This is a genomic window from Caldibacillus thermoamylovorans, assembly GCF_000751775.1.
GTDB classification, from domain to species: Bacteria; Bacillota; Bacilli; order Bacillales; family Caldibacillaceae; genus Caldifermentibacillus; species Caldifermentibacillus hisashii.
This window is the reverse complement of record NZ_CCRF01000061.1, coordinates 1-115,343: the sequence shown is the minus strand read 5'-3', so window position 1 is coordinate 115,343 and position 115,343 is coordinate 1. Positions and strand designations below refer to the sequence as shown.

Below are 115,343 nucleotides of genomic sequence, written 5' to 3'. Positions count from 1 at the left end.
TCATTTTATAACATCAAACATGCCGTTTCGTCTAAAGAAAATGTATCCCAACATTTTTTTCCATCAAGTGGAAGTGAATCAATATGCTGTTTTTCAATATTCCCCGTATGATATTCAGCTTGCTAGTAAAATTGCTGAGGTAGCGGATCGGGAAAAATTGCAAATTATTCATGTCCATTATGCAATTCCCCACGCCATTTGTGCGCTTTTAGCCAGGCAGATGGCAGAAACCGATTTTAAAATTGTCACAACATTGCACGGTACGGATATTACTGTATTAGGTCAAGACTCGTCTTTGAAAAAAGCCATACAATTTGGTATTGAAAAATCAGATGAAGTTACAGCCGTATCCAATGCGCTAGTTGATGAAACGCATCTTTTAATTACACCTATGAAACCAATTCGAACCGTATATAATTTTATTGACGAAAGAATCTACTATAAAATGGATGCTAACCATCAATTGAAAGCTGATTTTGGCGTTAAAGAAGATGAAAAAGTAATTATACATGTATCCAATTTCCGACCGGTCAAACGTGTGAAAGATGTGATTGAGTCATTTCAAAAAATTACGGAGATGATTCCGGCAAAACTATTGTTAGTCGGTGACGGCCCGGAAATGGGAAAAATATCACAAATGGTGGATGAACGTCATTTAACAAAACAGGTTCTTTTTCTTGGCAAGCAAGAGAATCTCGAAGAATTATATGCTATAAGTGACTTATTGTTATTGTTATCGGAAAAAGAAAGTTTCGGGTTAGTTGCGCTGGAAGCAATGGCTTGCGGTGTACCTTGTGTCGGAACGAATACCGGCGGAATACCGGAAGTAATTGAAAACGGACGAACGGGCTATATTTGTGAGGTGGGTGATATCGATATGATTTCCTCCATGTCTTTAAAGATTTTGCAAGATGATGAGCTTCATTGGCAATTTTCAAAAGCAGGAATAAAAAGAGCCCGGACCCAGTTTTCTTCAGGAAAAATCCTGAACCAATATGAAGATATTTATTACCAACTAATGGAAATGGATGAGTGATATGCTTGAGAAGTTTAAGAAGGCTGTTCCGGTTTTGGAAAAAATTGAACAAGCCGGATTTGAAGCGTATTTTGTCGGCGGTTCTGTCAGAGATGCACTTTTACATAGATCCATTGAGGATGTTGATATTGCAACAAGTGCATTCCCGGAAGAAATTAAACAAATTTTTCCAAAAACAATTGATGTCGGGATTAAACATGGTACAGTAGTTGTTATTTATAATGGTGAGAACTACGAAATTACCACGTTTCGTACAGATGGTGAATATACCGACTACCGCAGACCTGATAAGGTTACATTTATTCGTTCCCTTCAGGAGGATTTAAAACGGAGAGATTTTACGATGAATGCGATTGCTATGACGAAAACCGGTGAATTAATCGACCCGTTTTCCGGTCAAGAAGATATTAAAAACAAATTGATTCGAACGGTCGGAAATGCGGAAAAGCGATTTACCGAAGATGCTCTTCGCATAATGCGGGCCATTCGCTTCGTTAGTCAACTTAATTTTCGAATCGAGCAAGATACTTATAAGGCTATCGAAAAATACGGGGAGCTTTTAACGAATATTTCGGTTGAACGAATCTATGCGGAATTTCAAAAAATCCTTGTCGGGAAGAGTCGGAAACAGGCCCTTCGCTTACTTGTTGAACAAAATTTGCATCATTATTTACCAAAACTTAGCGGCTATGGACAAGAACTGAAACAGACTGCTGATATAATTCATCTGCCAATATGGAAAGAAGCGGAAATATGGGCGATATTACTCATCCTAATTGATAAAGAACCGGTTGACGCATTTTTACGTGCATGGAAAACACCTTTAAGAATAATTAAAGCAGTGAAAAAGATTTATGTGGCATACCAATTGCGGAAAGAACAGAGTTGGACAAAAGAAATGGTTTATTACAACGGGTATGATACGTGTATAAGTTCCGAAAAAATTTACTCTGTTCTGCATCATCTCCCTGTACAACAAAATGTGCAAACGGTGAAAAACATATGGGCTGATTTGCCGATTAACAGTCGTGAACAACTGGCGATTTCCGGATATGACTTAATGAACTGGGCAAATCAAAAAAGCGGACCTTGGATCAAGGAAACGCTAGAAAAAATCGAAAAGGCGATAATAAACAAGGAAATTGATAATGACAAGAGCAAAATCAAGGAGTGGTTGTTCCCGTGAAATCGAACGTTCGCAAAGATATTTTAAACGCATTCCGAAATGCAAAAGGGGAATATATTTCCGGAGAAAAATTGGCAAAGGAAATCGGTTGCAGCAGAACGGCTGTTTGGAAACATATTGAAGAGTTAAAAAAGGAAGGTTTTCAAGTGAAGGCTGTCCGAAAAAAAGGATATTTACTTGTTGAACATTCCAATAAACTATCGGCCAATGAAATTTACTTAGGGTTGGAGACGGAAGAAATTGGTCGCACAGTTCATTTTTATGAATCCGTTTCATCCACCCAAAAGTTAGCTAAAGAATTCGCATTGAATGGAGCAAAGCACGGAACATTGGTTGTAAGCGATGAGCAAACGGAAGGAAGGGGGCGACTAGTCAGGCAATGGTATTCTCCTAAAGGAACAGGATTGTGGATGAGTATCATCGTTCGCCCCGAAATCCCGATACAGAAAACGCCTCAGCTAACATTACTGACGGCGGTGGCTGTTATTCAGGCAATTGAAGCAACAACCGGTCTACATCCAACAATTAAATGGCCAAATGATATATTGATTAACGGCCGAAAAGTATGTGGCATTTTAACGGAAATGCAAGCTGAAGAAAACAGGGTTCAATCGGTTATTATCGGTATCGGTGTGAATGTGAATCAGAACAAGGCGGATTTTCCGGAAGAATTACAAACGATTGCTACATCATTAAAAATCGAAGCCGACAAAACCGTTAGCCGAACAAAGCTGTTACAAAATATTTGTTATCAATTAGAACAACTATTAAATGAATATTTACATACAGGGTTTAAACCAATTAAACAATTGTGGGAAAGTTACGCGAACTCAATCGGGAAACAAATTACTGCCCGTACGGCAAAGGGGAGTTATACCGGTTTTGCCATAGGAATTAATGATGAAGGTGTTCTCTTACTGAAGCAAGCCTCCGGGGAAGTAATGGAAATTTATTCTGCGGATATTGATTTGCCATAATACCGGATCATAAACAGGTCCGGTTCTTTTTTACATTTTACTGGTCAAAAATCAGTTAAGTTGATATAATGATTTCCAAGAGATAGAACTGCACCTCTCCGGGCGGTATCTATCATCTCATCGGTTTTTTTATAATAGAAAATCTGCCTGTAGCCGTAGAGGACCGGGACAGAGGGATGAAACTGAAAAAAATTTTCAAATCCTTCGTGCCCTGGAAGGATTTTTTTGTTTATCTTACGTGTTCAAAAAAGGATAAAAAGAGCTGTGAAGTTCAAGCAAGCGAATCGCCTCTCGACACCAGAGCTTATGTTTTTCATCCATGAGAAGAGGAACAGCGAGAGGGGAAAACGACAACAATTTTTCCTTGTACCTTAAGAATGTATAAATTTCCAGCAAAGAAGTGAATTCGACGTAGTGGGAAATTTTAAGTTTTAAGTATAAGCGCAACTACGGCTCTGCCATCGCCTAAAGGCTCGACAGTCGCCGAGTTTTCTTTAAAGTTTTGAACGCAAAACTAGCCGATTTTTCCTTCCTGACATAAGGGCAACTGCGTCAAATCTGTTTGGCGGAGTTCAAAGTTTCATTTCCTCTGAAAAAAAGAGGAGGTACGTAAAAAAAATGAAACAAACAATCGATTTTTTGAAGATGAAAGAAATGAAAGAGAAAATCACCATGATAACTGCCTATGATTATCCGTCAGCAAAACTTGTCGAACAGGCAGGCATCGATTGTATTTTAGTAGGGGATTCACTGGGAATGGTCGTACTTGGCTATGAATCAACTATTCAAGTAACCTTGAATGATATGATTCACCACGCAAAAGCTGTCAGACGGGGGGCAGCAAATACTTTTGTCGTTGTTGATATGCCCTTTGCCACTTATCATTTATCAAAAGATGAAACGTTAAGAAATGCCGCAAGAATTATGCAAGAAGGCGGGGCAAATGCGGTGAAGGTGGAAGGGGCAGACGATGTATTGGAAACGATTTCTCAATTAACGAAAGCCGGGATTCCTGTTGTTGGACATCTCGGGTTAACACCACAATCGGTTGGTGTATTAGGCGGATATAAAGTACAGGGGAAATCGGTGGAAGCTGCCCGTAAACTGATAGCAGATGCGAAAAAATGTGAAGAAGCAGGAGCCTTCATGCTTGTCGTTGAATGTATTCCTTACCAACTTACAGCTGAGCTAACCAAACAATTGAAAATTCCGGTAATCGGGATCGGTGCGGGGAATCATGCCGATGGACAAGTACTTGTTTATCATGATGCAATTGGTTACGGCGTTGATCGTCTACCTAAATTCGTTAAACCGTATGCCAATATCCAAACAGAAATTATAAACGGAATCAAAAACTACGCTACTGAGGTAAAAAACGGTACATTTCCGGATGAACAGACAAGCTACACCCTCAAAGAAGAAGTTTTGGCGGGCTTGTATGGAGGAGTGAAAGCATGAAAATCATCCGGACGGTTGAAGAGATGAGCAACATTTCAGGTCAATGCTTACAAAATAACCAAATAATCGGCTTTGTCCCAACAATGGGCTATTTGCATGAAGGTCATTTAACATTAATGAGGCGAGCGAAAGAAGAAAATAACATTGTTGTAGCCAGTGTTTTTGTTAATCCGCTTCAATTTGGACCGAATGAAGATTATGATGCTTATCCGCGGGATCTCCAAAGAGATGAACGGTTGGCAAAAAGTGTCGGTGTTGATTACTTATTTTGCCCGACTGTTCAAGAAATGTATCCCGATGAAATGACCGTGGAAATAAAAGTGAAAAAGCGGGTAGATGTTCTTTGTGGCAGGAAGCGTGTCGGTCATTTTGACGGGGTTGCAACGGTTCTTGTAAAATTATTTTCTATTATTCGCCCGCATCATGTGTATTTTGGGTTGAAAGATGCCCAGCAAGTCGCTGTTGTTGATGGGTTAATAAAAGATTTAAATCTCCCAATTACGTTGCGTCCGGTCAAAACGGTACGTGAGGAAGACGGGCTTGCAAAAAGTTCCCGGAACGTGAATTTAACAGAGGCAGAACGTCAGGAAGCACCGTTTCTTTATCAATCACTGGTAGAGGCAAAAGAACGAATTTTTGCCGGTGAACGAGACCCCGACGTCATCATTGCGGGAATAAAACAATTTTTACAAAACAAAGTAAATGGAAAGATTGATTATGTCGAAATATATTCATATCCCGAATTAAAACCTCAGACAAGGTTAACGGGGAAAATCATAATCGCTATCGCCGTCCAATTTTCAAAAGCGAGATTAATCGACAATATCATTCTTGAACTTAAAGGTGGAATGTAGAAATGTTTCGAGTAATGATGAATGCCAAACTTCATCGTGCCCGTGTAACGGAAGCCAATTTAAACTATGTTGGCAGCATTACGATTGATCAAGACTTATTAGAAGCGGTTGGCATGGTAGCCAACGAAAAGGTTCAAATTGTCAATAACAATAATGGGGCCCGTTTTGAAACATATATCATACCCGGCGAGCGAGGCAGCCATGTTGTTTGCCTGAATGGGGCCGCTGCAAGACTAGTCCAACCGGGTGATATTATTATCGTGATCTCTTATGTTTTTGTTGATGAAAAAGAAGTGAAAGAACACCGACCGAAAATTGCCGTTTTAAATGAACAAAACAAAATAATCGAAATCATCGGAGCAGAAAAGGAAAAAACGGTGATTGAATCATAAACTTTTTGTATTCACGTCCGGCTGAGATCGAATATCGATTTCAGCCGGACGTTTTTGATTTGTTTTCTTATTTGGCTCCACAAGGAAAGCTACGAAAGAACCAGCTTCTACTTTCCTATCAGGAATAGGAGACTTTTCGAAAGTGCAAAATTATGGTAATGTTTTCTTGATAGAAATATGAGGTGTTGACTTTGAATAAATTTGTAATCGTGGATATAGAGACAACAGGACATTCTCCGAAAAAAGGCGACCGAATGATCCAGTTTGCCGGCGTTGTCCTGGAAGATCGAAAAATAACGGAGACATTTACCACCTTTCTTAATCCGGGAATCCCTATTTCTCCATTTATTACCGAATTAACCGGGATTGATAATGAGATGGTTGCTAATGCCCCATCTTTTACGGAGGTCGCCGGGGAAATTCTCCAACTGATGGAGGAAGCTTGCTTTGTTGCTCATAATGCCCATTTTGATTTAACCTTTTTGCAGGATGAATTGGAGCTTGGGGGTTTTCCGAAACTTACCTCTCCGGTTATTGATACGGTGGAAATGACGCGCATCTTTATGCCTACCTTGGAAAGTTACAAGTTGAGTGATATTGCCAATTTCGCCGGTTTCGATCATGACCGGCCGCATCAGGCAGACAGTGATGCCATCGTCACGGCTGAATGGTTTTTAGCCATGCTTAACAAACTGGATCATCTTCCGGATCAAACGATTTTCGCTTTACGTAATCTGGCAAAATATGTAAAGTCGGATTTATTTCACCTTCTTGATCAGTGGTATTTAGAAAGGGTCAGTCATCCGCGAAAATTAGCTGTTGATTTGGAACTGTTTCGCGGAATTGTATTGAAAAAAGAGAAAGTCGATCAAAATCTAAGTACCGGGCACCATAAAGCGGTTTTGGAGAAAGTGAATTTACAAGACGAATGGGCAGAAGAATCACCCGCTTCTTTTATTCATGCTTCTCTTGATCGTGGTGATTTGGCATTAATTGAAACCGGTGCAGAGACCAATCATAAATTTTCTTATTTATTAGCGGCCGCCGTTTTTTCGATGCAAAAAAACAAGCCTGTATTAGTGGCAACCGCAACGGTTCATGATCAGCAAGTTATTTTACAAGAGATTATTCCACAAGTTCGTTCATGTTTGGCTCAACCAATTTCCGTTCAGTTGTTGAAGGGACGAAACCGATATTTAAATTTATGGAAATTTGAACGAATCTTACATGAGCATAGTGAGCATTATGATGAAGTGATTACAAAAATGCAAATTCTAGTTTGGTTGACTGAAACAGAAACCGGTGATTGTGATGAGTTGAATTTATCGACAGGCGGTTGGCAATTTTTGCGCAGGATTTCCGGTATTCAAATCGATAAGGAAGGAAGTAATCCATGGTTCGACCGGGATTTTTATCGGAAAGCCGTAACCAAAGCCAGCGCAGCACAAATTGTTGTTACAAATCATCATTATTTGTTAACAAATGTGGAGGAAGAAAATAATATTTTTTCTGATTTTGAATATGTCATTATTGATGAGGCACATTTATTTGAAAATAACGCTTTATCGGTTTTCGGAATGAAATTAACTTACCGGAGAATGAAATTTTTATTAAATCAATTAGGTCCGATTGAACAAATGAAAGTGTCGGGAAAAATTGATGCGATACTGACAAAATACAATTTGCCGGTTACATATAATGCAGAGAAAGTTCAATTGATTATTCATGATTTTTTAGAACGTCTGGATGAGTTTTTTCAAACATGTGTGGCTGTTTATAAACAAAACAACAAAAATATATATAACGGAAAAATTGTTATTGAAAATACACCGATTTTTTCCGATATTCTTTATAGTTGGGAACGAGTTTATGATGCATTTACCGTTTTCTTTTCATGTTTAGAAGAACGGTTAAATCAATTATTTCGTTATTATCATTTTTTATCTGAACAGGAAAAAATGACAGTTGAAGACTTCTCCTTACTATTGACAGATCTAACCATCCTTAAACAAATGAACATGGAATTTCAAGATTTGCAAAACAATAAATTAATTTGGTTAGACATGGATGAACGGAATCCTCTTACATCTATTGTCATTCACAGTCAGCCATTATATGTGGAGGATGATTTAGCAAAGACATTATATTTACGTAAAAAGGCGATCATCTTTATTTCAAATGCGTTAACAGTCGAGGACTCTTTCCAATATATGATAAAAAAGCTTGGCTTAAATGATTTTCCTGTTGTTACTAAACAGTTTTATTCCACCGAGTCGTTTTATAAACAGATTCGTTTATACAGCTTAAACGATTTACCCAATATTTCAGAGGTAAAGGAAGAGGAGTATATTGAAAAAATTAGTAATTCCATTATCGCCATCGCAACAACTTTGGAAAGAAAGTTGTTAATCTTATTCAGTTCCAATGAAATGTTGAAAAAAACGTACCATTTAATAAAAGACAGTGGTGCACTTGATGAATATTTACTCATGGCACAAGGCGTTTCAAGCGGAAGTTTACATCGGCTTAGTAAGCAATTTAGCCGCTTTGATAAGGTGATTTTGTTCATTTCAAACTCGAATCTGGAACAATTCAGTTTCGATCAATCACTTCAAACGGCGATAATGGTAAGACTACCTTTTCTTTCTCCTAATGAACCGGTTCATTACCATCGAGCAAAAGCATTGAAAAATAAAGGGATCAATTCGTTCCAAACGTTATCTTTACCGGAAGCTGTTATTCGCTTTAAACAAGGATTTGTAAAACTGATGAATCCGGGAACGAAGATTCGTGAATGGATCATATTTGATAAACGCATTTATTCAACTAGTTATGGACGTACGTTTTTACATTCAATCCCACCGGTACCACTGGAAAAGGTCGATTTAACTTTATTATGTAAAAAGCTTGATAATGATTCCTAGACGACAAAATATTTTAATGAAATAGTAATAAATTTTTTCAAGATCGGGAGAAAGCAGTTATCTTTCACACTATTTTCTTGGTATAATAAAGAAAGATTTTTAATATTCTTTAGCTGTCGAGAAAGGAATGATTTCTCGTTGTTTGCGGCAAGTCAAAGGACCTGCTTGGTCATTACGAGTCGCCTATAGACTTGCCATATGATGGAAATTGGTTTCACAAGATCCGGGGAGGATGATTTATGGAAAGAAAGATAGAGGTTCTTTCGACAATAAAGGTGGAATATTCACCGGACCTTTATAAAATCGTTGATATTTTAAATCGAACATTAAAAAAAGAAGATTTAATGTTTGGACTCGCATTAGATAAAGAAGATCAAAAAAAAGCTATTTTTACCATTTACCGAACATAAAGGCTACATAATAATCATTTCATTGAAAAGAAGGGACGGATGATGAAATTTAAAATTTTCATGATTTCGATCGTTTCGGTTGTTCTGTTAACGATCGGATTCATATCAATATATATCTCGGCTACAAAACCGGTGAAAACAGGCGAAACGAAAGCAATTGAAAGAGCGGAAAAGGAGACGAATTTAGTGTCTGTTACTTCGGTTGATTGGTTTCATTATACAGACAGCTATTATGTCATTAAGGGTAAGAATGATAAGGACAAAGAGATTTTTGTCTGGGTTCCGGAAGATGCAAAAAAAGATATAATTGTAAAAGAAAAAAATGAAGGCATGTCTGAAAAAGAATTACTAAACTTTGTACGGGGTGGATTAACTACCTTATCGAATGATAAAAAGCCGAAAGAAATTATTCGGGTAAAATTAGGAATGGTTGAAAATGCTCCGGCATATGAAATAACCTATCGGGATCAGGAAGACCGTTATAGTATTTTATATGTTGATTTTTATAATGGGGAATGGTACAGAGTGTATAATTTATAGAAAATAGGCTCAAAAACGTTGTCGATTCAGTAATTTTTGATATAAATAAAACCGGCAAATGAAGGAGGAACCACGGATGGAACTAGCAAATCGAATCAAAACATTGGCTCCGTCGGCAACATTGGCAATAACCGCACTGGCCAATGAATTAAAAGGGAAAGGAATAGATGTGATCGGTTTAGGTGTCGGCGAACCCGATTTTAACACACCTGAGCATATTATTGAAGCTGCTTACCAAGCTTTGAAAGAGGGAAAAACAAAGTACACTCCCTCTGGTGGCTTGTTAGAGTTGAAACAAGCAATCATTGAAAAATTTGCTAAAGACCAAGGATTAAGCTATGAACCCTCAAACCTTATTGTAACCGATGGGGCAAAACATGCGCTTTACTTACTGTTTCAAACACTGATCAATGATGGAGATGAAGTCATTATCCCTGCACCATATTGGGTCACTTATCCTGAGCAAGTAAAACTGGCTGGTGGTGTTCCCGTATTTGTTGAAACTGATGAAACAACCATGTTTAAACTAACGCCGGAAAAATTACAGCAAGTTATTACTAATAAAACAAAAGCACTAATTATTAATTCACCGAGCAATCCGACCGGAATGACATATAGTCGTGATGAACTTTCTGCTTTAGGTGAGATTTGTTTACATCATGATATTCTTATTGTATCTGATGAAATTTATGAAAAATTAATCTATGGTGATGAACAACATGTTTCGATTGCCCAACTTTCTGAAGAATTAAAATCGCAAACGGTGATTATTAACGGGGTATCAAAGTCTCATGCGATGACCGGTTGGCGGATTGGCTATGCAGCAGGGGACGAAGCATTAATTAAACAAATGACATCTCTTGCCAGCCAAAGCACATCAAATCCGGCCACTCCATCTCAATATGCAGCCATTGCGGCATATCGTGGCAGTCAAAAAAGCGTGGAAGAAATGAAGCTTCAATTTGAAAAACGGTTAAACCTATTCTATGAAAAATTAATGGAAATACCTGGATTTTCCTGTGTCAAACCTCATGGCGCATTCTATTTATTTCCTAATGTGAAAGAAGCAGCAAAATTGACCGGTTATGATACCGTTGATAAGTTTGCTGAAGCGTTATTGAGTGAAGCGCATGTTGCAGTCGTTCCGGGAACAGGATTTGGCTCGCCTGACTATATCCGCTTATCGTATGCAACAAGTGAAGATATTTTAGTAGAGGCTGCCGCTCGTATTAAAAACTTTGTGGAAACTAAAATGACTTTAAGATAAAGCGAAACTTCCATCAGTGGGGAGAGGAGCCCCACTGATGGTTAGTTGAGCCAATCGGGTACATACGGGCACTTATCTTTCACTAATTGCATCGAAAATTTTTTCTAAACGTAAAGAGGAAGATTTAGTGCCCGTTCGTACGGGATAAAGCGAAACTTCCATCAGTGACCCATTGATGGATAGTTCATATCGAACTGACTATGATAGGTGCGGCGTAAGTTTAGGAAACGTTGCTAGTGAATTTTTGGAGCTGTATAATAAAGAAGGGCTTTAGATAGTATTTTTGGAGGGAAGTTTGTGAAGACAACGATTGTAGAAGTGAAAAATTATGTTGGACAAGAAGTAACGATCGGAGCTTGGCTTGCCAATAAACGTTCCAGCGGGAAGATTGCCTTTTTGCAACTTCGTGATGGATCGGGTTTCATCCAAGGTGTTGTCGTTAAAAATGAAGTACCTGAGGAAGTTTTTCAATTAGCGAAATCACTCACGCAAGAATCCTCTTTGTATGTAACGGGTATCGTTCGTGAAGATGAGCGTTCACCGTTTGGCTATGAATTATCAGTAACCAAATTGGAATTAATCCACGAAGCCCATGATTATCCAATTACACCAAAAGAACATGGTACGGAGTTTTTAATGGACCACCGTCATCTTTGGTTACGTTCAAAACGTCAGCATGCCAATATGAAAATAAGAAACGAAATTATTCGGGCAACTTATGAATTCTTCAATAAAGAAGGTTTTATAAAAATTGATCCTCCGATTTTGACGGGGAGTGCGCCTGAAGGAACAACGGAATTATTCCATACGAAATATTTTGACGAAGATGCGTATCTTTCTCAAAGCGGTCAATTATATATGGAAGCAGCGGCAATGGCTTTTGGAAAAGTGTTTTCTTTTGGACCAACCTTCCGTGCAGAAAAATCAAAAACACGCCGTCACTTAATCGAGTTTTGGATGATTGAACCGGAAATGGCTTTTTATGAATTTGAAGACAATTTAAAAGTTCAAGAGGACTATGTTTCCTATGTGGTTCAATCGGTTTTGAAAAATTGTTCGTTGGAATTGAAAATATTAAATCGTGACACAACGAAATTAGAAAAAGTTCAAGCTCCGTTCCCGAGAATTACATATGATGATGCGATTAAATTTTTACACGAACAAGGTTTTGATGATATCAAGTGGGGCGACGATTTTGGTTCACCGCATGAAACAGCGATTGCCAATTCATTTGATAAGCCGGTGTTCATTACCCATTACCCGAAAGCCATTAAACCGTTTTATATGCAACCGGATCCGACCCGTGATGATGTCGTGTTATGTGCCGATTTAATTGCCCCGGAAGGTTATGGTGAAATAATTGGCGGTTCTGAACGGATCCATGACTATGATTTATTGAAACAAGAACTTGAACGACATCAATTATCTTTAGAAACGTATAGTTGGTATTTAGATCTAAGGAAATACGGTTCTGTTCCACATTCCGGCTTTGGTTTAGGCTTGGAAAGAACCGTTGCTTGGATTGCCGGTTGTGAACATGTCCGAGAAACCATTCCATTCCCGCGTTTATTAAACCGTCTATATCCATAGAAAGAAGAGGGATTGTCACACTTATGACAGTCCCTATTTCATTAACTTTTTATTCATGCTATACTAATTTTGAGGTGTCAAATATGAATAAAAACACGTTCCTTTCCTGGATTGAAGAAGGGGTTATTTCGATTCCTTCTTTTTTATTCCGTTATTATAAAAAAATCGGGTTAACCGATATCGAGTGTATGGTTATTCTACATATTTACAATTTTATCGAGAAGGGTAAAGAGTTCCCTACCATTGATGAAATTGCCGAGCGGATGGTATTATCGACTGAGCATTGTTCGCAAACCATCTTAACTTTAATCCAAAGAGGGTATTTGGAGATTTTGAAAGGTCAGACAGAAGAGGGCATTTATTTCGAAAAATATTCTCTAAAACCACTTTGGCTAAAACTGATCAATGAGCATGCGCTTCATGAACAGGAAGATTTGCAATTTCAAACAAATCTGGAAGAAGGCTCGCTATTTACCCTGTTTGAGCAAGAATTTGCCAGAGCATTATCCCCGATAGAATGTGAAACTTTATCGATGTGGATCGATAATGATCATCATAGTCCCGCTCTCATCAAAGCTGCATTGAAGGAAGCTGTTTTATCAGGAAAATTAAATTTCCGCTATATCGATCGGATTCTCTTTGAATGGAAAAAAGCCGGGATTAAAACTGTGGAACAAGCACAGGATCAAAGCAGACATTTCCGCAACGGGCAACAAAAAAACCGCGGGCAGGAAAAGCAAAAGAAAACCGAAGCGGTGCCGTTTTATAATTGGTTAGAAAGTTAAGGGGAGTGAATATGTTAACGAAAAAGGAGATACGTTTTTGTTTGGATGAAATGGGGAAAATGTTTCCAAAAGCCCATTGTGAATTAAATCATTCGAATCCGTTTGAGCTTTTAATTGCAGTTGTTTTGTCTGCTCAATGTACAGACGCCCTTGTCAATAAAGTAACAAAATCTTTGTTTGAAAAATATAAGCGGCCTGAGGACTATTTAAAAGTTTCGTTAGATGAATTACAACAAGATATCCGGTCAATCGGTTTATACCGGAACAAAGCAAAAAACATTCAAAAGCTTTGTCAAATTTTAATAGAAAAATATGATGGACAAGTTCCAAGTGATCGCGATACATTAATGCAACTTCCCGGGGTGGGGAGAAAAACGGCAAATGTTGTTGTTTCTGTTGCCTTTGGTATTCCTGCGATTGCTGTTGATACGCATGTCGAACGGGTTTCGAAACGTTTGGCCATTTGTCGTTGGAAAGATAGTGTTCTGGAAGTGGAAAAAACGTTAATGAAAAAAGTTCCAATGGATGAATGGAGTATTACCCATCATCGCATGATCTTTTTTGGCCGGTACCATTGCAAAGCCCAATCACCAAAATGTTTGGAATGTCCGCTGCTTTCCCTTTGTCGTGAAGGAAAAAAACGAACGAAAGGTCTTGAATTGGAAAATGCAGGTAAGTGAACGATTACAACATGAGTTCTTTTATCTTGATTCGTTGACGCCGGCCGATTTTTTTCCTGAAGAAAATCGGTTTTATCTCGGTATAGATGAAAGCATGCCTTGGAAAAATGAAAAAGAAGCAGTTATCCAAATTGTCCATGAGTGGCAACCTTACTTGAAGGAGCTTACTGGGCTGTTTAAAGAACGAAAAAATAAAGAAACGAAACCGTTGATGGTAAAGGGAATCAGCCTTTTCATCCGACTGTTATTTTGGTCAAACAATGAACCGACTGATTTAAAAAATTTACAGGAGAAATTAGTGCTGTTTGAGGCGAAACCGGTAAATATCGTCGAACGGCTTCAGTTTTTAATGCAGCGACCGACTTTGTACCATTCCTTTATCCAACTATCCGAATTAATGATTGAACAAGAAAAAATTTTTTATAAATATATGGTAATGAAAAAAAGAGTGAATCGAACTTAGTCGATTCACTCTTTTTACTTTTCATTGAAGATTTACGTGCCGGAACCGGTTGAGTTTTGCGATGAACCATTTCCGCCACCCCCACTATTTCCGCCATTTCCGTTATTCCCGCCATTTCCGGGATTAGGAGTACTTGGAGTTCCTGGGTTCGGATTCCCTGGGTTTGGGTTTCCTGGATTTGTTCCCGGAGGATTTCCCTGTCCGGGAGTGCTTCCACTATCGTCTTCTTGTTCGTCTGTTCCTTCATTATCCGTATCTTCCTCATTTCCTTGATTATTATCCGGTGAATCATCTGTGAAAGAAGAAAGATCAAGGGTAACGGAAGCCGGATCACTCTTATGGCCATCATAAACGGCATAAACCGTAAATGTATATTTTAATCCGGGTACTAAATTATTAGCCTCAAAGCTGTTTTTATCTGTTGTGCCTAGTATTTGATCACCCGAACCATCTGCTGATAAATGTACTTCAAAATTGACATTATCAACATTTTCATAGTTCCAATTTAAGCTTGCCGTTGCGTTTTGTTGGTTATAATCAACGCTTAAATTGGTTACAGCCGGAATCGATTCGTATTTTTTTGATGTTTCTTTCGGTTCTGTACCTTTGACAAAATACTCATAGACAATATTACTTTCCGGTGTAAACGGACTTGCCAGTTTTGCCGGATTGGAACCTTTTTCAATCGGTAATTTAACAACACTTGACGGTTGTTTAAAATCAGGTGTATCGATCCCGTCATGCATATAGGTCATAAGTGATTTAAAAATCTTTATTGGTAATTTTGTATCATCTACCGGTTTTGCCTTCTTCTCGTAACCAACCCAGACTGTAGCTGTATAATTGGTTGAATAGCCGGAAAACCAAGAATCCGGTGACTCAGATGATTTTAAGTTATATTTTTTTAACTCATCCTTCGTATAGTTTGTCGTCCCGGTTTTTCCGGCAATCGGAACGCCGGAAATTTGTGCAGCCCTACCTGTACCGCTTTGGACGACCGTTTTTAACATATCAGAAATCATAAATGCGGTGTAGTCGCTCATAACACGTTCCGGTTTCGGTTCCAAATTAATTTCGGTTTCCCCGTCAGATAACACAATTTTCTTAATGGCATACGGTTCATTGTATATTCCTCCGTTACCAAAAGCACTATAAGCACCGGCTAACTGTAAAGGGGAAACACCGCCTCCGAAGCCGCCGATTGCATATGATTCATAAATTTCCTTCAATCCAATTCCAAGATTATTGGCAAACTCTTTCGCTTTTTCTAATCCGACCGCTTGGATTGCTTTGACAGCTGGAATATTTAAGGATTCTTGCAAGGCATAACGCATGGTCACCTCGCCGTAATTTTTCCCGTTATAGTTTTTAACCGGTGTCCCGTCGGAATACGTATAAGGTTCATCCTTGAAAATTTGATATGTTGAATATTTTAAATACTCGATTGCCGGACCATAATCAAGAACTGGTTTGATTGTTGAACCCGGTTGTCTTTTTATATCAATCGCATAATTAAGCCCACGCCTTACTTTTTGATGGCGACCGCCGCCAATTGCCCGAATTTCTCCAGACTGAGTATCGAGTAAAATGACCCCGGCTTGGATTTCATCATTCGGATACTTAATATATTCATCTGTATTTAAAATATCATTGACTCTCTTTTGTGCGTTCGGGTCCATTGTTGTATATATTTCAAGGCCATCCGTAAATGCGTTATAACCTAATGCTTCAACTTCCTCGATAATTTGATCGACGAAGGAATCATATGGCGAATCATCTTTAATTGTGTCCTCCGGTTTGTTTACAATTAATGATGCAATAGATATATTTTGAGCTTCTTTCATTTCTTTCTCAGAGATAAAGCCGTGCTGATGCATAAGAGATAACACAGTGTTCTTCCTCTGATCGGCTAAATCTGGATTGACAAATGGATTATAAGCATTCGGTCGTTGCGGTAAGCCGGCAATTAAAGCCGCTTCAGGTAATGTTAATTCATCGAGTGATTTATTGAAATATGTTTGAGCCGCTGCTTTAATTCCATACACATTCCCACCCATTGAGACACGGTTAACATACATTTCAAAAATATCTTCTTTTGAAAAATTGCGTTCAAGTTGCAGAGCAAGCCAAGCTTCTTGCGCCTTCCTCTTCAATGTTTTTTCTTCTGATAAAAAGGAGAGCTTAACGACCTGTTGCGTTAAGGTAGATGCACCCTGTGAACCAAAGCCGTCGGTGATATTACTAATGACGGCACCGCCCAAACGAATTAAATCGATTCCGTTATGTTTAAAGAAACGGACGTCTTCAGTTGCCAAAACCGCATTTTTCATCAGGTCCGGAATTTCGTTAAATTCAACCAGATCCCTTTTTTCTGTACCTAATTCGGTAACCAGTTCTTTATTCATATCATAAATTTTTGACGGAACAGGGACTTTTAGCTTTTGCGGATCCAGTTTTGGTGCATCTGAAACAAAGTAAGCAAAGGTTCCCAATCCGCCAACTAAACATAGAAATCCGACAATTATCATCGTTAAAAATATTTTCTTGGCTATACTTTTCCCTTTTCCTTTTGGTTGTTTCTGTTTATTTTTCTGGTTCGCACGTCTTTTTTCTGTTCTTGATTTATATTGTTCTGTCATAAACAATGACCATCCTTTCATTCCTTATCAAAATCGAAAACGGGATTGTCCGTCAAATATCGAATAAGGAATTTCTCACAATTTGAGGTAAGTTATTTTACCCCTAATAATATAGAGATTCTATTAATCTAATATAATCAATTCTTGGCTGAATTCCAAGTGGTATATAATGTCCATATTGCATAATTTCATCTTTCGCTATCGATTTTCTGCCGCCTGATTCCATCCGTTGCCAAAATTTCAGCAGATGTTCACCCTCTAAAAGAAATACTTCTTCTGTTTTTGAAAAACGAATAATGACAAAAGCAATACCTCCGCAAGCTAGTACCGCTTCTGTATGTCTAATTTGATGCTCATGGAAATTTTTTAACGGCAAAGATGTTTCGCTTTTTGTTTCCTTTGCTTCAAAATCAAGATATTTCCCCCGGTACACACCATTATAGTCCGTTGTCGAAGGTGTTTTGAAATAGGCCTCTTTTATTACTGCTTTGCTACGCTCCGGATAATCGACTTGAACAATTTGAATAGGAGTTGGTTTTTTATGAATAACCGCAATCTTGTTTGACAAATAATATTTATTGGACTCATTAATATCATCCTCTAAAGTCATCCCACGGTTTCCGTATTGATATTTTTTTACTTTTATTTTTCTATCCTCTTTTTTAAAATGAAACGTTTTTCCATTCGGATAATGGATTTCCAAACTAACCACCTCGTTAAACCTTCTTCATGCGCAACTCCGGGCTGTTTATTTACCGGTCGGAATGAAACGACCGAAATTTTATAAAGGATGTGAACATCTCGATGAATCATGACGAGAGGCAATTAATCCAACATATTTTACAAACAACAAGAAAAGGCAATATAGATAATATATCACGAACGAATTGTTATGAGTCATTTTATTTTCGTTACCAAGAAATTAAATGGGCTTTTCTTGCCGGATTGGTTTCCCGTAACGCCGGCTGGAATATGTGTGATTTGGAAGGCAAATCGTATTCCTCCTTGTTGACCAAGCAATATCGCACGTATTTGTTTTTAACTTATGAACGGGCTAATTGGCTGATTTTTCAAGATGCGTATCCACAATTATTACTTTATCATTATTCAACGAAAATAGGGCGTCCTTTGTTTCACTTACTACCTTATTTTCATGTTTCGGCATTTATGCAGCAAGAATGGTTTCGATTTTGGCAAACCGGTAATGAAAATCGATTATTGTATTCCCTCATTATTAATGAACAGAACTTGATACAAGAGCCAATCATATCAAAACTATTTTATCAAAAAAAAGTATTTCAAACAGTACCTTTTTATTTGCAGGAACTTTTTCATTTCAATGCAGTTATTTTTCCAACTTGTTACGGTGAAATTTTCGGGGCAACTGTAAAAAAATTTGTCAAACTGGATCAACGAATCGAACTCGGGAAAAAATTAGCGTGGATTTTATTTGATACGGGGAGGCTTCAAACATTTATTGATTTTGCCATTCATACACCGCATACAGGTTCACGGTACGATTACGAAAAATTTTGGTTAAAAAAACGGAACACGCCTATGTTAAGACTAACGTATCCGATTGTAAAGCAGGAACCATTAACCGGGATATCTTGGGATAAAAAGCAACGGGTTAAAAAACGATGGTTCCTGCCACCCATCATAAAAGAAGAAGAAGTGAACATGACTTATTGGTTAAGGAAAAAACATATAGAAATTGAACTGTTGGTAAACTTGAAGGAATGGATGCGGTGGAATGAGTAGGTAAGAAGGGAAGACACCACGATGGGGAAAGAAGTCAATATGTAGTGGTGTCTTCCTTTAACTTAAGTGGATGGACGGTTTGGGCCATTTAGTTTTGGATTTCCTTTAGCCGCTTTTGTGTCTGCATGATTTTCTTTTTCAGTTACGCGATTTTGTTTCTTCTTTTTTTCCATTGGCTGCACCTCCTATCGTTATTATGAACAAAAGGTCAAGAAACATGTTTTGACAATGATTTCTGAATATTTGTCAGAATTCCACTTTGTTTGGCGAATTTCTTCTAGTTTTGTCAAACAGGAAGGAAGTGATGAAAGCAGGTCGAAATTACATAATAACGAAGGATGGAGGGATTGAGATGGCAAGCAATAAAACAGTGAAAACGAGCGAAATTTTGGAATTAATCAAGTGTTTGGAAATGGAAATAGCGTTTGTGGAGCAAAAGATGCATCTCGTTGTAACGGAAGAAATAATAGAACAAACAAGTAACCTTTCAAGAAATATTTCTGCGATAGAAAAGGAAATAATGAAAGTGACGAAAGAAAATCAAACGAAACAACAGGTGAGGAATACGGAGCCGATTATGAAACAGGCAGCATCAATGTAAAAAAATTGGTCCGGCTTTGATTTTCCGTTGATATTGTGAAACTTCAATCAGTAGGACTGTTTAAAGAAAACCCGGCAATCACCGGGTTTTCTTTACTTATGATATAATTGGATGGATAGGAGGGGTTAATGTATGGACAAAATGCAACTTGTATCAGCAACGAAAAAATTAAAACACTATGTAATGGAAATGGATCACATTTATGAACATGCACGGGAAACGGGAGAAGAAAAAGATTTTTATACGGTTATTAAACCATTTGTTGATGAAGTCCATTTCGTTTTAGAAGAGTGGGGGGAACTGGCGAAGAAATTCATTGTCACTTCTCACCCGAAACACTTATATATTCAACAAATCGATGCCACTATTGAGAATATTAAAGAAATAAGTGTACAAGCTTTTTTTCCTAAAACAAGCTATTCCCGTTTTAAACATCGTCTCCATTCAATCCATTATATATTAGAAAAATTACATAGCGAAATAAACGAAAATGAGTTTCCGCAAAACTTTTAAATTCACATGATTAGGCGAACAATCATACAATATGGTGGAGTTCATGAGGAGGATTGATATGTATGTATCATCTGCCACACAACCAGTTTTTTCCACGAAAATATAATGCGATTCCGGAGACATTTGGAATGCCACAAAATCATTTAGGTACGAATGCCAACCTGCAATTTCCTGTAGGGGTAAATACGTTCCCACCGCCATTCTTTCATGGTCCAACACCAATGAATTCTCAGGGTATGTTTCCCGGTGTCGCTCCCGGACAAGTCTGGCCTCCGAGTGCTTTTTTTAATCAAGACAACCATTTCCCATCTAATAATAACGATGTACCGTTTACACAATTTTTGGATGATCCATTACACCCACTTTATAATCAAATTTCAAATTTTTCTAATCAGATATTACCAAATTTTAGTTTATCGGCGTCGCATCAATCTTTTCCCCAGAGTCCGATGAACAGCTTTATCCAATCATTTAAAAATAAAGATGGATCCATCGATTTTAATAAAATGCTAGGAACGGCCGGTCAATTCATGGGAGTAATCAATCAAGTTTCTTCTTTACTAAAAGGATTCAGTCATTTATTTAAATCGTAATTATGTGCCAAGTGCAAGTCCTTCCATCATATCTAAGAAAAGCAATTGGCGAAAAACCAATTGCTGTAGGTTACCATTATTTTCAATGGACATTAGCGAAATTCATCTGTTTGTATAAAACAATTATTTAACTTTTAAAGACATCAATCTTCTAAATTCAGTTTCTTCCCGGATTTTTTTGGCAGGATGATCGTCAATAGCCCGTCACGGTATTTGGCTTTGGCGTTTTTTGAATGAATTGGATGATAAAAAGGAATCGTCCGGCTGGCTTTTTCATATTCGTGTATCTTTGTATATGATTTAGCTTTATCATTTTGAATTGTCTCACTTTCTGAACGATTCACAGTGATGGTAATGCTTCTCTCCAAAATATGGATGTCAATTTGATTTTTCTTTACCCCGGGTAATTCTGCATATATGATGTATTTATCAACATCTTCTTGAACATTGACTTTGAAACCCGGTTTTAAATTGGAGTTTTGAAAAAATTGATCAATGGTCTCCAAAATATTACGAAATGGCCGGTCCTGAAAAATATGAAAAAATGGAGAAGCTTCATTTGAATGGCTGTCCTTTTTTTCCGGTAATTGCTCATCCATGTTTTCCACCCCACTTTTTATTTTTATTTCCGATATAATATATGAAAAATAATAAAAATCGTGTTAGATTAATGGTACGATGTTTGTACGGTAAATATTTTTTGATATAGGAACGTGTATTCGTTATAATAAATGTTAAAGGGAAATTTGGTATGAATTGTAGAGGGTGAAGTGGATGCTAGGTAAGCGTCAATTACAAGAAATCATCAATTGGATGAAACAAACAAATGAAATTAACGAAAATATTATCCATTGGGAAACGATAGAAGGGAAGGAGGCCATTAATGTTCCATTTCCTGAAGAATTGCATCCAAAATTGCAGGCAGCATTAGAAAAGCGGGGGATTACCTCTTTATACAGTCATCAACGGGAAGCTTTTGATTATGGTATGAAAGGAATGGATTTTACTGCCGTAACCCCGACGGCGAGCGGGAAAACACTTTGTTATAATCTTCCGGTTCTGCAAACGATTTTAGAGAACGTTGAAGCAAGAGCGTTATATATGTTTCCAACGAAGGCACTCAGCTATGATCAAAAAAGTGAATTAAATGAATTGATTGATGAAGCGGGGATCGAAATTAATAGTTATACATATGACGGGGACACACCGGCGCATATCCGGCAAAAAATTCGCAAAGCTGGCCATATCGTAATAACTAACCCGGATATGCTTCATTCCGGAATTTTGCCGCATCATACAAAGTGGGTCTCTCTGTTCGAAAACATAAAATTTATTATCGTTGATGAATTACATATTTACCGTGGTGTATTCGGAAGCCATACAGCAAATGTTATTCGTCGATTAAAACGGATTTGCCGTTTTTACGGAAGTGATCCGGTGTTTATTTGTACTTCAGCGACCATTGCCAATCCAAAGGAACTGGCCGAAGCTTTAACAGGTAAAACCATGCAGTTAATTGATCAAAACGGTGCCCCGAGCGGAAGAAAGCATTTTGTCTTTTATAATCCGCCGATTGTAAATAAACAATTAAATATCCGGAGAAGTGCAACTTTGGAAGTTCGGAAGCTCGCCGGGGAGTTTCTGAAAAATAAAATTCAAACAATTATTTTTGCGAAAAGCAGGGTTCGAGTGGAAATTATTTTAACGTATTTACAAGAGTTGATTAAAGATAAGATTGGACCAAAGGGAATACGTGGGTACCGGGGCGGTTATTTACCGACAGAGCGAAGAGAAATCGAAAAAGGGCTGAGAAATGGGGATATTTATGGTGTGGTCAGCACGAATGCGTTGGAGTTGGGCGTTGATATCGGACAATTACAAGTATGTATAATGACCGGTTATCCCGGTACGATTGCGAGCGCCTGGCAACAAGCCGGACGAGCCGGAAGAAGACATGGAGAGGCGCTAATTTTGTATGTCGCCAGTTCAGCCCCACTAGACCAATACATTATCAATCATCCGGAATATTTTTTCAAACAGTCACCGGAAGTTGCCCGAATCAACCCGGATAATTTAATCATTCTTGTTGATCATGTAAAATGTGCAGCTTTCGAATTACCTTTTAAAAAAGGAGAAACGTTTGGAGGGATTGATGTGGAGGATGTACTCGATTACCTGCTTGATCAAAAAATTCTTGTTTTTAGCGGGAATAAATATCATTGGATGAGCGATTCATTTCCGGCGCATAATATCAGTCTTCGTTCCGCTTCACAGGAAAATGTAGTCATTATTGACCAAACCGACATTGCCCATGTACAAGTGATCGGAGAAATGGATACTTTCAGCGCTTTAACGCTTCTCCATGATGAGGCAATTTACATGCATCAAGGAGTTCAATATCAGGTAGAAAAATTAGACTGGGAGGAAAAAAAGGCATTTGTACGTGAAGTGCAAACGGATTATTATACAGATGCAAACTTGGCTGTTGATTTGAAAGTTTTAGAGGTTGATAAGGAAAGAGAAACGGATGTCGCGCAAATTCAATATGGGGACGTGGCTGTACAAGCGATGGCGACAATTTTTAAAAAGATTAAATTTGAAACTCATGAAAATATCGGTTCCGGTCCGATTCATTTACCGGAACAAATATTGCATACAACTTCGGCATGGATTTCATTAAAGGATGAGCCGAATTGGCATAAAGATCGCCTGGAGCAAGGGTTGATCGGTATGGCACATCTTTTAAAAAATATGGTGCCGATGTATGTGATGTGTGATCCGAGCGATGTGTATGTGACACCGCAATTGAAATCGAGTCATAATGAAAAACCAACGATCTTTTTATATGACCGTTATCCGGGTGGAGTGGGCCTGAGCGATCAAATTTACGATAAAATAACGGATATTTTGCTGGAAGCGAGGAAAATGATAAAAAATTGCCCGTGTGAGAATGGTTGTCCTTCTTGTATTGGGACGGACGGTACTTCACAAAACGGCAAAATAGATGCAATTACCCTTTTGAATGCTTTCTTAAATGGGGTGCTTAAATGAAGTTAAAAAACAAGTTAGCAGTTTATCAGTCGTACTTACCAACCGGAACGAAGAAACAAGAATCGCAACCGGAAGCAAAACAAGAACTTATCGACATACCAAACTTGGAAAAATGGCATAATTTCGGGGTTGCTCCATATATATTAGATGATCAATATTGCCTTATTCGTGAAGTCCGCTATCCTCTTGAAACACAAAGGGGGAAATATACATTTTTTGATTATCTTAATGTCGTCAATGCTTGGCAAAATCATTCTCTTCTCCACCCTTTATCCGCAAAAGGGTACCGTCCAACAGATTTGTTTTTCTTTGACACGGAAACGACAGGACTCGGTGGTGGAACAGGCAATACGATCTTTTTATTAGGTTATGCTTTCATTGATGATGATGAGGTCGTAGTGAAACAACATTTATTGCCTGAACCCGGGGGTGAAATTCCGCTTTATCACAGTTTTTTGAAATCAGTTGATTATACCACCCTTGTTACGTATAATGGAAAAGCATTTGATTGGCCGCAAGTGAAAACAAGACACACATTGATCAGAGAACATGTACCGAAGCTTCCGGCATTTGGTCATTTTGATTTGCTGCATGCATCAAGGAGACTATGGAAAGATGAATTAGAATCCGTAAAACTCACAATCGTTGAGAAAGAGGTTTTGGGAATCGAAAGGGAAGAAGATGTTCCCGGATATTTAGCGCCCATCATTTATTTTGATTTTCTTCAATCCAATCAACTGGACGGAATTGTTAAGGTGATGGAGCATAATGAGGAAGATGTACTATCCCTAATCATTTTATATACGCATATTTCCTGTCAATTATTAGGACTTGATGTGAATCAAACAAATAGGGAAAAATTAGCCGTCGGTAAATGGTATTCTGCTTTGAATGAAAGGGATGCGGCCATTCAAGTATATGAAGAGGCGATAACAAGTTTACGAGGGAGAGAAAAATGGAAGGGCATGTATGATCTTGCCATTCAATATAAAAAACAGAAGAAGCGAGATATGGCAGAAGCGATTTGGCAAGAAATCATTGAACTGGGCAACGGAATAGAGAAAATAAATGCTTGCATCGAGCTGGCAAAAGTTCATGAGCATGTGAACAAGGATTTTGAAAAGGCATTACAATTAAGCATATTGGCATTAGAAGAGTATGAATCAACTCAGCTCTTGGATTATAAAAATAATCATTTAAAGGAAGAATTAGAAAAAAGAATTCTTCGTTTGGAAGGAAAAATAAGAAGAGAAAAATCAAATTAAATTGAACATGGTCATGACGGTTCACGTCCAAAAAATCGGATTTGTTTATACCGGCTTGGTAAAATTTTTCACCTAGCCTTATTGGTTGCTGAAAAGTGGATGCATATTTTCCAGTAAAAAAATATTGATGAAAAGCTTGGCTGGAATTAAAATTAGTTCTGGATTATCATCATATTTTTTGAAAGAAAGGGAATGCCATGCATCGCACAGTTTTATTTTTATTCTTTACAATTGTTATTTCAACGATGTTCTTTTTTACGGTTTTTCGAGACGTAATTATGAAGGTATTGTTCTGGTATTGATGACGGTGGTTTCAAAGTTGAAAAATAGGTATTTTCATTAGTACATGTTCCCCTGTTTTGACATAGGTTATTAATGTATAAGGAAATCAACCAGCAGAAAGGGGAGTATATGTATGCCTGCATTTCCACCCAATGTATTGCCGCCGGTGGTACATCCAACGCAACAATTTGTAAATACAAACCAATTTACACATATCGTACCGCATGTTCATCCTTCACATACGACCACTGTCAACCAGCATATGTTTCAGCACCAACATTATTGCCCGCATACCCATTCAGTGGTAAATGAAGTATGCCATCAGCATTTGAATTGCTGTTGTCCGCCGCCAAGAAGACCATTTGGTTTTTAAACGTAAATGAGAAATATGGGGCTGATGAAAAATATCGGCCCCCCATAATAGTTCTTTAGACCCTTTTCTTCCATTTTATTATATAATAAGGTATATCAATGATTACATAAATACGTTAGACGATTGAAACAAACAACAAGCAAGAATTGACAAAGGAATGCATTTTTGAAAAAATAAGATTAATGATGAGCATGATCGAGGTGAAAAACTTTGATAGCAAACAATATTCAATTAACACCTAAGGATATTTTAGAAAAAGAATTTAAAACGAGTATGCGTGGATATAATCAAGAGGAAGTTGATAAATTTCTGGATATCATTATAAAGGATTATGAAAATTTCAATAAAGAGATTGAAACACTTGTATTCGAAAATCAAAAACTAAAAAAACAATTGGAAGAAGCGCGAAGACAGCCCGTACAAACAACCGGTGCAACGAATTTTGATATTTTAAAAAGATTGAGCAATTTGGAAAAACATGTCTTTGGGAATAAATTAAATAATGATAAAGACTGGTAATTCCAATCAAGTAAGTTGGTATATAGATAAAGGACCACTTTTCAGACACAACGGTTTTTAACAGTTATCGAAAATTTATCTTGCTTATCAGTCACAATGACAGAAAAAAATACCAGTTGTATTTTAGAAAAAGTTCTTTTATAATATATACGTGTCATGTTAATAACGTTCGGGTAATCGCGGCAATTATGCTGAGGAAAGTCCATGCTCGCACGGTGCTGAGATGCCCGTAGTGTTCGTGCCTAGCGAAACAATAAGCTAGGGCAGCCTGGTTTCGACTGGGCTGACGGCAGGGAACGAGCCTAAGTCTTCGGATATGGCTCTATTACCTTGAAAGTGCCACAGTGACGTAGCCTTGGAAGAAATGACAAGGGTGGAACGAGGTAAACCCCGCGAGCGAGAAACCCAAATAATGGTAGGGGAACTTTCTCTGAGGAATTCAACTCAAGAGAGAGGCAAGAGACAAGCTCTTGCAGATAGATGATTACCACCGGAGTACGAGATTTTTCAATCGTAAGCAGTACGATGGTACAGAACATGGCTTACAGAACGTTATTAACGGCTAAAACGGACAAAATGCTCTCTTTTCATTTTGAAAGGGAGCATTTTTGTTTTGAATTGTGTTAATAATAGTAAAGGTGATGACATGAACAAATTAAAAATTCTTGCCACATCTCCAATGGGGATTGAAGCGATTGTCGCAAAAGAAGTGAGAAATCTCGGTTATGAATGTCAAGTCGATAACGGAAAAATTACATATATGGGTGACGAATATGCGATTGCCAAAAGTAATCTTTGGCTTCGTACGGCAGACCGGGTAAAAATTATCGTTGGTGAATTTAAAGCAACAACATTTGAACAACTGTTTGATGGAACAAAAAATCTCCCGTGGGAACAATTTATCAATGTGGACAGTGCGTTTCCAGTCTCGGGGAAATCAGTAAAATCTACTTTGCACAGTGTTCCGGACTGTCAAGCCATTGTTAAAAAAGCCATCGTAGATCGATTAAAAATAAAATATAAACAGATCACCTGGTTTCAGGAAAAAGGACCGAAAGTACCTGTGGAAGTTTCTATTTTAAAAGACATCGTAACGATTACGATTGATACAAGCGGGTCAGGATTACATAAACGGGGATATCGGGCATATCAAGGTGAGGCTCCATTAAAAGAAACGTTGGCAGCGGCATTAATTCTGTTAACAAACTGGACAGCGGATCGGCCGTTTGTCGATCTTTTTTGCGGTTCAGGTACTATCCCGATTGAAGCGGCATTAATCGGACAAAACATTGCACCCGGTTTCAATCGGGATTTTATAAGTGAAACATGGCATTGGTTCAATTCGAAGGTTTGGGATGAAGCAAGAACGGAAGCGGAAGACTTGGCAGAATATAATCGGCCGTTACAAATTTTTGGATCGGATATCGATCATAAAATGGTAGATATGTCAAAAGCAAATGCCATGGAAGCCGGACTCGGGGACCTCATCCAGTTTAAACAAATGCAAGCGACTGATTTCCGTACCGATCTTGAATACGGTGTAATTGTCAGCAATCCGCCCTACGGAGAACGTATAGGCGAAAAAGAAAAAGTCGAAAAGTTATACCGGGAACTTGGTGCAACTTTACAAATGCTTGACACGTGGTCGATTTATTTGATTACATCAAACGAAGATTTTGAAGAGTTATTTGGAAAAAAAGCGACTAAAAAGCGGAAATTATTTAACGGGTTTATTAAAACGGATTATTATCAATATTTTGGCCCCAAAAAACGTGTATGATGATAAAAATCGATTTTTCAATCAAGGAATATTTTCCCTGCCACCGTCTATAATAGTATTATCAATGGTTATCGGAAAGGGATGGACGATGGATAAGTGGAATCTTGATTTTGCAAAAATATCAAAAGCGCTGGAAGCTACGTATCAGCAATTGCAATCAGAAAATATTTCGAACGAAGCATTAGATACGATTAAAGAAGCGGAACAAAATTTACAACTAGCTATGCAATATTCACTGACAACACCGATAAATACACAAATGCGTAAATAAAAAGCAATCAAATTCGATTGCTTTTTATTTTACTGAAACGGAGAGGAAGGAAAACTGGCTGAAAATTTCATGCAATTTTGCTAAAAGGGAATAATTTCCTTTTTTGTCAAAAAAGGTTAATATTTCGTAAACTTATGTTAAAATATAAACATACTATCATTGGGGGGAAGGCTATGACAAATGAAAATGTTAAATTAATAGAAGAGAAATTTTTAAATTATGTGAAGAAAATTACGGCGTATCAAGAGGCAATAAGTGTTATGTACTGGGATTTACGGACCGGAGCACCGAAAAAAAGTGTAGACGGTCGCTCCGAGGTGATCGGCATTCTCTCCTCAGAAATATATCAAATGCAAACTTCAGAGGAAATGAATGGCTACTTAACAGCATTAATTGAAGAAGGAGAACCGGCAGTCTCTGAAATTGCATTAAAAACTGCTTTAGATTGTAAAAAAACATATGATCGCATGAAAAAAATCCCGCTTGACGAGTATCAAATATATGTAACTTTACAAACAAAAGCGGAGTCGGTTTGGGAAGAGGCAAAAGAAAAGAAAGACTTCGAGTTATTTCGTCCATATTTAGAACAATTAGTGGACACAACGAAACGATTTATCGGCTATTGGGGATATGAAGGAAATAAGTACAATACGTTATTGGACATGTATGAGCCGGATATGACGGTCGATATATTAGATGAAGTTTTTGAAAATGTTCGCGATGGTATTCGGGATATTTTGCAACAAATTCAAAGCTCCGGGAAAACTTTTGATACATCTTTCATCTATAACCGTTTTCCAAAGGATCGCCAACGTGATTTCAGCATCGAAATTTTAAAACAAATGGGCTATGATTTTGACGCAGGGCGTTTGGATGAAACGGTACATCCTTTTCAAATTACATTAAATATCGGCGATGCTCGGGTGACGACGAAATATGTTGAAAATGATTTTCGTGTCGCCATTTTTGGTACTATCCATGAAGGCGGGCACGCATTATATGAACAAAACATTTCAAAAGATTTGGCCGGAACGACGCTTGCTGAAGGGACATCGATGGGGATTCATGAATCTCAATCATTATTTAATGAAATTTTTGTTGGAAGGAATCTATCGTTTTGGAAGAAAAATTATGATCTGTTAAAATCCTATTCACCGGGACAATTCGACGATGTTCCTTTGCTTGATTTTTACCGAGCCATTAATGAAGTAAAACCGTCATTGATTCGAATTGAAGCAGATGAAGTCACCTATCCGTTACATATTATCATTCGTTATGAAATAGAAAAGGCACTGTTTAATGATACGATTGAAGTAAAGGATTTACCGAAAATATGGAATGAAAAATATAAGGAATATTTGGGTATTGAACCGGAACATGATGGTGTCGGTGTCTTACAAGATGTCCATTGGGCCGGGGGGAGTTTCGGTTATTTTCCTTCATATGCACTCGGGTTTATATACGCTGCTCAATTCAAACATGCGTTATTAAAAGATTTACCAAATTTTGATGAACTGCTGGCAGCCGGAAAGCTTGATAAAATTAAAGAATGGTTTAACCAAAACATCCATCAATTTGGAAAAACAAAAAAACCGTTAGAGATTTTGCAGGATGTAACAGGTGAAGGACCGAATCCGAAATATCTGCTCAACTATTTGACAGAAAAATATAAGGAAATTTATGAATTTTAGGGGTCAGGGGCTTATGACCCCCTTCACCCTTGAAACGCGCAACTTGTTCAGATGAACCTTAGGACCCTTCTTCTGAAAAAAATTGATTACTCCACTTTATTGCTTCTAAATAGCTTTCTGTAATCGTATCATAAGCCACATTAATTTTTTTAGCCAACTGGCCAATCTGATCCCAATTTGTCTGCTCAATAGCAATAATCAATGCTAATACTAATTGAAACTGATTTTCTTTTCCTAATAGCGCATCAATAATATCATCTTTCAATGGTAAAGTTTTTACAAGGGTGGTCATTGGTGTTTGGAGAATTTCGTCTATTAAAGAAAACACTCCAGTTAAAAAATAACTCGCCGGCTCTCCTTGAATTTTCATCTTTTTGGCGAGAGTCTCACAAAACTTTCCCCGTACCAAGCTATTTTGAATTAAATTTTCAATGATTGGATCTTGTTGTCTCGAAGCATCTCGAATCGATAATATATATAGCCATCGTCTGAATTCTTTTAATCCTAAAATCATGATGGCCTGTTTAATCGACTCAATTTTAAAATTGCGTCGATAATGATTATTAATTAATTTTAATAGTTTAAAAGAAAAAGAGAGATCGCTTTCAATAACTTTTGTCAAATAATCAACATTCGGTTCAGGCTTTCTTGTTTCTTCGATTAGTAGCATATAATTATGAAAGAATGTCGGAATATCCTTTTGAGAAAGAACAACAGGTTTCTGAAAAAAATAACCTTGGAAATAATCAAAACCTTCCGCACATGCTTCGAGATATTCTTCTTTTGTTTCTACCTTTTCAGCCAAAAATTGAATAGAGAAAAAGTTTTTTAATTTGAGCATTTGTTTCCGCATTTCTTTTCCGGTGGTTCGAAAATCAACTTTAATCAAATCAACAAATGGTAATATTTTTAATGAATTTTTATCCTGAATATTTAATTGATAATCATCAAGAACAATTTTATACCCTAAGGCCTTGTATTTTTGGCAGGCAGAGATAATTTCTTCAGTTGGATAAACGGTTTCCAGAATTTCGATTACAAGTTTGGAAGGGGGAAAATTTTCCGGTGTACCGTTCAGCAATAAATTTTCTGTGAAATTGATAAAGCAATAAGTATGGTTTGTCAATTCACCCAGGTCGAAATTAAGAAAACTGTTGACCAAAACGTCCGCTGTTGCCGAATCATCATTGGACCCTGCCGAATGACTGTCGATAGATTTACGAAATAATAATTCATATCCGTAAATTTTATGTTCGATATCATAGATTGGTTGTCGTGCTACGAATGTTTCCATCAATAAGTTCCTTTCGCCATTTTCTATATTTTATAATATATATCGTCATTATGTCGTCACGATTACATAGTTCATCGTAAATGTCGCCAATTTGTTAACATTTTGTAAAAAATATAGGTATTTTTTCATATGTATTTGAAAATATGAAAACGTTATAATTAGTCTATTGATACTATTTTGGAGGAAAATAATATAAATGAATAACTGGATGACACCCGAAGAAATGGCAAGAAAGCGGGATTTTCGAAAAAAATTGATGTATGTGGCTATTCCGGTCATAGGTGCTGTATTAGGATCGATTATCGGGATTTTGTCAAAAATGTTGTAATTGCCAATATTGAAATATTTCTGATTTACTATTTTTGTTGATTCCTATTTCATCTGTGCTATAATGGAATTAATTTTACAGCGAATCACTCATATAATCGCGGGGATACGGCCCGCAAGTTTCTACCAGATTACCGTAAATAATCTGACTATGGGTGAGCAATTGTTTTCGTTTGTACAGGTTTATTAAGTTTATTGTCTTTACATCCTGTATATTACCCAAAAGTTTTGCTCATTCATAATCTGTGAGCAATACTTTTGGGTTTTTATTTAAAGATAAGAAAGTATAAAAATACATGTAAATAACTTGGAATTAGTTTTATTGTCTAGCTCCGAGCGCCAGCGACTAGCAAACTTCACTCTCCTCCACTACGATAAGTCAACAACGGCTCGTCCCTCGCCGTGTTTCCTTTTCCTCGAAAAAGCTAATCGCTTTTTCTTCGTGCGATGTCTATTCGAGGAAGCAAATCTGTTCTCATTGCGGGGCGCTCCAGTTTGTACGTCGCTAAGCGGGCGCTCTGCGCTTTTCTAATACAAAATGAAAGGAAGAAGTGCATCTATGAAACTGTTAGAAGAGAAAATCATACTAGAAGGAAATGTCCTTTCTGACTCTGTCTTAAAAGTTGATAGATTTTTAAATCATCAAATTGATCCGGAACTCATGTTGTCAATCGGTAAAGAGTTTGCCGAGCGGTTTAAAAATGACCAAATTACGAAAATCTTAACATTGGAGTCATCGGGGATTGCCCCGGCGGTGATGACCGGTCTGATCCTGCAGACGCCGGTATTGTTTGCGAGAAAGAAAAAATCTTTAACGATGGTTGATGACTTATATCATTCAGAAGTTTATTCATTTACGAAACAGGAAAAAACCGAAGTATCCGTTTCGAAAAAATTATTAAATACAAATGACCGTGTTTTGCTCATTGATGATTTTTTAGCTAACGGACAAGCGGCACTGGCTTTAATAGATATTGTGAATCAGGCGGAGGCAAGTTTAGTCGGACTTGGTATTGTCATTGAAAAAACTTTTCAAAATGGTGGAGATCAATTACGTAAAAATGGCATTCGCGTTGAATCGTTGGCACAAATATTGTCATTGGAAAATGGAAGGGTTCATTTTGTTCATGAGGAGGTTAAACAATGAACTTGTCAAAATCAAAAATCGTATCTTTAGGAATTCAGCATGTTTTAGCGATGTACGCAGGGGCAGTCATTGTCCCGTTAATTGTTGGAGCAGGCATCGGTTTAACCGGTGAACAATTAACCTACCTTGTTTCCATTGACATTATGATGTGCGGCATTGCTACTTTTTTACAAGTGTATCAAAATAAATTTTTTGGCATCGGCTTACCGGTTGTTCTTGGCTGTACATTCACAGCTGTCGGACCGATTATTGCGATCGGAAATCAATATAGTGTTGGCTCAATTTACGGTGCAATTATTGCCAGTGGCCTCATCGTTGTCGTCATTTCTAAATATTTCAGTAAGCTTGTGAAATTTTTCCCGCCGGTTGTTACGGGATCTGTTGTTACGGTTATTGGGGTAACGTTAATTCCGGTTGCGATGAACAACTTGGCAGGCGGTCAGGGCAGCAGTAATTTCGGAGCTGTGGAAAATGTGCTGCTTGGTTTTGGCACATTGCTGTTTATCCTTGCCATTTTTCGATTTTTTAACGGTTTTATTCGTTCAATAGCGATTTTGCTTGGTATTTTAGCAGGAACTTTAGCTGCTTCTTTCATGGGCATGGTTGATTTTTCGGCGGTAAAAGAAGCGTCATGGTTTCATTTACCGAAACTCTTTTTTATTGAAACACCTGAGTTCCATATCATGCCGATTGTGACGATGACACTTGTTGCCATTGTTAGTTTAGTCGAATCAACCGGTGTTTATTTTGCTCTTAGTGATATTTGCGAAAAAAAAATCAATGAACATGATATTGCGAGAGGGTATCGTTCAGAAGGGATAGCCATTGTCTTAGGTGGGATATTCAATGCATTTCCATATACAACTTTCTCACAAAATGTCGGCTTGCTTCAATTGTCCGGAGTGAAAAGCAAAAATATTATTTATACGGCTGCGGGAATGTTAGTTCTTTTAGGTCTCGTTCCAAAAATTGGCGCATTCACCACCATCATACCATCTTCCGTTCTTGGTGGGGCAATGGTGGCTATGTTCGGAATGGTTATTGCTTCAGGTATTAAAATGTTAGGTCAAGTGGATTTTTCATCGCAAGAAAATCTTCTAATAGTTGCCTGTTCAGTAGGGTTAGGCTTAGGGGTTACGGTTGTTCCGGAAATGTTCGGTGATTTACCGGCCAGTTTACGTATTTTAACAGATAGTGGCATTGTTCTTGGAAGTTTGACTGCGGTTTTACTTAATCTTGTGTTTAATGTTTTGAAAATCGGTCAATCAAAATATCTTTTGCAAAAACAACAAAAGGTATCATAAGTGTTACATCAGCAAAAGGGTCCTTCCATGCAGGGACCCTTTATAAATAAATTGTACAAAAAACCGCAAAAACACCAACTACGAAGTAATCGTCACTATCCAATTTCTTACTGTCTTTAACAAAGAGATTCAAAGCCCAATGGAGTTTGATTCCTTCAGCCGTTTTTGTAATTAATTATTTGCTGAGACTGTAGTACATTCTCAAAATGATTATGCGGCTTCTTATTCCGGCAAAACTTTTAACCTGTTAACATGATAAAAATTTGCCTTATTAGTGGGAAAATCGGCAAAAACCATTTAGAATAGGATTATCATAATCAATCTTACAAAGGGGTAGCAATATGCACGTATCAACACTTGATTTCACAAAAGGGGACATTTGTTCAATTAACCGATTATTTGATTTGCATCAGTTTTACACAAAAAACGGCGATCTTCAAGCAGCGGATAAAATAAGGGATTTACTTGCCAAAGTAATGGATGGCGAAAAAATAATTGCTTTTTGTGGTCATTTTTCAGCCGGGAAATCAAGCATGATCAATTGGTTAATCGGGGCGGATATTCTTGCAGCCAGCCCGATCCCGACAAGTGCCAATTTGGTAAAACTGAAAGCCAGCGATAATATATCTTTTAAAATTTTTTATAAAGACGGGGCTGTCCGGGAATACAAGCCAACCGATTCCTTTGGCCACTTTAAACAGTATTTTAAAAATGGTGAGTCGATTAAAAGGGTAGAAATTGCATATCCGTCAAAATTTTTACCAAAGGGTGCGGTGATTATGGATACTCCGGGTATTGACTCTACGGATGATGCCCATCGTTTGGCAACCGAGGGAGCTCTTCATTTGGCGGACGCATTGTTTTATGTAATGGACTATAACCATGTTATGGCAGAAGAAAATTTTCTTTTTACGAAAGAAATGGCAAATCATGGCAAAGAAGTTTATTTGGTCATCAATATGATTGATAAACATCAAGCCAATGAGTTGAGTTTTGACACGTATCAAAAATCAATAGCGGATGCTTTCCTTGCATGGGATATTCAACCGGTAAAAATTTTTTATACTAGTTTGAAAGAAATTGATCATCCACACAATGAATTAACTAGCATGGTTGAGGAACTTAGACATATCTTTGCGAAAAAAGAGCCGGTACCATTGGAAGGATCGCTCAGGCTAGTCATGGAAGAACATTTGCGCAAGGTTTCAGAAGATCAAGAAATGAGAAGGAACGAGCTCGAACAAATCCTATCGTCCATAACTGTTGAAGAACAAAACCATCTGGAGGCCGATTTAAAACAGTTGCAAGAAGAAATAGAGATAAAAGAATCCGGGTTACAAAATTTCCGGGATCAAATGATTGCAGATATCCAGGAAATGTTAAAAAATGCCTATTTAATGCCGGCAGAAACCCGTGAATTGGCCAAAGAATATTTAGAATCGGTACAAAAAGATTTTAAAGTCGGACTGTTCTTTTCCAAGAAAAAAACGGAAGAAGTGAGAAAGGCAAGATTCGACTTTTTTTATCAGGCACTACAAAAAACGGTTGATACTCAACTTAGTGTTCATTTGAAAAAACTGTTCCTGTCGACTTTAAAACAGTACAATATTCAACCATTCGAGATTGAAAGTCAAGTTCAAAAACTGACAATTCCTGTTAAAAATGAACATATTGAAAATGCCGTCAAACCGGGTGCTCTTGTGACCGGGGAATCCGTTTTACATTTTACCAATGAAGTAGCCGATAATCTAAAGAAATATGTTATCTCAATCAGTCATAATCTTTTGGCAAAAATTGAAACGGTATTGTTAGAAACACTTGAAACCGAACTGGACGGGATAAAACGAAAACATCAGGAACGACAACATTTATTATCAGCTAAAAATGAACTGGATCAAATGGATAAAGAATATAAATTTGTAAAAGATCAGTTATTGACGATTATGAACCGTGAAAATACTCAATTGGACCGTGATACTGTTGAGGAGATCCAAACGATTGTTTATACCGAGTCACAAGTGAATGGGATTGTTGAGGAACCTTTGGAAGTGAATAAGGAAAATAAAGAACCACAAAATGATCAGACGAAAACTGTTAAAAAAGCAAGTACCGGGCAATCTTTTGCTTTTCATCTTGAACAACAAAAAATCATTCAGAAATTGGAAAGAACAGCGGAATTGTTGACAGATATTCCCAATATGGACAAAATTCGCAAGCAGTTGATTGAAAGGGCTAATCGGTTGAATCAAAAGCAATTTACCGTTGCTTTATTCGGTGCTTTCAGTGCCGGTAAATCATCTTTTGCCAATGCGCTTGTTGGGGAGAAAATATTACCGGTCTCGCCGAATCCGACTACCGCCGCAATAAATCGAATCCTGCCGGCAAATGACGAACACCCGACAAAAACCGGTGTTGTTACGTTAAAAAGGGAAGAGCAAATGTTGGCGGATGTAAATGAAGCATTGGAAAAATTTGACATTGATGCAAAAAATTTGGAAGAAGCTGTATCGATTGTTGGGAAAATCACCCAACGAATCGAAAGGAAACAATTATTCCAAACACAAACTTCTTTTTTGACTGCTTTTGCCAAAGGATATCCGGTTTTTAAACATCAATTAGGGGAAAAGGTAACGGTTGGTCTTGAAGAATTTCAACAATTTGTGGCTTTGGAAGAACGATCCTGTTTTGTTGAAGCAATTGATTTTTATTATGAATCAGAGGCAACGAATGAGGGGATAGCTTTTGTAGATACACCGGGAGCCGACTCGATTAATGCACGACACACGGATGTTGCTTTTGATTATATCAAGAAAGCGGACGCGATTGTTTTTGTTACTTATTACAATCATGCATTTTCGAAAGCAGATCGCGAATTCTTGATACAACTTGGCAGAGTAAAGGATCAATTTGCCCTTGATAAAATGTTTTTTATCGTAAACGCCATTGATCTTGCCAACACAGAAGAGGAACTGCAAGATGTTCTTTCATATGTAGAACAGCAATTGTTGACCTATGGTATACGAAATGCGAAAATTTACCCCGTTTCCAGTCAAAATGCTTTAAAAGAAAAACAGACCGGTGAAAAACATGGTTCCCGTTTCCCGCTGTTCGAACAAGATTTTTATCAATTTATTACGAATGATTTAGGACAAATCACTTTGCAAGCGGGTCAATCGGAATGGGAACATGCGGTGGATCGGTTGAAACACCTTATTGAAACAGCAAGTACAGATGAACAGATGAAAGAAGAAAAAAGAGAAACATTAAGGTCTGAAAAAGAGACAGCTGAACAATCGATTCGTACCTACACCTCCTCCATTTTAAAGGAACAAGTAAACGAGGAATTAAAAGAACTCATTTATTATATTTATCAACGGACGAATTATCGATTCAACGACTTTTTCAAAGAGGCGTTTAATCCGGCTACAATAAAAGGAAGCGGTCATGAGGCGAAACAAGCTTTACATCAAGCAATGAAAGAATTACTTCATTCGGTTGGTTTTGACTTGGCACAGGAGTTAAGGGCTACTTCATTGCGGTTGGAAAACTTTTTATCATTGAAACTAAAAGAAATATATGAAAAGCTTTTACAACAATTACTAAAAATAAATGGGAATCTTTCTTTTTCGTTATATGAGCCAGATCGAGTCGAAACCGTTGTTTTTCAAAACGAATTAAAAGATCTTCCTCTTGATCTTTTTACCAAAGCTTTAGCCGGGTTCAAAAATACACGGACATTTTTTGAAAAGAATGAGAAAAAACAGATGGCTGAAATGATTCAAGCCATTTTGCAGGAACAGATGAAAGCAAACTTAGCAAAAAATGAAGCGGCTCTTTCCACCCATTTTACTGCCATTTTGGAACAGCAATTTGCCGAAATGATTGAACAAATACGCAGTGAGATAGCGGAACAATATGAAGGCTGGTTGTCGATTTTGGATGATAAAATCGATATTGGCCATTTAAAAAATCGTTTAAATGAGGTAGAATTATTATCTGTGAATCAAAGTTAGTTTTTGAGGTTTGAAATTTCTTATAGATAACGTTTGAGGTGACATGATTGAACAATAAACAATCGAAATTAATGTTAATCGATGGGATGGCTCTTTTGTTCCGGGCTTTTTATGCAACAAGTCCATCCGGTCAATTTATGTTTAATGACTCAGGTATTCCGACAAACGGCGTAAACGGCTTTTTAAAACATATGTTTACGGCGGTTAACCGTTTTCGCCCGACCCATTTAGCTGTTTGCTGGGATATGGGTGCAAAAACTTTCCGCAATGAGTTATACAGTGATTATAAAGGGAACAGAGCAGCACCACCGGATGAATTGATTCCACAATTTGATTTAGCAAAAGAAGTGGTCGAAGCTTTTTCGATTCCTAATATAGGAATCCCCGGCTTTGAGGCGGATGATTGTTTAGGGACGATTTCCACTCGCAGCAAAGATAAAGCAGATGTTGTCATCGTAACCGGAGACCATGACATCTTGCAAGTATTAGATGACCATATTTCCGTTGTGTTATTAAAAAAAGGATTCGGTAATTATGATATCCAAACAAAGGAGACTTTTATAAATGAAAGAGGTTATCATCCTCGTCAATTTATCGATGTAAAGGGCTTGACCGGGGATACGAGTGATTTTTATCCGGGGGTTCGAGGAATTGGTCCGAAAACAGCCGAAAAATTGATTCGAGAATATACTTCAGTTGAGAACTTATTGGAATCGCTGGCTCAATTATCACCCGGACAACGAAAAAAGATTGAGACAGATATGGACTCCTTATTATTATCAAAAAAATTGGCAGAAATTAAGCTGGATGTTCCGTTAGAATTTCATTTTGACGACGCAAAGATCCGCTTTTTTCAGAAAGGTTGGGGAGAAAAACTGAAACAACTTGATATTAAAGGAATGTCACGGATCTTAACAATGTTGGAAGACTGGCATGAAGAAACGCATGTAGGGTAATTCATAGAAAGGCTGTTCAGTAATCTAATCGTCAGGAAAGCATGAGGATTCCTGTGAACAGCCTTTTTAGGAAAAAATTATTTTGTATTTTTCTTTTTTGCCGCATTTTCCAATTTGCTTTTCGGATCATGGGTCATCGTATCATCCTGGCCATACCCTTGTGGATTGACACCTAGTGCTTTTGTTCCGCGATTTCTGCCGGACATGTTTCATTCACCTCCATTTGTAGTATTTTCGCTTTGATAAAAATTATTTAACGATCTTCATCGAACAAGCATAAGATAAGTGACATGATCGAAAATAGGTTTCCTAGCATTGAATATAAAAGCATGTTAGAGGTTGATTAAAATGAGTACTGAAAAAGAAGCTGTAGGAGAATATATTCGCAATTTACAAGGGAAAGGTTTTCAATTTAAAGAAGACGCAATAGGGTTTATCTACTTTGGAATGGACTATGCGAATGCAAATGAGAAATTAGTAAAAATTGCCATTGAAATGACTTTAAAAGTGCAAAAACGATTTGACGGCAGTTTTTATTTATCACTACTTGAAACGTTAAAGAGCGAAAATATTCAGGATAAACGCGAAGCATATCAATTTATAAAACAAAAGCAATTATTATAAAGAATAGTCCCCGATCGAAGTTCTTAAGTCGGGGATTAAATCTTGGCTAATAGGAAAGTATAAATTTCCAACAAAGATGCGAATTCGCCGAGTGGAAAATTTTAGGATTTATGTATAAGTGTAACTGCGGATTTTCCGTTGCCTAAAGGCTAGGCATTCGCCGAGTTTTCTTTACTAAACGGCTTTTTCTTGAATCGTATTTTCTGCCGCTTTTTTTCGTTTGCTCGGGAACTCAGCGAAGATCATCCCGAGTAAGATAAAGATTGAGCCGATAATACCGCCGACTGACATTCGTTCACCGGCAAAAAGAAATGCGGTAAGGGCAGCAAATACAGGTTCAGTTGCGAAAATTAATGCGGTATGGGTCGCTGAAGTGTATTTTTGAAAATAGGTTTGAACCAAAAACGCAAAAGCAGTTGCTAGAAAACTTGTAACCATTAAAGCAATAACAACTTCTCTTTGGAACAGAATTTCAGGTTGGATTGCTTTTTGCCAATCCTCAAACAGAAATGCACAAACACTTGACAATATTGCGACAAAACTAATTTGGATAATGGTTAATGACAGAGAAGGATATTGCGATGAATATTTACCTGTATAAATAATTTGCATGGCAAAACCGATCGCACAAAAAAATACAAGCAAGTCCCCGATATTTAATATAGCAGTTCCGCACATTGTTAATAAGTAAAGCCCAACAGTTGCGATACTAACACCGATGATTGCATAAATCCCCGGTTTGATTTTTAAAATAAAAAAAGATAATAGCGGGACAAGAACAACGCTTAAACCGGTTATAAATCCGGCTTTAGACGAGGTTGTATAAACAAGACCAATGGTTTGGCATGCATAGCCGATAAAAAGCCAAAAACCGATGGCCATTCCGGAAAGTAAAAGTTTTTTATTGATTGCTTTTATTTCATCCCTGCGAAAAACAACTAACCAAACGGATAAGAGAAGTGCGGCCATAAAAAAACGAACAGCATTGAAGGTATGAGGTTGTAAGAATGAGATTGCATTCTGTACAACGACAAATGTTGTTCCCCAAACAAATGCTACGAATAATAAGGTGAAATCTGCAATGTATTTCTTGTTCACTTGAAACCCCCCTCGAATGTTTATTTATATTTTATAAATAGTAGCTTTTGAAAGGTTTTTATTTGAATAAAAAATGTATACCTGTTTATGATAATGTTATTCAAATAATTATTTCCATTTTATCAATGTCACTCTAAGTTTTAAACCGATATTTTTTAGTTTGTGAAAGATTGATACCAAACTTAAAGCTTGCATGGATGAACCATAAAATTTATAAAATCTATTTCTAATAAACTGTGGGATGAGAAGATGAAATTTAAAATAAAATGGGACTATTATAATAAAAATAAAACAGAAACGAACTTTATTTCTGAATGGATCAAAGACGATGTTCTTTTGGAAATAGCCGAGGATTTGGAAAAAACCGGTCGGGTAAAAAACATGTCGTTTGAAGATGAAACAGGAATATCATGGACGAAAAAAGAAGTGAAAAAAGTTCTTCAAAGGCTTGAACAAGAACCGGATGAATTTCTCTTGTATTTTGATGCCAGTTACAATAAAGAAACCGACGAGACAGGAATCGGTGTCGTCCTTTATTATAAACAAGGCGCTCAGCAGTACCGCGAACGTTGGAATGAACGGGTGGAAGGTTTGAAATCGAACAATGAGGCTGAATATTGTGCTCTCCATTATGCCGTCAAACGATTAGGTGAGTTCCCAATTGCCGGAAAAAAAGTAATAATAAAAGGGGACAGTCAAGGGTTGTTAATGCAACTGCGCGGTGAATGGCCATGTTACGAAGAAAATCTTAATCGCTGGCTGGATCGGATTGAAAGATTGGTGAAAAAGTTGAACTTTCATCCGGTGTATGAACCAATAAACCGGAATGATAATAAAGAAGCTGACAAATTGGCACGTCAAGCATTAAAACAAGTAATGATCGAAAGTAAACAGAAATTAGGTGATGAAGAATAAATGATGAAAAAGATCATGTCGGATGAAGCGATTGACAAGGAACGAAAGGCATTGCTGGAAGAGATCGATGAATTGTTAAAAATATGTGACGGCTGTTTTGTTTTTCAATTTTTTAAAAAAGAAAAAGGGAGAAGGTTTGCCCATAGCTTTTGTATCAATCATTGTACTGTCGGGATGAAATTAAAAGAGACAGGCAGGAAACTGTCATAAAGGGGGTGTCCGAGCCTATAGAACAAAGTTTATGCCTGACCGAAAAGCCTGAAAATTCTCAACTGCGTAGAATGGTCGTTTTTTGTTGGGAAATTATACTTTCTTAATGCACCAAAAAGGCTGGTCTTTAACAACCAGCCTAGATGATTCACTGTTCTATTTATATGAATTTTAATTTATAATTTCACAACATTAGCTGCTTGAGGTCCACGATTTCCTTCCACAATGTCAAAAGAAACTTCTTGCCCTTCTTCCAGTGTTTTGTACCCGTCACCTTGAATGGCGGTGAAGTGTACAAATACATCATTTCCACCTTCAACTTCAATAAAACCATAGCCTTTTTCATTGTTAAACCATTTTACTTTACCGTTTTGCATTTTTCTTCCTCCTAAACTCTCCCGACACCAAAGTGTCAATAAAAATTATTTCTCAAAAAACGAATACAAAAAAGGATTGCATCACATTTCTTGATTAAATTTAATATACAATAAAGCGTATTCATAGTCAAGAAAATTCAGGCACTGGAAGAGATGTTTCAGAGGATATTGGAAAAACATTAACACCTTTGACAAAAAAGGCAAAACAATGGCAAATCTTGTTAATACCATGGAATTATAGTAAAATATATATTATATGTATACGATTTTGTGGAGGAAATAAAATGCCGACACCAAGCATGGAAGACTATATTGAACAAATATATTTATTGATTGAAAATAAAGGGTATGCAAGGGTTTCCGATATTGCCGAAGCACTTTCCGTTCATCCCTCATCCGTGACGAAAATGGTTCAAAAACTTGATCGAAATGAGTATTTAATTTATGAAAAATACCGCGGCCTGATTTTAACACCGAAAGGAAAAAAGACAGGTAAGCGGTTAGTATATCGTCATGAATTACTTGAACAATTTTTGAAAATGATCGGTGTTGCAGAGGAAAATATTTATCATGATGTTGAAGGGATTGAGCACCATCTCAGCTGGAATGCAATTGACCGCATTGGAGACTTAGTCCAGTATTTTGAAGAAAATCCGGAACGTTTGGAAGAATTAAACCGAATGCAGAACAAAATGGAGGATTGACATAATTTTTAATCGTCCTCCACTTTATTCATAAGTTATTTGTTTAAAATAAATATACCATTCAAAAAACTTTAAAGTTCAACAGTTTAAGAACATTGTGGTGAGGCAAAATGAATTAATTATAGAATTTTCCTGTTTAGAATATCGGTGGGTAATTGACAAAAGATTCGTCATCCGGATGATTTGAATTAATGATAAGTGGTTTGTCATCATCATGAGCTTCCACGATTTCCACTCCGGTAATGCGACCTTCGATAATTTCGTCCATTGCTTTTTGATAAGAAATCACTCTTCCGGTGGATGTTTGAAAACTAATAATTTCACCTTTATAGTTTCTATCCACAGCGACAATTTCTTCCATATTCTCACCTCATTCTTACTTTCTCCAATTATTAGGAAGAAAATTCAAGCAATGATGAAAAAACGATGTTCCTTGTCAGAAAATGTCATGTTAAAATAGGCTTATCGTATTTTTTTGTAAGTCTGTTATGTTAAGTCCATGAGGAAAATAACCGGAAGAGGGAATTCCCGCATGCGTCCAATTATTTACCTAACAATTAGCGGGATAGTGATTTTCCCAATGGTTGAAGATATATTTTAATGACAGATTGAGGAGGAAAAACATGTCAAACCTTGTAACGGATATTGAAATTGCACAACAAGCAAAGATGAAACCAATCCGGGAAATTGCCGCAGAGATCGGATTGGCAGAAAACGAAATTGAATGTTACGGACCATATAAAGCAAAATTATCAAATGAAGCGATTCGTCGTTTACACAATCGTTCAAATGGAAAATTAATCTTAGTGACATCGATTAATCCGACTCCTGCCGGTGAAGGGAAATCAACGGTAACCATTGGTCTCGGTGATGCAATAAAGCAATTAGGGAAAAAAGCAATCATTGCTTTAAGGGAACCATCACTCGGACCGGTAATGGGATTAAAAGGAGGTGCTTGCGGCGGCGGTTGGTCGCAAGTTGTCCCAATGGAAGATATCAATCTCCATTTTACCGGAGACTTGCATGCAATTACTTCTGCCAACAATGCGCTCGCTTCTTTTATCGATAATCATATTCATCAAGGGAATGAGCTTGGAATTGATCCGAGAAAAATCATTTGGAAACGGGCCATTGATCTAAATGACCGGGTCTTAAGAGATATCGTTATCGGACTGGGCGGAGAAAAAAATGGCGTTCCCCGTGAAGATCATTTTGAAATAACGGCGGCATCGGAAATGATGGCCATTTTTTGCCTGGCAAAAGATTTCCGTGATTTAAAAGAAAGAATTGCTCGAACCGTTGTCGCTTTTACTGTGCATAATGAACCGGTAACCGTTCAGGATCTGGGTGTTGAGGGAGCTTTGACCTTGTTATTAAAAGATGCTTTTAAGCCGAACCTTGTACAAACACTTGAACATACGCCGGCAATTATTCATGGCGGACCTTTTGCCAATATTGCTCACGGATGTAATAGTCTGATTGCAACAAAAACCGCCTTAAAACTTGCTGATTATGTCATAACGGAAGCCGGCTTTGGAGCAGATTTAGGTGCCGAGAAATTTCTTGATATTAAATGCCGGATTGGAGAATTAAATCCAAGTGCAGTCGTTATCGTTGCGACAATCCGGGCGTTAAAAATGCACGGCGGTGTTCCCTTAAAAGAGTTGCATAAAGAAAATTCGGAAGCTTTGATTCAAGGTTTTGCCAATTTGAAAAAACATGTGGAAACGATGGAACAATTTGGACTTCCATATATTGTCGCACTTAATCGGTTTACCGGCGATCATAGTAGTGAGATAGCGACTTTTGACAAGTTATGTCGAGAACAAAATATTCCTTATGCTTTAACCGAAGTTTGGGAGAAAGGCGGCCGGGGAGGAAACGAACTTGCCGACAAGATGATGTCATTACTTTCAGAAAATAACAACAACCAAACATTTGCCCCATTGTATGAAGTAACAGATTCAATAGAACAGAAATTAACAACGATTGCTACGAAAGTATATGGTGCCGACGGGATAAAATTATCAGCAAAAGCGAAAAAACAGGTACAAGCCATTGAAGATGCCGGTTGGGCAAATGTACCTGTTTGTATCGCAAAGACTCAATATTCATTATCAGATGATCGGACAAAGATCGGTAGACCTGATAACTTTATGATTTCCATTCGCGAATTTAAGCCTTCCGTTGGTGCCGGTTTTATCGTTGCTTATGCAGGCGATATGTTAACCATGCCAGGTTTACCAAAACGCCCTGCAGCGATGGGAATGGATCTTGATGAAAGCGGAAAAGTCACCGGCCTATTTTAATATATTGGAAGGGAAAATTTCTTTGTTTTTGTTTGCAAGAGATAATAAAAATCCATGGTCTTCGGTGAACAGAACTTTTTTCGCCTCAAAGTCCTCCTTAATCGGTGAAATAATTTTTTGAAAAAAGGATGATAGCATGTTTGATCCGACCGCATATGAAAATATCAAAGTTATTCTTGAAGGGCTTGTCTATGATTATGATCTTTCAGGCCAAATCAAGGTCATTGAAAGAAATGATCTCGTTAATTTAGCTGATTTGTCACGGAATTTTAACATGTCGTTTATCCATAAACGAGACCGGAAACAACTATTAACAATGACCGTAGAGTTGAAAGCAGACTTCAAACAATTAGCTTCGGAATGGGCTGCAGTAGCAGAGGAACCGGGGGCAAATTTATCGATTCAATATTCCTTATCGAATTCATTAAATGAAATATTAGAAAAGCGAATTTTAAAGTTTTTTAAACAACAGCCTGCTTTAGATTTTTATTTTGAAGCATACAAACAAATCTATTTAGACCAAAGAACCGTTCAAGTTTACAAATTTAATAAGATCCATCTGATTACCGAAAAGACGCTTGATGAGGTAGGATCGATAATCGAACAAACAATCATGGCCGGAAAATCGATCTATCAGATGTTACAGCACTAGGCAATGAAACAAAATCATATGGCGAACTTGTATTCAAAGGATGGTTACAGTAATTTTTATGAGTGGAATGGTGAAACATGCGTATTTTGACTGCAAATCAATTAGGAAAAACAATCGGTGAAAAGCAAATCTTTAAAGATATTTCGTTTTCCATTGGTGAAAAGGAACGAATTGGTTTAATCGGTGTGAACGGAACAGGTAAATCAACCCTCCTTAAAATAATCGCCGGCATAGATGATTTGGATCAAGGTGAATTTACAAAACCGAATGATTATTCCATTTCTATCTTGCTTCAGGATCCGATTTTAAATAATGAACTGACCGTTTTGGAACAAATTTTAGCTCGTGATACAAAAATCAATCAAACCATTCGGGCATACGAAACGGTAATAACACAGTTGAATAATGATCCTGATAATGAAAAACTATTGAACCGATTATTCGACTTGCAAAAGAAAATGGATGAGCTTGGCGGATGGGATGTCAGCTCTCGGGCAAAAACGATGCTTACAAAGCTTGGACTGACCGATTTTAATGAAAAAATTAGGAATCTATCCGGGGGACAAAAAAAGCGAGTTGCTTTAGCTGAGGTTTTGATGGACCAAGCCGATCTTCTTTTACTGGATGAACCGACAAACCATCTTGATTACGAGATGATCGAATGGCTTCAAGATGAATTAGCAAAGCATCCGGCTTCGATCCTGTTTGTTACCCATGATCGGTATTTTCTTGATGCCGTTTCTAATCGTATTTTTGAACTTTATCAAGGCTCTTTATATGTATATAAGGGCAATTATGCAAATTATCTTGAGGCAAAAGCAGTTCGCCAGGTGGAATCTGTGCGCCAACGAGAAAAGGCGGAGAATTTATATCGGAAGGAACTTACTTGGATCAGGCGTGGTGCACAAGCCCGATCGACAAAACAAAAAGCACGGATTCAGCGATTTGAAAAACTGGAAGAAGATATACGTAAAAAGGGAGATATGCAAAATATCGATATTGCTTTTAGCGGTACAAGACTGGGCAAAGATGTTATTGAAATAAAAGAAGCATATAAAACATTCGGCCAGAAAACGATATTAGCAGGATTTGATATGTTGGTAAAACCGGGAGACCGTATCGGCATTGTCGGACAAAACGGAAGCGGAAAATCAACTTTATTAAATATAATTGCCGGAAAAGAGCCGCTGGATCAAGGAACAATAACAATCGGTCAGACGGTTAAACTTGCCTATTATACTCAAGAATCAGTTGATATGGATGTCAATCGCCGGATGATTGAATATATTCGTGAAACGGGCGATGTTATTCATACGAAAGAAGGTCAAACAATATCCGCCGCACAAATGTTGGAACGGTTTTTATTTCCGATGCATACCCACGGGACGGTCATTCGCAAGTTGTCCGGTGGTGAACGGAGACGATTGTATTTATTAAAGTTGTTAATGGAAGAACCAAATGTACTTCTGTTGGATGAGCCGACAAATGATCTTGACACGGAAACGTTAACGGTTCTGGAACAATTTTTGGAAGATTTTTCAGGTGTGGTCATTACTGTCTCTCATGACCGGTATTTTCTCGATAAAGTTTGTGATGAGCTGTTAATTTTTCAAGGTAATGGAGTAATTGATAAATACATTGGCAGTTACACCGAATACTTACAAATGATTGCCGGTCAGCAGGAAAAAAATGTTAAAAAACCGGTCTCACCCAAAAAGCAAAATCCGCAAGAAAATCAACCGATAAAAAAGAAATTGACGTTTGCAGAGAAAAAAGAATGGGAAGAAATTGATGGAAAAATTGCTGCAGCAGAAAAAAAGTTGGCACAAATTAAAAAGGAGATGGAAAGTTCCGGCAGTGATTTTTCTTTGTTGCAAGAGCTGATGATAGAAGAAGAGAAGTGGAACAATGAACTTGAATATTTAATCGAACGATGGGCCTATTTAGCTGAACGTGCGGAAGGATAGAAAACGACCGGCGTCTTGACATAACTTGTAGGGAACTGGTCGAAAGTTTTCAATTGATTCATGTCTAGTGCTTTTTATAGAAAAGTCGAATATTTTGCGTTACGACAACTTTCCGTATTAAGATAATAAAAAGATGGCAGAAGGAGAGGTGAATGTGTATGAAAATAAAAGCAATTGAACCAACACCCAGTCCACATACGATGAAAATAATTCTTAATGAAGAATTGCCAAAAGGAGCACGAAATAATTACCGTGAAGAGATGCGAAATGAAGCACCAAAGGAAATTCGGGCCATTTTGGAAATTGAAGGTGTTAAAGGAGTTTACCATGTGGCAGATTTTTTGGCAGTTGAAAGGCATCCGAAAGCGGATTGGAAACAAATATTACCCTTGGTTCGTATATCGCTCGGTGAAGAAGCAACCGAAAAAGAAAACTTTATTGGCCCCGATGAACATTATGGGGAAGTTCAAGTTTTTTTGCAGATGTTCAAGGGGATTCCAATGCAAATAAAATTGACTGACGGGCAAACAGAAAAACGTGTGGCCTTGCCTGAAGAGTTTGTCCGGGCAATTACAAAAGCCCAATTGCCGGAAGATAATATTGTTTTTCTTAGAAAATGGGTGGATCACGGGGTTCGTTATGGCGACTTTGATGAAATCGGTCAAACAATTTTAGATGAGGTTGTTGCATCTTATCCTTCAGAACGTTTGGCCGCACTTGTCGAGTCGGCAAAACAACCCGAACGGTCCGTTGTTCAGAAAAAATATCGGAAATTGACACGACAAGATTTAGATCATCCTGATTGGAAAAGACGTTATCAACTTTTAGAACAAATGGAAGAGCCGACACTTGCTGATTTACCTGTCCTCGAAAAAGCGTTGCATGACGAGAAACCGTCTATTAGAAGACTTGCTGTTGTATACCTTGGTATGATAAAGGATAAGAAAGTGCTGCCCTATATTTATCAAGGATTAAGAGATAAGACAGTTACGGTAAGACGAACAGCCGGTGATTGTTTAAGTGATCTCGGATTCCCGGAAGCTCAAGGAGAAATGATCCATGCTTTGAAAGACAAGAGTAAAATTGTCCGTTGGCGCGCTGCCATGTTTTTATATGAAACAGGAGATGAAAAAGCTTTGCCCGCATTAAAAGAAGCCGAGAATGACCCTGAGTTTGAAGTGGCCTTACAAATAAAGATGGCCATTGAACGAATTGAAGGCGGAGAGAATGCAAGGGGATCGGTTTGGAAACAAATGACCGAGGCAAGAAAACAACCGAATAGTTAGAGCTTTTGCTTTTTAATAAAATGAAATGTAAAATATTATACACTTAACGCTAAAACAAATTGTACGAGGAGGATAAATTATGTCAATGGCATATGAAGAATATATGCGTGAACTTGTTAAGCCGATGCGTGAAGAATTAGTAGGAGTCGGCTTTAAAGAATTAAAAACCGCTGAAGAAGTAGAGACGTTTATGGAAGGTGTCAGCGGAACGACGCTTGTTGTCGTTAATTCAGTATGCGGCTGTGCAGGCGGACTAGCCCGTCCGGCAGTTACTTATGCAATTCAACATACTGAAAAAAAACCTGATCATCTCGTTACGGTATTTGCCGGGCAAGATAAAGAAGCTACAGCAAAAATGCGGGAATATTTTATCGGTATTGAACCATCTTCACCTTCAATGGCACTTTTGAAGGGAAAAACTGTCGTCCATTTTATCCCCCGTCATGAGATTGAAGGTCATGCTGTTGAAGAAGTTGTTGACAAATTACTAACTGCCTTTGCTGATCACTGTTAATGAAAGTTTGCCCATTCGAGAAGGTACTCTGCCGGTTTCACAGCGCCTGAGTACCTCCTTCTTAAGTCAAATGATGCGAAATTCCACATATGTTAAAGGTATTGTACTTTTCTCAAGGATGGATAGCGCTATCGCCATATTTGCACATACTTTATTGGTATGTGCTTTTTTCAAAGATGGATAGAAAGCTATAGCCATATTTACCAAGTTATAATATGATAGATTAAGAGAGTTTTTTATCAATATTCTCGGAAACGGATATATGCTTTTACAAATAGAGAGGAAATCTGCTGCCCATTGCGTGTTAACTTCATAGGAAACATATGAGTCGGTATCTATGGCAACAAAGTTTATGTAAATAGCCTACTTGTTAAGGGTGGAATGCAGCATGAAACGACAGAAATTATCCCTTATGATTACGGTGCTGATCGTGATTTTTATTCAAGGCTCAACTACAACGTTTGATTTTTTATTTTTAAAAGATATTGAAAATACACATTTCAACCAACATTTGAATTTACGAGCTTCAGAGATTACTCCGTCCATAATATTATTACCGAATAATTCATTTGATGAAGAAGCAGCAGCACAGATGGTTAACCGAATTGATTCACTGCCCATATTGCTCTTGGAAAAAATATATGATCAACATATTAAAATTCGTTTATTTAACGGCCATTTGACGGATTTTCCAAGTACCCGTTCGTTGACAGGAATAACACCCAGAGGCTATGCAGATACAACGGTAACTTGGGATAATGTCCCCGGTGCAGGTGGAGGCAGGATCGTATTTGTGAAAATCGGTGCCAGTGATAAAGGAGAAGGACATGGTTCAGTAAATTTGGAATTGCATGAGTTGGCTCATTCCATTGACCGAATCGTTTTTAAGGGGATTCGCGATCAAATCTATTTTCAATCGATTTGGAAACTTGAAGCTAAACAATTATTCGGGAATAATAATTATTATTTGTTATATCCGGAAGAATATTTCGCTGAGGTCTTTGCTTACTTTTATGCGAATAGTGATACAAATCATTATTTAAAAGAGCACGCCCCAAAAACATATACGTTTATCAAGAAATTGCAATAAATAAAGGTGGTTTATGATGAAAAAATATCTGGATTTATGTAGACATGTGCTTGAAAATGGTGTAAAAAAGGAAGACCGTACAGGTACCGGAACCATTAGTACATTTGGCTATCAAATGCGGTTTAATCTTCAAGAAGGTTTTCCGTTACTTACGACAAAAAAAGTCCATTTAAAATCGGTCATTCATGAATTATTATGGTTTATTCAAGGTAATACGAATGTAAAATATTTACAAGAAAACGGGGTTCGTATTTGGAATGAATGGGCAGATGAAGATGGCAATCTCGGTCCGATTTACGGTCACCAATGGCGGTCATGGACAGGGGCAGACGGCAGAACCCATGATCAATTAAAGGAAGTCATTGAACAAATAAAGACGAATCCGAATTCCAGACGCCTCATCATTAGTGCATGGAATGTCGGTGACTTGGATAAGATGGCACTGCCCCCATGTCATACTTTGTTTCAATTTTACGTTGTCGATGGCAAACTGTTCTGTCAACTATATCAACGATCCGGTGACTTGTTTTTAGGTGTTCCGTTTAATATTGCTTCATATTCATTGCTCACGATGATGATCGCCCAGGTATGTGACCTAGAGCCCGGGGAATTTATTCATACATTTGGTGATGTCCATATTTATTTAAATCATATCGAACAAGTAAAATTGCAATTAACGAGAGAGCCCCGGAAACTGCCGACGATGAAATTAAATCCGAATGTCAAAAATATATTTGATTTTAAATATGAAGACTTTTCACTGGAAAACTATCATCCACACCCGCCGATCAAAGGAGTCGTAAGTGTATGATATCATTTATCGTTGCAATGGATCAAAACGGGTTAATCGGAAACAACAACGAAATTCCGTGGCATTTACCGGATGATTTGAAAAGATTTAAAAAAATAACAATGGGTCATCCCATCGTCATGGGGCGAAAAACTTTCCAATCCATCGGTCATCCGCTCCCCGGTCGTGAAAATATTATATTGACAAGAAATAAGAATATATCTTTTGAAGGTTGTACCGTTTTTCACACACTGGAAGATTTGCTTGATTATTGTCGGAATAAAGATGGCGAAGTGTTTATCATCGGTGGTGCTGATATGTTTCGCATTTTCCTTCCTTTTGTTGAAAAATTATATGTGACAAAAATCAATCAAGAGTTTTCCGGGGATGTTTATTTTCCGGAACTGGATTGGTCTCACTTTCAATTGGTTTCTAAGGAAAAAGGGAGAAGAGACGAAAAAAATCCCTATGATTATGAATATTTGCTTTATAAAAAACGTTAACCCATGGAAGAGGTGCGAAATATGTGTGGCAGATTTACCTTAACTGTTGATCTGCAAGATGTAGTTGACTATTTTCAGTTACAGTTCATACCGGACCACTTTTCGCCGAGTTTCAATATTGCCCCTTCCCAACTAGTTTTGACTGCTATTGCTCATAACGGTGAAAGAAGGGCGGGTTATATGAAATGGGGATTGGTTCCATATTGGGTGAAACAACCGAAGCAGTGGAAACCATTGATTAATGCCCGTTCTGAATCGTTAACTGATAAATCAAGTTTCAAACATTTAGTAGAAAAACATCGCTGTGTTATTTTTGCCGATAGTTTTTATGAGTGGAAAGTGGAAAATGGCAAGAAAACCCCGTACCGGATCATGAAAGATGATGGAAAACCGTTTGCCTTTGCCGCTCTTTGGGATCGTAATCAGGAAGGCGATACGGAATTATTCACTTGTGTTATTCTGACAACAAGCGCCAATGAAAAGGTACGAAATATTCATGAACGAATGCCGGTTATGTTGGATAATGAAGAGGCATGGGAAACTTGGCTAAATACAAAGGAATATCCTTATGCAAAAGCAAAGGAACTTCTTAAGCCCTATCCGATGGAAAACCAAAAATTATATGTTGTCTCAAGTCTTGTAAACTCTCCTAAAAATAATGGAGAGGAATGTATTCGACCGTTATTTAGTTAAATTATTGTCAGAAGGATGTGGATTTTAATGTCTACTAAAATCGTTACAGATTCTACAGCAGATTTATCATTTGAAGAAGCCCAGCAGTATGGAATTCATATTATACCGTTAAAAATTGATTTAAACGGAAAAACTTACTTGGATCGAGTAGATATAACGCCGTCAGAATTTATGAGGGAAATGAGAAAATCAGAAGAGTTGCCAAAAACATCTCAACCTTCATTCGGTACTTTTACGGAATTATATGAACGCCTGACTGCGGATGGGAGTGAAGTACTTTCAATTCATTGTGCTGGTCCGTTAAGTGGAACAGTTCAAACGGCTCAGTCGGCGGCACACCAATTTGACGGGAAAGTAACAGTTGTTGATTCATTGTATATTTCCAGAGGACTTGCCTTTCAAGTAATTGAAGCTAGTAAATTGGCTAATTTAGGAAAATCGATTAAAGAAATTTTGCATCGAATAGAAGAAGTTCGTCATCATACGAGGTTATTTGTCGTTGTGGATACGTTAGAAAATCTAATTAAAGGTGGGCGAATCGGAAAAGGAAGAGCTTTAATAGGTTCTCTTTTACATATTAAGCCAATTGCAATACTTAAAGATGGAATGTACTCCCCAATGGCAAATGTCCGTAATTACAGTCAAGTTATTAAGCATTTAGTGAAAAATTTCAAGGAAGATGTAGACGGGAAAACTATTAAAGGTATCGGTCTCGCTCATGCTGATGGAATGGAACTGGCGACCAGGTTAAAAGAAAAACTTCATGAGCTCTATGAAAATCTGGAGATAAAAATTGTGGAAACGACTCCGATCATCAGTACGCATACCGGATCTGGCGCGATCGGTTTCACATATTTTGCCGAATAAAGGCATTTGTTTTATAAAAGGAAACCGGCTTAAATCTTTTAAGCTGGTTTTTTAATGTTTTTTGGTATTATTATGTAAAAAATATATTTTATTTATAAAAGTCATTATATTTTCGTTTAATTTTCTGGTTTGCTACAATGTTGCCAAGGACAGGGGGGGATCATGTGAGGACAAATCGTATTCTGGCATTGTTGGCTTTTATGCTAATTATTTTAAATGGCTGTAGTTCTGCAACAATTAAAAACGGTGTCGAATGGCCGATTGAAGACTTTGAGTATACAGATCAGAATGGTGAGCCGTTTGGTTTAGCGGATTTAAAAGGAAAGGTCTGGGTAGCTAATTTTATTTTCACAAACTGCGAAACCGTTTGTCCGCCAATTACGGCAAATATGGCTCGTATTCAGAGAATGCTTGAAGAAGAAGGTTTGGATAAAGTCGAATTGGTTTCTTTCAGTGTCGATCCGGAAGTGGATACACCCGATATATTAAAAGCGTTTGCAAGTCATTTTACCGAGGATTTACATAATTGGCATTTTCTTACCGGCTATGTACAAAAACATATTGAACAATTTGCTAAAGAGAACTTTAAATTCCAGGTATATAAACCGGAAGATGATGATCAAGTGATTCACGGAACGGACTTGTTTTTAGTCAACCAAGATGGTATTATTGTAAAATATTATTCGGCCTTGGATGTTCCATATGAGGAATTGTTATCCGATATTCAAATTTTATTAAAACAAAGTGATTAATTGCATGCGGCATCATCTTGCTGCATGTTCTTTTTTCCAATATGAATATGATATAATAAAAATACAATTTTATTAAACTATTATAAGTAGGTGAAAAGATTGAAAAAAATCACCTTCACAATATTTGCTGTCGTTTTGATTTCCACTTTTGGTTATTTCATTTTTTCCACTCAAGCAAATTCTGTATCAACTCAACCGCTCAGGGAAATCTATTCCGACAATAAAAAAACGAAATTGCCCGTTGATTTTATCCCTTCAACCATGCACGTTACGGCAATTGGCGATTCACTGACTCAAGGGGTTGGCGATACGACAAATCAGGGTGGGTATTTAAAATATTTACAGGAAGACTTGGTAACATTAAAAGGGGTTAAAGATGTGCAAGTTACCAATCTTGGTATTAAAGGTCAGCGCTCAGACCAGTTATTGGAACGGCTCAAAACGAATGAAGTTAAGGAGTCAATTAACAAGGCAGATATGGTATTAATTACCATTGGTGGAAATGATATTATGAAAATTGTCAGCAATCATATTTCGAATTTACAAATAAATCAATTTGAAACAGAATTAGTCGGTTATGAAAAACGGTTAAATTCAATATTATCGGAAATTACGACCGCTAATCCGGATGCGATTATTGTTTTGATCGGGTTATATAATCCATTTTCGGAATGGTTTCAAGAGATTAAAGAATTTGATGCCATTATGGAAGACTGGAATACAGCTGCCCGGGAAGTTGTTGAGCAATATGATCATGCGATTTTTGTCAATGTATCACCTATTTTCACTAATCCGGATGAAAATTTATTGTATGAGGATCATTTCCATCCGAACAATAAGGGGTATGAACGGATTAGCAAAGAAGTATTTTCAGCTATATTGAAAAATCAAGGTATAAAAAAATGGGATTGATAGAAAAGAGAGGTTATCGATGAGTAAAAAGTTTACGTGGAAAACAGCCTTTTTTACGTTGCTTATTATAAATATCGTAATCATTGTTTTCCTTTTCACGATGGTTTTTCTTCCGGCAGGCGGTGATTCACTTACCGGTGAGAATGGAGTGTCTAAAAAAAGTCAGGCAAGTCTAACGGTTACGGCAAACAAACAGGACTTAAATATTTTGATTAACGACTTCATTGAAAAAGAGAATGCGGATAGTCCGATTGATTATAAAGTGTATTTAAATGATGAAGTGGAGTTATATGGAACGTTACCGGTTTTTGACCAGAATGTTGAAATGAAATTAACCTTCGAACCAAAAGCACTGGAAAATGGTGATTTGATTTTATCGCAAAATACGATCCATATCGGGAAATTACAATTGCCGTCAAGATATGTGATGAATTTTATCAAAAATAATTATCACTTCCCAAAATGGGTGGAAATTTTCCCTAATGAAAAAATTATTTACATCCATTTAACGGATATCAAATTGAAAAATCAATTACACATTCATGCCAATACCTTTGACCTGAAAAATGATGATATTTCATTTTCATTGCTTGTTTATTAAGAAAAGCGCAGCCTTCTGCGCTTTTCTACTATTCTTACATAATCCGTAACCCTTTGGGATAAAGGTTTTTGATAATTCCATTCGATTCTTTTCCCCAACCGAGCGGAAAACCGTTAATCGTCATCAGTACCCATCCTTTATATTGTCCCGTTCCTTTCAAAGTTTCGCCTTTTAAATATCGTTGCCAATCCTCGCCTTCTAAAGACAAATCGATTGTTTGCCGGCATTGATTTTTCATTAATGCAAGGGCGAGGGCATGGTTTGGCTCAAATCGGTTTTTCTTTAATTCTCCCAGGTGGAGGCCGGCACGTATGACTCTTAACCCGCTTAAATCCGGACATTCATCGGGAAGCGAATGAATGACAGACCCTAATACGTGTAAATTTTTCCAGTTCACCTGTTGCAAATATTCCTTTTCAAATAAACAATAGTCTTGCCAATCTTGCTTTTTCTTCGATTTGAATGGCTTGGTCGGACTTTCCGGGGTTGTGGAAGTTTTTATGAGCTTGGCCGCAAAATGACCTTCTCCCTTTAATTTATGCGGCCAAAGTCTGGCGCATTTTTCCACTTCCGATAACCGGTATTTTGTCCATTCAGGGCGGCCGCCTTCGATCCCATTTCGTTTTTCGATTGTTAACAATTCCATGTCCGGATATTTGTTAAGAAATGTTTCAATGACTTGTTCATTTTCTTCGGGTGAGAACGTACAGGTTGAATATACGAGAATTCCGTTTTCCTTTAACATTTGATAGGCGGAGTCAAGAATCTCCAGCTGTCTTTCCCGGCAAAGTTCTACATGCTCCTGGCTCCAATATTGCCTTGCTTCCTCATCTTTTCGAAACATACCTTCTCCCGAGCACGGAGCATCAAGTAGAATTTTGTCAAAATAAAACGGAAAATGTTGCGAAAGTCGCTCCGGTGTTTCATTTGTGACGACTGTATTCGTTAGCCCAAACCGTTCAATATTTTCGGAAAGTGCTTTTGCCCGTTTCGGATGGATCTCATTTGAAATGAGTAAACCTCTACTTTCCATGGCACAGCCGATTTGGGTTGATTTCCCGCCTGGTGCTGCACATAAATCCAACACTTTGTCAGTTGGTTTAGCATCAAGCAATCGAGCTACAGACATGGCACTAGGTTCTTGAATATAATAAAGTCCGGCTCTATGGTACGGATGTTTTCCGGGTTCATCTTGTTGGTAATGATAATAATATCCGTAATCGGTAAAGGGGATTTTTTCAATCGGAAATGGGCTGATGCTTTCCCACTTTTCATTCGTAATTTTTAGCGGATTTAGTCGTAAGCCTGCTGTCCGTTCATCTTGATAGGTTTTTAAAAACATTGCAGTTTCTTCTTTAAGTAAATTTTTCATTTTTGTAATAAAAGCTTCGGGTAATTGAATTGACAATATTGTTTCTCCTTTCAAACCATCAGGACGAGTAATCTAAAGATATATTAACAAAATAAATTAAGGAAGGGAAATAACATTTTCGCTATTGATGGCAATTTTTACAGCATGGCAAAGGAACAATAAATACGTTACACATGCAATCAATCGAATGTTTTTACACGTTTAAGTCATTTTTGCTAAAATATAAAGAACCAAAAAGCACGAGTGAGGGGTGGTAAAATGACAAGTAATAAATATGAGCAGGCAATTTTTGCAGGGGGTTGCTTTTGGTGTATGGTAAAACCTTTTGACCAATGGCCGGGTATTAAGAAAGTGGTATCCGGATATACGGGAGGAGTTCTTCCAAACCCGACATATGAAGAAGTTTGTCTAGGGACAACGGGTCATTATGAAGCGGTCCAAATTACTTATGATCCGTCCATCATATCTTATGAGCAATTACTTGATATTTTTTGGCAACAAATTGATCCGACTGATCCCGGCGGTCAGTTTTATGATCGGGGGCAATCCTACCAGACCGCAATCTTTTATTTGAATGATGAACAAAAGCAAAAAGCTGAACAATCAAAGCAAGCGCTAGAGAAAAGTGGACGCTTTCATAAACCAATTGCCACAAAAATATTACCTGCAAACGATTTTTTTGAAGCAGAGGAATACCATCAGGACTATTACAAAAAAAATCCTGAGCATTACAAGCGATATTTTATTGGTTCGGGAAGAGCGACATTTATCGAAAAACATTGGAGGGATAAATAATGCCATCATCAAAGGATGAATTAAAGAAAAAACTTTCGCCGCTTGCATATGAGGTAACCCAGAACAACGGAACGGAGCCGCCATATCATAATGAATATTGGGACCACTTTGAAGAAGGAATTTATGTTGATATTATTTCCGGAAAACCGCTTTTCAGTTCAAAAGATAAATATGATGCCGGATGCGGTTGGCCGAGTTTCACAAAACCGATTGATGATGAAGAAATGATGGAAAAGATGGATACGAGCCATCAGATGATTCGCACAGAAGTTCGAGGGAAGACGAGTGATGCCCATTTAGGACATGTATTTCCGGACGGACCGGGACCAACCGGATTACGTTATTGTATTAATTCGGCTGCCTTACGATTTATTCCAAAGAAAGATTTGGAAAAGGAAGGATACGGACAATATAAAAAATTGTTTGATTGACTGAAAAAATCATGTTGGTTAGAAAGACAAACTTTAGGAAGGAAAGGCAAATGGCAAAATCTTTTTATCATTTTTTAATGAGATATCGTAATGCCGGGGCAAAGGATGAAATGGCAAAATTTGCAAATGATGCATTTCTTGATCACGGTTTTCCGAAAAGTTCAACCGACTATGATGAGTTGAGTCGCTATTTGGAAATGAACGGTGACTATTTACCATCAATGACTACTTTTGATCGGGCTTGGGAGTTATATAAAGAAATAGAAGATAAATGAAATGAAGGGTGATTGGATTGAGTCAAAATGATTCAAAATTCCGATCCCCTTTTTTACAATCAGTGCTTGATCAAAAAAGCGGACATAAAAAGTCAAGTTATCATTATTTAGTGGTATCGCCTATTGTACTCGAATCTCGTTCGTGTTTCATCATGTTTCCTCCATGCATATAATAGAGAAACAGCGAGAGAGTGAGGGATAGGGGGAATGTCGAAACATGAGCAACCAAAGTTTCATATAGGTGATCGTGTGGCAATCGATCAAAACGGTTTGGTTTCGGAAATCAACAAAATTTACCAAATTGGTGGAGAATGGTTTTATCAAGTGAAGGACAGCCACGATTTGTATTTTGAAAAGAATTTGCTGGCTTGGAAGGACCATAAGAAAAACATTATTTTACAGAAACAGGAAAATGTTCAAATCGAATATCGTTTCCAGTTTGGAGATATTGTTCGGGTTAATGGCTACGGGCAAGATTTATTTGTTATAATCGGCTTTCGGGCAGAAATCTGGAGGTATAAAGATTCAGCATGGGAAGATTTTATTTATGAATGTTCACGACTTTATGATGGAGCTTGGGTTGAAGCGGGAGAAGATGAGTTAACTTATATAACAAATGAGGAAAATGCAAAGAAATTATTAAATGCCAAAAAGCAACAGGGTAAAAAAAGCCCTTTATTAATCGCATCGCAAAAAATGCAAAATCGTAAACAGGATATGGAAAATATTGATTCTTTACTCGATCTTTATAATGACTATCAATATTTATATTTAAATTTTGGTGAGTCCGGTTATCAAAAAAAGATGAAAGAAATCCTGAAAAAATTGGAAGCATTGTCCAAACACCGTTTTCAAAACAATGAGTAAAGTGAAACTTCAATCAGCGGGGGATTTCGACTCTTCCTGCTGATTGTTACTTTAAAAATAATATAAAAAAATAGGAACTTCCGGCCAAAGTATTCGTATAAATAAGCGAATACAATTGGGAAGGAGTTTTATAGATGTCATTTTTCAATAAAATGCTCGCCAGTGTCGGGATCGGTAGTGCACAAATTGACACGAAATTAGAAAAGGATCGTTTGAAACCGGGAGAAATGATCAGCGGGATTATCGAAGTGAGAGGGGGAAATGTCGAACAAAATATTGATTCCCTATACTTAAATGTATACACAAATTTTATCAGGGAAACGGACGATCGGAAGGTAACAGATGTAGCGAATATCGGACATTTTTTTATCTCTGAATCTTTCACCATCAAACCCGGAGCACTCAAAGAGATTCCGTTTTCTTTTCAATTACCTTATGATACACCTGTCACATACGGAAAAACAAAAATATGGGTTGCCACCGGTGCAGATATAAAAAGTTCCGTAGATCCGACCGACAAGGACTACATTAAAGTTGATCCGGGGAATTTAGCGGCAGCTGTCATTAATTCGATATATGATATAGGTTTCAGACTTCGAAATGTCGATTGTGAAGCAGCACCGCGTTTTTTACGGACAAGTTTACCAATTATTCAAGAATTTGAATTTGTACCATATTCCGGCCCGTTCCGTGGTAAATTAGATGAACTGGAAATGACATTTTTTAATCAGTCCGAACATCAAGTTGACATATTAATGGAAGTTGATCGAAAGGCTCGCGGTTTGACTTCTCTTTTTTCCGAGGTTCTCGAGATGGACGAATCGAAAGTCCGTCTCACGGTTACATCTAATGATCTAGCCAACATGAAACACAAACTTCAAGATGTTATATCACGTTACACCCATTGATTTATTGCTTGCCATTTTAATATCTTAAAGTCCTATGAAGGTTGCAGCTTGCATAGGACTTTAATCATTTATCAGTTAACCTTTCCTTTTTTCAGCTGAGTAAATATCTTTTCCATGTGCTTCCTGTTCTGCGATTAAAGCCTCTTCCGAAATGTTATTTTTTTTCTTTGGCTGGTTAATTCGGTTCCGATGCTTTTTACCCAAGTTTATTCCTCCCTTTCAAAAATTCCTTCTCTTTTATGATGGAATGATTTGTTCATAAATATCCTAATTTTTATTGAAAAAATTCAACATTGCCTCTTTTAATATGGTATATTGAATGTGTCAATAATAGTATAGGATCATTAAAGGAGGAATTTTAGATGAGTACGCATATTGGTGCAAAAGAAAATGAAATTGCTGAAACAATATTGCTACCTGGAGACCCGTTACGTGCGAAATATATTGCCGAGAATTTTTTAGAAAACCCGGTCTGTTATAATGAAGTTCGTAATATGCTAGGATTTACGGGAACCTATAAAGGAAAAAGAGTGTCCGTACAAGGAACGGGTATGGGTATCCCATCAATCTCAATCTACATAACAGAACTTATGCAAAGCTATAACGTTCAAAATTTAATCCGTGTTGGTACATGCGGGGCGATTCAAAAAGATGTAAAGGTTCGTGACGTTATTTTAGCCATGTCAGCCTCAACAGACTCACAAATCAATCGGAAAATTTTTGGCGGTGCGGTCGATTATGCCCCAACAGCCAATTTTGAGTTGTTGAAAAATGCTTACGATGCCGGAATCCAAAAAGGTTTGCATCTAAAAGTTGGGAATGTGTTCAGTGCCGATCTATTTTACGATGATTATGCTGAACATGAAAAATGGGCAAACTATGGTATTTTAGCCGTTGAAATGGAGGCGGCTGCACTTTATACATTGGCTGCAAAATTTGGACGGAAAGCATTGGCGATTTTGACGGTTAGTGATCATATTTTAACCGGTGAAGCCACATCGGCCGAAGAAAGGCAACTAACCTTCAATGACATGATTGAGGTAGCTTTAGAAGCAGCTGTTCAATAATTATTTAATTTGCTAAAACGGGCTGGCTTTGTAATGTCGGTTTTCAAGATGAAACTTCAATCAGATATAATATATCGATAGATAGTGTTCTGATTTGGAAACCGGTTATTGCATAAACCGGCCTTTTTTATATATTCATGTATAAATTTCGGATAGTGTTTTACTTCTAGTAGGAAAGATGAAGAATAAAAATATGTACATAAGGAGCACTTTCGTAAGCCATCGCAACCAAATGCAACACGGTAAGTTGGGAAATACTGGTATTTATGAGTAAAATAAATTTATCTGTTCAAGGCTTCAGGAGAGTGATAAAATGATAAATGTTGAATAAAAGGAAAATAGGTGAGAAAATAAATGAGAACGATTATTATATCCGTATTGACCGGAATGCTATTACTATTAACGAGCTGCTCGCTTAATGATTTAACCGGAGAAAATAAGCAAAGTAACAACAATCATCAGGCAAATGAACAAACAACCGAAAATGACCAGTCAAATTCACCGGAAAACGCTGATGAAAATGATGGCACAATAAAATTAGATAAGAAGTACTTTAATATCGTTGCAGAACAAGATGGAAAAGAAGTCATTCAAAATGTGGATAATCTATTAATTCTTGTAAACAAACAATCCGCTTACTTACCGGCAGATTATGTTCCGGCTAATCTTGTCAGACCTAATGTTCGGTTTTTAGATATCGAAAAGAGCTATTTAAAGGAAGAAGCTGCTCGTGCTTTGGAAAAAATGTTTCAACAAGCTGAAGTTGAAGGAATTTCCTTGTATGCTGTATCCGGTTATCGTTCCTATACGCGACAAACGGAAGTCTTTCAAAGAGAAGTTGAAGCAAAAGGTGAAGAAAAAGCAGTGGAAGCTGTTGCCATACCTGGACAAAGTGAACATCAAACCGGACTTGCCATGGATATTTCGGCAGAGAGTGCAAATCTTGATTTAGTAGAGTCCTTTGAAAGCACCCCTGAAGGCACATGGCTGAGAGAAAATGCTCATAAATTCGGTTTTATCTTACGCTATCCAAAAGGAAAAGAAGCAATCACCGGATATCAATATGAGCCTTGGCATTTCCGCTATGTTGGAGAAGAAACGGCAAAAATTATTTATGAAAACGATTGGACATTGGAAGAATTTTTCCAAAATGCAAAAGCCGTTTAGACATTGAACCGTGTAATGTTTCGCATTGAAATATACCTGCAGTTTCATTATTTAGTTTTTTTGAAAGTGGTGAGAATGAGTGGATAACGGTGAAAAAATAGAAGAGAAAAATACCGAAAATAAAACCGATTCTGTTGATCCAAATAAATACATGAAAATAAAGAAATTTCATTTTATTATACTAATTTTCCTTATCGTAATACTTACGACAGGAATGACCGCTTTTGTCCTTTCTTTTGGGGATGAAAAGGTAGTGGAGAAAATTCAAATTCAGGATCGGAAAGATTTTACAAAACTATATGAAACATTTGAAAGCATCAAAGCCAATTATATTCATAAAGTGGATGATAAAAAATTAATAGAAGGGGCCATTAACGGGATGGTGGAATCTCTAGGGGACCCTTATTCGGACTATATGACATCCGCAGAAACAGAAGAATTCAATGAGACCATTTCGTCCTCTTTTGAAGGTATTGGCGCACAGGTCGAACAAAAGGATGATCATATCGTTATTGTTGCTCCAATTAAAGGTTCACCGGCAGAAAAAGCAGGACTTAAGGCTAATGATATCATCCTTGAAGTGGATGGAAAAAGTATTCAAGGAATGAGTTCCAATGAAGCTGTTTCCCTAATCCGCGGTGAAAAAGGAACGAAAGTCAATTTGAAAATTTCTCGTCCGGGGGTTACTGACCCAATTGAATTGAGTATCACTCGTGACGTTATCCCGGTCGAAACGGTTTATAGCGAGATGCTGGATGGTCAAATTGGAAAAATACAGATCACTATGTTTTCTGAACGAACCTATACGGAACTCGTATCACACATCAATGAGTTGAAAAAGCAAGGAATGAAAGGACTAATTTTAGACTTACGACAAAATCCAGGAGGCTTACTGGATCAAGCAATTGAAATTTCTAGTTTATTTGTGCCGAATGGGAAAGTCATCTATCAAATGGAAAAAAATGATGGTAAAAAAGTCCGTCAATTGTCAAATCAGAAGGAACCTTTTAATATTCCTCTAGTTGCTGTTGTAGATGGCGGAAGTGCGAGTGCATCGGAAATATTAGCCGGTGCTTTGAAGGAATCAGCAGGGGTACCAATTGTCGGTGAAAAAACTTTTGGAAAAGGGACCGCACAAACGGCTGCTAGTTACAATGACGGCTCCACCTTGAAATTGACGACCGCAAAATGGTTAACACCAAGCGGAAAGTGGATAAATGAGCAAGGAATTGTACCGGATTATGAAGTGAAAATGCCGGAATATGCGAATTTAACTTATGTTGATCCCGGAGTCGAGTTGAAAAAGAAAAGTATAAATGAACAAGTTTCAACCATTGAAAAAATGCTTGAGGCTCTTGGATATCAACCGGGCACCATTGACGGCGCTTTTGATGATGAGACAGAAGCAGCAGTCATCAAATTTCAAAAGGATCACGGATTGGAACAAACAGGGGTTGTAACCGGTGATACAACCGTTCAAATTATGGAGGCATTGCGAAATAAACTAATTGCGGAAGACCCGCAAATCGCAAAATCAGTGGAAATATTAAACGAAAAAATAAAGTAAACACGGCAAACTAAAAGGGGCAGCCGAAAGTACAATAGACGACTTTCCAGACTGCCCTTTTTGGTACGTTAAGAAAGTATAAATTTCCAGCAAAGAAGCGAATTCGACGTAGTTGGAAATTTTAAGAATTAAGTATAAGTGCTCTTGCGGCTCTGCTTTCGCCTAAAGGCTCGGACGCCCGAGTTTTCTTTATATAAAAAAACGAGTCGAAAATTTTTCCTTGTGTTTGAAATTGAAAGGGTTTTTCCAACTTGATCATATCCTACAGCTCAGATTCTCCAAATTTAGCAAACGTCCGTTCATCTTCTATTAATCCACAAACACCGCATTGAATTTTATACTCCGGTCCTCGATAAGGTATATGGAAAGGATCTAAATTTTCATCCGTATATGTTTGTACCACCGATCCCGTTGACGGATCCAATTTGACTGATTCTGCCACTTGTTTGATCAGATTAAAGCGGGACTTATTTGTTTTACAGTTGGGACATCGATAGGGAATGGACATGAAAATCATCCTCCATAATTGTTTTTATTCATAAACTGCCCAAAAAATGATTTTATATTCCGGATGATGTTAAAATTTATCAACATCAATTTCACTCATTTGCCATTCAATACTTTTTGGAATACGAATTTCTAAAATTTGATCGCGATAAATTGCTTTTGCTCCTTTTTTCTTGACAGTTGCAGGGAGGATAATGGTGTGCGGACTGCTGTCCTCGTTTAATCCGTCGATGACACATTTATTCAAACTGTAATATATCTTTAATCGATCAATTTGCTTTTCATCTTGAATAGGTATTCGAATAAAGATGTCATCATGTGTTTCAAATAGAGTTTCTTTCACTGTCGAAGTTTCTCGGTTCTCGTTTTCCTCATCCGTATTTTTATGGTGAAAAGTAGTTCCATCATTCATCATCGACTGGATAAAGTCAGGGAAAGCCTGTTTCATCCACTGGTCAAGCATTTGTTGGAACTCTCCTTCGCTTAAATATTGAAAAGGGTCAAAATTAGTTTTATTTGATCCGAAGAAACCCCATGGCCACATCCAAAACACCTCTCTGTTTATATGTATGGCATGTTTGATAAAAAAATAGGCAATTGCCGAGCTTTTAGGCGACCCGTGACGCCTAGTTGTCCGTATTCTTTCCTAATGAATAATAAAAACTTTTGTACATAATATGCTTGGGGAACTGGGTTGGTGATTTTGCACAAACGGTCTTGACTTGTCGTTAAGCGAAGAATCATTGTTCAACCGCATCCAATTGAGGTGGGGAATTCACTCTAGAGAGACCCTATTAGCTAAAAAAACGCCCAATCAATGGACGTTTAACAACAAGAAATGAAAAAATTATGCTTCCAATGGGTGGATAGGTCCCTGAACTTGTGCATTGTTCTTTTTATAATATAAGCTGTACGCATCCTTTGTTATCTCATATAAATTATATCGGTAACCAGATGGATTTTCGTTAATTGCTTTGTAAATTGAGGGCCGACTTTGATTGGCAAGAGTGACATAAGGAATTTTTTCTGCTGCTTTTTGTGAGCGGATATTTTCGAGTCGAATTCGCAAAAGAACCGTTTCCATATTTTGAACGAAAAATAATTCTTCAAAAAACAATTCCTTTGCAAGTATATTATATCCCTTTCCATGGTACGGTTTGCCGAGCCACGTTCCTAAAAAACCTGCACCATTTTCAATATCATATAAGTTTATCGTGCCAATGGGTCGATCCCATTCATCAACAATCGTACGTGAGATCATTTCACCACGTTCTTCAGCCTCAATGGTTTGCTTAGTCATAAATAAAAATTCTTCGTATGAATTCGGTTTATGACGTATAAACGGGAAGACATCCGGGTGGGTCAGCAATGAATACAATGCTTGACAGTCGGATAAATCTCTCTTTTTTAATAACATTTTCATCCCTCCAATTACTGAGGGGGATTTCTATCATTCAGAAAGATAGAAAGAAGCCCACCTCGAAATTTTTTTAGTATTAATAAAAAATTTCGGGGTGGGAATCGAACCCACTAGAACCGGAAAATCCGGTGGCGCACCATTTGCCTTCCCATATATTTTCAATTGTGTAGGATAGTTATGATCTATTTGTATGATACAAAAATTTATTACAAAAGAAAAGTAGTATTTGTAAATATTTTATTAATAATTAATGGATAATTGGTGTATTTAATTCATGAATATCACCTTGTAAACATATGAATATTTATATAAGGCTGGTTTCTAGCCTTTATTGCTATTAAGAGATAAAGTGAAATTTATCGAAAATAGGTTTCATAGGGAGAAGGGTCGCCATATGTCTATCAAAATGTTTTACTATAAACTAGGAAATCAAAGTTTAAACATTAGTCTGTTTTTCACGATGATTTCAATTATCATTTCGATATTTTTAGCTGAACATAATAAACCATTAGCATCTTGTTTTCTATTATTGTCTTTAAGTATTTTTTATTATATGATTCATTTATATTATTTTAAAAAATCTGTGCGTCTTAACATAAAAAACGGATATAATTATGGTAAGAGCGGACTTGATGTTTTTCTCATTGAAAAGGCATCTTCTTATACATATTTTTTTCAGCCGGACGGTACGGCGAATATAAAAATTCAGTTGAAGCATACGTTGAAAGGGCCATATTTGGTTTATTTTGAAAACAATCGGGTCATGTTTATGAAAATTCGAAAGAAAAATGACCGTTCCATTACATTTACCTTTAACGATGGAAAGGTTATCGGTCACATCGATCCGAAAGGGAAAAAGAATATCATCGGTGAAATTATTTTCCCTCAAAATATATTCAAGATAAAAAGATTGCCGAACCGGGAAATTGTTTTTTACAATAAGTACAGGCAATTAGCTGTAAGCAAAAAAGGATGGTTGCCGCTTGATTGGAGCAGCTTTTTTCGGTTGAATACACCGGTTGTGACTTTTCAAGAGAAACTGACTAGTACTGAAAAAGCGGCAATTTTGTTAGCGTTAGTCTGCATCGAGAGGTAATTTAAATTTTTTGAATAAAAGACTGTTTTTAGCAAAGGATACATATGGTAAATTGCAATTTCGCATTTACTTATATATAAACAAAGGGTGATAAGATGAAGAAATTTTTTATCGGTGTTCTGCTTGTGCTTGTTATTCTTGCCGGCATTGAGTTGTTTATCCATAAGGATGGAAAAGAGCATGTTGTTAAAAAGGATGAACAGTTGGTAAACGGTCAATCGCAAGCACAAGCGGTATATGGGGATGCTGCTTCGGGGTTAAAGGTTGGGACAAAAGCACCGAATTTTACATTACAAACATTATCCGGTGAAACGATAAGTTTGAGTGAATTAGCTGGAAAAAAAGTAATTTTGAATTTCTGGGCAACCTGGTGTCCGCCATGCCGAGAAGAAATGCCTGCAATGGAAAGGGTTTACGAACAATATAGTGATTCCAATGTAGAAATAATTGCCGTCAATTCAACTGTAGGGAAAGAAACAAAAGAAAAAGCAGAAGAATTTGTTAAAGAACTTGGGCTGACGTTTCCGATTCCATTAGATACAGAAGGTGAAGTTATTAAACTTTATCAAATATATGGACTGCCGACCAGTTATTTTATTGATACGAATGGAATCATCCACTCCATTTATTTTGGACCGATGGATGAAGCATATATGAAAGAGGAATTGACAAAGATGAGTTAATCATAATGGGTTGTTTCAAAAAAACAGTTGAAGCAGCCTTTTTCTATTTGAATAAAACGCAGTCTGTTGTTAAGATAGATTCAAAGAAATAGAATGTAAGGAGTTTTTTTATGTTTACATGTACCTTTAAAAAAGTGCACGGTTCCAAAAATGATTTTATTTTAATTGATGAAAAAAATATGCAAAGAGAACTTAGCCACGAAGAAAAGGTGAAGCTGGCTCTTCTTTTATGCGACCGGAAAACCGGAATTGGAGCGGACGGGATTCTTTTTGTTACTGTCGGCGGCCGGACAGACGGAACAATGTCCATCTATAATTCGGATGGCACAGTGGCATCCATGTGCGGCAATGGTTTACGTGTTGCCGGAAGATATATTCTTGAACAAACAGGTAAAGAAGAAGTGATTGTTGAAACATTAAAAGCAGATTTATATGTAAAAAAATATGTTGAACAAGCAGATCTTCCTTTTTACCAAGTTGAAATTTCACCAATCTTGTTTGATCCGGCATCATTACCGATGAATACGGAAAAAGCAATGATCATAAATGAAAAACTGCCCTATTTATCAGAAAACTTAACATTTACTGCGCTTGCCGTCCCGAATCCTCATCTCATTTCCATTGTTCCGAAAGAGATTCTCCTTGGAGGGGAACAGGAGCGGATTGCTTCATTTGTTAACAAAGAAAATCAATATTTTCCTGACGGTGTTAATGTTAGTTTCATTTATCCGATTCAAAAGGGTGAAATTTTTGTTCATACATTTGAACGGGGAGTCGGTTTTACGAACGCCTGCGGAACCGCAATGTCAGCTTCGAGCTTGGTTGCTATATTGAACGGACTCCACGACTATGAAACACCGCTTATCGTTTACAATAACGGCGGATTTGTCAAGACCATTGTTCATAAGCAAGACGACAAACAATGGATCGACCTAATTGGCAATGGAACTTATGAATTTGATGGTAAGGTAACGGTTGATCTTTCAAGAGATCTCATGATAGACTTCACCAAATTACAAGCATATGAAGATGAAGTTGAACAATACCGGAAAATAGAAGAAAAAGCGAAACAAAAACGGATGGAAATTTTTGGTAGAGAATCCATCTAAATAGTGATTCATGCATCCGGCTTACTTGTCTTTTATGAAACGAATCATTTCCTGTAGTGGCCCGTCATTGTCAACTTGAAAAAAAGAAGCAAAGGGATTTCCTTTTCCTTCTATCCTTTTCATAACCACATCTATGGAAAAGCCGTCGGGGGTGATGTTATCGGTTAACTCATCCCATTCCAGCGGTGCGGCCACACCGGCGTTTGCATTTCCCCGAACCGAAAACGGGCAAATGATCGTCTTTCCTTTTGCATGTTGGATGTAATCAACATACAACCGATGACCGCGGTTTTTCTTTAACCGTTCAATTGTAAAATGCTTGTCATTTTTCATAAGTAAATAATTGGCGATAAATTCAGTGAACTTCCTCGTTTGATTCCAAGTGATTCGGTTGCCGGATAGCGGAAAATACACTTGAATTCCCCGATTGCCGGACACTTTGACAAAAGCATGAAGTCCTAACTTGTCAATAATATCTTCCTTTAGATAAAGAGCAGCTTCGATGGCCAGCGGAAATTCTGCCTTTGTTGGCGGATCTAAATCAATGACAACTTCTGTCGGGAATTTTTTATCAATGGTTCGGAATGGGGTATGAAATTCGATTGCCAACTGGTTCCCGAGCCAAAGAAATGTTTCAAAATTATTGCATAAAATATAATTTATTCCTTCGTCCAAATAAGTCTCCACAAAGTCTGGTGCATAGTCCGGACAGTTTTTCTGGAAAAAAGCTTCCCCGAAAATCCCATGCGGATAGCGGATAACGGTAAGTAATCGATTTCTTAAAAACGGTTCCATATAAGGGAAAATAAATTTCAGATATTTAATATAATCTAATTTCGTTATTGAATTTTTTTCCCAAAGCGGTTTTTCCGGATGGGTGATATTGATCGGAATATCCGTATCAGTTTCCGTCTTGTTCACTTCGGACATTTCCATCATCTTGGAAAGGGTACAGTCAGCCGGTGATGTCTGGAAAAGAAATTGAGAAAAAAACGGCTCACGTAAAGTTCCATCATAAAATTGTAAATAAAATAATTCTACACATATTGAAGGCTGTACATACACGAATTTGGCGTCTTCATCGGTGGCATTTTTCTTCATTATTTGAATCAGTATATTTGTTTCATCCTGATTCATTCCATTTTTGAAAAGACCTATGGGAATGATCTTTTCTTTTTCATAAACAGCAACATGAAAAAATCCGTTGTTTTTCTCAAAAGCAGTAATGAAACAGTGCACTTTTTTCCAATTTTTGATCTTAAGCCATTGTGTCGTTCTCTTTCCTTCAATCCATTTGCTTTCTGCCTGCTTTGCGACGATTCCTTCTCCTTCTTTCTGCTTGACCGTTTCCCAAACCTCATGAAACTCTTTATGAAATGGAAGAAACTGGATAAAGCAATGATTGGCCGGGTCGGGTGAAAGGGGAAGACTGCAATGCTTCATCACTTGATAAAGCAGCTCCTTTCGTTTTAGAAAAGGCTGCTTTGTCACCCATTGACCTTTTAATTGAAGTAAGTCAAACGCAAGATAAGTGGAAGTGTTTGACAGCGATGCTTCAAAAATTCGCTTTTTACTGCGCATTCGTCCCCTAGTCTGCAAACGAAAAAAATCACTCTTACTGTCATTTTCCAAAATGGTCAATTCACCGTCCAATAGGATGGGAAAAAAATCGGATAATTGTTTTTTATAATGATTAAAAAAATTGACTGCTTCAGGAAACTGGTCAATCAGACTTTTACCGTTGCGACTAATCATATCAATTCCTTGATCATCCATTTGTATGATGGCACGAAACCCGTCATATTTAATTTCATAAACCCATTTTTCTTCTTTTGGAACATCAAAGGATAGTGTAGGCAGCATTGGTTTCATTTTTTATCACCCGTTTTTTAATAAAAGAACTTTGAAAAGCTGGTATCATCTAACAGTGGTCGCTACTTGCGCTTTTCTTATAGTATAAGAAAGTATAAAAATACAAGTAAATAACTTAGGATTAGTTTTATTGTCTAGCTCCGAGCGCCAGCGACTAGCAAACTTCACTCCCCTCCACTACGATAAGTCAACATCGGCTCGTGCCTCGCCGTGTTTCCTTTATCTCATTGCGGGGCGCTCCAGTTTGTACGTCGCTAAGCGGGCGCTCTGCGCTTTTCTTATTATATCTATAGTAGTAATAACTTATTTACCAAAAGTTCATCTGTATGAAAAAAACGGTGCTTATGAACACTATGTAATAAAAACAAAGATAAAGGGATGATTATGAAATGCATACAATGTGGAAAGGAAGTATCAGCTTCGGGTTAGTAAATATTCCGGTAAAATTGCATGCTGCGACGGAAGATAAAGATGTAAAATTTCGGAGTCTGCATAAAAAATGTCATACCCCTATCAAATATCAAAAAGTATGTCCCAATTGTAATATAGAAATCTCCAATGATGAAATTGTGAGGGCTTATGAGTATACAAAAGGAAAATATATCGTTATTGAGGATGAAGATTTTGCCGGTCTTGAAAAAGAAATAGAAGATAAAGCAGTTGAGATTATCGATTTTGTGAAAATTACAGATATTGATCCGATTTATTTTAAACGCAGTTACTACTTGTCTCCGAATGAAGGAGGGGTTAAAGCGTATTCATTATTAAGAAAAGCGTTGCAAGAAACTGAAAAAGTCGGTATTGCCAAAATTGTCATCCGCTCCAAAGAGCAGCTTGCCGTGATCCGGGTTTATGAAAACACATTGGTAATGGAGACAATTCATTATCCCGATGAGGTTCGAAAAGCAAAGGACATACCGAATGTCCCTTCTGCTAACCAAATAACAAAGAAGGAATTGGACACGGCCATTCTTTTGATTGATCAATTATCAACGGAATTTCATCCGGAAAAATATCATGATGAATATCGAGAAGCGGTATTAAACTTAATTGAAGCAAAACGGACAGGAGAAGAAATGGTGACACCCGAGACAAAAGATAAGCCGAATAATGTTATGGATTTAATGGCAGCCCTACAAGCTTCGATAGACCGAACAAAACCGAATCAGGAAACAAAAGAAAAACCGGTTAAAAAACGGAAACCTGTTACTCGTGCCAAGAAAAAAGCTTAGTAAGGGGAAGAGGCTGATAAGAAGTGGCGCGATTTTTTTCTTAACATACAATAGAGAGAAAAATTTAAGAGGAGGAAGCGGTATTGTATCAGGTTGGTTATTTTTGTTATCCTGTTCAACCATGGCCATTGTATTACCACGGTAGTCAAACACCGGTGAGGGCTTACGCTGAAATAAAAGGGGGACCATTGGCACCGAATATTCATGGCTTTGTTGTATTTACCGATATAGGCAATGGAACCGATGTGTTTGTTGAGGTAAACGGGCTACCGCCATATCAAAAGCGAGGAAATGGTCAAGACCCTATCGGTCCACATGGCTTTCATATTCATGAAAAAGGCAGTTGTGCGGTAGGGAAGGGGGATGATCCGTTTCAAGAAGCCGGCGGTCACTGGAACCCGACCAATCAACCACATGGGAATCATGCAGGGGATCTGCCTGTCATATTTTCGAACAACGGGTACACACGCATGAATGTGTTTACGGACAAATTTCGTGTCCGTGAAGTGATTGGGAAAGCAATGATCATTCATGAAAGCCCTGATGACTTCCGGACGCAGCCTGCAGGTGACGCAGGAAAACGACTTGCTTGTGGTGTGATTAAACCGTTTTATTAAAAAAATGGATCCGATCTTAACGGCAGTCAAGACCCCCACTTTCAAGATTTTCGAATTTATAAAAAAAGTTGGTGAGGAACGGGCTGCCCGTATGCGTCCGATTGTATTAACTTACCGTCCATAGAGGATAGAAAAATAAGGGAAACTGCAAAATTTTTAAAAAAACCCTAATATTTGAGTTGACATTTTCAGCAAATTCCTTTATATTTATAAGTGTGATACATAGTTCTTTATATTTTTTTGGGATTTAAAGTCGCAACACCAAATGATGTAGGCGATTTAAGTTGTCCTGCATCTCGGTTTGCGACTTTTTTCATTATATAAGAAGTATGTAAAAATGTTCATATTTTTAGGAGGATTAACATGAATCAAGGTAAAGTAAAATGGTTTAACACAGAAAAAGGTTTCGGATTCATCGAAGTAGACGGCGGAAATGATGTATTTGTACATTATTCAGCTATTCAAGGTGATGGATTCAAAACATTAGAAGAAGGGCAATCTGTTTCTTTTGATATCGTTGAAGGTAACCGTGGACCACAAGCTGCTAACGTTGTAAGACTATAATAAATCATTGGTGATGGGCAAAGTGGTTCATCACCATATTTAATTTTTGGAATTTCTTCCACTAATTTTTCTTGTTTTTTTCAAAAAGAACGTTTAGAATTCAATTTTTCATTTATAATAGTAATGTATGGGTAGAAAGCCCACATTCATTTTTTAGGAGGATTTACATGGCAACAGGAAAAGTAAAATGGTTTAATGCTGAAAAAGGATTTGGTTTTATTCAACAAGAGGACGGCAACGATGTATTTGTACATTATTCTGCCATCCAAGGAGAAGGTTTCAAAACATTGGAAGAAGGACAAAGCGTTTCATTTGATATTGAAGAAGGTCAAAGAGGACCTCAAGCAGTAAATGTTCAAAAGATATAATCTTGTTCACTTCAATGTAAAATAACGAAATCTTGATCAAATAATTAGGGGTTGTCCATCACTTGGGGACAGCCCCTTTGTTGTTTTTAGTCGAATATAGATTAAAAACTGTTGATGGTTTAATCCTCTTTTGGTTGTAAATGGAGCGGCGGTGGAACTAACCAACCTTTTTCTTTATTCAGTCGTAAAAATTTGCCGCCAAGAACCGCTTTTTTTCCGTGAAATCTGCCAAATAACAAGGCAATATCTTCCCGAATGGCCTGCCCCATCATCGTACTGCAGGTGATTAATCCTGCCGCGATGTCAGCGGATATTTTTGCCGCAATTTCATTATCCATAAATCTTGCGCCTGCAGGAATACTTTCTAAATCTGCAACCGGTCTTGCTGGTGGCGAAGGTGGCAGACCAACACCATTTTCTTTTAACAACTCTGCTACTTCTTACATTTCTTCTTGACTTGCTGTAATCGCTTCATGAATTAATTCCTTAAGATCACCGTCACCAGCATGGTTTAACATCGTCTGATAGGCGGCAACACATGCTTGTGATGTAAATAAAAATGACCATATACCAAATACTTCCCCATAATGTAATGGTTCATTTTTGGGGTTTCCGCTTAAAATACCCATACATTAACAACAATGAAATCTATCATTTCTTGGCAGTCTTCCGGTTTCCGCTTAAAATACCCATACATTAACCTCCCAATTTATAGCTTTAATTTACAATATTATCGTTTCCTATTTGTTTTAACTTAACCACCTAAACGAATTAGTAAAACTTTCCTGAAATCCATGAAGGAATTGACAGAGAACGATTATTTTCAACTGTTGAGGGGAACACTAACAAACATCTTAAAATATCAATTTGGGGAGGATCTGGATGAATAAAGAAGAAAAAAAATTAAAATGGTGGCAATTGTCCATTTTGGGAACTGGTTTTATTATTGGCACCGGTTTTTTTCTCGGATCGAATATTGCCATCAAAGCTGCCGGACCTGCCGTATTGGTCACGTTTTTGTTGGCGGCAATCGGCACATATATTGTTTATGATGTGTTGAGCCGAATGACAGCAGATGATCCCCAGTCCGGTTCCTTTAGTTATTATTCAAAAAAAGCGTTTGGAAATTGGGCAGGTTTCGCAAGCGGTTGGGTGTATTGGAGTTCGGAAATGTTAATCATGGGCAGTCAGCTTACGGGCATTTCCATTTTTACAAAATTTTGGTTTCCGGAAGTTCCGATCTGGATTTTTGCCAGTATTTATACCGTATTAGGAATCATTGTAGTACTGGTAGGAGTTAAATGGTTTGAACGGCTCGGAAACTTGTTTGCCATTGCCAAATTGTCTGCCATCGTAATGTTTATTATCCTCGCCATCCTTGGTTTGTTCGGTGTATTGGACCGAGGTGGAGGTCGAACCTATTTTCCTAATTCATTAACGACATTTCTACCGGCCGGATTGAAAGGAGTCTGGGCAGCACTTCTATTTTCCTTTTATGCATTTGGTGGGATTGAAATAATGAGCATCTATGCAACGAGATTGGAAAATGCAAAAGATGCACCAAAGTCAGGGAAAGTAATGCTTGTATTACTGACGACCATCTACCTTGTTTCGATCGGAATGTCGGTTATTTTAGTTCAATTATCAAAATTTACGATGGATGATAGTCCGTTCGTCGTTGCTTTGGATGGATTTCGTTTAGCATTTATTCCCCATTTATTTACGGCTATTTTAGTCATTGCCGGATTTTCGACAATGTCTGCTTCCCTTTATGCGGTTACAACATTGCTGATTTCATTGTCAAAAGAAGGCTATGCGCCGAAGAAATTAAGTAAGAAAGGCAAATTAAAAGTTCCTTTCCCTGCTTTAGTATTAACGACAGGCGGGCTGATTGTCTCCATTGTTTTAGGGTTATTGTTGCCAAATTCCGTTTATGAATATATTACAACAGCAGCAGGGTTAATGTTGCTTTATAATTGGGTTTTCATCTTGTATTCAGGCAAAAGATTACTGACTTTGACTCGTGTTGATCAGATCAAACGGATTATTGCCACAGTATTGATCTTATCAGCAGTGACCGGATCTCTTATTTATCATTCGAGCAGACCTGGATTTTACATCAGTATCGGCTTTCTTTTCGTCATCGGAATTGTGACTGTCATCATGAATCGCCGTTTTAAAGGTGCGAAAGAGGAAGGGCAACGAACGAAACAGACAGGACTATTTGAAAGGCTGGAAAATATTTGAAATATATAGAATAAATGCCGGGCTCTTTAAACGAGAAAACCCGGCATTTTCTGTATAAAAAATTAAAATAGTGCTTTTATTCCTTGATAACCAAAATAAATACCGAAGCCGATCAGGGATAACCCGGAGATAATGGATAGCAGTTTTAAGAATTTCGTTGCAAAGTATTTTTTGAATGTACTTGAAATTCCTGCCATTGTAATATCCCAAATAAAAAGTCCGATAAAAATAGCAGAACTGTAGAGGAGCAATTGTTCTTGTCCGTATTGTTTTACGGTTGTAGTTAAGACAGATCCGTAGATGCCTAGCCAAAATAATATTGATAACGGATTTAATAATGACATAAAAAAACCGGTCAAAAAAGATTTTATTAAGGGTTCATTATTGCGCTCATTTCTTGTGTCAATTTTGGCAGAATGAATCAAACTTTCAATTCCGGTATAAATAAGGACAAAAAAGCCGAATAGCCATAAAAAAGTTTGCATGAACGGGATTTCCAGAAAGTGTACGACACCAAAAAATATAAGTAACATAAATAAACCATCTGCCAACATGGCACCAAGTCCGACAAACCATGAATGAAAAAAACCATGCTTTATGCCGTGGTCAAGCTGGGCAGCATTAATCGGTCCAATGGGAGCAGCCAAGGAGAGACCTAAAAGGATGTAACTGAAAAAGACTGTCATCTGTAAACGACCTCCATAATGGTATAGCTTGTACCATCATATTCATGAAAAGGTCTGTTTAGGACAAAACTATCGACAATCCATTTTCAGATAAGAATGAATAAAATAAATTACATAAAACCATACTTAATCAAGGCAACATGCCAATCCTTCTCATAAAGAAAACTCGGCGATTGCCGAGCCTTTAGGCGAAAGCAGAGCCGTAGTTCACCGAAAAAATATAAAATTTTTTCGGCTGCGATGTATTCCAGTGAAGCTTTCCTTATGCACTTATACTTAATTCTTAAAATTTCCAACTACGTCGAATTCGCTTCTTTGCTGGAAATTTATACTTTCTTAACGTACAAAAAAAGCTGTCCAAGTAAAGGAACTGACCCGGAATGCTGTAACTCGCCTACACTGGATATCACAGAAACAAGATTGAGCAAACTGGATGAGGTCAGACACCTTGGGCAGCATCTTTCTATATAAGTATAAAAAGTACTAGAGAACAGCTTTTTCTGATAATATACGATCAACGTACGGTATGTTTCTCCGGTTTAATACCAAACAAACATACAAGGACACATAATACGGCTAAACCACCTAATAAATAGAAAATCAATATATTCGATTTTTTCATTAATATGGCAATGATCGGTGGACCAAAGGCAACACCGATAAAGCGCATGGAACTATAAACGGATGAAATAGTGCCACGAAATTCCTCCTCAATTCCGGACGTAATGAGGGAATCAAGACAAGGTAAACTAATGCCAATACCGATTCCGCCAATGACAAATAAACCAATAAGCAGCCAAAGACTTTCAAAAAAACTTAAGACAACTGTACTAATGGCTAATAAAATGAGTCCAATAAAGGTAACCCATTTCATCAAAGATTTATTTTCTTTAATGGCTTTCCCGGCAATATAGGAGGCAATGCAAAGCGCACCTAACGGAATGGCTAAAAAAAAGCCCTTTTTAATATTGCCAATCCCGTATTTGGACTCCAATACAGAGGAGAGATAGAAAAGGACGCCAAATAAAATGAACATTAAAATACCACCTATAAAAAAGATGGATTTTAGCCAGCGACGATTATGTTTGTATATTTTTTTTGTTTTCCGTAAAAATTCATTTAATTTGGGTCCTTCCTCTATTTTTGGACTTTTCACTAAAAACACCATCATTAAAACGGAAATTGTACAAAAAACAGGTATGGAAAAAAACGGTAAAAACCAAATAACACTGGCAAATACAGCACCAAGGATTGGACTTAACACCTTTCCTAACGTATTGGCCGTTTCAATAATCCCAAGAGAGGAACTGACCTTATCTTCAGAATGAAACATATCGCCAATAAGTGGAAGAACAATCGGGAAAGCTCCGGCTGCACCAATTCCTTGTAAAGTTCTCCCAATCAAAATAAGCCAATAAGCATTTTGCAACTGCCAAGCTGTAAACGCGGAAATCACACCGCCGATTGCCGCTAACAGAAGGCTGGGAATAATCACTCTCTTTCTGCCCCAACGATCTGATAAGTAACCCGCAATCGGAATAAAAATAATGGCGACAACCGAATAGACGGTGATGATCAAACTGGATTGGAAAGGTGTAATATCCAGTTCTTTTTCCATTGTTGGGAGAACAGGAATTAACATGGAATTGCCTAAAGTCATTACTAGCGGTATAGAGGCAATGGATACAACAGCCCACCGCTTATCTTCCAGTTTTTTTTCTTTCTTCTTTTTCTTACGTTCTTCCTCGGAAACGTATTTTTCCCATAGGGTACCGGTATACTCCATTCTCATTCTCCATTTCTGAAAGATGTGATGACTATATTATTTGTAGAAAACATATAAAAAAAGATGGTAAAACAAGTAAAAACGGGGCATTGCTTAGCCGATAAAGATGAAAACAGTTGTTTGGCCAAATTGTTTTCGGACAAGCTTTTGAATCCTAAACTTAAGTATTGACACGTTTTAAAAATGAATCGTAAAAAATAACAACATTTACATGAAAACCGTTCTTGTCTTGACACAATATTGTTAAAAAATGAAAATCTAAGAACGTGTGAATTTTTTATAATAAAGGTAGAACAAATATTGGAGGGAATCCTGATGAATGTCAAGGATAGAATATATGAAGAATTAAAGTATGTATTCGATCCGGAAATCGGAGTGAATATCGTTGATTTAGGGTTAGTATATGATGTGGATGTAACTGAAGATGGAATTGCCCGTATTTCGTTAACTTTTACAACAGATGATATAAAACAGCAAGAAAGGCTTTGCGCCGGAGTGAAATTTGCCGTAAGTTCCCTTGGTGTCATGAAAGATGTTGAAATTATCAAAAAAGAAACCGTAAAATGGACGACGCAAATGATGAATGAAGAACTTAAAAAAGATTTAATTGGTATTAATTAAAATGATTATCCCAGGATCACTGAGAATTCAGCTGATCCTTTTCTCTTTAATACTATTGATTTAACGAGAATTCACTCCTATAATGAAGTGGAAGGAGTGATTGAGATGATTCATAAAGAATGGACAGAACGGAAAACACTGAAAAAAGTAAAATGTGTACATACAAATGCAAAAAAATATATGGTGAATCATATGTTGACAGAAGAAAAAGTGTATGATGTCAAAAATGAAACAGAAGAATTTTATTTTCTTATTGATAACTCCGGAAGAATCGGCGGCTACTATAAAGATTACTTTGTTGAAGTAAATGATTGAAATTCCTGACTTTCTCAGGGATTTTTATTTTTTACGATTAATATCGTTATGATGAGGAAATCCAAGTGCACCAAATTCTTTACCATGAAGACGATATAGGAGGGATCTACATTGTTCATCTATAGAGAGGTTGAAATAAGGAAAGCAGATGAAACAGCTGCACAAAACGGATTATCCGGCAATGCCTTGATGGAAACAGCAGGCAGAAGTTTATTTTTACGAATAAAAGAAATCCTAAATAAAAACAGCAGAATCTTAATATTAAGCGGACGTGGCAATAATGGCGGTGATGGCATTGTTCTTGCCAGGTATTTAAACCAATGGGGATATAAAGTTGATCTCGTTTTTCCATTTGGTGAACCAAAGTCTGATTCAGCAAGCGAACATTTTCGGTATTATAAAAGTGTGGGTTATTCTTGGTCAACAAGTATTGGTGATGGTCCGTATGATGTTATTATTGATGCCCTTCTCGGTGTCGGAACACGGCTACCGTTAAATCAATCGTATCAGGATCTGCTCAAGTGGTGTAATCAGCAACATGCACTAAAAATTGCCATTGATATACCAACCGGGGTTTTGGCTGATCGTGGTGAGGCAGATATTGCTTTTCACGCTGATTACACATTTTCATTACACGGCTTCAAGCCTTCTACTTTTCTCCTGCCGTCCAATACATATTTCGGACAAGCGGAAAGTATTGATATTGGCTTACCACAAGATGCAAAATGGAAAATCTGGTCGGAGAAAAATGTGAAGCGGACGATGAAAAAGCGGGGAAGCAATTCACATAAAGGAACATTTGGAACCGGTTTATTAGTGGCAGGAACTGATGAAATGCCCGGGAGTGCCATGCTTGCAGGTTTAGGGGCGATGAAAATAGGTATCGGGAAACTGGTCATTGCAACAACCCCTTATGCAGCAAGTATTATTGCTACGCGCCTACCGGAAGCGACTTATTTACACGATGGATTAAATAAATTAGCTGTCGGGACATTTCCTGACGGGATTAGAGCGATGGCAATCGGCCCCGGTTTGACAGATGAAAAATTAATTGATCAAGTGTTGGAAAATGTTTGGGAAAAAGAGATTCCCCTCGTTATAGATGCAGGTGCTTTAGGAAAACGAGAATTTGCTCCAAGGAAAGCCCCTATCATTATTACACCACATCCGGGTGAATTTAGTCGTCTCACCGGTCTCAGTGTAAAAGAAATCGAAGCGAATCGATTAGAAATAAGTAGTCAATTTGCCCTTCAAAAAAATGTGATTGTTGTATTAAAAGGGGCGAATACGGTCATTGCTTTTCCAAATGGCACTGGATTTATCAATCGGACAGGGAATGCGGCTTTAGCAAAAGGAGGTTCCGGTGATACATTAACGGGAATGATACTCGGACTCATTTGCAGCGAAAGCGACATAACGAGTGCAATTGCCAATGCTGTCTATCTGCATGGTTTGTGTGCCGATGAACTTGTAAAAGAACAAAATGAAAGATCGATTGTTGCCGGGGATATAACGAATGTTTTAGGGAGAGTTATGAATAGGCTAATAACTGATTAATTGTTTTTGAGGTGTGATTATGTGGATTTATGTTGGCTTGGGCGGGATAATCGGTAGTTTGTTACGATATGTTGTGACTGTTTTAACTGTTAACTTTACTTACTATCATTTCCCGCTTCCAACTTTTATTGTAAACGTAATTGGTTCTTTCCTGCTTGGATTTTTATCAAGTTACTTTTTGGAACAAGAATTTCACCAAAGGAAAATGTATGCGGCGATAACAACGGGTGTTATTGGTTCGTTTACCACCTTTTCAACATTTACTAATGAAATTGTCCGATTCATTCGCAATGCAAACTATACAATCGGAATGATTTATTTGTTCTTATCCATTCTCCTCGGCTTAAGTTTCTCTTATCTCGGTATGAGCATGGGAAGAAAATGGAGCAAAAATGAAATAGTTAAGAATAGGCAGGAATAAAGAATGGAAGTATTACTAATAGCCATTGGCGGTTTTTTCGGGGCTATAAGTCGATATTATATTAGTGAAAAATGGAATAGGAAATTTGGCTTTTTACCTTATGGGACCTTATTTGTTAATCTTTTCGGGTCTTTCCTATTAGGATTGATTATTGGTTTTGATACCAACCAATATATTTATTCACTTTTGGGTATTGGTTTTCTTGGCGCATTCACAACTTTTTCGACATTTATCGTTGAATTAATCGGCTTACAGGAAGCAAATAAAACGAAAGGGATGATTGTTTATTTAATAATAAGTATTATTTTTGGTTTCGTGTTTGCTTTGGTTGGAGTGATTATTGGGAGCCGGGTATAATACATAGTAAAAAAGGGCGTAAATCAAAAAGATCGATTTTGCCCTTTAACTTTATTATTGAATGGTCGTTGTTGTTTCAATCGTTGTGTCATGTTTTTTACCGGTTGGAAGTAATTTTGCATGAAATAATTGTTTGCGAACCGTAATACCAATTAGTGAAGCTAAATAAGCTTTTACCAATCCGACTACAATAAACGGGATAAAAGCAGTCGTAAAAGCTACCGTCCATGATACATCTGCAGAAATTTTGTACCATGCAGTTCCAAAAGCTAAGGTCACAAACATACCAACTGTATTAGCTATCATTGCCGTCATGATCCGGAATGACGTTTTTTCCAATATATAACCGGTAATAAATGCTGTTGGGATAAATCCAACAATGAATCCCCCGGTCGGACCGAATAAAACAGAAACACCTGATGATAAGTTCGAATAAACAGGAATACCGATTGCGCCCATTAAACAATATAGAATCACTGCGTATGTACCATATTTTGAGCCAAGTATCGTTGCTGCCAGACCAATCGCCAAAGTTTGACCGGTAATCGGTATGATCGGAAGCGGAATCGTAACTTGAGCCAAAATTCCGATCAAACTTGCGAATAACGCGACAACAATCATCATTTTTAATCGGTTATGTTGCGTTTGCATAAGTTTCTCCCCCTTTATCTTAAATAGTTAACAAAAATACGAAAAAGTTAACTAAAATCTATTATAATGACCATTAGCTGATTGTTCAATAGAAAATTCCCAATGTGGCGGAATTTTTAACTTGAGAAGGGAGCTTTCCTAATGAGGCGAGCTCCCTAACTTTATTAACCCTCTGTTTTTTTTCCTATATCTGTATTATTTCCTGTTGTTGCCTCATATCCGACTCGATAGTGGCCCTTTTTAGATGTTTTTAAGGCTTCCGGCATTTTATATTGATCGATGTTTTCTTGAAATTGTCTGGAAGCATGTGTTTTCATGATAATCCCACCTCTTTTAGGAAATTCCTATTTAGTTTGTCCATTTCAAAATAAATCAGTTTGACAAAATTATGGTTAAACGTTCTGCCTAAAAACAGAATGACTTTTTCATTAATACGCAAACTAACTTTAACTTTGGAAAGGGGTGAAGTTGATGGATTATAAGGAATCGAGTAAATTGGCTGGTAAGTACTACGATCCAAGTATGCGCGGGATGGAACATAAGGACCAGTTGACTGAAGGTTTAAGCATTACCCATGAACAAGCAACCGACAATTATATGGAAGGCACGGTTGATCAATATGTTGTCGAGCAAAACGGAAATAATTAATTTTTCACAATTAGTAAAAGGAGCAGTCCATTTAGTCAATGGATGCTCCTTTTATTTTAATGTCCTAAAAGAACCGTTTAAACTACCCTCAATGTATGTGGAGCATGCTTCACGGGAATGAAAAAATAAGTGCTATAATCCATAATGTTGTTCATTTAATCTTGCTCCCTATCAGGATAGTTTAATTAGTGTTAGTGATTTATCTTTGACATATTCTTAAAATTAATTTATGATTCTTATATAATTTATTTCTAATTCGAGATATTTGAAGTAGAAATTTGAAAAGGGAGAGGACAATGGGAAATTTTCATTAGCCACCAAATTTATATATCGGTGAAGTTACCATTAAAGTGGAGAATTTACAAAGATCAATCGAATTTTATACAACCATTATCGGCTTAAAAGTTCTTACTCAAACCGGTGAGCAAGCAATCTTGACGACAGATGGAAAAAGACCAATACTTAATTTATACGTACCAAAAGGTGTTGTAAAAAAGAATAGAAGAACATCCGGCTTATACAGACTATTTAACAAAAGACCCGTCCGGTAATCAAATTAAATTGGTTTTATAAATTGGAAAAAGCTGTGACAAAATGGTTCAAAAACATTTTGGCATGAAAAGATTCAGCCTTAGTGTTGACCATTTGTACAGCTTATTTTCCGAACCTCAATGTTAATTGACAACAATATAAGCAATCATCGGTCCGTTCTTTGTGTAATCAAGATGACTGATACACACTAAGCGATACGTTCCTTCGTTTTCAAATTGAAGTGGAACCACCGTCTCTTTTCCTTTTTCTACCGTTCCTTGGATATCCGTTCCTTCAATGATAAAAGGATGTTCATTTCCATTGACACCATAAATTTTTAGCAGCGCTTTTTCACCCTTTTTCAAAAAAATTGTCCCCGGGTCAAACCGATAAGCTTCGATTTCCTTCCCGTCCGCTGTCTTTGTGGTAAATTCACCGGTTACCATATGAATTTCTCGGATGTTCTCGTTAGCCGTTTCCGTTGCTGATATCATTTTTGCTTGGAAAGAGTACCAGATGAATGCGGAAATGATAAATATTCCGACTAAGAAAATTTTCCTGATCCGCTTACCATGTATAACAGAAAAATGACTCATCCAATTTCCCCCCTTTGGCTTGTCTTTTATAACATATGCATCTTTGACATAGGTCTTGTCTAATATTTTATTTCACTGAAAAATTTCTTTCGGTATCTGCTATAATTGTTCGATAATCAATTGAGAAGAGTTCACGGGATCTTTATTTCTTTCATAGCGGTATATATTTTCATAGTAGCCGCTGATTAAATTAGGTGATTCAACAAAACTCATGATTAAATCATCAAGGTGATTCTGTTTTTTCCATCCGGTCGCATTATGAACCAATTTTTGAATTTGTAATTCTTCAAAGTTAATTTCTTCTTGCCCCGGTAAATGATCATAGATAAAAATGGGGATTTGTTTATGAAGACACTCGGTGATGGTTACACCCCCCGGTTTTGTGATAATAAGATCGGCAAAATTATAAATACAGTCCATCATTTTTCGGGAACGAATAAAAGGAATAGGAATCAGATGAGAACGGTTAAATTTTATTAATTGCTGATACAATGCCTTGTTTTTTCCACATAAAATGAAAAATTGTAATTCTTTCCGAAAAGGGAGATGTTTGATTAAATCATGCATGTTCCCTGTACCCATACTGCCACCTGAAATAAGAACATGAATTCGTTTCTTCGGTGGCTCCGGAATAAGCGGCTTTTTTTGCAATAAAGGATGAAGTGGAATTCCGGTCATATAAATTTGTTCAGGTTTAATTCCCATGGTCAATAAATAGTTTTTCATCCGGTAGGTAGAAACAAAATGGACGTCAATATTCTTCGTACCCCATCCTTTATGAATGAAAAAATCGGTATAGACATTCAGAACCGGTTTGTCAAATTTCCCTTCCTGTTTTAGTTTTGACAATATGCGGGAAGGCAGGGCATGGGTACAAATGACACAATCGGGCTTTCTTTCGTACAATAAAAGTTCCAACTGTTTTTCGAAAAACAATTCATATAAATAGATGTCCCTTTTTCTGTCTTTTACAACCATCCTTTTATATAAGGTACTGTAACTGGTAGGGAAGTGATGAATCCACTTTAAATAAAATCGGGAGATCACTTGTTCGATCCGGCCGTAACTATAAGAGAAAAGATCAATTTTTTCGCATTCGACACCGGGCATCGATTCGAATTGAGCTATTAATGCATCCGCTGCCTGGTGATGGCCGGATGGAATTTGTAAAAAGGGAAGAAAAAGGATTCTTTTCAAGTGATTCCATCTCCTTCTATAAGTCCATTTTCTTCAAGAACATAAATTTTTCTGGAAAAATTTGCGTGACGTTTAAATAAAACATCCCTTGACATGAAAAAGTAGACCGGTTCATGGCTCGGTTTGTTGCGTGAATCAGGTACCGAAGATAGGATGTTAATTGGTAAAAAAGCACTCATTTTGATTAATTTATAGATTTTGTTTTTGATCGGGTAGATTTCAAAACCTAATCGATTGGAGCGAAAGTTTAATGAAGTAATCCCAATAAGTCCTTTTATTTGATGTTGTTTTGGATGTTTGGTCAGAAAGTCCGCGATACCGGGAAGGGAATCTTTGACCAGATGAAAAAAACTTTACCCTTCTGAAACTCATTTTGAATCTGGCTGAGTTCGGATAATAACCGGACATTGTGAAAATGTATTTTCAGCAATAAATCATTTTTTTGAATATGGGTACCATCTGCCAATACGACTGGATGTCCAAGGTAACGGGTAAGACGAACCCGAAAAATGTTCTTTCGATAATCGATATAGGTTAACCGGGTAAATTGATAGTAGAGCGGGTCAAGTAAACGCCAGCAAAATAATATAACTTTACGCATTTTTAACTCCCTCATTTTTCTTGTAAAACTATTCCCTATTATTATTTGCCAAATGTATTATTTACAAAACTCCACCAGAGTATGTGGATAAGTGCTTCAATTGAAATTCAGTATATTTTGGTTTAATATGGTTAACACCAAAAGCCCATATTTTTAAATCTTATAGGGAAAAAATCACAAAAGCTTGTTGTGAACAAATTTTCCGAAAAATAAAGAGAGGTTGATGATAAATGTTGAAAGAATTTAAAGAATTTGCCATGAAAGGAAACGTAATCGATTTAGCTGTCGGGGTACTGATCGGTACGGCTTTTAATAAAATTGTATCTTCACTGGTAAATGACATCATAATGCCTATTTTTGCATTGATTATTGGAAAGGGCAGTTTTGAAAAATTAGCTTATAAAGATATTCACTATGGTTTATTTATCCAATCGGTTGTCGATTTTTTAATTATTGGTTTTTCCTTATTTCTCGTTGTGAAGCTGTTTAACAAATTTCGGGATATCCGTGAAAAACATGAAGAAAAGGAAAAAGAAGAAAATGTGAGCAAGGAAGAACAACTATTGACGGAAATTCGTGATTTATTGAAGGAGAGCAGGACAAGTAAAGCTGAGTAACAATAGGTGAACCAGCCTTTATATGATAAAATAGGGATGGAAGTTAGCAAAAAGGGAGGGATCTCATTGGTGAAAACTGCTTTTGAACAAATTGTAAATGTGAACAAAATCGGCAGCAAGAATGAAAAACACTTGCATGATATATTAACGTTGGCACAAGCTGAGAAAACGGTACCGGCAAAAAATGACAAGAAAAAGATTTTATTTTTAGGGATTGACTTTCAAAATGATTTTATGGAAAATGGCGCGCTTGGTGTACCTGGGGCCCATAAAGACATTCAAAATGTAACAAAATTTATTTATCGTCATTTACATAAAATCACAGAAATTGCTGTTTCTTTAGACACACATCAGCCAAGGCAAATTTTCCATCCGTGCTGGTGGGAAGATCAAGCTGGAAATCACCCGCAGCCATTGACAATCATTACAAGTCAAGATATTGAAAGCGGGAAATGGATTCCTGTCTATGAAAAAGAAGAGAGCGTTGAATATGTGGTCAATCTTGAAAAATCCGGGAAAAAGCAATTATGCATTTGGCCGTATCATTGTATAGAAGGAACATACGGGTCCTCACTTGAAGGGCAATTCGCAAATATTATCTATTTTCATTCAGTCGTGCGTCGGACAAATGTCATCCGAATGGTAAAAGGGCTTTATCCGGCGACAGAAATGTACGGCATTTTCCGCCCTGAATACAGCAAAAACATTGAAGCAAATATTCGCTTGCTGGAATCAATGAGACATTATGATCAAATTATTATAGCCGGGGAAGCAAAATCTCACTGCGTATTGGAGTCGGTGATTCAGCTTGTTGAATATTTAAAAAGTGTAAAAGATGATCCGGCAAAAATTTATTTATTAGAAGATGGCATGAGTTCAATACCCGGATTTGAAGATGAAACCGAACAGGCTTATCGTACATTAGTAAATAATGATGGCATTCACTTGGTCACATCAACCGAATTTGAATTATAATATGAAAAACCGGGACATCACCTTAGGGAGTCTCGGTTTTTTTCTTAGTATAAGAAAGTATAAAAATACAGGTAAATAACTCGGGATTAGTTTTATTGTCTAGCTCCGAGCGCCAGCGACTAGCAAACTTCACTCCCCTCCACTACGATAAGTCAACATCGGCTCGTCGCCGTGTTTCCTTTTCCTCGAAAATGCATTCGCATTTTCTTCGTGCGATGCCTATTCGGGGAAGCAAATCTGTTCTCATTGCGGGGCGCTCCAGTTTGTACGTCGCTAAGCGGGCGCTCTGCGCTTTTCTTATTACCAGTTAAAAGTGTTTCCTGTGTTCATTATTTTTTTTCGGCCTCTAAAATCCAAACAAACTTATTCATTCTATGAAACTGAACTGCAAACCCGTGTTTTTCAAAATTTTGTTTTAAAAAAGGAATGGTTGAATAATATTCCGTTTGCAAATCAGCTAGCAGCCGGTTATATCCTCGTTTTTTCGTTTCTTCCAAGATTATTGTTATTTCATGTTCAGATGCAAACATTGTATCAGCAAAAACAATTTTACCATCTTTTGGAAGCATTTCTGTATAGATGGATATCGCTTTGTTCTTTTCTTCATCTGTTAAATGATGAAAAGCATAAGAACTGACAATTGTTTGAATCGGTTTTATATTCGTAGGAAACAATAGAAAATCACCATCATAAATTTCCAATTGATTGATTTTTTGTTTAGCCAACGTACGCATTTCCTTTGAGGGCTCAATTCCAATTACATCAAGCCCCTTATTTAACAACTTCTTCGTCAAATTACCCGTCCCGACACCAAATTCCAAAACATTGTCAATTGCTCGATTTGCAATTTCATTTAATATATCATCGTAATGAAGAAAAACTTCTTTATATTCGATATCATGCCCTGCAACAGTATCGTCATAGGTAGCTGCCCATTCATCGAAAAGTGGATCAAATTCTCTTCCCATATGAAGACCTCCAATAATTATATGCATATAATTCCTATAAATATAGTATGAATTTCTCACACCTTTTGTCAATACTAATCATTTCTGTTCATTTTTACTTTGACAACTTGCCAGAAAAATATCATACTTATAAAGTAGGAATTACATTTCGGAGGTGGATGTCATGGAAGTTAAAAAAATGAATGTGGAAAGTTTTAATTTGGATCATACGAAAGTTAAAGCGCCATATGTCCGTTTAGCCAGCGTCAGTGAAGGGGCAAATGGGGATAAAATATATAAATACGATGTTCGTTTCTGCCAACCGAATAAAGAGCATATGGAAATGCCGGCGCTTCATTCTCTAGAACATCTAATGGCTGAGCACATCCGTAACCATCATCACACGATTTTCGATGTCAGTCCAATGGGTTGCCAAACTGGTTTTTATGTATCGATCATTAATGACGGTGATTATGATGCGTTTCTTCAATTATTGGAAAAAACTTTACAAGATGTGGTAAATGCAACAGAAGTTCCGGCTTGTAATGAAGTGCAATGCGGCTGGGCGGCCAGTCATAGCTTGGAAGGTGCAAAAGAAATTGCCCGAAAGATGCTCGCTAAAAAAGCTGAATGGAAAGAGATTTTTGCATAAGGATGTTTGAAAATGGGACTTTTTAACAATATACAGGAGACGATTGGTCGGACACCTCTAGTGAAAATCAACCATCATCCGTTTAAGGAGCGAGCGCAAATTTTTGCCAAACTGGAATATATGAATCCGGGTGGCAGTGTAAAAGACCGATTGGGGAAAAAGCTGTTGGAAGAAGCCCTTCGAACAAAGAAAATCTCTCCGAAAGGGACACTTATTGAGCCGACTGCCGGAAATACCGGAATTGGTCTTGCGCTGGCTGCCATTCATACGGATGTCAAAGTGATTTGTGTCGTCCCGGAAAAATTTAGCATTGAAAAGCAAATGTTGATGAAAGCATTGGGCGCACAAGTCATTCATACACCAACGGAAAAAGGAATGGAAGGGGCCATTGAAAAGGCAAAACAATTAGCGGCCGAAATCCCTGACTCGTATATTCCGTTACAGTTTGAAAATAAAGTGAATCCATTAACGTATTATGAAACACTTGGTCCTGAAATTGTCAAAGAACTGGATGGAAAAGTAGATATATTTATAGCAGGGGCGGGTAGTGGCGGCACGTTTACCGGTACCGCCCGTTTTTTAAAGGAATTTAATAAACATATAAAAACGGTCATTGTTGAACCTCAAGGATCGATTCTAAATGGTGGTGTGCCGGGTCCGCATAAAACAGAAGGGATTGGCATGGAGTTTATTCCTTCTTTTATTAATCCCGACTATTTTGATAAAATTTATACGATTTCAGATGAAGAAGCTTTTTATCAAGTGAAGCAATTGGCAAGGTTGGAAGGAATGTTGGTCGGAAGCTCTTCCGGGGCTGCATTTGCTGCTGCATTGAAGGAAGCAGAAAACACCACAAAGGAAGGGGCAAATATCATCGTTATTTTCCCTGACAGCAGTGAGCGCTATTTATCAAAAAATATCTATGAATTTTAAATTGGAGGGAAGCGATTTGCGAAAAAAGACATTAATGATTCACGGGGGTATTTCGCGTGACGAACAAACAGGAGCGGTATCCATTCCGGTCTCACACGCAAGTACGTTTAAACAGAATGGAGTTGGAAACTTTAAATATGAATACGCCAGGACCGGGAATCCGACTCGTGAGGCTTTGGAAGCAATCATCCGTGATCTAGAAGGCGGTGTCGCCGGTTTTGCCTTTAGTTCAGGCATGGCTGCGATTTCCGCTGTTATGCACTTATTTAAAGGCGGGGACCATATTATTTTAACGGATGATGTATACGGTGGTACATTTCGTTTAGCCACAAAAATTTTGAACCGATATCAAATTGATGTAAGCTTTGTCGACACAAGTGATGCGGAACAAGTAAGAAAAGCGATTCAATCGAATACAAAAGCGATTTATATCGAAACGCCGACAAACCCGTTGTTAAAAGTAACAAATATCCGAGAAATCGCAGCAATAGCCAAAGAAAATGATTTGCTCGTCATTGTCGATAATACATTTGCCACTCCTTATTGGCAAAACCCATTGGAGCTCGGGGCGGATATTGTTCTCCACAGTGCGACGAAATACTTAGGCGGTCACAGTGATGTGGTTGCCGGTGTGGCAGTTGTTGGATCTGACCGGTTGGCCCGTGAACTTCACTTTATTCAAAATTCAGTAGGTGCCGTCCTCGGTCCGGATGATAGTTGGCTGTTAATCCGTGGCATTAAAACATTAGCCATTCGCATGGAGGAAATTGAGGCGAATACAAAGGCTATTGCTGAATTTTTGCAAGAGCATCCGAAAGTGAGAAGAGTATTTTATCCTGGCTTTCCGACACATATTGGGCATGAAGTTCATAAAAGCCAAGCATGCGGATTTGGTGGAATGATTTCCTTTGACGTTGGAAGCGGTGAATTAGCAGAACAAGTGCTGGCCAAAACAAAGATTTTCACATTAGCAGAAAGCCTCGGCGCTGTCGAAAGTTTAATTTCATTACCGGCAAAAATGACGCACGCTTCGATACCAAAAGAAAGAAGAGAACAATTAGGGATTACCGATGGACTTATTCGTATTTCTGTCGGAATTGAAGATGTTCAAGATTTAATTGAAGACTTGAAAACTGCATTGGATAGTTAAAAGCAGTTGTTAAAAATGGATCCGAATAGGCGGATCCATTTTTAATACCCGGATACCTCTTTATTTGCTAAAAAATGGCTGTTTCTTTTTAAAATGGCAAAGCTGCCAATACTCATTACCAACAAAAATACAGCTGCACTGAAAAACGCTCCGGTAGGTGTCAGTGAAAATGCCCCGGTAATCGATGTTCCGAGGAATGAACCTAATGAATAAAAAGCATAGAAAATTCCATAGGCTTTCCCTCGAATATGTTGAGAGGAATATTTCGCAACAAGGCTACTCATCGATGGGAAAATGAGTGCGAAACCGATTCCATATATAAGCATGCTCATAAGCAAGAATGTAAAATTAAAGGCAAAACCGGCGACTGCTTGAGCAACGGCAATGATAACAAGACCGATGGGTAATAGCCATTCATAATGAAATCGATCAAACACCCGATTGGTCGGCAGCATAAAAAACAAAATAGCGACAATCCCAAAGATACTCATTAGCATTCCGCTGATATGGTTTGCCAACTCAAGTCCATCCACTTTTAATGGCAACATATAGGCAAGGATACCTTGAGAAGCCGATAATGATAGTGCACCAAGAAAAGCGAATAATAAACCTTTGTTTTTAAAAAGTTCTTGAATTTTTCCTTTATTGTTTCCACGAACCACATCTTTTTGTTTTTCTATTGAATTTAATAACGCTGTCAAAACACATGCGAAAATCATCAGGCAACCAATGATGAAATAGACGGTTTCGCTGCCACTTTTCGCAGAGACAATACCTGCAAAGGCCGGTCCGCCAATTGCCGATAAACCAACTGCTGCACCTGAGAACGCCATGGTTTTCCCGCTCTTTTTATTTTTATTCGATAAGGACAAGTACGTAAAAGCAGCAGGTGTAATAATCCCTGCGCTAAGTCCGTTCATAAAACGAATGGCAAGTAACTGCATTGGGGAAGTAGCAATAGCATAAAGAAGTAAAATTACCCCATTTACCAAAAATCCATAGAGCATTACTTGTTTTGGTCCTTTATGATCAACGAAATAACCGGAGAAAAAATTGCTGAACAAATTGGATAAAGAATAAGCTCCGACAATAAAACCGATGAGTCCTGTGCTGGCTCCTAAACTTTGGGCATATGTGCTTGTGATCGGAAATTGGGCAAACAGGTCGATAAATGAAATGAAAATAAGAAAATAAAGGATAAAAGGCAATGGACCGTCTCCTTTCCTTATATTATTTGGGCGGTATTGTCCAGCTGGAGTCGCCAAGTGAACCCTACGCTTTTTTATACGTTAAGAAAGTATAAATTTCCAGCAAAGAAGCGAATTCGACATAGTTGGAAATTTTAAGAATTAAGTATAAGTGCTCTTGCGGCTCTGCTTTCGCCTAAAGGCTCGGCAATCGCCGAGTTTTCTTTATAATATATTCCAATAAACATATCAATGTAAGTATAACATGGCATATATAAAAAATGTTGGAAAAAGTAATAAACAGGGAATAGCTAATGTATTCCCTGTTTTAGAATGGATTATATTTCATTCCAGTGTTTTTTAATAAATTCGTCCCGACCGGATTTTTGGCGATCTTCAATATAATCTTCCGGGCTTTTTTTGTAAAAGTCTTGATGGTACTCTTCTGCAGGATAAAACGGTGCGGCCGGTAAAATTTTTGTGGCAATCGGCTTAGTAAACATACCACTTTGTTCCAGTTCTTTTTTTGTTGTTTCCGCAATCCTTTTTTGTTCTTCCGTATGATAAAAAATCGCTGTTCGATATTGACTACCTCGGTCGTGAAACTGTCCATCCGGGTCGGTCGGGTCAATTTGTTGCCAATATATTTGAATAATCGTTTCATAACGAATGATGGTCGGGTCGTAAGTAATCTGGACGACTTCATAATGGCCTGTCGTTCCGGTTTTTACTTGTTCGTAAGTCGGATTTTCAACGTGTCCCCCTGAGTAACCGGATATAACACTTATAACACCGTCCCATTGGTCAAAAGGTTTTACCATACACCAGAAACACCCGCCGGCAAAGGTTGCTTTTTCTAATTTATTGTTCATTTCATCATCTCCAGAGAATTGCTGTGTCTTTTATTTATAATAAAGATTGTATCATCAATTGGAAAATAAACAATGATTCCTATTCAAAAAATCCATTTTTATCACTAAGAAAATTATATTTCCAGCAATGATCCCGATTCGATGAAGGTCATAACCAAGGAAAGCTTTACAGGAAAAATTGCTGGGTTCAATGAAATAGAAGTATAAAATTAAAAAAATAACTTAATCTAAAGGTGAACGTATCAAACGGAAAAGGAGGATATTATGGAACATTTACGTTCACTAGTTATAAAATTTGTTATGATAACGGCAATGTTGGCCGTCGTATTTGGATTTTTATATGGCGTGTCTTTCGGTGATATTTTGACAATAAGTTTTATCCTTACGATTACTGCCTATTTGGTTGGTGATCTGCTTATTTTACCTAGATTTGGAAACACGGCAGCCACGATTGCAGATTTTGGATTAGCATATTTAGGAGCTTGGATGATTGGTGCCATGATTATTGAGGAACCGATCCGCTTGGGAACAGCCAGTTTCCTTTCAGCTGCATTGATTGCCATAGGGGAAGTCTTTTTCCATCGATATGTTGTAAACAATGTTATCAATGATAAGGATACAACACAGAATCGGGCAACAAATTCTCAGGTCAGACCAAGTTATCAAACAGAAATGGCAGAAGAAAATTATCCGAAAGTGAAAAATAATCAATCAACAACAAACACGGATGCCGAATTTGCTGAAGAGATTCTTCCTAAGGGTAACAACACCGGTAAAGCGAATCAAGCAAAAGGTAATACTGCAACAGGTAGGGCAAACAATGCCATCAATGACACCGAAATCGGTAGTGAAATATTCCCGGAAGCTGATGATCAAGCCAAAAATCAAGCAACTTCTGTCAACAATGCGCTTAATCGTGAAGAGACAACGGATATGGCGCGAACGAATGATTGGAGAACCTATATTGACGGATATGGTTATGTACCGAATACGACAAACAATGAAACGGATCTAAAAAGGAATCAGGAACAGAATAAACAATAACGAAAGAAAGGAAACAGAATCAATTCTGTTTCCTTTCTCTTTAAAATTAAGATTGGTTTGTATTTAACATATCCGGTGTAAACTGTTCCATTTTTTATGTGGCCTTTTTCATCATCTGTTGGATTGAACCGTTTCTTCCCCGAGTCATTCCAAAGGCAGTAGCTCCTCCGGCAAGGCCGATACCTACTAATGATAACCAGAGCATATTTCGGTTATTTCTTCTTCTCTTTATTAAAGAAGTCAGTCTGTTGATATTCATATTACGCATCCACTTTCTTTTCAAAGCTAGCCCCCCTTTGTCCGGTTTAAAGAAGATCTATCTCTTCTTACAGATTTAGTGTTTGTGATAAGCTTTAATCTATTCAAGTCAGATTATGGATGGATGTTATGAAAAGTAATCTCGGGTCTGGAGCCAATCCGGATGTTAACACCTGTTTGGCCGAGTCCTTCACTGATATAAAAAGGTTTTCCCTTATAGTAATGAAGTCCTTTAATGATTTTTTTACGAGCCAGTTCTCCCATTTTAACTAGATGATATGGTTTCGGCCAGTATATTTGTCCACCGTGGAAATGACCGGAAAGAAGATAATCAAACGGGACATCTGTCATTTTCAGCACAACATTTGGGTCATGCGTTAACACAAGATGGAAACCAGCCGGTGCATGATTATACGCTTTTTCTATATTGCTTCTCCCTGTACTGTAATCATCAATTCCAATAATATTGATAAGCTGACCATTTGTTTCAATTGTCACATGTTCATTTTGTAGTGTTTTACACCCATAATTTTCCAATAAATTTTTTAATTTAGTAAAATTTTTTCTTTTAGCACATAGTCGTGATTGCCAAAAACGGCAAATATTCCATATTGGGGATTGATTTCCTTAAATAGTTGGAGATAAGGAATTAGTTTCGGAATCGTACGTTTGCGGTCCAAATAATCACCGGTTAATGCAATTAAATCTATTTTTTGGTTTTGTACCATTTGTTTAAGATCCTCTGGAGAAACGGATATATTTTCAAGGTGCATATCGGTTAAATGTAGAATGGTCAATTTTCCATCATGATTCGTATTTGTCTTTAACTGAATGCGATTTATATTTACTTTTTTTGTGTTTTGATATGCTCGTCTAATTAAAATAGAAAAAATAATGAGGCAAAAAATAAAAATAACAGCTTTCACAATATCCCTCCTATAAACCCCAGTATAATGAGAAATAGATCACATGGGAAGTGGGAGTTTTTGGGTTTAATCATATAGAGGATATTCACAAAGTCCGTAAATAGCAACACCTTAAATTAGCAAACATGATTTTTAATTTTTTACAAATACTAAGCGAAACAGATGGGAGGAGTTAAAAATATGTTATCACAACAACAACTTGATGCCTTCCGTTCAATATTATTAGATGAAAAAGCGGATGTGGAAAAACGACTTAAGGGAAACGATCAATTTGGTATGAATAAAGGACATGCCCATGAATCCACCGGTGAATTATCGAGTTATGATAATCATCCCGCAGATGAAGGAACGGAATTATTTGAACGCGGGAAAGATTTAGCTCTAAATGAACATGAAGGCAATCATTTGAAAAATATTGAAAAGGCACTGAATGCAATTGAAAATGGTACATATGGAACTTGTGAAGTTTGTGGTGAAGAAATTCCTGTGGAAAGATTGGAAGCATTACCGACCACAACTTATTGCAAAAAACATAGTCCGGATCAAGTCATCTCCTACCAGAGACCGTTGGAAGAAGGAGTTTTAATGCCGCCGTACGGAAAATTTGATTTTGATGATTCGAATGATGAAGGTTTAAGCTTCGATGCAGAAGATGCTTGGCAAGAGGTGGCGAGTTGGGGAACGAGTGAAACACCTTCAGACTTCATCGAGCCGCAAAAGCATTATAACGATGTGAATATCGAACCTGAAGAAAATGTCGGATATGTCGAGGATTATGAAAACTTTGTCGGCGTTGATATGTATGGGAAAAATATCACTGTTTATCCGAACCGGCAACATGAAAAATATGAGGAAGACCTTAATGAAGAGGGGATTATGACAACTTTCGGCGACCTTCCACCGTTTGAAAAAGATCCGTATGTGGAAGAAGAGACTGATCGACGTTAAGGAAAAAATAGGACTTTTTGTAAATTTTTCATAAAAAAATAATTGACGAAATAAAAACAATTCCGTATAATCATTTTAACAATAATTTAAAAAAGTGAGTACAAACTCTTATCAAGAGAGGTGGAGGGAATAGGCCCGATGAAACCCGGCAACCTTCAAACATGGTTTGAAAAGGTGCCAATTCCTACAGGTCAGGATGTAGATCTGAGAGATAAGAGGAGGGATGAATTTCAAACCTCTTCTTATTGAAGGGGTTTTTATTTTTTGTACCTCTTCAATTCTCTCTAAGAGCAAGATGTATGCAAAAGCTCACTTAATTATTGTTACAAAATTTTAGGGGGAATTGTTTATGACGATAGAGTATAAAGATGAAACGATTTTATTACATGGAGGACAAGAAGCAGATCCGACTACCGGTTCCCGGGCTGTTCCAATTTACCAAACGACATCTTATGTGTTTCGGGATGCTGAACATGCGGCAAATTTATTTGGCTTGAAAGAACCGGGTAATATTTACACTAGAATTATGAATCCGACTGTTGATGTTTTTGAAAAACGGGTGGCGGCTCTGGAAGGCGGTACAGCTGCCGTTGCAACTGCTTCGGGATCTGCTGCAATTACATATGCGGTTTTAAATGTTGCTGAGAGCGGAGATGAAATTGTTGCTGACAGTAATTTATACGGCGGTACGTTCAACTTATTTGCTAATACAATAAAAAAATTTGGCATTACAGTAAAATTTGTTGATGCTTGTGACCCGGAAAATTTTCGTAAAGCTGTTACGCCAAAAACGAAAGCATTTTTTGGTGAAATTATCGGCAATCCAAGTCTCCGAGTATTTGATGTTGAAGCAGTAGCAAAAATTGCGGACGAAGTAGGTGTTCCGCTCATTATTGATAACACATTTGCTCCTTATAGTGCAAAACCAATTGAATGGGGTGCGCATGTCGTCGTTCATTCTGCAACAAAATGGATTGGCGGTCACGGAACTTCTATCGGCGGGGTCGTTGTTGACGGAGGGAATTTTGATTGGACGAATGAACGGATTACAAGTTTTAATGAACCGGATCCGGGATATCACGGGTTGAAATATGCAGATTTAGGAAATGTTGCGTTTGCTACAAAGCTGCGTGTACAATTATTGCGCGATACCGGTGCGTCCTTGAGTCCGCAAAATGCTTTTTATTTTTTACTTGGTCTTGAAACATTACATCTTCGGATTGAAAGACATAATGAAAATGCATTAAAAGTAGCACAATATTTGAAAGACCATCCATCGGTGGAATGGGTATCTTATCCCGGCTTGGCAGATCATCCATCCTATGAGCTAGCAAAAAAATATTTAAGACACGGTGCCGGTTCGATGATCGTATTCGGTATAAAGGGAGGAAGAGAAGCAGGTAGAAGGATTATCAATCATGTTCAATTGTTTTCCCATGTGGCCAATGTTGGGGATGCGAAGTCACTGATTATTCATCCGGCCTCGACCACCCATTCCCAGTTAAGTGATGAAGAATTAGCGCTATCCGGAACAACTCCGGAATTAATTCGCTTATCCATCGGTATTGAACATATTGATGATATTATTTATGACTTAGAACAAGCGATTGCCAAGGCGGTGGAAACGACAGCGGCGGTACAATAATTTAAATTGAAAAAAGGATACATGTTTACTAGATGAAGCTTTCTGTTTCAGCTAGACAAGGGGTTTATAGAAGATAGAGTAAACAGCGGGTAAAAAACACTCGCTGTTTTTTTACGTAAAGTATAAATTCCCACAAGGCTGCGAATTCGTATTTTTCAATTTATAAGGTCCAAAAGAGCGCGATTTGGTCACTCCTATGGGACAATTTAGCTTCATTTTCCGTTTGATTTGTCCCATAGAGCTGTTCTATGAGACATTTTTGTTTGATTTTCCGATGTTTTTGTCTCATAGAGAGGGGGTTGGTCACTCCTATGGGACATTTCAGCTTAATTTTCTATTAGATTTGTCCCATAGAAAGAGATTCGGCCACTCCAATGAACCATTTCTGCTCTATTTTCAGAGCTTTTTGTCCAATAGGAATTAAACACCGACTCTTAGAAAATATTCTGGCAAGTTTGGCTCTGCAGTAATGAGATATATTTCGACCGCTTGCTGGTTACCCAGGCAAAATAAAGTTAAGCTGAATCCTACCATTTCCCCATTTCCACTTCATAAAGAAGAAATATTTTGTTATTCTATGTTTATATCATAAAGTATCCATTTTTATTTATTATGTGTTTTTTCAGGGAGTGACCTCTTTTGTATTCTTTTTTAGGAAAAATTGCAGCGTTTATATTAAAGGTTTTTTCGAAAATAACGGTAAAAAACCTTGATAATCTTCCGAAAGATACTGGTTTTATTATTGCTTGTAATCATATCGGTTGGGTTGATATTGTCGGGTTGGGTGTAGCCTTGTTACCGCGACAAATTCATTTTATGGCCAAGAAGGAATTATTCAAACGAAAACCAGTCGCCAAATTTTTAACGTCTTTAAATGCCTTTCCGGTTGACCGAAAAAATCCCGGGACAAGCAGCATAAAAACACCTGTGAAATTATTGAAGGAAGGAAATATTGTCGGTATTTTCCCGAGTGGAACAAGAAATGATCATGCGCCAATTAAAAGGGGTGCGGTGACGATCGCCAATTTGGCAAAAGTCCCGATTGTCCCTTGTGCCTATTCGGGTCCAACTAATATAAAAGATGTGTTAAAAAGGAAAAAAATAAATATCATCATCGGGGAACCAATGACAATTTCTGTTAAAGGAAAAGAGGAGCTATTACAGAAAACGGACGAACTTTCCAAACAGATACATAAACTGGAAACAGAAATCATATCGATAAAGAAGTAAATCAAAAGTTAATGATTTCACAATGTAATGTTGGTAGAATAAGAAGGTAAATAATTTATAAGGGTGTGAAGGGAAAATGGAATCTTTTAAAGCATTGGTAGTTGATAAATTAAACAACGAAACAAAGTTATCGATTCAGGATTTAACATTAAATGATCTTCCTGATGGTGATGTTGTCATCGATGTTCATTATTCGAGTGTGAACTATAAGGATGGATTAGCAACAATTCCAAATGGCGGTGTTGTTCGCAATTATCCATTTGTTCCCGGTATCGATCTGGCAGGAATTGTTCGTGATTCACAAGATCCTCGTTATAAACCGGGAGATGAAGTCATTATTACCGGATATGATTTAGGCGTAAATCATTTCGGCGGTTACAGTGAAGTGGCCCGTGTTCCGGGGGATTGGATTGTCCCACTTCCAAACGGACTCACTTTAAAAGAAGCAATGGCCATTGGGACGGCCGGTTTTACAGCTGCACTCTCCATCCATCGTCTCGAAGAAAATGGATTAACAAGTGAAAAAGGTCCGGTGCTTGTAACCGGTGCTACAGGCGGTGTCGGCAGCAGTGCTGTTTCCATGTTAAGTAAATTAGGCTATAAGGTTACTGCTAGTTCGAGAAAAGCAAATGAACAAGATTATTTACGGCAAATTGGTGCTTCCAAAATAATAACCCCTGAAGAACTTACCAATCCGAAAAACCGTCCTCTTTTGAAACAAAGATGGGCCGCTTGTGTGGATCCGGTTGCAGGCAGCTATTTACCGGCCGTCCTCGCGTCCATTCAATATGGCGGATCTGTTGCTGTAAGCGGTTTGACAGGAGGAAATAATTTTACAAGCACTGTATTCCCGTTTATTTTAAGAGGTGTCAATCTTCTCGGCATTGATTCTGTTTTTTGTCCGATGGAAACAAGACTTGCGATTTGGGAGCGGTTAGCCGGGGAAATGAAACCGAATCAGTTGTTGGAGTCGATTGCCAATGAAGTTACATTAGAACAATTACCGGAAGTTTGTAAAAAGATTTTAAACGGAGAATTGAAAGGTCGTACAATCGTTACATTGAAATAATAAATAGATGATTGCAGATTCTGAAAAAACATACCATCGTTAATAGAAGCAGTTGGCGAATCACCAATTGCTTTTTTTACCTGCTTTTTTACTCAAAAAGGAAGAGGTTTAGAATAGAGCCTTATGAAAAAATATTTGCGAATAGTGATTGACATTAAATTGGCTATAATGGTATGATTCAATAAGGTTAAAAAAATCAAAAAGTAGAAGGGAGGTTATGGTCATGATGAATAGAACATATTTTGTTAAACGAAACCAAGTGAACCAAGTAAATATGATCATAGCCTGCTCTTTTTTCAAAAATCATTTTCACTTTGCATGAAAATATTTTTTTCGAAATATATTGATAATAACAAAGGCGCAGGTTTATGAAGTATGCGTCTTTTCTTGTTCGGGCACCGTGCATCCGTACTAAGGGCGTAGGGTGCTCTTTTTTGACTCAAAAAAATTGGAAAAACTTGGGTGTAACAGAGAACTGTTCACATAGATCATTTTCTAAAAGGATTTACTCCGGATAGAAACTTGAATACATACGGTGAGTTTTGCCAATATTTTTTCAACCTGTGACATTAAAAAATTCCAGTATTCAATCTATCCAATGGACGTATTCATTTGGAAAAGGAAAATTTAAGATTGGGGAGATGTTTTATGCGTGTAAAAACATTAATCATGATGAAAAGTTTAGATCTTGAAGGCGGATAGTGAAAATTTTACACAGTTGAGGAGTTGACAGACATTGTTTAGTGTATTAGTGAAATTAAAATGGTTTTTTAAAGAATATTGGAAAAGGTATTTTGTCGCTGTTCTTTTACTGATTATTGCCAACTTTATCGAAGTGATCCCACCGATGATGATTGGTTCAGTGGTTGATGATATATTTCTTGGCGGCATGACCGGTGAAAAACTAACATTTTATCTTGTTTCCTTAACCGGACTGGCCATATTAAATTATTTGATTAGTTACAAATGGCAATATAATTTATTTGGTGGGGCTTTTGTCGTAGAAAAGATATTACGCTCCAAACTGATGAATCATTTGCTTAAGATGTCACCAACGTTTTATGAAAAGAATCGAACCGGTGACTTGATGGCACGAGCAACAAATGATTTGCGATCCGTTTCTGTTACTGCCGGATTCGGTATTTTGACATTAATGGATTCGACTTTATATATGCTGACGATTCTCTTCATGATGGGATTTCAGGTATCATGGAAACTCACATTCGTCAGTATCATTCCTTTACCGTTTTTAGCAATCGCAATGAAAATTTTAGGGGATAAAATTCATCATCACTATACCATTGCTCAAGATGCGTTTGGTGAAATGAATGATCGCGTCCTTGAATCTGTATCAGGTGTCCGTGTCATCCGTGCTTACAGTCAAGAAAGGGCAGAGGAAAAACTATTTGAAAAAATGACTAATGATGTTTACCGGAAAAATCTTGTCGTTGAAAAAATTGATGCCTACTTTTTCCCAATATCACGGATAGCTACCGGGTTAAGCAACTGTATTAGCTTATCTTTTGGTGCCTATTTGGTCATGCACCAACAAATTACGCTTGGTGAGCTCGTTTCATTTAATGTTTATCTCGGAATGTTGACATGGCCGATGTACGCAATCGGGGAATTGATTAATGTTATGCAGCGCGGTAATGCTTCTTTGGATCGGGTTCAAGAAACGCTTAATTACCATGAGGATGTCCCGGATCCTGACAAACCGGTTACAGTAGAAAATTTATCCGATATTGCATTCGAGCACGTTAGCTTTCAATATCCATCATCGAATGAAAAGAATTTACAAGATCTTTCACTCCATATCCGTCAAGGGGAGACGATTGGTATTGTCGGGAAAACCGGGAGCGGGAAAACTACATTTATTAAACAAATTTTGCGTGAATATCCGCTTGGGGAAGGAAAGTTGCTATTATCCGGCGTTCCTATTCGTTTGCAGAAAAAACAAGATATTCGGAATTGGATCGGTTATGTTCCGCAAGATACTTTTTTATTCTCAAGATCAATTAAGGAAAATATTTTATTCGGCAACCAACATGCAACCGAAGAGGAAATGATGAAAGCCATTGAACTGGCGGATTTCACTAAAGATTTATCTATGTTGCCTGAAGGGTTAAATACACTTGTCGGTGAAAAAGGTGTCGCCTTGTCAGGGGGTCAGAAGCAGAGGATATCCATTGCCCGGGCGCTGATTAAAAACCCGGAAATTCTCATTCTTGATGATGCGCTTTCTGCTGTAGACGGGAAGACAGAAGCGAAAATTATTCAAAATTTACGCGAAGAGCGAGCCGGAAAAACAACCATTATTACGACGCATCGCCTTTCAGCTGTAGAACATGCGCACTGGATTATCGTCCTGGATGAAGGAAAAGTCGTCGAGGCAGGCACCCATGGAGCATTACTAAATAAAGGCGGATGGTATAAAGAACAATTTGACCTTCAACAAATAAAATCGATTGCCGGGGAGGTGAATATATAATGGTTGGCAGACGTTTATTTCAATATGCCATGTACTTTAAAAAGATCATTTTTACTGCACTTTTTATGTTAACAATTGCCGTAACAGCAGAAGTACTTAGTCCGTTTGTTGCGAAAATTATTATCGATGATCATATCATGGCAAACCAACCTGATATCCCGACAATTATCAAGCTGATTGTCCTTTATTTTAGTTTATTTGTTATTGCCGGGATATTCAATTATGGTCAATATTACTTTTTACAAAAAGCGGCGAATCGAATCATTGAAAGAATGAGGAATGAATTATTCCGGAAGATTCAAACATTGCCAATTTCGTATTTTGATAACTTACCGGCAGGAAAAATAGTCGCTCGAATTACAAACGATACGGAAGCGATTCGTGATTTGTATGTAGCTGTTTTGTCGAACTTTTTTACCGGTATTGTGCAAATGATTGGAATCTTCATTGCTATGTTTATTCTTGATGCAAAACTTGCTCTTATTTTTACCCTCATTATCCCTGTCATGGTCATTTGGATGATGATTTACAGGAAGTATGCGGCAAAGTATAACCATGTGATACGTTCGAAAATTAGTGAAATCAATGCGATGATTAATGAATCGATTAAAGGAATGCCGATTATCCAAGCATTTAATCGGGAAGATGCGACCCGAGATGAATTCGAGACTTTGAATCAAACTCATTTTCAATATCAAAATAAACTATTGATATTAAACTCGTTATCTTCATGGAATTTAGTTGGCACTATAAAAGCCATTGTCTTCGTTGCATTTATCTGGTATTTCGGCGGCGATGCAATTTCCACCCGTACGAATTTGACGGTTGGTGTGTTGTATGCCTATGTAGACTATATTAACCGGCTCTTCAATCCGATCCATAATATTGTTAATCAGTTTAGTAATTTAGAAGCTTCATTGGTGGCAGGCGAACGCGTCTTTCGCTTATTGGACGAAAAGGGAACCCCGGTAAGTGATGAAAAAATACCTCGCTATCAAGGAAATGTCCAATTTAACCATGTGTACTTTGCTTATAAAGAAAAAGAATATGTGTTAAAGGATATTCATTTCCAAGCGAGTCATGGTGAAACAGTTGCATTTGTCGGTCATACCGGTTCCGGGAAAAGTTCGATTATGAATTTATTGTTTCGATTTTACGACCCAAGTCGTGGGGAGATTTTGATTGATGGAAAAAATATTATGGATTTCCCGAAACAAACGATCCGTGAACATATGGCCATCGTGTTACAAGAACCGTTTTTATTTACGGGGACGATTTTTTCAAATATTACTATGAATGATCCGAAAATTACGAGGGAGGACGCAGAAGCTGCATTGCGGGCTGTTGGTGCTGATTTCGTTTTTAACCAATTGGAACACGGCTTGGATGAACCGGTCCTCGAAAAAGGAAGTACGCTATCATCCGGCCAGCGCCAATTAATCTCTTTTGCCCGTGCCCTTGCTTTCAATCCGGCAATCTTGATTTTGGATGAAGCAACTTCGAATATTGATACAGAAACGGAAAGCGTCATCCAACAAGCAATGGAAGTGTTAAAACAAGGTCGGACGACATTCATCATTGCTCACAGGCTCTCGACGATTAAAAACGCTGATCAAATTTTAGTTCTTGACCGTGGTATGATCGTTGAAAAAGGGAATCACGAAGAATTGATGGAGCAAAAAGGGAAGTATTATCAAATGTATCAGATTCAACAAGGCGTGGCAATGGAACATGTCAGGTAAACAATCTGTTCAACAACCAATGCCCCTGCTAAATCGTAATCAACGAAGAAGATGGGAGACGAGCTAACCTTATATGTCCGATTTGTTCGGCCGGGTAAGGTGTTGGTTTTCCCACATGGATTTGTGTCCATTAGCGGAATTCCGACTATTTGATTTTAATACTGTTATAGGGAAAAAAGGTTGCCATAAAAGTTTGTATGACTGGCAACCTTTTTTCTTTTGCGATATGATAAGGGTAATTCAGAAAAAAACATGCAGGAGTTTCTTTATGATCGGGAATAAATATCCATATAGACTAAGTATCATTATTTTTATTTTTTTCTTCAGTTTTCTGCTCGTGACCCTGTTTGTACAAACCGGGAAGATTGAAAAATTTGATTTATCGATTATTCATTTTGTTCAAGGGTTTGAAACACCGTTGTTAACTTCAATTATGTTGTTTTTTACCAAAATCGGTTCATTTCCTATCGTTACCCTCCTTTTTCTATTAATTTCTTTATTCTTGTATTTTGTTTTTCATCATCGCAGTGAACTGGTTTTGTTTGCGGTTGTCATTGCCGGCACACTAGTAATCAACCGGTTATTAAAGGAATATTTTGAGCGGGTAAGACCGGATATTCACCGGTTGATAGAAATAGGCGGTTACAGTTTTCCGAGCGGGCATGCTATGACAGCTTTTTCTGTTTATACAATATTGGCTTTTCTTTTCTGGCGCCATATTTCAACACGTTTCGGTCGCATCATGTTGCTTATTTTTAGTGCATTATTTATTTTCATGATCGGTATAAGTCGAATTTATCTGGGTGTGCATTACCCGAGTGATATTCTCGGCGGTTATTTTGTCAGCGGTATGTGGTGTACATTGGCAATCGGTTTTTTTCAAAAGTATAAAAATAGGAATCATGCCAAGGATTAGCTTTATTGGGAGTGGGAAGGGGAGACCCAGGAAATTGGAAGGGGGAATTTCAAATATGGATTTAAAACAAATATTTACAAGGATTCAAAATCATCATTCTGCCATGTTAGGAAAAGAACATTACCGAGCGTTCGGAATTTTAGTCCCACTTATTCAAATAGATGGACAAATTCACCTTTTATTTGAAGTACGATCATTACAGTTGAAAAGACAGCCTGGTGAAATTTGCTTTCCGGGTGGAGGGGTTGAAAAATATGATCCTACTCCACAAGATACGGCAATTCGTGAAACTGCCGAAGAACTTGGCATTGAAAAAGATTCAATTTCATGTGTTTATCCATTAGACTTTTTTGTTCAGTCAATGGATGGAAGAATCATTTATCCTTATGTAGGTTTTATCGATAATATAGAGAAAATAAAACCAAATCCTGATGAGGTGAAGGAAATCTTTACCGTACCAATCGAATATTTAAGAGACATGAAACCGGAAGAACATCGACTAACCTTTCAAGTCCAACTTGGTGAAGACTTCCCTTATCACCTCATACCTGGCGGGAAAAACTATTCGTGGAAAACGCGGGAAATCGTTGAATATTTTTATTTCTATAAGGACTATGTGATTTGGGGTTTGACAGCCAATATTTTACGTCATTTCTTATCCATTGTTTATGAACAGGATAATGGAGAGAAAAAATAAGTTCCGAAAAAGTTATTATGGATGATTTCACGAAAAGATTTGCATAAACGATGTTTCTTAAACGACCAATACGAAACGTTAAGCGTTACTTTTCGGGTATTAACCATTGTATCTTTTTCGTCATTATGTTTAAATAGTCACGTACCTGTGTACATTTGGATAGGTAAAGAACATTTCAATCTCTTGCAACAGAAGAAAGCGAAGTAATGGATTCGCAGCTTCCCTTGTAAAACTAGATAAATACCACGTATCCAAAAAACATAATCAATAAAGGAGTGTCTACATATGAAATGCAAAATTAACCGGAATGCGGCAAAAGTACTAAAGAAACAATTGGAGTCCGAAGAAGCACAAGGGAAAATGGTTCGTGTCTATGTGACTCATGAACACGGTGATCATGTTCATTACGGATTAACGTTTGATACCCCAACGGAGCATGATGAAATTGTTAAAACGGACAAAGATATTGATGTTTTACTGGATAAAAGAAATGACTGGTTAGATGGTGTCTGGATTCAATATTTTTATGTTCCTGAAGAAGGATTTGTCATTACTAATCCGACAAAAGGCGGACATCACCATCACTAAATGATAAATATATTTTCAAAAGGCTCTGTTAACCACTACTAATTGAAGTTTCCCTGTATTCGTCACAGGTTGAAGCACTTGGTTTAACAGAGTTTTTTAAAAAAATTTATTGGGGGAGTTATGGCTACAAAAAAATATTATGTCGTTTGGAAAGGTACGAACACAGGTATTTTCACTTCATGGGATGACTGTAAACGAAATGTTCAAGGAGTTCCGGGTGCAAAATACAAATCATTCCCATCGCTAAAAGAGGCAGAAATTGCTTTTCAGAGCGGTTGGCAAGCATATTACGGGGAAAACACAAAAAGTGACAAGAAAGCAAAGGCAAGAATACAAACGAACATTCAACAGAACCATGATTATATTGAAGACAGTATCGCTGTCGATGCGGCATGCAGCGGGAATCCGGGTCCAATGGAATATAAAGGCGTTTGTCTAAAAACCGGTCAAACATTATTTCACTTTGGTCCAATCGTAGGAACAAATAATATCGGTGAATTTCTGGCCATTGTCCATGCCCTCGGATTTTTACAAAAGAAAAACTTGTCTATTCCGATTTATTCTGATTCGCAAACTGCCATCAAATGGGTAAAAATGAAAAAAGCGAATACAAATTTACCGTTAACCAAGGAAACAGAACAAGTATGGAATTTAATCAAACGTGCAGAACAATGGTTGCAAACACATTCCTATGCCAATCCAATCATTAAATGGGAGACGAAACTATGGGGAGAGAACAAAGCCGATTTTGGCAGGAAATAAATTGATTGATATCTTATGCACAATGGTACTTGTTTTTTCAGTTAAACGGACAACCGGTGGGGGATATTGTGCTCCCCCGGGGATTGAAATGTCACTTAGTAATTGGTTATTCAACAATCTTATCTTTCTAGGTTATCTTTTTCAGTTTGTACAATCTGAAAGTATGACCTCTTTTTTTTACAGTTAATTGAGGGACATTGAAAAAGTAAAGAACATCGTCCTCAATTTTGTTCGGTTTTTCCATTTGGTAAGATAAGTACTTCCACTCTTCGATTTTTTGCCTTTCCTTCTTCGGTATCGTTGGAAGCAATCGGTTGAAATTCACCAAATCCTTTCGCACTAAACATTCTTGGATCAAGCTGGTCATTTTCTAAGATAATTTTCATAAAATTGACGGCACGCATGACACTAAGCTCCCAGTTTGATGAAAAATTAGAATTCTGGATCGGGACATTGTCCGTGTGCCCGCTAATAATGACGTTGTGCGGAGGGTCAATGACGAGTAAGTCGCTGATTTCTTTTGCAATCGCAATATCTTCTTCACGCACTTCAGCACTTCCGGAATCAAACAAAACACTGTCATTAATTGTAACAAGAAGCCCCTCGCTCGTTAACGAAGTTTTCAGCTGACCGGTTAGCCCTTTTTCCAAAATGTACTGGTTGACTCGCTCTTGAGTAGCACTTAAAGTAGTTTGTTCGTCAACCGATACTTTGGTCTGTTCTTTTGCCTTCTCTAATTTTTCCTTCGTTTCATCTGCCAGCTCTTCACCATTTTTTTGTTCAATACTTTCGTAGTCAACAATCCCTGTTCCTCCTGTAAAAATTTCGCTAAATACCTTTGACATGGACTGAAATTTTTGGGCATCTACCGCACTGGATGCAAACAATACAATAAATAAGGCAAGTAATAAAGTCATTAAATCCGAGTATGGTAATAACCAAGTTTCATTAAATTCTTTATCGTCCTTTTCCTTTTTACGCCTGCTCATGTTTCGGTTCCCTGCCTTCATCTAAAAAATGTTGCCGCTCATCAGTCGGCAAAAAGGATGAAAGTTTTTGCTCAATTTCTTTCGGTGTTTCTCCTTGAAGAATAGAGAGAATCCCCTCAATCATCAACAGTTTCATACGAACTTCCAGCTTTGATTTCCGACGTAATTTATTGGCAAACGGGTTCCAGAGTATATAACCGGTGAAAATACCGAGTAATGTTGCAATAAAGGCAGCACTAATGGCATGTCCCAATTTCTCTGTATCACTCATATCCCCGAGAGCGGCAATTAAACCAACGACCGCACCAAGCACACCAAGTGTCGGTGCGTATGTTCCTGCTTGAGCAAAGATTTGCGCTCCGACAGCATGACGTTCTTCCATGGCATCAATTTCTTCCAACAAAACATCACGAATATAATCGGGCGTCTTTCCGTCAATTGCCATACCCATTCCATTTTTTAAAAAAGGGTCATCGATTTCTTCCAGTTTTTTTTCTAAAACAAGTATGCCTTCCTTCCGTGCGATTTGTGACCATTCCGAAAACAACTTAATTGCTTCGGTCATCTTTATACTCTTTTGTTCAGTAAAAAGTATTTTAAATAACTTTGGAATATTTTTTAATTCACTCATTGGAAAAGCGATTGTAACAGCAGCTATTGTACCTAACAAAATTATTAAAAATGCGGCAGGATTGTTTAAAGCAACAATATCGACACCTTTTAAAACCATCCCGACACCGACTGCAACAATTCCAAAAATAATACCAAGTAATGAAGTTTTATCCATTTAAATCACCTATCTACCATCATTTTTGCCCTAATTATCAAATTGATAAAAAGTCATTTCATATTCAGACATGTACTTTATATTTGATTTCAGGCTAATATACTATCTCACTTTTTATCGACATTTTTTTACAAAATTTAATAGCAGGTAAAAAAATAATGTTTTTGCGCCAAAATAATACAGAAGAAATTAAGAAAATTTATGATTTCGTGCACCTGACATACAAATCCACCCATAAGTATGTTAGAATAATAAAATATTAGGTAAAGATTTTATAGAATGGAGTTTGTTTATGAAACTAGTAAGTTGGAATGTCAACGGCCTAAGAGCATGTGTGAAAAAAGGCTTTTTGGAATATTTTTATGACATAGATGCAGATATTTTTTGTATACAAGAAACGAAATTAAAAGAGGGCCAGATTGACGTTGATTTACCGGGATACTTACAATATTGGAACTACGCCGAAAAGAAAGGGTATTCCGGAACAGCTGTGTTTACAAAATATAAACCATTGACGGTTTCATATGGTTTTTCTCCGGAAGAAAGTGAGCGAGAAGGAAGAATCATTACCTTGGAGTATGAGAATTTTTACTTAGTGAATGTATATACGCCAAATTCACAGCGAGATTTGGCAAGATTGAAGTTTCGCTTAGAATGGGAAGATAAGCTGAAGAAATATCTATTGGCATTAAATGAAAAGAAGCCTGTGGTGTACTGTGGTGATTTAAATGTTGCCCATCAGGAGATTGATTTGAAAAACGCTAAGTCCAATATCGGTAATTCCGGATTCACGAATGAAGAGCGAGAAAAAATGACGAGTTTACTGGCATCTGGATTTATTGATACATTTCGTTATTTACATCCGGATGCGGTCGACCGTTATACTTGGTGGAGCTATATGAACAAAGTACGGGATAGAAATATCGGATGGCGTATTGATTATTTTATTGTTTCAGAAAGTATCAAAGAAAAAATTGTAAATGCTGACATTCATTCACATGTATTAGGAAGTGACCATTGTCCGATTCTTTTAGAAATCGACCTGTAATATTTCCTTCGTATTGCCAATATTTTTCATCTAAAAGGGAATTATGTTAAAATTACGAAGTGTTATTCTTTTTTAGAATGCTTTTCTAGGAATAATAAGACTAGTAGAAAGATTGAATAGTTTATTTCCTATTTTTGTGATGATTTTGAAAACTATTTAAGTTTATATACAACAAATTGAAAGGAAAGAAAGCTGTATGAAAAAAATTAAAATAACATGTGACCGTACGGCCGATCTTCCCGATGAATATCTTATTCAAAATGATATTGAAACAATTCCTCTCTATATTATTTTAGATGATAAAACCTATCGGGACGGAATCGATATTACTCCTGATGATATATTTTCCTATGCGGAACGAACAGGAAAACTACCTAAAACGGCAGCTGCCTCAGTTCAAAATTATTTTGATATATTCTCAAAATATGAGTCCTATGATGCCGTTATTCATATTAGTCTGGGTGAGAATTTTTCCAGTTCTTATCAAAATGCATACTTGGCTTCTCAAAAGTTTCATAACGTGCATGTGATTAATTCTGACAATTTATCAACTGGAACCGGTCATATCGTTATGGAAGCTGTTCAATTAGTAGAACAGGGAATGGAAGTTGAAAGTATTGTAAGAAAATTAACAGAACTCGTTCCTAAAGTGGAAGCCAGTTTTGTCATCGATACGCTTGATTATTTGAAAATGGGTGGCAGATGTTCCGCTATTACTGCTTTTAGTGCAAACTTGTTAAATATTAAACCATGTATTGAAGTCATTAACGGGAAGATGGACGTGGGAAAAAAATATCGCGGACGCTTTGAAAAATCAATTGAAAAATATGTGGTTGACCGTTTGAAAGACCGAAGCGATATTGTCCGTGACCGTATTTTTATTACCCATTCCGGATGTTCTGAGGAAATCATTAAGCGAGTTCAAGAATTAATTAATCAGCACCAAAAGTTTAAAGAAATTATTATTACAAAGGCATCTTGCACGATTTCCAGTCATTGCGGTCCCAATACACTTGGCATTCTTTTTAAAAGAATATAGAGGCACGACTTTCAAGCGGTGCCTCTTTTAATAAATTTGTTTATTATTTGGCATAAAAGTTTTCCGTATAATAAGGTTCAGCATTTGTGTTGAAAGCAACTCCCACACCTAAGTATTCATAATCCTTTTCAAGAATATTTTTTCGGTGACCAAGCGAATTCAATAATCCTTCATGGGCGAAGATACTGCTAAATTGGCCATATGCTAAGTTTTCTCCAGCAAGAATAAAAGTAATCTGGTCCGCTGCCATCCGATCGAATGGATCTTGTCCTTTGGGATTTGTATGGCTGAAATAAGCATTAGCCGCCATATCATCGCTATGCTTCCGGGCGGTTATGCGAACACGTTCATCCCAAGTTAATGGGCTTAGATTGTGTTTAACCCGTTCCGCATTCGTTAAATCAAATAGTTGATATTCAAAACCTTCCTTTAAAGCCTGGCTTTCATCGGTATACAAGTAAGCTCGGTCATTTTCAAGGGATTCACTTATGATTTGGATAGCAGTAACGGTATTATTTTCATGTATATCATAGAAGATTGTAATGTAACTGTTATCCTTGTGAAAAATATCGTATTCGCGGTCTTCAGGAAGATTGTAGCGAACAACCCCTTTTTGAATGCTCGTAAGCGGTTCTGTTCCCATCTTACTTAATACTTCTTCTTTTCCGGTGCCAATGCCAATACCGTTTGCTGATGATATTAAGTTTTGATTTGTAAATAATCCGGCAACTTTCCCATCTTTATTATAGGCAACCATGAAAAAGTTTTGATAGTTTTCATGATAAGTATGCCAGTTTGTATGATATTCATTTAAGCTGACTCTCTTCGGCTGCCCGTACATATTTTCTACATCTTGTTTTGACGAACCTAATTCAATATTTGCTATCGAAAAGGTTTGTTGTTCCGGTGCATTTAATGTAATTTCTTCGGCTTTATCATTGTTCTTGGGGTCATCTTCGGTCATTTCATTTATGGAATCGGTTATCCCGTATATAATATCATTTATGTCTTCTTTTATTTCCGACAAGTTAATTTGATCTGTTAAATCTGATATTCCTTCTTTAAGTTGGTCAATAAATGAATTGGTCTCTTGGTCAGCATTATTAGTGAAAGAAAATAATAATACTAGTGCAGCAATTATTAAAATAACCCGCAAATTTTGTCCACTCCTTTCAATCCCTTTACCCAAGCTCGTTTGGTAAAAGACTCGGACGCCATGACTGCTCAAGCTTTTCTTTTCTAATTATAACAGAAATGATTAGGTAAACCGCAAAGATGAGCGATTATAAATTTATAGAGTAATATCAATTCTACATGTTTTTCATTCGAATAGGAAAACCACAAACAGAACCATTCGCTTTCTCTTTAAGTTTGTACATAATACCATACGTTAAAATATCTAGCAAATGGATGAAATAACCAAAAGAAAAACGGTGTGAGATTAGTTTCTCAGCACCGTTTTTTTTCACTAAATTTTGTTATCAACTTACAGCCAAGCAGCACCTACAATAATCAATAGGATGAATAGAACTACGATCAGGGCGAACCATCTTCCACCACCAAAACCGTAGCCGCCACCGTAGCAGCCACCGTAGCCGCCGCCGTAGCCACCGTAGCCATATCCTCCATGGCATCCGTAAAAGCCCATTCAAATCCCTCCATTCGTGTAATAAAAATATTCTTTACTTGGAATTGTGCTGTTCATCATTCGTGACAGTCCATTCCTGTAATGACCAACAAACGCTAGTCACTCTCCAGAAACAAAGGACAATGAATAATCAATCAAAGTCCTTTATTTTACTTACCAAATGTACGCTGAACCAACGATGATTAATAGGATAAACAACACAACAATCAAGGCAAATCCTGCACCATATCCTCCTGCTGTTGGAGCACTCATCAATAAACACCTCCATGTTTATTTGTTATCAGTATATGTATCAACCTACAAATTGACTAGTCATATGTCCCTAATTCATAAAATTGGGCAATTACCTATAAGTCGATTCAAAGGAAAAGAAGAAGAATAAAAGATCTGTTCTTCACAACAGAACAGACCTTAAATTTAAATTATTTGAAAAGTATATCATTTCGGTCGAACTTTTTTTACAATGGATGCCATCTGTTTAACTAATGGATCAGCTTGTTTGACTATTTTATTCACTTGCCCGATGGATTGGGAAATTTTATCAAAATCCCAGTGACCATCATTTGTTTTAAAGTAATCAAAAAATATCTGAGAAGAAGGTTTATTAACATGTTGAACAGGGAAAAAAGGATTTCTTGGCCGCCGCGGTCCTAGTGGTCCCTGGTTATATGGAAACATGGTTCTCCCTCCTTTCAAAATGTCAGAAACTGATGATGATACTTTATTTATATTTCTTTGCCGATCATTTGGTAAAGGCATTCGTCTTGCTTTGGTATTTGAAATATTTTATCGATTTTGGATTACTGCTTGTTGCATAGTTAATTAACGGAGCAGCATAACAATGAATGAAAAAAAACTCATCATCCGAATTTCTTCTAAACATATACCGTCAAAAGTTCCACCTTTAAAAATTTTTTATCCTCCGATTGCTTTACTACATTTTTCGGTTCAGGTAGAATAACAATATGCATGAAAAGATAAGGGCGATTGCGATTCACATAGCTGGAAAACTTGTGAGTTATAAAAGAACACAGATTTTTCCGGGAATCAAAAGTTTAAGGGAAGGTCACTATGAACGAAGAAAACATTACTAGAATTTTTTTGAATGATAAAGAATATATTTTGATCGGAACTGCTCACGTATCAAAAAACAGTGCCGAGCAAGTGAAGGAAATTATTGAAACAGAACAGCCGGATTCAGTTTGCATTGAGTTGGATCAAGGACGATATCAATCTATTACGGAAGGAAACAAGTGGAAAGATACGGATATTTTTAAAATTATTAAAGAGAAAAGGGCAGGGATGGTATTTATCAATTTGGCACTTTCATCTTTTCAGAAAAGAATGGCTGATCAAATGGGGATTAAACCCGGTCAAGAGATGATTCAAGGAATTGAATCGGCTAAAACGGTTGGTGCAAAACTTATTCTAGCTGATCGAAATATTCAAACTACCTTTTCCCGCATTTGGCACAGCATGAATTTTAAAGAAAAAATGATGCTTCTCACCCAAGTTATAGCCGGTATTTTTACCGATGAAAAAATAACGGAAGAAGATTTGGAACAATTAAAAACAAAAGACAGCATTGATGCCATGCTTAATGAGTTTACTGAAAATTTACCGCAATTGAAAAAACCGTTGATTGATGAACGGGATCAATATTTGGCTGAGAAAATAAGAACGGCACCCGGTGAAAAAGTCGTAGCTGTATTAGGTGCAGCTCATGTTCCCGGTGTTTCAAGAGAAATAGAAAAAACGCATGATTTAACTGAATTAACAAAAACACCGCCAAAGTCGAAAAAACCAAAAATTATCGGCTGGTCGATCCCCGTTCTTATTATTGCCATTATCGTTTATACATTTTTCGCGAACCCGGATGCAGGGATGCAACAAACATGGAGTTGGATTTTATGGCACGGCTCTTTGTCAGCACTTGGAGCGGCGTTGGCATTTGGTCATCCGCTAACCATTTTAACTGCTTTTGTGGCAGCTCCCATTACCGCTTTAAATCCGTTGCTTGCTTCCGGATGGTTTGCAGGATTGGTACAAGCGTTTGTACGAAAACCGACTGTTGGTGATTTCGAAAACCTGTCAAATGATATTTCATCCGTAAAAGGGTTTTGGAACAATAAAGTAACACGAATTTTATTGATCATTATTTTATCCAATATTGGCAGCTCCATCGGCACATTTATTGGCGGTGCGGATGTATTGCGGTTATTCTTTAAAAATTTTTAATGAAAAGA

Annotated in this window: 121 protein-coding genes, 1 other RNA gene, 4 pseudogenes and 2 riboswitches (1 of these 128 running past the window's edge); of the genes and pseudogenes, 92 read left to right on the top strand and 34 right to left on the bottom strand. The window is 37.3% G+C overall.

Annotation, left to right across the window (positions count from 1 at the left end):
- The 14 genes from bshA to BT1A1_RS09865 all read left to right on the top strand — a co-directional run.
- Positions 1-1,036, top strand: partial view of an N-acetyl-alpha-D-glucosaminyl L-malate synthase BshA gene (bshA, locus tag BT1A1_RS09925; protein ID WP_034770614.1) — the 3' portion only. Its footprint begins 101 nt before the window's first position; 1,036 of the gene's 1,137 nt are visible here — the last part of the coding sequence; the start codon falls outside the window, past its left edge; its stop codon occupies positions 1,034-1,036.
- Between the two features lies 1 nt (position 1,037).
- The gene (locus BT1A1_RS09920; protein WP_034770611.1) at positions 1,038-2,222 is read left to right on the top strand and encodes a CCA tRNA nucleotidyltransferase; all 1,185 of its coding nucleotides are present in this window, start codon (positions 1,038-1,040) and stop codon (positions 2,220-2,222) included.
- The gene (locus BT1A1_RS09915; RefSeq protein ID WP_034770609.1) at positions 2,219-3,199 is read left to right on the top strand and encodes a biotin--[acetyl-CoA-carboxylase] ligase; all 981 of its coding nucleotides are present in this window, start codon (positions 2,219-2,221) and stop codon (positions 3,197-3,199) included. Before BT1A1_RS09920 ends, BT1A1_RS09915 begins: the two co-directional genes overlap by 4 nt.
- Positions 3,200-3,817: 618 nt before the next feature.
- Positions 3,818-4,657, top strand: coding sequence for a 3-methyl-2-oxobutanoate hydroxymethyltransferase (gene panB / locus BT1A1_RS09910; protein ID WP_034770607.1), 840 nt, complete (start codon positions 3,818-3,820; stop codon positions 4,655-4,657).
- Positions 4,654-5,511: a pantoate--beta-alanine ligase gene (gene panC, locus BT1A1_RS09905; protein ID WP_034770604.1), complete on the top strand. Its 858-nt coding sequence runs from the start codon at positions 4,654-4,656 to the stop codon at positions 5,509-5,511. Before panB ends, panC begins: the two co-directional genes overlap by 4 nt.
- Before the next feature lie 2 nt (positions 5,512-5,513).
- A complete protein-coding gene (panD, locus tag BT1A1_RS09900) occupies positions 5,514-5,903 on the top strand; it encodes an aspartate 1-decarboxylase (protein WP_034770601.1) in 390 nt (129 codons plus the stop codon).
- A gap of 191 nt (positions 5,904-6,094) precedes the next feature.
- On the top strand, positions 6,095-8,827 hold the full coding sequence (gene dinG / locus BT1A1_RS09895) for an ATP-dependent DNA helicase DinG (protein WP_034770598.1): 2,733 nt from the start codon (positions 6,095-6,097) through the stop codon (positions 8,825-8,827).
- A gap of 239 nt (positions 8,828-9,066) precedes the next feature.
- Positions 9,067-9,237, top strand: coding sequence for a YpmA family protein (locus BT1A1_RS17935; RefSeq protein ID WP_072012687.1), 171 nt, complete (start codon positions 9,067-9,069; stop codon positions 9,235-9,237).
- 42 nt (positions 9,238-9,279) lie between these two features.
- On the top strand, positions 9,280-9,777 hold the full coding sequence (locus BT1A1_RS09890; RefSeq protein WP_034770595.1) for a cell wall elongation regulator TseB-like domain-containing protein: 498 nt from the start codon (positions 9,280-9,282) through the stop codon (positions 9,775-9,777).
- A 76-nt stretch (positions 9,778-9,853) separates the two neighbouring features.
- Positions 9,854-11,044: a pyridoxal phosphate-dependent aminotransferase gene (locus BT1A1_RS09885; protein WP_034770593.1), complete on the top strand. Its 1,191-nt coding sequence runs from the start codon at positions 9,854-9,856 to the stop codon at positions 11,042-11,044.
- Positions 11,045-11,341: 297 nt separating this feature from the next.
- Positions 11,342-12,634, top strand: coding sequence for an asparagine--tRNA ligase (gene asnS, locus BT1A1_RS09880; protein WP_034770591.1), 1,293 nt, complete (start codon positions 11,342-11,344; stop codon positions 12,632-12,634).
- A gap of 83 nt (positions 12,635-12,717) precedes the next feature.
- Complete coding sequence (locus BT1A1_RS09875) at positions 12,718-13,419, top strand: DnaD domain-containing protein (RefSeq protein WP_034770584.1); 702 nt, start codon at positions 12,718-12,720, stop codon at positions 13,417-13,419.
- An 11-nt stretch (positions 13,420-13,430) separates the two neighbouring features.
- Positions 13,431-14,099: an endonuclease III gene (nth, locus tag BT1A1_RS09870; protein ID WP_034770582.1), complete on the top strand. Its 669-nt coding sequence runs from the start codon at positions 13,431-13,433 to the stop codon at positions 14,097-14,099.
- Positions 14,074-14,562: a YpoC family protein gene (locus BT1A1_RS09865; RefSeq protein WP_156103214.1), complete on the top strand. Its 489-nt coding sequence runs from the start codon at positions 14,074-14,076 to the stop codon at positions 14,560-14,562. The genes nth and BT1A1_RS09865 overlap by 26 nt, the downstream gene beginning before the upstream one ends.
- Positions 14,563-14,594: 32 nt before the next feature.
- On the opposite strand, the gene BT1A1_RS09860 is transcribed toward BT1A1_RS09865, so the two are convergent.
- On the bottom strand, positions 14,595-17,201 hold the full coding sequence (locus tag BT1A1_RS09860) for a penicillin-binding protein 1A (protein WP_034770580.1): 2,607 nt from the start codon (positions 17,199-17,201) through the stop codon (positions 14,595-14,597).
- Between the two features lie 103 nt (positions 17,202-17,304).
- On the bottom strand, positions 17,305-17,904 hold the full coding sequence (gene recU, locus BT1A1_RS09855) for a Holliday junction resolvase RecU (protein WP_034770578.1): 600 nt from the start codon (positions 17,902-17,904) through the stop codon (positions 17,305-17,307).
- A gap of 101 nt (positions 17,905-18,005) precedes the next feature.
- On the opposite strand from recU, the gene BT1A1_RS09850 reads away from it, so the two are divergent.
- From BT1A1_RS09850 to BT1A1_RS09835, 4 genes are all read left to right on the top strand, one after another.
- Complete coding sequence (locus BT1A1_RS09850; protein ID WP_034770577.1) at positions 18,006-18,962, top strand: DUF2515 family protein; 957 nt, start codon at positions 18,006-18,008, stop codon at positions 18,960-18,962.
- Positions 18,963-19,314: 352 nt separating this feature from the next.
- A complete protein-coding gene (locus BT1A1_RS09845) occupies positions 19,315-19,563 on the top strand; it encodes a hypothetical protein (RefSeq protein ID WP_141227946.1) in 249 nt (82 codons plus the stop codon).
- 132 nt (positions 19,564-19,695) lie between these two features.
- Positions 19,696-20,076, top strand: a complete 381-nt coding sequence (locus BT1A1_RS09840) for a YppE family protein (RefSeq protein WP_043988329.1) — start codon at positions 19,696-19,698, stop codon at positions 20,074-20,076.
- A gap of 62 nt (positions 20,077-20,138) precedes the next feature.
- On the top strand, positions 20,139-20,669 hold the full coding sequence (locus tag BT1A1_RS09835) for a YppG family protein (protein ID WP_034770573.1): 531 nt from the start codon (positions 20,139-20,141) through the stop codon (positions 20,667-20,669).
- Between the two features lie 143 nt (positions 20,670-20,812).
- Here the strand turns inward: BT1A1_RS09835 and BT1A1_RS09830 are convergent, their stop codons facing one another.
- Positions 20,813-21,268: an Hsp20/alpha crystallin family protein gene (locus BT1A1_RS09830; protein ID WP_051989094.1), complete on the bottom strand. Its 456-nt coding sequence runs from the start codon at positions 21,266-21,268 to the stop codon at positions 20,813-20,815.
- A gap of 175 nt (positions 21,269-21,443) precedes the next feature.
- Between BT1A1_RS09830 and BT1A1_RS09825 the strand changes: the two genes are divergently transcribed.
- The 8 genes from BT1A1_RS09825 to BT1A1_RS09800 all read left to right on the top strand — a co-directional run bounded on the left by BT1A1_RS09825 (position 21,444) and on the right by BT1A1_RS09800 (position 29,901).
- Positions 21,444-23,720: a DEAD/DEAH box helicase gene (locus tag BT1A1_RS09825; RefSeq protein ID WP_034770572.1), complete on the top strand. Its 2,277-nt coding sequence runs from the start codon at positions 21,444-21,446 to the stop codon at positions 23,718-23,720.
- Positions 23,717-24,985: a ribonuclease H-like domain-containing protein gene (locus tag BT1A1_RS09820; protein WP_034770571.1), complete on the top strand. Its 1,269-nt coding sequence runs from the start codon at positions 23,717-23,719 to the stop codon at positions 24,983-24,985. The genes BT1A1_RS09825 and BT1A1_RS09820 overlap by 4 nt, the downstream gene beginning before the upstream one ends.
- Positions 24,986-25,400: 415 nt before the next feature.
- Positions 25,401-25,640, top strand: a complete 240-nt coding sequence (locus tag BT1A1_RS17930; RefSeq protein ID WP_072012686.1) for a CotD family spore coat protein — start codon at positions 25,401-25,403, stop codon at positions 25,638-25,640.
- A gap of 210 nt (positions 25,641-25,850) precedes the next feature.
- Positions 25,851-26,159 (top strand): cell division regulator GpsB, encoded by a 309-nt coding sequence (gene gpsB, locus BT1A1_RS09815; protein ID WP_034770570.1) that lies wholly within the window; start codon positions 25,851-25,853, stop codon positions 26,157-26,159.
- 165 nt (positions 26,160-26,324) lie between these two features.
- Positions 26,325-26,709, top strand: an RNA gene (gene rnpB, locus BT1A1_RS17925) — RNase P RNA component class B.
- 96 nt (positions 26,710-26,805) lie between these two features.
- A complete protein-coding gene (locus BT1A1_RS09810) occupies positions 26,806-27,939 on the top strand; it encodes a THUMP domain-containing class I SAM-dependent RNA methyltransferase (RefSeq protein WP_034770569.1) in 1,134 nt (377 codons plus the stop codon).
- Positions 27,940-28,027: 88 nt separating this feature from the next.
- Positions 28,028-28,210: a hypothetical protein gene (locus tag BT1A1_RS09805; protein ID WP_141227945.1), complete on the top strand. Its 183-nt coding sequence runs from the start codon at positions 28,028-28,030 to the stop codon at positions 28,208-28,210.
- Between the two features lie 173 nt (positions 28,211-28,383).
- Positions 28,384-29,901 carry a carboxypeptidase M32 gene (locus tag BT1A1_RS09800; RefSeq protein ID WP_034770565.1) on the top strand — a complete coding sequence of 506 codons (1,518 nt, stop codon included), beginning with the start codon at positions 28,384-28,386 and terminating at the stop codon, positions 29,899-29,901.
- 58 nt (positions 29,902-29,959) lie between these two features.
- Here the strand turns inward: BT1A1_RS09800 and BT1A1_RS09795 are convergent, their stop codons facing one another.
- Positions 29,960-31,195, bottom strand: coding sequence for an EAL and HDOD domain-containing protein (locus BT1A1_RS09795; protein ID WP_034770564.1), 1,236 nt, complete (start codon positions 31,193-31,195; stop codon positions 29,960-29,962).
- A 196-nt stretch (positions 31,196-31,391) separates the two neighbouring features.
- On the opposite strand from BT1A1_RS09795, the gene BT1A1_RS19495 reads away from it, so the two are divergent.
- From BT1A1_RS19495 to BT1A1_RS09775, 5 genes are all read left to right on the top strand, one after another.
- Entirely contained in the window at positions 31,392-31,523 is a 132-nt protein-coding gene (locus BT1A1_RS19495) for a hypothetical protein (protein ID WP_269147494.1), read from the top strand.
- Positions 31,524-31,592: 69 nt separating this feature from the next.
- A riboswitch (purine riboswitch) is annotated at positions 31,593-31,694 on the top strand.
- Positions 31,695-32,081: 387 nt separating this feature from the next.
- Entirely contained in the window at positions 32,082-32,669 is a 588-nt protein-coding gene (locus BT1A1_RS09790; RefSeq protein ID WP_034770562.1) for a xanthine phosphoribosyltransferase, read from the top strand.
- Complete coding sequence (locus BT1A1_RS09785) at positions 32,666-33,973, top strand: nucleobase:cation symporter-2 family protein (protein ID WP_034770560.1); 1,308 nt, start codon at positions 32,666-32,668, stop codon at positions 33,971-33,973. Before BT1A1_RS09790 ends, BT1A1_RS09785 begins: the two co-directional genes overlap by 4 nt.
- 341 nt (positions 33,974-34,314) lie before the next feature.
- Positions 34,315-37,986 (top strand): dynamin family protein, encoded by a 3,672-nt coding sequence (locus BT1A1_RS09780; RefSeq protein ID WP_051989093.1) that lies wholly within the window; start codon positions 34,315-34,317, stop codon positions 37,984-37,986.
- A 71-nt stretch (positions 37,987-38,057) separates the two neighbouring features.
- Positions 38,058-38,942, top strand: a complete 885-nt coding sequence (locus BT1A1_RS09775; protein WP_034770814.1) for a 5'-3' exonuclease — start codon at positions 38,058-38,060, stop codon at positions 38,940-38,942.
- Between the two features lie 77 nt (positions 38,943-39,019).
- Here BT1A1_RS09775 and sspL read toward each other — a convergent pair whose 3' ends face one another.
- Positions 39,020-39,148 (bottom strand): small, acid-soluble spore protein L, encoded by a 129-nt coding sequence (gene sspL, locus BT1A1_RS09770; protein ID WP_034770558.1) that lies wholly within the window; start codon positions 39,146-39,148, stop codon positions 39,020-39,022.
- Positions 39,149-39,290: 142 nt separating this feature from the next.
- Here sspL and BT1A1_RS09765 point away from each other — a divergent pair, with 142 nt between their 5' ends.
- Positions 39,291-39,566 carry a DUF6123 family protein gene (locus BT1A1_RS09765; protein WP_034770555.1) on the top strand — a complete coding sequence of 92 codons (276 nt, stop codon included), beginning with the start codon at positions 39,291-39,293 and terminating at the stop codon, positions 39,564-39,566.
- Between the two features lie 174 nt (positions 39,567-39,740).
- On the opposite strand, the gene BT1A1_RS09760 is transcribed toward BT1A1_RS09765, so the two are convergent.
- Complete coding sequence (locus tag BT1A1_RS09760; RefSeq protein WP_034770553.1) at positions 39,741-40,664, bottom strand: DMT family transporter; 924 nt, start codon at positions 40,662-40,664, stop codon at positions 39,741-39,743.
- 249 nt (positions 40,665-40,913) lie between these two features.
- On the opposite strand from BT1A1_RS09760, the gene BT1A1_RS09755 reads away from it, so the two are divergent.
- A complete protein-coding gene (locus BT1A1_RS09755) occupies positions 40,914-41,579 on the top strand; it encodes a reverse transcriptase-like protein (RefSeq protein ID WP_034770551.1) in 666 nt (221 codons plus the stop codon).
- Positions 41,580-41,582: 3 nt separating this feature from the next.
- Positions 41,583-41,789 (top strand): zinc-finger domain-containing protein, encoded by a 207-nt coding sequence (locus tag BT1A1_RS09750; RefSeq protein ID WP_081912332.1) that lies wholly within the window; start codon positions 41,583-41,585, stop codon positions 41,787-41,789.
- Between the two features lie 176 nt (positions 41,790-41,965).
- Here the strand turns inward: BT1A1_RS09750 and cspD are convergent, their stop codons facing one another.
- On the bottom strand, positions 41,966-42,166 hold the full coding sequence (cspD, locus tag BT1A1_RS09745) for a cold-shock protein CspD (protein WP_034770549.1): 201 nt from the start codon (positions 42,164-42,166) through the stop codon (positions 41,966-41,968).
- Between the two features lie 284 nt (positions 42,167-42,450).
- On the opposite strand from cspD, the gene mntR reads away from it, so the two are divergent.
- Complete coding sequence (gene mntR / locus BT1A1_RS09740) at positions 42,451-42,870, top strand: transcriptional regulator MntR (protein WP_034770545.1); 420 nt, start codon at positions 42,451-42,453, stop codon at positions 42,868-42,870.
- A 136-nt stretch (positions 42,871-43,006) separates the two neighbouring features.
- Here the strand turns inward: mntR and BT1A1_RS09735 are convergent, their stop codons facing one another.
- On the bottom strand, positions 43,007-43,231 hold the full coding sequence (locus BT1A1_RS09735) for a DUF3892 domain-containing protein (RefSeq protein ID WP_034770543.1): 225 nt from the start codon (positions 43,229-43,231) through the stop codon (positions 43,007-43,009).
- Positions 43,232-43,493: 262 nt separating this feature from the next.
- On the opposite strand from BT1A1_RS09735, the gene BT1A1_RS09730 reads away from it, so the two are divergent.
- From BT1A1_RS09730 to BT1A1_RS09670, 15 genes and pseudogenes are all read left to right on the top strand, one after another.
- Positions 43,494-45,179 carry a formate--tetrahydrofolate ligase gene (locus tag BT1A1_RS09730; protein WP_034770541.1) on the top strand — a complete coding sequence of 562 codons (1,686 nt, stop codon included), beginning with the start codon at positions 43,494-43,496 and terminating at the stop codon, positions 45,177-45,179.
- Positions 45,180-45,315: 136 nt separating this feature from the next.
- Entirely contained in the window at positions 45,316-45,831 is a 516-nt protein-coding gene (locus BT1A1_RS17435) for a hypothetical protein (protein ID WP_051989092.1), read from the top strand.
- 77 nt (positions 45,832-45,908) lie between these two features.
- Positions 45,909-46,796, top strand: a pseudogene (locus BT1A1_RS19685) (ABC-F family ATP-binding cassette domain-containing protein); the annotation flags it as partial.
- A gap of 129 nt (positions 46,797-46,925) precedes the next feature.
- Positions 46,926-47,306: pseudogene (locus BT1A1_RS19680) on the top strand (ATP-binding cassette domain-containing protein); the annotation flags it as partial.
- 189 nt (positions 47,307-47,495) lie between these two features.
- Complete coding sequence (locus tag BT1A1_RS19675; protein WP_419468903.1) at positions 47,496-47,798, top strand: ABC transporter C-terminal domain-containing protein; 303 nt, start codon at positions 47,496-47,498, stop codon at positions 47,796-47,798.
- A gap of 158 nt (positions 47,799-47,956) precedes the next feature.
- On the top strand, positions 47,957-49,084 hold the full coding sequence (locus BT1A1_RS09715; RefSeq protein WP_034770535.1) for a conserved virulence factor C family protein: 1,128 nt from the start codon (positions 47,957-47,959) through the stop codon (positions 49,082-49,084).
- A 79-nt stretch (positions 49,085-49,163) separates the two neighbouring features.
- A complete protein-coding gene (locus tag BT1A1_RS09710; protein ID WP_034770534.1) occupies positions 49,164-49,598 on the top strand; it encodes a BrxA/BrxB family bacilliredoxin in 435 nt (144 codons plus the stop codon).
- Between the two features lie 388 nt (positions 49,599-49,986).
- A complete protein-coding gene (locus BT1A1_RS09705; RefSeq protein WP_034770533.1) occupies positions 49,987-50,688 on the top strand; it encodes an anthrax toxin lethal factor-related metalloendopeptidase in 702 nt (233 codons plus the stop codon).
- Between the two features lie 16 nt (positions 50,689-50,704).
- Complete coding sequence (locus BT1A1_RS09700) at positions 50,705-51,499, top strand: thymidylate synthase (RefSeq protein ID WP_034770532.1); 795 nt, start codon at positions 50,705-50,707, stop codon at positions 51,497-51,499.
- The gene (locus BT1A1_RS09695; protein WP_034770531.1) at positions 51,496-51,981 is read left to right on the top strand and encodes a dihydrofolate reductase; all 486 of its coding nucleotides are present in this window, start codon (positions 51,496-51,498) and stop codon (positions 51,979-51,981) included. The genes BT1A1_RS09700 and BT1A1_RS09695 overlap by 4 nt, the downstream gene beginning before the upstream one ends.
- 21 nt (positions 51,982-52,002) lie before the next feature.
- Positions 52,003-52,674: an SOS response-associated peptidase gene (locus BT1A1_RS09690; RefSeq protein WP_034770530.1), complete on the top strand. Its 672-nt coding sequence runs from the start codon at positions 52,003-52,005 to the stop codon at positions 52,672-52,674.
- Positions 52,675-52,689: 15 nt separating this feature from the next.
- Positions 52,690-53,541, top strand: a complete 852-nt coding sequence (locus BT1A1_RS09685) for a DegV family protein (protein ID WP_156103212.1) — start codon at positions 52,690-52,692, stop codon at positions 53,539-53,541.
- A 200-nt stretch (positions 53,542-53,741) separates the two neighbouring features.
- Positions 53,742-54,293 carry an SCO family protein gene (locus BT1A1_RS09680; RefSeq protein ID WP_034770809.1) on the top strand — a complete coding sequence of 184 codons (552 nt, stop codon included), beginning with the start codon at positions 53,742-53,744 and terminating at the stop codon, positions 54,291-54,293.
- Positions 54,294-54,392: 99 nt separating this feature from the next.
- The gene (locus tag BT1A1_RS09675; RefSeq protein ID WP_051989090.1) at positions 54,393-55,205 is read left to right on the top strand and encodes an SGNH/GDSL hydrolase family protein; all 813 of its coding nucleotides are present in this window, start codon (positions 54,393-54,395) and stop codon (positions 55,203-55,205) included.
- 19 nt (positions 55,206-55,224) lie between these two features.
- Positions 55,225-55,806, top strand: coding sequence for a YpmS family protein (locus tag BT1A1_RS09670; RefSeq protein WP_034770526.1), 582 nt, complete (start codon positions 55,225-55,227; stop codon positions 55,804-55,806).
- Between the two features lie 34 nt (positions 55,807-55,840).
- Here BT1A1_RS09670 and BT1A1_RS09665 read toward each other — a convergent pair whose 3' ends face one another.
- Positions 55,841-57,208 carry an RsmF rRNA methyltransferase first C-terminal domain-containing protein gene (locus BT1A1_RS09665; RefSeq protein ID WP_034770806.1) on the bottom strand — a complete coding sequence of 456 codons (1,368 nt, stop codon included), beginning with the start codon at positions 57,206-57,208 and terminating at the stop codon, positions 55,841-55,843.
- A gap of 228 nt (positions 57,209-57,436) precedes the next feature.
- On the opposite strand from BT1A1_RS09665, the gene msrA (BT1A1_RS09660) reads away from it, so the two are divergent.
- The 5 genes from msrA (BT1A1_RS09660) (at position 57,437) to BT1A1_RS09640 (ending at position 60,454) form a co-directional block, all read left to right on the top strand.
- The gene (msrA, locus tag BT1A1_RS09660) at positions 57,437-57,973 is read left to right on the top strand and encodes a peptide-methionine (S)-S-oxide reductase MsrA (RefSeq protein WP_034770523.1); all 537 of its coding nucleotides are present in this window, start codon (positions 57,437-57,439) and stop codon (positions 57,971-57,973) included.
- On the top strand, positions 57,973-58,404 hold the full coding sequence (gene msrB / locus BT1A1_RS09655) for a peptide-methionine (R)-S-oxide reductase MsrB (RefSeq protein WP_034770522.1): 432 nt from the start codon (positions 57,973-57,975) through the stop codon (positions 58,402-58,404). The genes msrA (BT1A1_RS09660) and msrB overlap by 1 nt, the downstream gene beginning before the upstream one ends.
- Before the next feature lie 50 nt (positions 58,405-58,454).
- Positions 58,455-58,679 (top strand): YozE family protein, encoded by a 225-nt coding sequence (locus BT1A1_RS09650; protein WP_034770521.1) that lies wholly within the window; start codon positions 58,455-58,457, stop codon positions 58,677-58,679.
- A 207-nt stretch (positions 58,680-58,886) separates the two neighbouring features.
- The gene (locus tag BT1A1_RS09645) at positions 58,887-59,546 is read left to right on the top strand and encodes a hypothetical protein (RefSeq protein ID WP_034770520.1); all 660 of its coding nucleotides are present in this window, start codon (positions 58,887-58,889) and stop codon (positions 59,544-59,546) included.
- Positions 59,547-59,680: 134 nt separating this feature from the next.
- Positions 59,681-60,454 (top strand): sporulation protein, encoded by a 774-nt coding sequence (locus BT1A1_RS09640; RefSeq protein WP_034770519.1) that lies wholly within the window; start codon positions 59,681-59,683, stop codon positions 60,452-60,454.
- Between the two features lie 75 nt (positions 60,455-60,529).
- Here BT1A1_RS09640 and BT1A1_RS19325 read toward each other — a convergent pair whose 3' ends face one another.
- Positions 60,530-60,658 carry a hypothetical protein gene (locus BT1A1_RS19325; RefSeq protein WP_095141340.1) on the bottom strand — a complete coding sequence of 43 codons (129 nt, stop codon included), beginning with the start codon at positions 60,656-60,658 and terminating at the stop codon, positions 60,530-60,532.
- Positions 60,659-60,816: 158 nt separating this feature from the next.
- Here BT1A1_RS19325 and deoD point away from each other — a divergent pair, with 158 nt between their 5' ends.
- The 3 genes from deoD (at position 60,817) to BT1A1_RS09625 (ending at position 64,255) form a co-directional block, all read left to right on the top strand.
- A complete protein-coding gene (deoD, locus tag BT1A1_RS09635; RefSeq protein ID WP_034770518.1) occupies positions 60,817-61,521 on the top strand; it encodes a purine-nucleoside phosphorylase in 705 nt (234 codons plus the stop codon).
- Positions 61,522-61,875: 354 nt separating this feature from the next.
- Positions 61,876-62,688, top strand: a complete 813-nt coding sequence (locus BT1A1_RS09630; protein WP_034770517.1) for a D-Ala-D-Ala carboxypeptidase VanY — start codon at positions 61,876-61,878, stop codon at positions 62,686-62,688.
- Between the two features lie 79 nt (positions 62,689-62,767).
- On the top strand, positions 62,768-64,255 hold the full coding sequence (locus tag BT1A1_RS09625) for a lmo1851 family serine protease (RefSeq protein ID WP_311315773.1): 1,488 nt from the start codon (positions 62,768-62,770) through the stop codon (positions 64,253-64,255).
- A 262-nt stretch (positions 64,256-64,517) separates the two neighbouring features.
- Here BT1A1_RS09625 and BT1A1_RS09620 read toward each other — a convergent pair whose 3' ends face one another.
- The 3 genes from BT1A1_RS09620 to BT1A1_RS09610 form a co-directional block, all read right to left on the bottom strand.
- A complete protein-coding gene (locus tag BT1A1_RS09620) occupies positions 64,518-64,763 on the bottom strand; it encodes a hypothetical protein (RefSeq protein ID WP_034770516.1) in 246 nt (81 codons plus the stop codon).
- Between the two features lie 69 nt (positions 64,764-64,832).
- Complete coding sequence (locus BT1A1_RS17430) at positions 64,833-65,225, bottom strand: Hsp20/alpha crystallin family protein (protein ID WP_156103211.1); 393 nt, start codon at positions 65,223-65,225, stop codon at positions 64,833-64,835.
- A 384-nt stretch (positions 65,226-65,609) separates the two neighbouring features.
- Positions 65,610-66,179, bottom strand: a complete 570-nt coding sequence (locus BT1A1_RS09610; RefSeq protein ID WP_034770515.1) for a GNAT family N-acetyltransferase — start codon at positions 66,177-66,179, stop codon at positions 65,610-65,612.
- 397 nt (positions 66,180-66,576) lie between these two features.
- Here BT1A1_RS09610 and BT1A1_RS09605 point away from each other — a divergent pair, with 397 nt between their 5' ends.
- The 3 genes from BT1A1_RS09605 (at position 66,577) to dapF (ending at position 69,070) form a co-directional block, all read left to right on the top strand.
- Complete coding sequence (locus BT1A1_RS09605; protein ID WP_034770514.1) at positions 66,577-67,278, top strand: hypothetical protein; 702 nt, start codon at positions 66,577-66,579, stop codon at positions 67,276-67,278.
- 95 nt (positions 67,279-67,373) lie between these two features.
- The gene (locus tag BT1A1_RS09600) at positions 67,374-67,961 is read left to right on the top strand and encodes a peroxiredoxin family protein (RefSeq protein WP_034770513.1); all 588 of its coding nucleotides are present in this window, start codon (positions 67,374-67,376) and stop codon (positions 67,959-67,961) included.
- Positions 67,962-68,071: 110 nt separating this feature from the next.
- Positions 68,072-69,070, top strand: a complete 999-nt coding sequence (dapF, locus tag BT1A1_RS09595; protein ID WP_034770508.1) for a diaminopimelate epimerase — start codon at positions 68,072-68,074, stop codon at positions 69,068-69,070.
- Between the two features lie 21 nt (positions 69,071-69,091).
- Here the strand turns inward: dapF and BT1A1_RS09590 are convergent, their stop codons facing one another.
- Positions 69,092-70,942: a DNA ligase D gene (locus tag BT1A1_RS09590; RefSeq protein WP_034770506.1), complete on the bottom strand. Its 1,851-nt coding sequence runs from the start codon at positions 70,940-70,942 to the stop codon at positions 69,092-69,094.
- Positions 70,943-71,331: 389 nt separating this feature from the next.
- Here BT1A1_RS09590 and BT1A1_RS09585 point away from each other — a divergent pair, with 389 nt between their 5' ends.
- The 4 genes from BT1A1_RS09585 (at position 71,332) to BT1A1_RS09570 (ending at position 73,723) form a co-directional block, all read left to right on the top strand.
- Positions 71,332-72,174 carry a non-homologous end joining protein Ku gene (locus tag BT1A1_RS09585; RefSeq protein WP_034770504.1) on the top strand — a complete coding sequence of 281 codons (843 nt, stop codon included), beginning with the start codon at positions 71,332-71,334 and terminating at the stop codon, positions 72,172-72,174.
- A gap of 83 nt (positions 72,175-72,257) precedes the next feature.
- Entirely contained in the window at positions 72,258-72,791 is a 534-nt protein-coding gene (locus tag BT1A1_RS09580) for a superoxide dismutase family protein (RefSeq protein ID WP_231553327.1), read from the top strand.
- A 363-nt stretch (positions 72,792-73,154) separates the two neighbouring features.
- Positions 73,155-73,355 (top strand): cold-shock protein, encoded by a 201-nt coding sequence (locus tag BT1A1_RS09575; protein ID WP_034770502.1) that lies wholly within the window; start codon positions 73,155-73,157, stop codon positions 73,353-73,355.
- 167 nt (positions 73,356-73,522) lie between these two features.
- The gene (locus BT1A1_RS09570; RefSeq protein WP_034770500.1) at positions 73,523-73,723 is read left to right on the top strand and encodes a cold-shock protein; all 201 of its coding nucleotides are present in this window, start codon (positions 73,523-73,525) and stop codon (positions 73,721-73,723) included.
- A 119-nt stretch (positions 73,724-73,842) separates the two neighbouring features.
- On the opposite strand, the pseudogene BT1A1_RS09565 reads toward BT1A1_RS09570, so the two are convergent.
- Positions 73,843-74,352: pseudogene (locus tag BT1A1_RS09565) on the bottom strand (DUF3231 family protein).
- Between the two features lie 253 nt (positions 74,353-74,605).
- On the opposite strand from BT1A1_RS09565, the gene BT1A1_RS09560 reads away from it, so the two are divergent.
- Positions 74,606-75,970: an amino acid permease gene (locus tag BT1A1_RS09560; RefSeq protein WP_034770496.1), complete on the top strand. Its 1,365-nt coding sequence runs from the start codon at positions 74,606-74,608 to the stop codon at positions 75,968-75,970.
- A gap of 62 nt (positions 75,971-76,032) precedes the next feature.
- On the opposite strand, the gene BT1A1_RS09555 is transcribed toward BT1A1_RS09560, so the two are convergent.
- Together BT1A1_RS09555 and BT1A1_RS09550 are read right to left on the bottom strand one after the other, a co-directional pair.
- Positions 76,033-76,656 carry a LysE family transporter gene (locus BT1A1_RS09555; RefSeq protein WP_034770491.1) on the bottom strand — a complete coding sequence of 208 codons (624 nt, stop codon included), beginning with the start codon at positions 76,654-76,656 and terminating at the stop codon, positions 76,033-76,035.
- Positions 76,657-77,170: 514 nt separating this feature from the next.
- A complete protein-coding gene (locus tag BT1A1_RS09550; protein WP_034770490.1) occupies positions 77,171-78,442 on the bottom strand; it encodes a bacillibactin exporter BcbE in 1,272 nt (423 codons plus the stop codon).
- 315 nt (positions 78,443-78,757) lie between these two features.
- On the opposite strand from BT1A1_RS09550, the gene BT1A1_RS09545 reads away from it, so the two are divergent.
- The 5 genes from BT1A1_RS09545 (at position 78,758) to BT1A1_RS09525 (ending at position 81,713) form a co-directional block, all read left to right on the top strand.
- Positions 78,758-79,063: a metal-sulfur cluster assembly factor gene (locus BT1A1_RS09545; RefSeq protein ID WP_034770488.1), complete on the top strand. Its 306-nt coding sequence runs from the start codon at positions 78,758-78,760 to the stop codon at positions 79,061-79,063.
- Positions 79,064-79,168: 105 nt separating this feature from the next.
- Entirely contained in the window at positions 79,169-79,378 is a 210-nt protein-coding gene (locus tag BT1A1_RS09540) for a DUF6501 family protein (protein ID WP_034770487.1), read from the top strand.
- A 111-nt stretch (positions 79,379-79,489) separates the two neighbouring features.
- Positions 79,490-80,935, top strand: a complete 1,446-nt coding sequence (locus tag BT1A1_RS09535) for a bifunctional ADP-dependent NAD(P)H-hydrate dehydratase/NAD(P)H-hydrate epimerase (RefSeq protein ID WP_034770486.1) — start codon at positions 79,490-79,492, stop codon at positions 80,933-80,935.
- Between the two features lie 19 nt (positions 80,936-80,954).
- A complete protein-coding gene (locus BT1A1_RS09530; protein WP_051989088.1) occupies positions 80,955-81,356 on the top strand; it encodes a fluoride efflux transporter FluC in 402 nt (133 codons plus the stop codon).
- Between the two features lie 3 nt (positions 81,357-81,359).
- A complete protein-coding gene (locus tag BT1A1_RS09525; RefSeq protein WP_034770485.1) occupies positions 81,360-81,713 on the top strand; it encodes a fluoride efflux transporter FluC in 354 nt (117 codons plus the stop codon).
- Positions 81,714-81,767: 54 nt separating this feature from the next.
- Here the strand turns inward: BT1A1_RS09525 and BT1A1_RS09520 are convergent, their stop codons facing one another.
- Positions 81,768-82,364, bottom strand: coding sequence for a biotin transporter BioY (locus BT1A1_RS09520; protein WP_051989087.1), 597 nt, complete (start codon positions 82,362-82,364; stop codon positions 81,768-81,770).
- Between the two features lie 164 nt (positions 82,365-82,528).
- Positions 82,529-82,681, bottom strand: coding sequence for a hypothetical protein (locus tag BT1A1_RS19085; RefSeq protein ID WP_162835732.1), 153 nt, complete (start codon positions 82,679-82,681; stop codon positions 82,529-82,531).
- A gap of 154 nt (positions 82,682-82,835) precedes the next feature.
- On the opposite strand from BT1A1_RS19085, the gene BT1A1_RS17920 reads away from it, so the two are divergent.
- The gene (locus tag BT1A1_RS17920) at positions 82,836-83,012 is read left to right on the top strand and encodes a YozQ family protein (protein WP_081912326.1); all 177 of its coding nucleotides are present in this window, start codon (positions 82,836-82,838) and stop codon (positions 83,010-83,012) included.
- A gap of 329 nt (positions 83,013-83,341) precedes the next feature.
- Entirely contained in the window at positions 83,342-83,563 is a 222-nt protein-coding gene (locus BT1A1_RS09515; RefSeq protein ID WP_108898133.1) for a VOC family protein, read from the top strand.
- A gap of 123 nt (positions 83,564-83,686) precedes the next feature.
- Here BT1A1_RS09515 and BT1A1_RS09510 read toward each other — a convergent pair whose 3' ends face one another.
- The 4 genes from BT1A1_RS09510 to BT1A1_RS19080 all read right to left on the bottom strand — a co-directional run bounded on the left by BT1A1_RS09510 (position 83,687) and on the right by BT1A1_RS19080 (position 85,937).
- Positions 83,687-84,139, bottom strand: a complete 453-nt coding sequence (locus BT1A1_RS09510) for a cupredoxin domain-containing protein (RefSeq protein ID WP_043988581.1) — start codon at positions 84,137-84,139, stop codon at positions 83,687-83,689.
- A 99-nt stretch (positions 84,140-84,238) separates the two neighbouring features.
- The gene (locus BT1A1_RS09505; protein WP_034770482.1) at positions 84,239-85,336 is read right to left on the bottom strand and encodes an MGDG synthase family glycosyltransferase; all 1,098 of its coding nucleotides are present in this window, start codon (positions 85,334-85,336) and stop codon (positions 84,239-84,241) included.
- Positions 85,333-85,641: a YkoP family protein gene (locus BT1A1_RS19670; RefSeq protein ID WP_419468902.1), complete on the bottom strand. Its 309-nt coding sequence runs from the start codon at positions 85,639-85,641 to the stop codon at positions 85,333-85,335. The genes BT1A1_RS09505 and BT1A1_RS19670 overlap by 4 nt, the downstream gene beginning before the upstream one ends.
- Entirely contained in the window at positions 85,638-85,937 is a 300-nt protein-coding gene (locus BT1A1_RS19080) for a YkoP family protein (RefSeq protein WP_051989086.1), read from the bottom strand. The genes BT1A1_RS19670 and BT1A1_RS19080 overlap by 4 nt, the downstream gene beginning before the upstream one ends.
- A gap of 230 nt (positions 85,938-86,167) precedes the next feature.
- On the opposite strand from BT1A1_RS19080, the gene mscL reads away from it, so the two are divergent.
- Together mscL and BT1A1_RS09490 are read left to right on the top strand one after the other, a co-directional pair.
- On the top strand, positions 86,168-86,554 hold the full coding sequence (gene mscL / locus BT1A1_RS09495) for a large-conductance mechanosensitive channel protein MscL (RefSeq protein WP_034770481.1): 387 nt from the start codon (positions 86,168-86,170) through the stop codon (positions 86,552-86,554).
- Between the two features lie 69 nt (positions 86,555-86,623).
- Complete coding sequence (locus tag BT1A1_RS09490; RefSeq protein ID WP_034770794.1) at positions 86,624-87,529, top strand: cysteine hydrolase family protein; 906 nt, start codon at positions 86,624-86,626, stop codon at positions 87,527-87,529.
- A 329-nt stretch (positions 87,530-87,858) separates the two neighbouring features.
- Here BT1A1_RS09490 and BT1A1_RS09485 read toward each other — a convergent pair whose 3' ends face one another.
- Positions 87,859-88,497 carry a class I SAM-dependent DNA methyltransferase gene (locus tag BT1A1_RS09485; protein WP_034770479.1) on the bottom strand — a complete coding sequence of 213 codons (639 nt, stop codon included), beginning with the start codon at positions 88,495-88,497 and terminating at the stop codon, positions 87,859-87,861.
- A gap of 163 nt (positions 88,498-88,660) precedes the next feature.
- On the opposite strand from BT1A1_RS09485, the gene BT1A1_RS09480 reads away from it, so the two are divergent.
- The 3 genes from BT1A1_RS09480 to BT1A1_RS09470 are packed head-to-tail and all read left to right on the top strand — an operon-like array spanning position 88,661 to position 91,211.
- Positions 88,661-89,128: an S-ribosylhomocysteine lyase gene (locus BT1A1_RS09480; RefSeq protein WP_034770477.1), complete on the top strand. Its 468-nt coding sequence runs from the start codon at positions 88,661-88,663 to the stop codon at positions 89,126-89,128.
- A 12-nt stretch (positions 89,129-89,140) separates the two neighbouring features.
- Positions 89,141-90,061: a PLP-dependent cysteine synthase family protein gene (locus tag BT1A1_RS09475; protein ID WP_034770475.1), complete on the top strand. Its 921-nt coding sequence runs from the start codon at positions 89,141-89,143 to the stop codon at positions 90,059-90,061.
- 16 nt (positions 90,062-90,077) lie between these two features.
- Positions 90,078-91,211 carry a bifunctional cystathionine gamma-lyase/homocysteine desulfhydrase gene (locus tag BT1A1_RS09470; protein ID WP_034770473.1) on the top strand — a complete coding sequence of 378 codons (1,134 nt, stop codon included), beginning with the start codon at positions 90,078-90,080 and terminating at the stop codon, positions 91,209-91,211.
- A 41-nt stretch (positions 91,212-91,252) separates the two neighbouring features.
- On the opposite strand, the gene BT1A1_RS09465 is transcribed toward BT1A1_RS09470, so the two are convergent.
- Together BT1A1_RS09465 and msrA (BT1A1_RS09460) are read right to left on the bottom strand one after the other, a co-directional pair.
- Entirely contained in the window at positions 91,253-92,476 is a 1,224-nt protein-coding gene (locus BT1A1_RS09465; RefSeq protein ID WP_161792945.1) for an MFS transporter, read from the bottom strand.
- Between the two features lie 260 nt (positions 92,477-92,736).
- Positions 92,737-93,270 carry a peptide-methionine (S)-S-oxide reductase MsrA gene (gene msrA, locus BT1A1_RS09460; RefSeq protein WP_034770471.1) on the bottom strand — a complete coding sequence of 178 codons (534 nt, stop codon included), beginning with the start codon at positions 93,268-93,270 and terminating at the stop codon, positions 92,737-92,739.
- Between the two features lie 264 nt (positions 93,271-93,534).
- On the opposite strand from msrA (BT1A1_RS09460), the gene BT1A1_RS17425 reads away from it, so the two are divergent.
- Positions 93,535-94,314 (top strand): YndM family protein, encoded by a 780-nt coding sequence (locus BT1A1_RS17425; protein WP_051989085.1) that lies wholly within the window; start codon positions 93,535-93,537, stop codon positions 94,312-94,314.
- Positions 94,315-94,408: 94 nt separating this feature from the next.
- Here BT1A1_RS17425 and BT1A1_RS09450 read toward each other — a convergent pair whose 3' ends face one another.
- Positions 94,409-94,597, bottom strand: a complete 189-nt coding sequence (locus BT1A1_RS09450) for a hypothetical protein (RefSeq protein ID WP_034770470.1) — start codon at positions 94,595-94,597, stop codon at positions 94,409-94,411.
- Positions 94,598-94,686: 89 nt separating this feature from the next.
- A pseudogene (locus BT1A1_RS09445) lies at positions 94,687-95,498 on the bottom strand (metallophosphoesterase).
- 180 nt (positions 95,499-95,678) lie between these two features.
- On the opposite strand from BT1A1_RS09445, the gene BT1A1_RS09440 reads away from it, so the two are divergent.
- The 10 genes from BT1A1_RS09440 to BT1A1_RS09395 all read left to right on the top strand — a co-directional run bounded on the left by BT1A1_RS09440 (position 95,679) and on the right by BT1A1_RS09395 (position 107,586).
- Positions 95,679-96,446: a yteA family sporulation protein gene (locus BT1A1_RS09440; protein ID WP_034770469.1), complete on the top strand. Its 768-nt coding sequence runs from the start codon at positions 95,679-95,681 to the stop codon at positions 96,444-96,446.
- 105 nt (positions 96,447-96,551) lie between these two features.
- A riboswitch (SAM riboswitch) is annotated at positions 96,552-96,664 on the top strand.
- 131 nt (positions 96,665-96,795) lie between these two features.
- The gene (locus BT1A1_RS09435; RefSeq protein WP_034770468.1) at positions 96,796-98,091 is read left to right on the top strand and encodes an O-acetylhomoserine aminocarboxypropyltransferase/cysteine synthase family protein; all 1,296 of its coding nucleotides are present in this window, start codon (positions 96,796-96,798) and stop codon (positions 98,089-98,091) included.
- A 639-nt stretch (positions 98,092-98,730) separates the two neighbouring features.
- Positions 98,731-99,321 carry a lysophospholipid acyltransferase family protein gene (locus tag BT1A1_RS09430; RefSeq protein ID WP_034770467.1) on the top strand — a complete coding sequence of 197 codons (591 nt, stop codon included), beginning with the start codon at positions 98,731-98,733 and terminating at the stop codon, positions 99,319-99,321.
- 76 nt (positions 99,322-99,397) lie between these two features.
- A complete protein-coding gene (locus BT1A1_RS09425; RefSeq protein ID WP_034770466.1) occupies positions 99,398-100,390 on the top strand; it encodes an NADPH:quinone oxidoreductase family protein in 993 nt (330 codons plus the stop codon).
- A gap of 736 nt (positions 100,391-101,126) precedes the next feature.
- Entirely contained in the window at positions 101,127-102,881 is a 1,755-nt protein-coding gene (locus BT1A1_RS09420) for an ABC transporter ATP-binding protein (protein WP_034770465.1), read from the top strand.
- Positions 102,881-104,623: an ABC transporter ATP-binding protein gene (locus tag BT1A1_RS09415; RefSeq protein WP_034770463.1), complete on the top strand. Its 1,743-nt coding sequence runs from the start codon at positions 102,881-102,883 to the stop codon at positions 104,621-104,623. The genes BT1A1_RS09420 and BT1A1_RS09415 overlap by 1 nt, the downstream gene beginning before the upstream one ends.
- Positions 104,624-104,891: 268 nt before the next feature.
- A complete protein-coding gene (locus tag BT1A1_RS09410; protein WP_034770462.1) occupies positions 104,892-105,539 on the top strand; it encodes a phosphatase PAP2 family protein in 648 nt (215 codons plus the stop codon).
- Between the two features lie 55 nt (positions 105,540-105,594).
- The gene (locus BT1A1_RS09405) at positions 105,595-106,236 is read left to right on the top strand and encodes an NUDIX hydrolase (protein ID WP_034770460.1); all 642 of its coding nucleotides are present in this window, start codon (positions 105,595-105,597) and stop codon (positions 106,234-106,236) included.
- A gap of 285 nt (positions 106,237-106,521) precedes the next feature.
- Positions 106,522-106,824: an iron-sulfur cluster assembly accessory protein gene (locus BT1A1_RS09400; RefSeq protein ID WP_034770459.1), complete on the top strand. Its 303-nt coding sequence runs from the start codon at positions 106,522-106,524 to the stop codon at positions 106,822-106,824.
- 120 nt (positions 106,825-106,944) lie between these two features.
- Complete coding sequence (locus BT1A1_RS09395) at positions 106,945-107,586, top strand: ribonuclease H1 domain-containing protein (protein ID WP_034770457.1); 642 nt, start codon at positions 106,945-106,947, stop codon at positions 107,584-107,586.
- A 221-nt stretch (positions 107,587-107,807) separates the two neighbouring features.
- Here BT1A1_RS09395 and motB read toward each other — a convergent pair whose 3' ends face one another.
- Positions 107,808-108,575, bottom strand: coding sequence for a flagellar motor protein MotB (motB, locus tag BT1A1_RS09390; RefSeq protein ID WP_034770455.1), 768 nt, complete (start codon positions 108,573-108,575; stop codon positions 107,808-107,810).
- Entirely contained in the window at positions 108,562-109,362 is an 801-nt protein-coding gene (gene motA, locus BT1A1_RS09385; RefSeq protein WP_034770454.1) for a flagellar motor stator protein MotA, read from the bottom strand. The genes motB and motA overlap by 14 nt, the downstream gene beginning before the upstream one ends.
- A 292-nt stretch (positions 109,363-109,654) precedes the next feature.
- Here motA and BT1A1_RS09380 point away from each other — a divergent pair, with 292 nt between their 5' ends.
- Both BT1A1_RS09380 and BT1A1_RS09375 read left to right on the top strand, forming a co-directional pair.
- The gene (locus tag BT1A1_RS09380; protein WP_034770452.1) at positions 109,655-110,410 is read left to right on the top strand and encodes an exodeoxyribonuclease III; all 756 of its coding nucleotides are present in this window, start codon (positions 109,655-109,657) and stop codon (positions 110,408-110,410) included.
- 196 nt (positions 110,411-110,606) lie between these two features.
- Positions 110,607-111,449 carry a DegV family protein gene (locus tag BT1A1_RS09375; protein ID WP_034770451.1) on the top strand — a complete coding sequence of 281 codons (843 nt, stop codon included), beginning with the start codon at positions 110,607-110,609 and terminating at the stop codon, positions 111,447-111,449.
- Between the two features lie 43 nt (positions 111,450-111,492).
- On the opposite strand, the gene BT1A1_RS09370 is transcribed toward BT1A1_RS09375, so the two are convergent.
- From BT1A1_RS09370 to BT1A1_RS09365, 4 genes are all read right to left on the bottom strand, one after another.
- Complete coding sequence (locus BT1A1_RS09370; protein ID WP_072012685.1) at positions 111,493-112,605, bottom strand: CAP-associated domain-containing protein; 1,113 nt, start codon at positions 112,603-112,605, stop codon at positions 111,493-111,495.
- 330 nt (positions 112,606-112,935) lie between these two features.
- Positions 112,936-113,097 (bottom strand): sporulation protein YjcZ, encoded by a 162-nt coding sequence (yjcZ, locus tag BT1A1_RS17915; RefSeq protein ID WP_072012684.1) that lies wholly within the window; start codon positions 113,095-113,097, stop codon positions 112,936-112,938.
- 153 nt (positions 113,098-113,250) lie between these two features.
- Positions 113,251-113,349, bottom strand: coding sequence for a YjcZ family sporulation protein (locus BT1A1_RS17910; RefSeq protein ID WP_072012683.1), 99 nt, complete (start codon positions 113,347-113,349; stop codon positions 113,251-113,253).
- Positions 113,350-113,535: 186 nt separating this feature from the next.
- Entirely contained in the window at positions 113,536-113,775 is a 240-nt protein-coding gene (locus BT1A1_RS09365) for a YppG family protein (RefSeq protein WP_034770449.1), read from the bottom strand.
- 393 nt (positions 113,776-114,168) lie between these two features.
- Here BT1A1_RS09365 and BT1A1_RS09360 point away from each other — a divergent pair, with 393 nt between their 5' ends.
- Complete coding sequence (locus tag BT1A1_RS09360) at positions 114,169-115,335, top strand: TraB/GumN family protein (RefSeq protein ID WP_034770447.1); 1,167 nt, start codon at positions 114,169-114,171, stop codon at positions 115,333-115,335.
- Positions 115,336-115,343: the final 8 nt, after the last annotated feature.

Excerpts from the sequence above, each read along its gene's own strand:
- BT1A1_RS09920 (WP_034770611.1), top strand. The coding sequence starts at position 1,038 with ATGCTTGAGAAGTTTAAGAAGGCTGTTCCGGTTTTGGAAAAAATTGAA.
- panB (WP_034770607.1), top strand. The coding sequence starts at position 3,818 with ATGAAACAAACAATCGATTTTTTGAAGATGAAAGAAATGAAAGAGAAA.
- panC (WP_034770604.1), top strand. The coding sequence starts at position 4,654 with ATGAAAATCATCCGGACGGTTGAAGAGATGAGCAACATTTCAGGTCAA.
- panD (WP_034770601.1), top strand. The coding sequence starts at position 5,514 with ATGTTTCGAGTAATGATGAATGCCAAACTTCATCGTGCCCGTGTAACG.
- BT1A1_RS17935 (WP_072012687.1), top strand. The coding sequence starts at position 9,067 with ATGGAAAGAAAGATAGAGGTTCTTTCGACAATAAAGGTGGAATATTCA.
- BT1A1_RS09890 (WP_034770595.1), top strand. The coding sequence starts at position 9,280 with ATGAAATTTAAAATTTTCATGATTTCGATCGTTTCGGTTGTTCTGTTA.
- BT1A1_RS09885 (WP_034770593.1), top strand. The coding sequence starts at position 9,854 with ATGGAACTAGCAAATCGAATCAAAACATTGGCTCCGTCGGCAACATTG.
- BT1A1_RS09875 (WP_034770584.1), top strand. The coding sequence starts at position 12,718 with ATGAATAAAAACACGTTCCTTTCCTGGATTGAAGAAGGGGTTATTTCG.
- nth (WP_034770582.1), top strand. The coding sequence starts at position 13,431 with ATGTTAACGAAAAAGGAGATACGTTTTTGTTTGGATGAAATGGGGAAA.
- BT1A1_RS09860 (WP_034770580.1), bottom strand. The coding sequence starts at position 17,201 with ATGACAGAACAATATAAATCAAGAACAGAAAAAAGACGTGCGAACCAG.
- BT1A1_RS09850 (WP_034770577.1), top strand. The coding sequence starts at position 18,006 with ATGAATCATGACGAGAGGCAATTAATCCAACATATTTTACAAACAACA.
- BT1A1_RS09845 (WP_141227946.1), top strand. The coding sequence starts at position 19,315 with ATGGCAAGCAATAAAACAGTGAAAACGAGCGAAATTTTGGAATTAATC.
- BT1A1_RS09840 (WP_043988329.1), top strand. The coding sequence starts at position 19,696 with ATGGACAAAATGCAACTTGTATCAGCAACGAAAAAATTAAAACACTAT.
- BT1A1_RS09835 (WP_034770573.1), top strand. The coding sequence starts at position 20,139 with ATGTATCATCTGCCACACAACCAGTTTTTTCCACGAAAATATAATGCG.
- BT1A1_RS09830 (WP_051989094.1), bottom strand. The coding sequence starts at position 21,268 with ATGGATGAGCAATTACCGGAAAAAAAGGACAGCCATTCAAATGAAGCT.
- BT1A1_RS09825 (WP_034770572.1), top strand. The coding sequence starts at position 21,444 with ATGCTAGGTAAGCGTCAATTACAAGAAATCATCAATTGGATGAAACAA.
- BT1A1_RS09820 (WP_034770571.1), top strand. The coding sequence starts at position 23,717 with ATGAAGTTAAAAAACAAGTTAGCAGTTTATCAGTCGTACTTACCAACC.
- BT1A1_RS17930 (WP_072012686.1), top strand. The coding sequence starts at position 25,401 with ATGCCTGCATTTCCACCCAATGTATTGCCGCCGGTGGTACATCCAACG.
- BT1A1_RS09810 (WP_034770569.1), top strand. The coding sequence starts at position 26,806 with ATGAACAAATTAAAAATTCTTGCCACATCTCCAATGGGGATTGAAGCG.
- BT1A1_RS09805 (WP_141227945.1), top strand. The coding sequence starts at position 28,028 with ATGGATAAGTGGAATCTTGATTTTGCAAAAATATCAAAAGCGCTGGAA.
- BT1A1_RS09800 (WP_034770565.1), top strand. The coding sequence starts at position 28,384 with ATGACAAATGAAAATGTTAAATTAATAGAAGAGAAATTTTTAAATTAT.
- BT1A1_RS09795 (WP_034770564.1), bottom strand. The coding sequence starts at position 31,195 with ATGGAAACATTCGTAGCACGACAACCAATCTATGATATCGAACATAAA.
- BT1A1_RS19495 (WP_269147494.1), top strand. The coding sequence starts at position 31,392 with ATGAATAACTGGATGACACCCGAAGAAATGGCAAGAAAGCGGGATTTT.
- BT1A1_RS09790 (WP_034770562.1), top strand. The coding sequence starts at position 32,082 with ATGAAACTGTTAGAAGAGAAAATCATACTAGAAGGAAATGTCCTTTCT.
- BT1A1_RS09785 (WP_034770560.1), top strand. The coding sequence starts at position 32,666 with ATGAACTTGTCAAAATCAAAAATCGTATCTTTAGGAATTCAGCATGTT.
- BT1A1_RS09780 (WP_051989093.1), top strand. The coding sequence starts at position 34,315 with ATGCACGTATCAACACTTGATTTCACAAAAGGGGACATTTGTTCAATT.
- BT1A1_RS09775 (WP_034770814.1), top strand. The coding sequence starts at position 38,058 with ATGTTAATCGATGGGATGGCTCTTTTGTTCCGGGCTTTTTATGCAACA.
- sspL (WP_034770558.1), bottom strand. The coding sequence starts at position 39,148 with ATGTCCGGCAGAAATCGCGGAACAAAAGCACTAGGTGTCAATCCACAA.
- BT1A1_RS09765 (WP_034770555.1), top strand. The coding sequence starts at position 39,291 with ATGAGTACTGAAAAAGAAGCTGTAGGAGAATATATTCGCAATTTACAA.
- BT1A1_RS09755 (WP_034770551.1), top strand. The coding sequence starts at position 40,914 with ATGAAATTTAAAATAAAATGGGACTATTATAATAAAAATAAAACAGAA.
- BT1A1_RS09750 (WP_081912332.1), top strand. The coding sequence starts at position 41,583 with ATGAAAAAGATCATGTCGGATGAAGCGATTGACAAGGAACGAAAGGCA.
- cspD (WP_034770549.1), bottom strand. The coding sequence starts at position 42,166 with ATGCAAAACGGTAAAGTAAAATGGTTTAACAATGAAAAAGGCTATGGT.
- mntR (WP_034770545.1), top strand. The coding sequence starts at position 42,451 with ATGCCGACACCAAGCATGGAAGACTATATTGAACAAATATATTTATTG.
- BT1A1_RS09735 (WP_034770543.1), bottom strand. The coding sequence starts at position 43,231 with ATGGAAGAAATTGTCGCTGTGGATAGAAACTATAAAGGTGAAATTATT.
- BT1A1_RS09730 (WP_034770541.1), top strand. The coding sequence starts at position 43,494 with ATGTCAAACCTTGTAACGGATATTGAAATTGCACAACAAGCAAAGATG.
- BT1A1_RS17435 (WP_051989092.1), top strand. The coding sequence starts at position 45,316 with ATGTTTGATCCGACCGCATATGAAAATATCAAAGTTATTCTTGAAGGG.
- BT1A1_RS19675 (WP_419468903.1), top strand. The coding sequence starts at position 47,496 with ATGATTGCCGGTCAGCAGGAAAAAAATGTTAAAAAACCGGTCTCACCC.
- BT1A1_RS09715 (WP_034770535.1), top strand. The coding sequence starts at position 47,957 with ATGAAAATAAAAGCAATTGAACCAACACCCAGTCCACATACGATGAAA.
- BT1A1_RS09710 (WP_034770534.1), top strand. The coding sequence starts at position 49,164 with ATGTCAATGGCATATGAAGAATATATGCGTGAACTTGTTAAGCCGATG.
- BT1A1_RS09705 (WP_034770533.1), top strand. The coding sequence starts at position 49,987 with ATGAAACGACAGAAATTATCCCTTATGATTACGGTGCTGATCGTGATT.
- BT1A1_RS09700 (WP_034770532.1), top strand. The coding sequence starts at position 50,705 with ATGAAAAAATATCTGGATTTATGTAGACATGTGCTTGAAAATGGTGTA.
- BT1A1_RS09695 (WP_034770531.1), top strand. The coding sequence starts at position 51,496 with ATGATATCATTTATCGTTGCAATGGATCAAAACGGGTTAATCGGAAAC.
- BT1A1_RS09690 (WP_034770530.1), top strand. The coding sequence starts at position 52,003 with ATGTGTGGCAGATTTACCTTAACTGTTGATCTGCAAGATGTAGTTGAC.
- BT1A1_RS09685 (WP_156103212.1), top strand. The coding sequence starts at position 52,690 with ATGTGGATTTTAATGTCTACTAAAATCGTTACAGATTCTACAGCAGAT.
- BT1A1_RS09680 (WP_034770809.1), top strand. The coding sequence starts at position 53,742 with ATGCTAATTATTTTAAATGGCTGTAGTTCTGCAACAATTAAAAACGGT.
- BT1A1_RS09670 (WP_034770526.1), top strand. The coding sequence starts at position 55,225 with ATGAGTAAAAAGTTTACGTGGAAAACAGCCTTTTTTACGTTGCTTATT.
- msrA (WP_034770523.1), top strand. The coding sequence starts at position 57,437 with ATGACAAGTAATAAATATGAGCAGGCAATTTTTGCAGGGGGTTGCTTT.
- msrB (WP_034770522.1), top strand. The coding sequence starts at position 57,973 with ATGCCATCATCAAAGGATGAATTAAAGAAAAAACTTTCGCCGCTTGCA.
- BT1A1_RS09650 (WP_034770521.1), top strand. The coding sequence starts at position 58,455 with ATGGCAAAATCTTTTTATCATTTTTTAATGAGATATCGTAATGCCGGG.
- BT1A1_RS09645 (WP_034770520.1), top strand. The coding sequence starts at position 58,887 with ATGTCGAAACATGAGCAACCAAAGTTTCATATAGGTGATCGTGTGGCA.
- BT1A1_RS09640 (WP_034770519.1), top strand. The coding sequence starts at position 59,681 with ATGTCATTTTTCAATAAAATGCTCGCCAGTGTCGGGATCGGTAGTGCA.
- deoD (WP_034770518.1), top strand. The coding sequence starts at position 60,817 with ATGAGTACGCATATTGGTGCAAAAGAAAATGAAATTGCTGAAACAATA.
- BT1A1_RS09630 (WP_034770517.1), top strand. The coding sequence starts at position 61,876 with ATGAGAACGATTATTATATCCGTATTGACCGGAATGCTATTACTATTA.
- BT1A1_RS09620 (WP_034770516.1), bottom strand. The coding sequence starts at position 64,763 with ATGTCCATTCCCTATCGATGTCCCAACTGTAAAACAAATAAGTCCCGC.
- BT1A1_RS17430 (WP_156103211.1), bottom strand. The coding sequence starts at position 65,225 with ATGCTTGACCAGTGGATGAAACAGGCTTTCCCTGACTTTATCCAGTCG.
- BT1A1_RS09610 (WP_034770515.1), bottom strand. The coding sequence starts at position 66,179 with ATGTTATTAAAAAAGAGAGATTTATCCGACTGTCAAGCATTGTATTCA.
- BT1A1_RS09605 (WP_034770514.1), top strand. The coding sequence starts at position 66,577 with ATGTCTATCAAAATGTTTTACTATAAACTAGGAAATCAAAGTTTAAAC.
- BT1A1_RS09600 (WP_034770513.1), top strand. The coding sequence starts at position 67,374 with ATGAAGAAATTTTTTATCGGTGTTCTGCTTGTGCTTGTTATTCTTGCC.
- dapF (WP_034770508.1), top strand. The coding sequence starts at position 68,072 with ATGTTTACATGTACCTTTAAAAAAGTGCACGGTTCCAAAAATGATTTT.
- BT1A1_RS09590 (WP_034770506.1), bottom strand. The coding sequence starts at position 70,942 with ATGAAACCAATGCTGCCTACACTATCCTTTGATGTTCCAAAAGAAGAA.
- BT1A1_RS09585 (WP_034770504.1), top strand. The coding sequence starts at position 71,332 with ATGCATACAATGTGGAAAGGAAGTATCAGCTTCGGGTTAGTAAATATT.
- BT1A1_RS09575 (WP_034770502.1), top strand. The coding sequence starts at position 73,155 with ATGAATCAAGGTAAAGTAAAATGGTTTAACACAGAAAAAGGTTTCGGA.
- BT1A1_RS09570 (WP_034770500.1), top strand. The coding sequence starts at position 73,523 with ATGGCAACAGGAAAAGTAAAATGGTTTAATGCTGAAAAAGGATTTGGT.
- BT1A1_RS09560 (WP_034770496.1), top strand. The coding sequence starts at position 74,606 with ATGAATAAAGAAGAAAAAAAATTAAAATGGTGGCAATTGTCCATTTTG.
- BT1A1_RS09555 (WP_034770491.1), bottom strand. The coding sequence starts at position 76,656 with ATGACAGTCTTTTTCAGTTACATCCTTTTAGGTCTCTCCTTGGCTGCT.
- BT1A1_RS09550 (WP_034770490.1), bottom strand. The coding sequence starts at position 78,442 with ATGGAGTATACCGGTACCCTATGGGAAAAATACGTTTCCGAGGAAGAA.
- BT1A1_RS09545 (WP_034770488.1), top strand. The coding sequence starts at position 78,758 with ATGAATGTCAAGGATAGAATATATGAAGAATTAAAGTATGTATTCGAT.
- BT1A1_RS09540 (WP_034770487.1), top strand. The coding sequence starts at position 79,169 with ATGATTCATAAAGAATGGACAGAACGGAAAACACTGAAAAAAGTAAAA.
- BT1A1_RS09530 (WP_051989088.1), top strand. The coding sequence starts at position 80,955 with ATGTGGATTTATGTTGGCTTGGGCGGGATAATCGGTAGTTTGTTACGA.
- BT1A1_RS09525 (WP_034770485.1), top strand. The coding sequence starts at position 81,360 with ATGGAAGTATTACTAATAGCCATTGGCGGTTTTTTCGGGGCTATAAGT.
- BT1A1_RS09520 (WP_051989087.1), bottom strand. The coding sequence starts at position 82,364 with ATGCAAACGCAACATAACCGATTAAAAATGATGATTGTTGTCGCGTTA.
- BT1A1_RS19085 (WP_162835732.1), bottom strand. The coding sequence starts at position 82,681 with ATGAAAACACATGCTTCCAGACAATTTCAAGAAAACATCGATCAATAT.
- BT1A1_RS17920 (WP_081912326.1), top strand. The coding sequence starts at position 82,836 with ATGGATTATAAGGAATCGAGTAAATTGGCTGGTAAGTACTACGATCCA.
- BT1A1_RS09510 (WP_043988581.1), bottom strand. The coding sequence starts at position 84,139 with ATGAGTCATTTTTCTGTTATACATGGTAAGCGGATCAGGAAAATTTTC.
- BT1A1_RS19080 (WP_051989086.1), bottom strand. The coding sequence starts at position 85,937 with ATGCGTAAAGTTATATTATTTTGCTGGCGTTTACTTGACCCGCTCTAC.
- mscL (WP_034770481.1), top strand. The coding sequence starts at position 86,168 with ATGTTGAAAGAATTTAAAGAATTTGCCATGAAAGGAAACGTAATCGAT.
- BT1A1_RS09485 (WP_034770479.1), bottom strand. The coding sequence starts at position 88,497 with ATGGGAAGAGAATTTGATCCACTTTTCGATGAATGGGCAGCTACCTAT.
- BT1A1_RS09480 (WP_034770477.1), top strand. The coding sequence starts at position 88,661 with ATGGAAGTTAAAAAAATGAATGTGGAAAGTTTTAATTTGGATCATACG.
- BT1A1_RS09475 (WP_034770475.1), top strand. The coding sequence starts at position 89,141 with ATGGGACTTTTTAACAATATACAGGAGACGATTGGTCGGACACCTCTA.
- msrA (WP_034770471.1), bottom strand. The coding sequence starts at position 93,270 with ATGAACAATAAATTAGAAAAAGCAACCTTTGCCGGCGGGTGTTTCTGG.
- BT1A1_RS17425 (WP_051989085.1), top strand. The coding sequence starts at position 93,535 with ATGGAACATTTACGTTCACTAGTTATAAAATTTGTTATGATAACGGCA.
- BT1A1_RS09440 (WP_034770469.1), top strand. The coding sequence starts at position 95,679 with ATGTTATCACAACAACAACTTGATGCCTTCCGTTCAATATTATTAGAT.
- BT1A1_RS09435 (WP_034770468.1), top strand. The coding sequence starts at position 96,796 with ATGACGATAGAGTATAAAGATGAAACGATTTTATTACATGGAGGACAA.
- BT1A1_RS09425 (WP_034770466.1), top strand. The coding sequence starts at position 99,398 with ATGGAATCTTTTAAAGCATTGGTAGTTGATAAATTAAACAACGAAACA.
- BT1A1_RS09415 (WP_034770463.1), top strand. The coding sequence starts at position 102,881 with ATGGTTGGCAGACGTTTATTTCAATATGCCATGTACTTTAAAAAGATC.
- BT1A1_RS09410 (WP_034770462.1), top strand. The coding sequence starts at position 104,892 with ATGATCGGGAATAAATATCCATATAGACTAAGTATCATTATTTTTATT.
- BT1A1_RS09405 (WP_034770460.1), top strand. The coding sequence starts at position 105,595 with ATGGATTTAAAACAAATATTTACAAGGATTCAAAATCATCATTCTGCC.
- BT1A1_RS09400 (WP_034770459.1), top strand. The coding sequence starts at position 106,522 with ATGAAATGCAAAATTAACCGGAATGCGGCAAAAGTACTAAAGAAACAA.
- BT1A1_RS09395 (WP_034770457.1), top strand. The coding sequence starts at position 106,945 with ATGGCTACAAAAAAATATTATGTCGTTTGGAAAGGTACGAACACAGGT.
- motB (WP_034770455.1), bottom strand. The coding sequence starts at position 108,575 with ATGAGCAGGCGTAAAAAGGAAAAGGACGATAAAGAATTTAATGAAACT.
- motA (WP_034770454.1), bottom strand. The coding sequence starts at position 109,362 with ATGGATAAAACTTCATTACTTGGTATTATTTTTGGAATTGTTGCAGTC.
- BT1A1_RS09380 (WP_034770452.1), top strand. The coding sequence starts at position 109,655 with ATGAAACTAGTAAGTTGGAATGTCAACGGCCTAAGAGCATGTGTGAAA.
- BT1A1_RS09375 (WP_034770451.1), top strand. The coding sequence starts at position 110,607 with ATGAAAAAAATTAAAATAACATGTGACCGTACGGCCGATCTTCCCGAT.
- yjcZ (WP_072012684.1), bottom strand. The coding sequence starts at position 113,097 with ATGGGCTTTTACGGATGCCATGGAGGATATGGCTACGGTGGCTACGGC.
- BT1A1_RS17910 (WP_072012683.1), bottom strand. The coding sequence starts at position 113,349 with ATGAGTGCTCCAACAGCAGGAGGATATGGTGCAGGATTTGCCTTGATT.
- BT1A1_RS09365 (WP_034770449.1), bottom strand. The coding sequence starts at position 113,775 with ATGTTTCCATATAACCAGGGACCACTAGGACCGCGGCGGCCAAGAAAT.
- BT1A1_RS09360 (WP_034770447.1), top strand. The coding sequence starts at position 114,169 with ATGAACGAAGAAAACATTACTAGAATTTTTTTGAATGATAAAGAATAT.